Source organism: Pseudomonas sp. zfem005, from assembly GCF_032621735.1.
In the GTDB taxonomy this organism is placed as follows: Bacteria; Pseudomonadota; Gammaproteobacteria; order Pseudomonadales; family Pseudomonadaceae; genus Metapseudomonas; species Metapseudomonas solani.
Window position 1 is genome coordinate 282,262 of sequence record NZ_JAVYJE010000003.1, and the last position, 112,221, is coordinate 394,482.

113 protein-coding genes (2 of these 113 cut by a window edge) are annotated in these 112,221 nt (G+C 65.5%); 25 read left to right on the forward strand and 88 right to left on the reverse strand.

The features are described from left to right. Both RTW82_RS08070 and uraH read right to left on the reverse strand, forming a co-directional pair. A protein-coding gene (locus RTW82_RS08070) for a ShlB/FhaC/HecB family hemolysin secretion/activation protein (protein WP_316924792.1) crosses the window boundary here: on the reverse strand, nt 1–1,689 show its 5' portion. It extends 15 nt beyond the left edge of the window; 1,689 of the gene's 1,704 nt are visible here — the first part of the coding sequence; its start codon is at nt 1,687–1,689; the stop codon falls past the left edge of the window. Nucleotides 1,690–1,968: 279 nt separating this feature from the next. Then, nucleotides 1,969–2,322, reverse strand: coding sequence for a hydroxyisourate hydrolase (gene uraH / locus RTW82_RS08075; protein ID WP_031288154.1), 354 nt, complete (start codon nt 2,320–2,322; stop codon nt 1,969–1,971). Nucleotides 2,323–2,729: 407 nt separating this feature from the next. On the opposite strand from uraH, the gene puuE reads away from it, so the two are divergent. The 8 genes from puuE to RTW82_RS08115 all read left to right on the forward strand — a co-directional run bounded on the left by puuE (nt 2,730) and on the right by RTW82_RS08115 (nt 10,300). Beyond that, nucleotides 2,730–3,659: an allantoinase PuuE gene (gene puuE, locus RTW82_RS08080; RefSeq protein WP_021220528.1), complete on the forward strand. Its 930-nt coding sequence runs from the start codon at nt 2,730–2,732 to the stop codon at nt 3,657–3,659. Continuing rightward, nucleotides 3,656–4,171 (forward strand): 2-oxo-4-hydroxy-4-carboxy-5-ureidoimidazoline decarboxylase, encoded by a 516-nt coding sequence (gene uraD, locus RTW82_RS08085; protein WP_316924793.1) that lies wholly within the window; start codon nt 3,656–3,658, stop codon nt 4,169–4,171. The genes puuE and uraD overlap by 4 nt, the downstream gene beginning before the upstream one ends. Nucleotides 4,172–4,229: 58 nt before the next feature. After that, nucleotides 4,230–5,225 carry an allantoicase gene (alc, locus tag RTW82_RS08090; protein ID WP_184488874.1) on the forward strand — a complete coding sequence of 332 codons (996 nt, stop codon included), beginning with the start codon at nt 4,230–4,232 and terminating at the stop codon, nt 5,223–5,225. Between the two features lie 65 nt (nt 5,226–5,290). Next, nucleotides 5,291–5,794: an ureidoglycolate lyase gene (locus tag RTW82_RS08095; protein WP_021220531.1), complete on the forward strand. Its 504-nt coding sequence runs from the start codon at nt 5,291–5,293 to the stop codon at nt 5,792–5,794. Between the two features lie 53 nt (nt 5,795–5,847). Next, complete coding sequence (locus RTW82_RS08100) at nt 5,848–7,176, forward strand: urate hydroxylase PuuD (RefSeq protein WP_184488876.1); 1,329 nt, start codon at nt 5,848–5,850, stop codon at nt 7,174–7,176. Between the two features lie 256 nt (nt 7,177–7,432). After that, nucleotides 7,433–8,779 (forward strand): nucleobase:cation symporter-2 family protein, encoded by a 1,347-nt coding sequence (locus tag RTW82_RS08105; protein ID WP_316924794.1) that lies wholly within the window; start codon nt 7,433–7,435, stop codon nt 8,777–8,779. 359 nt (nt 8,780–9,138) lie between these two features. Next, nucleotides 9,139–9,357 carry a hypothetical protein gene (locus RTW82_RS08110; RefSeq protein ID WP_184488879.1) on the forward strand — a complete coding sequence of 73 codons (219 nt, stop codon included), beginning with the start codon at nt 9,139–9,141 and terminating at the stop codon, nt 9,355–9,357. A 121-nt stretch (nt 9,358–9,478) separates the two neighbouring features. Beyond that, nucleotides 9,479–10,300, forward strand: a complete 822-nt coding sequence (locus RTW82_RS08115) for an outer membrane protein OmpK (protein ID WP_410478769.1) — start codon at nt 9,479–9,481, stop codon at nt 10,298–10,300. 82 nt (nt 10,301–10,382) lie between these two features. Here RTW82_RS08115 and RTW82_RS08120 read toward each other — a convergent pair whose 3' ends face one another. The 4 genes from RTW82_RS08120 to moaA form a co-directional block, all read right to left on the reverse strand. Next, the gene (locus tag RTW82_RS08120) at nt 10,383–10,832 is read right to left on the reverse strand and encodes a PA2169 family four-helix-bundle protein (protein ID WP_021220535.1); all 450 of its coding nucleotides are present in this window, start codon (nt 10,830–10,832) and stop codon (nt 10,383–10,385) included. Nucleotides 10,833–11,018: 186 nt separating this feature from the next. After that, on the reverse strand, nt 11,019–11,831 hold the full coding sequence (locus RTW82_RS08125; RefSeq protein ID WP_316924944.1) for a substrate-binding periplasmic protein: 813 nt from the start codon (nt 11,829–11,831) through the stop codon (nt 11,019–11,021). 76 nt (nt 11,832–11,907) lie between these two features. Further along, complete coding sequence (locus RTW82_RS08130; protein WP_184488883.1) at nt 11,908–13,266, reverse strand: 8-oxoguanine deaminase; 1,359 nt, start codon at nt 13,264–13,266, stop codon at nt 11,908–11,910. A gap of 162 nt (nt 13,267–13,428) precedes the next feature. Then, nucleotides 13,429–14,424 carry a GTP 3',8-cyclase MoaA gene (moaA, locus tag RTW82_RS08135; protein ID WP_031288156.1) on the reverse strand — a complete coding sequence of 332 codons (996 nt, stop codon included), beginning with the start codon at nt 14,422–14,424 and terminating at the stop codon, nt 13,429–13,431. A gap of 218 nt (nt 14,425–14,642) precedes the next feature. Between moaA and RTW82_RS08140 the strand changes: the two genes are divergently transcribed. After that, nucleotides 14,643–15,272, forward strand: coding sequence for a TetR/AcrR family transcriptional regulator (locus tag RTW82_RS08140; RefSeq protein ID WP_043245761.1), 630 nt, complete (start codon nt 14,643–14,645; stop codon nt 15,270–15,272). Nucleotides 15,273–15,282: 10 nt separating this feature from the next. Here the strand turns inward: RTW82_RS08140 and RTW82_RS08145 are convergent, their stop codons facing one another. Further along, nucleotides 15,283–16,719 carry an RtcB family protein gene (locus tag RTW82_RS08145; protein ID WP_316924795.1) on the reverse strand — a complete coding sequence of 479 codons (1,437 nt, stop codon included), beginning with the start codon at nt 16,717–16,719 and terminating at the stop codon, nt 15,283–15,285. Nucleotides 16,720–16,880: 161 nt separating this feature from the next. Further along, nucleotides 16,881–17,324 (reverse strand): heme-binding protein, encoded by a 444-nt coding sequence (locus RTW82_RS08150; protein ID WP_316924796.1) that lies wholly within the window; start codon nt 17,322–17,324, stop codon nt 16,881–16,883. A gap of 337 nt (nt 17,325–17,661) precedes the next feature. Here RTW82_RS08150 and gcl point away from each other — a divergent pair, with 337 nt between their 5' ends. The 9 genes from gcl to RTW82_RS08195 all read left to right on the forward strand — a co-directional run bounded on the left by gcl (nt 17,662) and on the right by RTW82_RS08195 (nt 27,685). After that, entirely contained in the window at nt 17,662–19,437 is a 1,776-nt protein-coding gene (gene gcl, locus RTW82_RS08155; RefSeq protein ID WP_316924797.1) for a glyoxylate carboligase, read from the forward strand. A 60-nt stretch (nt 19,438–19,497) separates the two neighbouring features. Beyond that, nucleotides 19,498–20,280, forward strand: coding sequence for a hydroxypyruvate isomerase (hyi, locus tag RTW82_RS08160; protein WP_263402078.1), 783 nt, complete (start codon nt 19,498–19,500; stop codon nt 20,278–20,280). Between the two features lie 17 nt (nt 20,281–20,297). Then, a complete protein-coding gene (locus tag RTW82_RS08165; protein ID WP_316924798.1) occupies nt 20,298–21,188 on the forward strand; it encodes a 2-hydroxy-3-oxopropionate reductase in 891 nt (296 codons plus the stop codon). A gap of 181 nt (nt 21,189–21,369) precedes the next feature. After that, the gene (locus RTW82_RS08170; RefSeq protein WP_271660688.1) at nt 21,370–22,644 is read left to right on the forward strand and encodes a glycerate kinase; all 1,275 of its coding nucleotides are present in this window, start codon (nt 21,370–21,372) and stop codon (nt 22,642–22,644) included. Next, on the forward strand, nt 22,641–24,056 hold the full coding sequence (gene pyk / locus RTW82_RS08175) for a pyruvate kinase (RefSeq protein WP_316924799.1): 1,416 nt from the start codon (nt 22,641–22,643) through the stop codon (nt 24,054–24,056). Before RTW82_RS08170 ends, pyk begins: the two co-directional genes overlap by 4 nt. A gap of 122 nt (nt 24,057–24,178) precedes the next feature. Continuing rightward, nucleotides 24,179–25,099, forward strand: coding sequence for an urea transporter (locus tag RTW82_RS08180; RefSeq protein WP_316924800.1), 921 nt, complete (start codon nt 24,179–24,181; stop codon nt 25,097–25,099). 53 nt (nt 25,100–25,152) lie between these two features. Then, a complete protein-coding gene (locus tag RTW82_RS08185; protein WP_184488897.1) occupies nt 25,153–25,995 on the forward strand; it encodes an ion transporter in 843 nt (280 codons plus the stop codon). After that, nucleotides 25,982–26,599, forward strand: coding sequence for a hypothetical protein (locus RTW82_RS08190; protein WP_316924801.1), 618 nt, complete (start codon nt 25,982–25,984; stop codon nt 26,597–26,599). Before RTW82_RS08185 ends, RTW82_RS08190 begins: the two co-directional genes overlap by 14 nt. Nucleotides 26,600–26,686: 87 nt before the next feature. Beyond that, nucleotides 26,687–27,685 carry a sulfate ABC transporter substrate-binding protein gene (locus RTW82_RS08195; RefSeq protein ID WP_316924802.1) on the forward strand — a complete coding sequence of 333 codons (999 nt, stop codon included), beginning with the start codon at nt 26,687–26,689 and terminating at the stop codon, nt 27,683–27,685. 75 nt (nt 27,686–27,760) lie between these two features. Here RTW82_RS08195 and RTW82_RS08200 read toward each other — a convergent pair whose 3' ends face one another. The 11 genes from RTW82_RS08200 to ccmA all read right to left on the reverse strand — a co-directional run bounded on the left by RTW82_RS08200 (nt 27,761) and on the right by ccmA (nt 35,863). After that, nucleotides 27,761–28,321 carry a DUF4124 domain-containing protein gene (locus RTW82_RS08200; protein WP_316924803.1) on the reverse strand — a complete coding sequence of 187 codons (561 nt, stop codon included), beginning with the start codon at nt 28,319–28,321 and terminating at the stop codon, nt 27,761–27,763. 119 nt (nt 28,322–28,440) lie between these two features. Next, complete coding sequence (locus tag RTW82_RS08205) at nt 28,441–28,845, reverse strand: hypothetical protein (RefSeq protein ID WP_316924804.1); 405 nt, start codon at nt 28,843–28,845, stop codon at nt 28,441–28,443. 25 nt (nt 28,846–28,870) lie between these two features. Next, nucleotides 28,871–30,079, reverse strand: a complete 1,209-nt coding sequence (gene ccmI, locus RTW82_RS08210) for a c-type cytochrome biogenesis protein CcmI (RefSeq protein ID WP_316924805.1) — start codon at nt 30,077–30,079, stop codon at nt 28,871–28,873. Next, nucleotides 30,079–30,564 (reverse strand): cytochrome c-type biogenesis protein, encoded by a 486-nt coding sequence (locus RTW82_RS08215; RefSeq protein WP_316924806.1) that lies wholly within the window; start codon nt 30,562–30,564, stop codon nt 30,079–30,081. Before RTW82_RS08215 ends, ccmI begins: the two co-directional genes overlap by 1 nt. Next, entirely contained in the window at nt 30,561–31,097 is a 537-nt protein-coding gene (locus RTW82_RS08220; RefSeq protein WP_184488909.1) for a DsbE family thiol:disulfide interchange protein, read from the reverse strand. The genes RTW82_RS08215 and RTW82_RS08220 overlap by 4 nt, the downstream gene beginning before the upstream one ends. Continuing rightward, complete coding sequence (locus RTW82_RS08225) at nt 31,094–33,067, reverse strand: heme lyase CcmF/NrfE family subunit (RefSeq protein ID WP_021220557.1); 1,974 nt, start codon at nt 33,065–33,067, stop codon at nt 31,094–31,096. The genes RTW82_RS08220 and RTW82_RS08225 overlap by 4 nt, the downstream gene beginning before the upstream one ends. A 3-nt stretch (nt 33,068–33,070) precedes the next feature. Then, nucleotides 33,071–33,523, reverse strand: coding sequence for a cytochrome c maturation protein CcmE (ccmE, locus tag RTW82_RS08230; RefSeq protein WP_021220558.1), 453 nt, complete (start codon nt 33,521–33,523; stop codon nt 33,071–33,073). Further along, on the reverse strand, nt 33,520–33,696 hold the full coding sequence (gene ccmD, locus RTW82_RS08235; protein ID WP_043245772.1) for a heme exporter protein CcmD: 177 nt from the start codon (nt 33,694–33,696) through the stop codon (nt 33,520–33,522). The genes ccmE and ccmD overlap by 4 nt, the downstream gene beginning before the upstream one ends. After that, nucleotides 33,693–34,448 (reverse strand): heme ABC transporter permease, encoded by a 756-nt coding sequence (locus RTW82_RS08240; protein WP_021220560.1) that lies wholly within the window; start codon nt 34,446–34,448, stop codon nt 33,693–33,695. Before RTW82_RS08240 ends, ccmD begins: the two co-directional genes overlap by 4 nt. Nucleotides 34,449–34,613: 165 nt before the next feature. Continuing rightward, the gene (gene ccmB, locus RTW82_RS08245; protein WP_021220561.1) at nt 34,614–35,285 is read right to left on the reverse strand and encodes a heme exporter protein CcmB; all 672 of its coding nucleotides are present in this window, start codon (nt 35,283–35,285) and stop codon (nt 34,614–34,616) included. Further along, nucleotides 35,282–35,863, reverse strand: a complete 582-nt coding sequence (ccmA, locus tag RTW82_RS08250) for a cytochrome c biogenesis heme-transporting ATPase CcmA (protein WP_021220562.1) — start codon at nt 35,861–35,863, stop codon at nt 35,282–35,284. Before ccmA ends, ccmB begins: the two co-directional genes overlap by 4 nt. A 205-nt stretch (nt 35,864–36,068) precedes the next feature. Here ccmA and RTW82_RS08255 point away from each other — a divergent pair, with 205 nt between their 5' ends. Together RTW82_RS08255 and RTW82_RS08260 are read left to right on the forward strand one after the other, a co-directional pair. Further along, on the forward strand, nt 36,069–37,610 hold the full coding sequence (locus RTW82_RS08255; protein ID WP_043245773.1) for a flagellar hook-length control protein FliK: 1,542 nt from the start codon (nt 36,069–36,071) through the stop codon (nt 37,608–37,610). Nucleotides 37,611–37,647: 37 nt separating this feature from the next. Then, the gene (locus RTW82_RS08260) at nt 37,648–37,983 is read left to right on the forward strand and encodes an EscU/YscU/HrcU family type III secretion system export apparatus switch protein (protein ID WP_021220564.1); all 336 of its coding nucleotides are present in this window, start codon (nt 37,648–37,650) and stop codon (nt 37,981–37,983) included. On the opposite strand, the gene RTW82_RS08265 is transcribed toward RTW82_RS08260, so the two are convergent. The 65 genes from RTW82_RS08265 to flgB all read right to left on the reverse strand — a co-directional run bounded on the left by RTW82_RS08265 (nt 37,973) and on the right by flgB (nt 104,248). Beyond that, nucleotides 37,973–38,401: a rhodanese-like domain-containing protein gene (locus RTW82_RS08265; protein ID WP_021220565.1), complete on the reverse strand. Its 429-nt coding sequence runs from the start codon at nt 38,399–38,401 to the stop codon at nt 37,973–37,975. The genes RTW82_RS08260 and RTW82_RS08265 overlap by 11 nt on opposite strands. Before the next feature lie 118 nt (nt 38,402–38,519). Continuing rightward, a complete protein-coding gene (locus RTW82_RS08270; protein WP_169708443.1) occupies nt 38,520–38,927 on the reverse strand; it encodes a DUF2802 domain-containing protein in 408 nt (135 codons plus the stop codon). Nucleotides 38,928–38,931: 4 nt separating this feature from the next. Further along, on the reverse strand, nt 38,932–39,411 hold the full coding sequence (locus RTW82_RS08275) for a chemotaxis protein CheW (RefSeq protein WP_021220567.1): 480 nt from the start codon (nt 39,409–39,411) through the stop codon (nt 38,932–38,934). Between the two features lie 98 nt (nt 39,412–39,509). Further along, on the reverse strand, nt 39,510–40,439 hold the full coding sequence (locus tag RTW82_RS08280; RefSeq protein WP_263402063.1) for a CheW domain-containing protein: 930 nt from the start codon (nt 40,437–40,439) through the stop codon (nt 39,510–39,512). Nucleotides 40,440–40,526: 87 nt separating this feature from the next. After that, the gene (locus RTW82_RS08285) at nt 40,527–41,315 is read right to left on the reverse strand and encodes a ParA family protein (RefSeq protein WP_031288163.1); all 789 of its coding nucleotides are present in this window, start codon (nt 41,313–41,315) and stop codon (nt 40,527–40,529) included. A gap of 40 nt (nt 41,316–41,355) precedes the next feature. After that, nucleotides 41,356–42,246, reverse strand: coding sequence for a flagellar motor protein MotD (gene motD, locus RTW82_RS08290; RefSeq protein WP_316924807.1), 891 nt, complete (start codon nt 42,244–42,246; stop codon nt 41,356–41,358). A gap of 10 nt (nt 42,247–42,256) precedes the next feature. Next, a complete protein-coding gene (locus RTW82_RS08295) occupies nt 42,257–42,997 on the reverse strand; it encodes a flagellar motor protein (protein WP_021220571.1) in 741 nt (246 codons plus the stop codon). A gap of 16 nt (nt 42,998–43,013) precedes the next feature. Next, on the reverse strand, nt 43,014–44,129 hold the full coding sequence (locus RTW82_RS08300; RefSeq protein ID WP_316924808.1) for a chemotaxis response regulator protein-glutamate methylesterase: 1,116 nt from the start codon (nt 44,127–44,129) through the stop codon (nt 43,014–43,016). A 40-nt stretch (nt 44,130–44,169) separates the two neighbouring features. Beyond that, complete coding sequence (locus tag RTW82_RS08305) at nt 44,170–46,446, reverse strand: chemotaxis protein CheA (protein ID WP_316924809.1); 2,277 nt, start codon at nt 46,444–46,446, stop codon at nt 44,170–44,172. 11 nt (nt 46,447–46,457) lie between these two features. Beyond that, complete coding sequence (locus tag RTW82_RS08310) at nt 46,458–47,246, reverse strand: protein phosphatase CheZ (protein WP_021220574.1); 789 nt, start codon at nt 47,244–47,246, stop codon at nt 46,458–46,460. A gap of 19 nt (nt 47,247–47,265) precedes the next feature. Continuing rightward, nucleotides 47,266–47,640, reverse strand: coding sequence for a chemotaxis response regulator CheY (locus RTW82_RS08315; RefSeq protein ID WP_003083073.1), 375 nt, complete (start codon nt 47,638–47,640; stop codon nt 47,266–47,268). Nucleotides 47,641–47,724: 84 nt separating this feature from the next. Further along, nucleotides 47,725–48,471, reverse strand: coding sequence for an RNA polymerase sigma factor FliA (gene fliA, locus RTW82_RS08320; RefSeq protein WP_031288164.1), 747 nt, complete (start codon nt 48,469–48,471; stop codon nt 47,725–47,727). Beyond that, nucleotides 48,468–49,301, reverse strand: coding sequence for a flagellar synthesis regulator FleN (gene fleN, locus RTW82_RS08325; RefSeq protein WP_021220576.1), 834 nt, complete (start codon nt 49,299–49,301; stop codon nt 48,468–48,470). Before fleN ends, fliA begins: the two co-directional genes overlap by 4 nt. 72 nt (nt 49,302–49,373) lie before the next feature. After that, nucleotides 49,374–50,729, reverse strand: coding sequence for a flagellar biosynthesis protein FlhF (flhF, locus tag RTW82_RS08330; protein ID WP_316924810.1), 1,356 nt, complete (start codon nt 50,727–50,729; stop codon nt 49,374–49,376). Nucleotides 50,730–50,744: 15 nt separating this feature from the next. After that, complete coding sequence (flhA, locus tag RTW82_RS08335; RefSeq protein ID WP_021220578.1) at nt 50,745–52,868, reverse strand: flagellar biosynthesis protein FlhA; 2,124 nt, start codon at nt 52,866–52,868, stop codon at nt 50,745–50,747. Nucleotides 52,869–53,032: 164 nt separating this feature from the next. Continuing rightward, nucleotides 53,033–54,169 (reverse strand): flagellar biosynthesis protein FlhB, encoded by a 1,137-nt coding sequence (flhB, locus tag RTW82_RS08340; protein ID WP_271660679.1) that lies wholly within the window; start codon nt 54,167–54,169, stop codon nt 53,033–53,035. Nucleotides 54,170–54,244: 75 nt separating this feature from the next. Then, on the reverse strand, nt 54,245–55,021 hold the full coding sequence (fliR, locus tag RTW82_RS08345) for a flagellar biosynthetic protein FliR (RefSeq protein ID WP_316924811.1): 777 nt from the start codon (nt 55,019–55,021) through the stop codon (nt 54,245–54,247). A gap of 1 nt (nt 55,022) precedes the next feature. Continuing rightward, nucleotides 55,023–55,292, reverse strand: a complete 270-nt coding sequence (fliQ, locus tag RTW82_RS08350; RefSeq protein WP_021220581.1) for a flagellar biosynthesis protein FliQ — start codon at nt 55,290–55,292, stop codon at nt 55,023–55,025. Nucleotides 55,293–55,294: 2 nt separating this feature from the next. Beyond that, nucleotides 55,295–56,050, reverse strand: coding sequence for a flagellar type III secretion system pore protein FliP (fliP, locus tag RTW82_RS08355; RefSeq protein ID WP_316924812.1), 756 nt, complete (start codon nt 56,048–56,050; stop codon nt 55,295–55,297). Next, a complete protein-coding gene (gene fliO, locus RTW82_RS08360) occupies nt 56,050–56,526 on the reverse strand; it encodes a flagellar biosynthetic protein FliO (RefSeq protein ID WP_316924813.1) in 477 nt (158 codons plus the stop codon). The genes fliP and fliO overlap by 1 nt, the downstream gene beginning before the upstream one ends. Before the next feature lie 4 nt (nt 56,527–56,530). After that, nucleotides 56,531–57,001, reverse strand: coding sequence for a flagellar motor switch protein FliN (fliN, locus tag RTW82_RS08365; RefSeq protein ID WP_021220584.1), 471 nt, complete (start codon nt 56,999–57,001; stop codon nt 56,531–56,533). Between the two features lie 41 nt (nt 57,002–57,042). Further along, on the reverse strand, nt 57,043–58,014 hold the full coding sequence (gene fliM / locus RTW82_RS08370) for a flagellar motor switch protein FliM (RefSeq protein ID WP_021220585.1): 972 nt from the start codon (nt 58,012–58,014) through the stop codon (nt 57,043–57,045). Nucleotides 58,015–58,026: 12 nt separating this feature from the next. Next, nucleotides 58,027–58,560 carry a flagellar basal body-associated protein FliL gene (fliL, locus tag RTW82_RS08375; RefSeq protein ID WP_184488929.1) on the reverse strand — a complete coding sequence of 178 codons (534 nt, stop codon included), beginning with the start codon at nt 58,558–58,560 and terminating at the stop codon, nt 58,027–58,029. A gap of 200 nt (nt 58,561–58,760) precedes the next feature. Then, the gene (locus RTW82_RS08380; protein ID WP_316924814.1) at nt 58,761–60,104 is read right to left on the reverse strand and encodes a flagellar hook-length control protein FliK; all 1,344 of its coding nucleotides are present in this window, start codon (nt 60,102–60,104) and stop codon (nt 58,761–58,763) included. A gap of 76 nt (nt 60,105–60,180) precedes the next feature. Beyond that, nucleotides 60,181–60,534, reverse strand: a complete 354-nt coding sequence (locus tag RTW82_RS08385) for an Hpt domain-containing protein (protein ID WP_021220588.1) — start codon at nt 60,532–60,534, stop codon at nt 60,181–60,183. 31 nt (nt 60,535–60,565) lie between these two features. Beyond that, on the reverse strand, nt 60,566–62,263 hold the full coding sequence (locus RTW82_RS08390) for a fused response regulator/phosphatase (protein ID WP_271660675.1): 1,698 nt from the start codon (nt 62,261–62,263) through the stop codon (nt 60,566–60,568). Between the two features lie 7 nt (nt 62,264–62,270). Beyond that, the gene (locus RTW82_RS08395) at nt 62,271–62,576 is read right to left on the reverse strand and encodes an STAS domain-containing protein (RefSeq protein WP_021220590.1); all 306 of its coding nucleotides are present in this window, start codon (nt 62,574–62,576) and stop codon (nt 62,271–62,273) included. Nucleotides 62,577–62,650: 74 nt separating this feature from the next. Then, nucleotides 62,651–63,100 (reverse strand): flagellar export protein FliJ, encoded by a 450-nt coding sequence (gene fliJ, locus RTW82_RS08400; protein WP_021220591.1) that lies wholly within the window; start codon nt 63,098–63,100, stop codon nt 62,651–62,653. Nucleotides 63,101–63,106: 6 nt separating this feature from the next. After that, nucleotides 63,107–64,465, reverse strand: a complete 1,359-nt coding sequence (gene fliI, locus RTW82_RS08405) for a flagellar protein export ATPase FliI (RefSeq protein WP_021220592.1) — start codon at nt 64,463–64,465, stop codon at nt 63,107–63,109. Beyond that, nucleotides 64,455–65,279: a flagellar assembly protein FliH gene (fliH, locus tag RTW82_RS08410; protein ID WP_316924815.1), complete on the reverse strand. Its 825-nt coding sequence runs from the start codon at nt 65,277–65,279 to the stop codon at nt 64,455–64,457. Before fliH ends, fliI begins: the two co-directional genes overlap by 11 nt. A 10-nt stretch (nt 65,280–65,289) precedes the next feature. Next, complete coding sequence (gene fliG, locus RTW82_RS08415) at nt 65,290–66,303, reverse strand: flagellar motor switch protein FliG (protein ID WP_021220594.1); 1,014 nt, start codon at nt 66,301–66,303, stop codon at nt 65,290–65,292. Further along, complete coding sequence (fliF, locus tag RTW82_RS08420; protein ID WP_316924816.1) at nt 66,296–68,089, reverse strand: flagellar basal-body MS-ring/collar protein FliF; 1,794 nt, start codon at nt 68,087–68,089, stop codon at nt 66,296–66,298. The genes fliG and fliF overlap by 8 nt, the downstream gene beginning before the upstream one ends. Nucleotides 68,090–68,104: 15 nt before the next feature. Next, on the reverse strand, nt 68,105–68,437 hold the full coding sequence (gene fliE / locus RTW82_RS08425) for a flagellar hook-basal body complex protein FliE (RefSeq protein WP_021220596.1): 333 nt from the start codon (nt 68,435–68,437) through the stop codon (nt 68,105–68,107). Between the two features lie 458 nt (nt 68,438–68,895). Continuing rightward, nucleotides 68,896–70,320 carry a sigma-54-dependent response regulator transcription factor FleR gene (fleR, locus tag RTW82_RS08430; protein WP_184488935.1) on the reverse strand — a complete coding sequence of 475 codons (1,425 nt, stop codon included), beginning with the start codon at nt 70,318–70,320 and terminating at the stop codon, nt 68,896–68,898. 4 nt (nt 70,321–70,324) lie between these two features. Then, nucleotides 70,325–71,539 (reverse strand): sensor histidine kinase, encoded by a 1,215-nt coding sequence (locus RTW82_RS08435; protein WP_316924817.1) that lies wholly within the window; start codon nt 71,537–71,539, stop codon nt 70,325–70,327. 109 nt (nt 71,540–71,648) lie between these two features. Beyond that, nucleotides 71,649–73,121 carry a sigma-54 dependent transcriptional regulator gene (locus tag RTW82_RS08440; RefSeq protein ID WP_021220599.1) on the reverse strand — a complete coding sequence of 491 codons (1,473 nt, stop codon included), beginning with the start codon at nt 73,119–73,121 and terminating at the stop codon, nt 71,649–71,651. Nucleotides 73,122–73,343: 222 nt separating this feature from the next. Further along, the gene (locus RTW82_RS08445; RefSeq protein ID WP_184488937.1) at nt 73,344–73,643 is read right to left on the reverse strand and encodes a flagellar protein FliT; all 300 of its coding nucleotides are present in this window, start codon (nt 73,641–73,643) and stop codon (nt 73,344–73,346) included. Nucleotides 73,644–73,656: 13 nt separating this feature from the next. Next, complete coding sequence (fliS, locus tag RTW82_RS08450) at nt 73,657–74,037, reverse strand: flagellar export chaperone FliS (RefSeq protein WP_031288165.1); 381 nt, start codon at nt 74,035–74,037, stop codon at nt 73,657–73,659. A gap of 127 nt (nt 74,038–74,164) precedes the next feature. Beyond that, on the reverse strand, nt 74,165–75,619 hold the full coding sequence (gene fliD, locus RTW82_RS08455) for a flagellar filament capping protein FliD (protein ID WP_316924818.1): 1,455 nt from the start codon (nt 75,617–75,619) through the stop codon (nt 74,165–74,167). Between the two features lie 80 nt (nt 75,620–75,699). Further along, complete coding sequence (locus RTW82_RS08460) at nt 75,700–76,086, reverse strand: flagellar protein FlaG (protein WP_316924819.1); 387 nt, start codon at nt 76,084–76,086, stop codon at nt 75,700–75,702. Nucleotides 76,087–76,163: 77 nt separating this feature from the next. Further along, the gene (locus RTW82_RS08465; protein WP_316924820.1) at nt 76,164–77,627 is read right to left on the reverse strand and encodes a flagellin; all 1,464 of its coding nucleotides are present in this window, start codon (nt 77,625–77,627) and stop codon (nt 76,164–76,166) included. 249 nt (nt 77,628–77,876) lie between these two features. Next, complete coding sequence (locus RTW82_RS08470) at nt 77,877–81,809, reverse strand: glycosyltransferase (protein ID WP_316924821.1); 3,933 nt, start codon at nt 81,807–81,809, stop codon at nt 77,877–77,879. A gap of 5 nt (nt 81,810–81,814) precedes the next feature. Then, a complete protein-coding gene (locus RTW82_RS08475; RefSeq protein WP_316924822.1) occupies nt 81,815–82,258 on the reverse strand; it encodes a hypothetical protein in 444 nt (147 codons plus the stop codon). A 198-nt stretch (nt 82,259–82,456) separates the two neighbouring features. Then, nucleotides 82,457–83,227 (reverse strand): phytanoyl-CoA dioxygenase family protein, encoded by a 771-nt coding sequence (locus tag RTW82_RS08480; RefSeq protein ID WP_021220607.1) that lies wholly within the window; start codon nt 83,225–83,227, stop codon nt 82,457–82,459. Further along, nucleotides 83,220–84,230 (reverse strand): class I SAM-dependent methyltransferase, encoded by a 1,011-nt coding sequence (locus RTW82_RS08485; protein ID WP_184488942.1) that lies wholly within the window; start codon nt 84,228–84,230, stop codon nt 83,220–83,222. The genes RTW82_RS08480 and RTW82_RS08485 overlap by 8 nt, the downstream gene beginning before the upstream one ends. Nucleotides 84,231–84,248: 18 nt before the next feature. After that, a complete protein-coding gene (locus RTW82_RS08490) occupies nt 84,249–85,442 on the reverse strand; it encodes an N-acetyl sugar amidotransferase (RefSeq protein ID WP_316924823.1) in 1,194 nt (397 codons plus the stop codon). 9 nt (nt 85,443–85,451) lie between these two features. After that, nucleotides 85,452–86,258, reverse strand: coding sequence for an imidazole glycerol phosphate synthase cyclase subunit (locus RTW82_RS08495; protein ID WP_316924824.1), 807 nt, complete (start codon nt 86,256–86,258; stop codon nt 85,452–85,454). After that, complete coding sequence (gene hisH / locus RTW82_RS08500; RefSeq protein WP_021220611.1) at nt 86,255–86,866, reverse strand: imidazole glycerol phosphate synthase subunit HisH; 612 nt, start codon at nt 86,864–86,866, stop codon at nt 86,255–86,257. The genes RTW82_RS08495 and hisH overlap by 4 nt, the downstream gene beginning before the upstream one ends. Continuing rightward, the gene (gene pseI / locus RTW82_RS08505; protein WP_316924825.1) at nt 86,863–87,927 is read right to left on the reverse strand and encodes a pseudaminic acid synthase; all 1,065 of its coding nucleotides are present in this window, start codon (nt 87,925–87,927) and stop codon (nt 86,863–86,865) included. The genes hisH and pseI overlap by 4 nt, the downstream gene beginning before the upstream one ends. Continuing rightward, on the reverse strand, nt 87,924–89,423 hold the full coding sequence (pseG, locus tag RTW82_RS08510; protein ID WP_316924826.1) for a UDP-2,4-diacetamido-2,4,6-trideoxy-beta-L-altropyranose hydrolase: 1,500 nt from the start codon (nt 89,421–89,423) through the stop codon (nt 87,924–87,926). Before pseG ends, pseI begins: the two co-directional genes overlap by 4 nt. 1 nt (nt 89,424) lies before the next feature. Further along, nucleotides 89,425–90,129, reverse strand: a complete 705-nt coding sequence (gene pseF, locus RTW82_RS08515; RefSeq protein WP_316924827.1) for a pseudaminic acid cytidylyltransferase — start codon at nt 90,127–90,129, stop codon at nt 89,425–89,427. Next, nucleotides 90,126–90,746: a pseudaminic acid biosynthesis-associated methylase gene (locus RTW82_RS08520; protein ID WP_316924828.1), complete on the reverse strand. Its 621-nt coding sequence runs from the start codon at nt 90,744–90,746 to the stop codon at nt 90,126–90,128. Before RTW82_RS08520 ends, pseF begins: the two co-directional genes overlap by 4 nt. A 12-nt stretch (nt 90,747–90,758) precedes the next feature. Continuing rightward, entirely contained in the window at nt 90,759–91,916 is a 1,158-nt protein-coding gene (gene pseC / locus RTW82_RS08525) for a UDP-4-amino-4,6-dideoxy-N-acetyl-beta-L-altrosamine transaminase (RefSeq protein WP_316924829.1), read from the reverse strand. Nucleotides 91,917–91,918: 2 nt separating this feature from the next. After that, nucleotides 91,919–92,914, reverse strand: coding sequence for a UDP-N-acetylglucosamine 4,6-dehydratase (inverting) (gene pseB / locus RTW82_RS08530; protein WP_316924830.1), 996 nt, complete (start codon nt 92,912–92,914; stop codon nt 91,919–91,921). Between the two features lie 195 nt (nt 92,915–93,109). Continuing rightward, a complete protein-coding gene (gene flgL, locus RTW82_RS08535; RefSeq protein ID WP_043245566.1) occupies nt 93,110–94,414 on the reverse strand; it encodes a flagellar hook-associated protein FlgL in 1,305 nt (434 codons plus the stop codon). 13 nt (nt 94,415–94,427) lie between these two features. After that, nucleotides 94,428–96,452 (reverse strand): flagellar hook-associated protein FlgK, encoded by a 2,025-nt coding sequence (gene flgK / locus RTW82_RS08540; RefSeq protein ID WP_316924831.1) that lies wholly within the window; start codon nt 96,450–96,452, stop codon nt 94,428–94,430. 9 nt (nt 96,453–96,461) lie between these two features. Further along, nucleotides 96,462–97,676 carry a flagellar assembly peptidoglycan hydrolase FlgJ gene (gene flgJ, locus RTW82_RS08545; protein WP_316924832.1) on the reverse strand — a complete coding sequence of 405 codons (1,215 nt, stop codon included), beginning with the start codon at nt 97,674–97,676 and terminating at the stop codon, nt 96,462–96,464. Nucleotides 97,677–97,686: 10 nt separating this feature from the next. Beyond that, on the reverse strand, nt 97,687–98,796 hold the full coding sequence (locus RTW82_RS08550; RefSeq protein WP_371877142.1) for a flagellar basal body P-ring protein FlgI: 1,110 nt from the start codon (nt 98,794–98,796) through the stop codon (nt 97,687–97,689). 7 nt (nt 98,797–98,803) lie between these two features. Further along, nucleotides 98,804–99,517, reverse strand: a complete 714-nt coding sequence (gene flgH, locus RTW82_RS08555; RefSeq protein WP_021220622.1) for a flagellar basal body L-ring protein FlgH — start codon at nt 99,515–99,517, stop codon at nt 98,804–98,806. 20 nt (nt 99,518–99,537) lie between these two features. After that, complete coding sequence (flgG, locus tag RTW82_RS08560) at nt 99,538–100,323, reverse strand: flagellar basal-body rod protein FlgG (protein ID WP_021220623.1); 786 nt, start codon at nt 100,321–100,323, stop codon at nt 99,538–99,540. A 46-nt stretch (nt 100,324–100,369) separates the two neighbouring features. Further along, nucleotides 100,370–101,110 carry a flagellar basal body rod protein FlgF gene (locus RTW82_RS08565; protein ID WP_021220624.1) on the reverse strand — a complete coding sequence of 247 codons (741 nt, stop codon included), beginning with the start codon at nt 101,108–101,110 and terminating at the stop codon, nt 100,370–100,372. A gap of 218 nt (nt 101,111–101,328) precedes the next feature. Further along, on the reverse strand, nt 101,329–102,642 hold the full coding sequence (flgE, locus tag RTW82_RS08570; RefSeq protein ID WP_043245564.1) for a flagellar hook protein FlgE: 1,314 nt from the start codon (nt 102,640–102,642) through the stop codon (nt 101,329–101,331). A 33-nt stretch (nt 102,643–102,675) separates the two neighbouring features. Continuing rightward, nucleotides 102,676–103,353: a flagellar hook assembly protein FlgD gene (flgD, locus tag RTW82_RS08575; protein WP_021220626.1), complete on the reverse strand. Its 678-nt coding sequence runs from the start codon at nt 103,351–103,353 to the stop codon at nt 102,676–102,678. A 20-nt stretch (nt 103,354–103,373) separates the two neighbouring features. After that, the gene (gene flgC / locus RTW82_RS08580) at nt 103,374–103,829 is read right to left on the reverse strand and encodes a flagellar basal body rod protein FlgC (RefSeq protein WP_021220627.1); all 456 of its coding nucleotides are present in this window, start codon (nt 103,827–103,829) and stop codon (nt 103,374–103,376) included. Between the two features lie 14 nt (nt 103,830–103,843). Beyond that, nucleotides 103,844–104,248: a flagellar basal body rod protein FlgB gene (gene flgB / locus RTW82_RS08585; RefSeq protein WP_043245562.1), complete on the reverse strand. Its 405-nt coding sequence runs from the start codon at nt 104,246–104,248 to the stop codon at nt 103,844–103,846. 328 nt (nt 104,249–104,576) lie between these two features. On the opposite strand from flgB, the gene RTW82_RS08590 reads away from it, so the two are divergent. Next, on the forward strand, nt 104,577–105,002 hold the full coding sequence (locus RTW82_RS08590) for an organic hydroperoxide resistance protein (RefSeq protein ID WP_263402019.1): 426 nt from the start codon (nt 104,577–104,579) through the stop codon (nt 105,000–105,002). 76 nt (nt 105,003–105,078) lie between these two features. On the opposite strand, the gene cheR is transcribed toward RTW82_RS08590, so the two are convergent. Then, nucleotides 105,079–105,906 (reverse strand): protein-glutamate O-methyltransferase CheR, encoded by an 828-nt coding sequence (gene cheR, locus RTW82_RS08595; protein WP_031288173.1) that lies wholly within the window; start codon nt 105,904–105,906, stop codon nt 105,079–105,081. Nucleotides 105,907–105,949: 43 nt separating this feature from the next. Beyond that, nucleotides 105,950–106,882: a chemotaxis protein CheV gene (locus RTW82_RS08600; protein ID WP_021220631.1), complete on the reverse strand. Its 933-nt coding sequence runs from the start codon at nt 106,880–106,882 to the stop codon at nt 105,950–105,952. 80 nt (nt 106,883–106,962) lie between these two features. Between RTW82_RS08600 and flgA the strand changes: the two genes are divergently transcribed. From flgA to RTW82_RS08620, 4 genes are all read left to right on the forward strand, one after another. Further along, nucleotides 106,963–107,724: a flagellar basal body P-ring formation chaperone FlgA gene (gene flgA, locus RTW82_RS08605; protein ID WP_043245561.1), complete on the forward strand. Its 762-nt coding sequence runs from the start codon at nt 106,963–106,965 to the stop codon at nt 107,722–107,724. A 164-nt stretch (nt 107,725–107,888) separates the two neighbouring features. Beyond that, on the forward strand, nt 107,889–108,233 hold the full coding sequence (gene flgM, locus RTW82_RS08610) for a flagellar biosynthesis anti-sigma factor FlgM (RefSeq protein WP_021220633.1): 345 nt from the start codon (nt 107,889–107,891) through the stop codon (nt 108,231–108,233). 49 nt (nt 108,234–108,282) lie between these two features. Next, the gene (locus tag RTW82_RS08615; RefSeq protein WP_043245560.1) at nt 108,283–108,750 is read left to right on the forward strand and encodes a flagella synthesis protein FlgN; all 468 of its coding nucleotides are present in this window, start codon (nt 108,283–108,285) and stop codon (nt 108,748–108,750) included. An 84-nt stretch (nt 108,751–108,834) separates the two neighbouring features. Beyond that, a complete protein-coding gene (locus RTW82_RS08620) occupies nt 108,835–109,584 on the forward strand; it encodes a flagellar brake protein (RefSeq protein ID WP_043245559.1) in 750 nt (249 codons plus the stop codon). Between the two features lie 214 nt (nt 109,585–109,798). Here the strand turns inward: RTW82_RS08620 and RTW82_RS08625 are convergent, their stop codons facing one another. Beyond that, on the reverse strand, nt 109,799–111,103 hold the full coding sequence (locus RTW82_RS08625; RefSeq protein WP_043245558.1) for an MFS transporter: 1,305 nt from the start codon (nt 111,101–111,103) through the stop codon (nt 109,799–109,801). Between the two features lie 60 nt (nt 111,104–111,163). Beyond that, nucleotides 111,164–112,221, reverse strand: the 3' portion of a protein-coding gene (locus tag RTW82_RS08630) for a glutamine synthetase family protein (protein ID WP_271661290.1). The gene runs 184 nt beyond the window's last position; only the last 1,058 of its 1,242 coding nucleotides appear in the window; its start codon lies beyond the right edge, outside the window; its stop codon occupies nt 111,164–111,166.

Genomic DNA, 112,221 nt, shown 5'->3' on the forward strand with positions numbered 1-112,221 from the left:
GAAGCGGAAGTACACCGGGTGCTCCTGGCGCGTGATGGCGTCAGGGCGTTCCAGGGACCGCGCGAAGGTGACCGAGGCGGCCAGGTGCTGGCCCCGGGCGCTGAACTCGAAGGCGTTGCCGCTGAGGCGGCCGCTCTGGCCGGGGTTGTAGCGATCGCCGTGGATCACCCCCAGGTCGTAGGCGAAGGCAGCACCGTATTCCTGCACGAAGGGCTGCAGCACAGCCCAAGTCACCGGCCGGCGCCAGCGCAGCTGGTTGCGCCAGTAGGCGCCGGTGTCGCCGGAGAGGGATTGCTCCTTGAAGCCACGCACCGAACTGAGGCCGCCGACGCTGATGCGTTGCGGGCTGTAGAGCACGTCTTCGCTGTGTTGGCCGTTGACCAGGCTGTCGAAGCTGAAGGATTCCCCCAGCAACTGGAAGGACTGCAGATAGCTGGCGGTGAGGCTGTACTTGTTGTAGCGGGCCTCGGGCGAACCATGGAACGGCGTGCGATCGTGCTGGGCATCGAAGGCGCCGATACCACGCTGCCAGCCGATATCGACGTTGACGAAGGCGTTGCCGATACGGCGGCCATGGTTGAAGCCCAGTTGGGATTCGGTCAGGCGCGGGCTGGAAGTGCCGAGCAGGCTGTTCTCCACGTAGTTGCGCGTTTCCACATGGGCGATGCCGAGGCTGGCGGCGGTCTTGCTGACGCTGTCGCGGTGCAGCACACGCTCGGCGCGCAACTGGTGGTTCTTGCTCTCGCCGTCGGTGACGAAGGGGAAGCCGCTGTTGTCGTTGCGGGTGCGGTAGTAGCTCTGGCTGTAGGCGTAGCTGAAGTTCCACCAGCCGTACGGCAGGTTGTAGAGAAAGCTCTGGTTGGCCGAGTGCTTCCAGTGGTCGCTGACCAGGTCACCGCCGCCGCGCAGGCTGAGCTGGTCGGCCAGGCCGAAGGGGCTGTCCCAGTCGAGGCTGGCGCCCCATTGCTGCTCGCCGGTGCTGCGCTGGCCGTCGTTGTGACGGTTCAGGCCCACGCGCCAGGGTTTGCTCGGCTCGCCCTTGAGCTGCACGCGGCTGCCACCCACGTCCGCGCCGGGCACCAGTTCCAGTTGCGCGGGGCGCGACGGCAGGCGGTTGATCTGGTCCACCAGCTGTTCCATTTCGCGCAGGTCGAGCACTTTGCCGTTGCGGGCGGGCGACGCCATGGCCAGCTCGCGGTCGCTGGCGATGGCAGAGCTGTCGAGGCCTTCGAGCTTGCCTTCGACCACGATGACGTCCAGCTCGCCGTCGGCCAGGTCCTGCTGCGGCAGGTAGGCGCGCGAAGTGACGTAGCCCTTGTCGATGTAGTGCTGGGTGATGGCCTTGAGCAGCTCGTTGAGGCGCCCGCTGTCCAGGCACTGGTTTTCGAAGGGCTTGAGCAGCTCGCGCTGGCGCGACGCGGAAATCAGGCTGGCACCCTGCAGGCGGATGCTGCGGATGTCGAAGCACGGCCCCTGGCTGGCGGGGGCGCTGGGCTGGACGGGAGCCTCGCGGCCGGGCAGTTGCTGCAGGTCCTGCAGGCGCTTGCGCTGTTCTTCGAGGATGCGGTCCTGGCGCTCGCGGATCAGGTCGCGATCACCCGCGAAGGGCGCGCCGGGGCTGTCAGCGGCAAAAACAGAAAAAGCGGGAAAAAGCAGGCAGAAGCCCGCAGCGAAAGACTGCAGACGCATTGCGACCTTCCTTGGAATAGTGGCATCTCGACATCGGGGCGGCATTTTTATGGCGCCAGCGACTTTGCTCAAGCCCTTTCCCGACCAAATGCGAACCACTCGTCAGAGAGGGGCGAAATGCGATCACCCTGGTACGAAAGTGCCATACCACGCAGTCCAGATAGGACTCTCCTGTCTAGCTCCATGCCGACAGGCGCCAAATCGCAGGCAAAAAAAAGCCCGCAGTGTGGACGGGCTGGGAAAAAGGACTCGCTGATGAGTCAGGGGGTAAGACGGGTACTAGCTACCGCGGTAGGTGGAGTAGCTGTAGGGGGAGATCAGCAGCGGCACGTGGTAGTGGTCCTGCTCGGCACTGATGCCGAAACGCAGCACGACCACGTCGAGGAAGGCCTGCTCGGGCAGTTTCACGCCACGCTTGCGGTAATAGTCGCCCGCATGGAAGTGCAGCTGATAGACGCCGGTGGCGTAGCTCTCGCCCTGCAGCAGGGGAGCATCGCAACGGCCGTCGTCGTTGGTGGTGGTGCGGGTGATCAGCTCCATGCCGCCGTTCTCGACGCGGTAGAGCTCGATGCTGATGTCGCTGCCAGGGCAACCGTGGGCGGCATCCAGTACGTGGGTGGTCAATCGTCCCATTGCTTTCCGGGCTCCCGCTGCAGTCGTCGACCCGCGGTTGCCACGCCTCCTCTTCTCGTTGAATTCGGTGCATCCAGGGTGCCTACCGCCCCATGAAAGGGCATCCAAGGCACCGCGATGCGACAAATATAAGACATTATTCTTCAGAATTGTACACAATTATTCGAGAATTTTTCCCACCTCCATGGGCGCTCGGGCAGCTGGCACCATTTTGATGCATACCTCCACCCGACAAGGGTTTTATTGCAAAGAGCTGACCAATCAGGCAAGTTTTTTGCAAACCTGCAGAACGTCGACTTGGGCAAATATTCGATTTACAAAACGCAACGACATTTGTATACAATCACCCATCGCGTTCGCGCAGCCACGGCTCCGCGAACCCTCAATAGACAAGAAGGAATCCAGTAGTGAGCCTCGACTACCCCCGCGACCTGATCGGCTACGGCAGCAATCCCCCGCATCCGCACTGGCCGGGCGAGGCTCGCGTCGCCCTCTCCTTCGTCCTCAACTATGAGGAAGGCGGCGAACGCAACATCCTTCATGGCGACAAGGAATCCGAAGCCTTCCTCTCCGAGATGGTCGCGGCGCAGCCCCTGCAGGGCGCGCGCAACATGAGCATGGAATCCCTCTACGAATACGGTAGCCGTGTCGGCGTCTGGCGCCTGCTCAACCTGTTCAAGAAGCACGACATCCCGCTGACCATCTTCGCCGTCGCCATGGCCGCCCAGCGTCACCCGGACGCCATCCGCGCCATGGTCGAGGCCGGCCACGAGATCTGCAGCCACGGCTACCGCTGGATCGACTACCAGTACATGAGCGAGGAGCAGGAGCGCGAGCACATGCTCGAGGCCATCCGCATCCTCACCGAACTGACCGGCGAGCGCCCCGTGGGCTGGTACACCGGCCGTACCGGCCCGAACACCCGCCGCCTGGTGATGGAGGAAGGTGGCTTCCTCTACGACTCCGACACCTACGATGACGACCTGCCCTACTGGGACCCGGCCAGCACCGTGGAGAAGCCGCACCTGGTCATCCCCTACACCCTCGACACCAACGACATGCGCTTCACCCAGGTGCAGGGCTTCAACAAGGGCGACGACTTCTACGAATACTTGAAGGACGCCTTCGACGTGCTCTACGCCGAAGGTGCAGCCGGCGCGCCGAAGATGCTGTCCATCGGCATGCACTGCCGCCTGCTGGGCCGCCCCGCGCGCCTCGCCGCCCTGGCCCGCTTCATCGAATACGTGAAGAGCCACGACAAGGTCTGGTTCGCCCGCCGCGTGGACATCGCCCGCCACTGGCACACCACCCACCCTTTCCAAGGCAACGCCCAATGAGCAGCTTCCAGAAGATCACCCCGTCCAGCCTGTCCCGCGATGCCTTCGTCAGCGCCTTCGCCGACATCTACGAGCATTCGCCCTGGGTCGCCGAGAAGGCCTACGACCTCGGCCTGGACGCCAGCGTCGACCAGATCGACGGCCTGCATCAGCGCATGTCCGACATCCTCCTCAGCGCCAGCCACGATGCCCAGCTGGCCCTGATCAACGCTCACCCGGACCTGGCAGGCAAGGCCGCCGTCCGTGGCGAACTGACCGAAGCCAGCACCAGCGAACAGGCCGGTGCCGGCATCCACGAATGCACGGCTGAAGAGTTCACGCGCTTCACCGAGCTGAACGACGCCTACAAGGCCAAGTTCGGGTTCCCTTTCATCATGGCGGTGAAGGGCAGCAATCGGCACCAGATCCTGGCGGCCTTCGAGGAGCGCATCCACAACTCCCCCGAAGCCGAGTTCAGCCGGGCCCTGGCCGAGATCAACAAGATCGCGCTGTTCCGCCTGCAGCAGATGTAACCCCAGCTGCACGCACGCCGCACCACGCAATGCCACTGTTTCAAGGCAGACAGCAACGATGAAGAGCTACGCAGTCCCCTTCGAAAAGTACGTCAACCTAGCCGATGCCCGTCTCGGGACCCGAGCCATCTCGGTCACCGACGACTGGTTCGCTGACGTCAACCGCCTGTTCCAGCCGACCGCGGCCGTCTGGAAGGAAGGCGTGTTCGACGACAACGGCAAGTGGATGGACGGCTGGGAATCCCGCCGCAAGCGCTTCGAAGGTTACGACCATGCCGTGATCCGCCTGGGTGTACCGGGCTCGATCAAGGGCGTGGACATCGACACCAGCTTCTTCACCGGCAACTACCCGCCGTCCGCGTCCCTCGAAGGCTGCTTCGTGGCCAACGGCGACCCGGACGAGAACACCCAGTGGAGCGACGTGCTCGGCGCGGTTGAGCTCAAGGGCGACAGCCACCACTACCACGCGATCGACAACGACCAGGCCTTCACCCACCTGCGTTTCAACATCTACCCCGATGGTGGTGTGGCGCGCCTACGCGTATACGGCGTGCCCCATCGCGACTGGAGCGCGGTCGGCGACAACGAGCAGGTCGACCTCGCCGCCGCCCTCAATGGCGGCCGCGCGCTGGCCTGCTCCGACGAGCACTTCGGCCGCATGGGCAACATCCTCAACCCGGGCCGTGGCATCAACATGGGTGACGGCTGGGAAACCGCCCGCCGCCGCACGCCTGGCAACGACTGGGTGATAGTCGCCCTCGGCCACCCCGGCGAAATCGAGCGCATCGTGGTCGACACCCTGCACTTCAAGGGCAACTACCCCGACAGCTGCTCGATCCAGGCGGCCTTCGTCAAAGGCGGCACCGACAGCCAGATCGAGACCCAGAGCCTGTTCTGGCGCGAACTGCTGCCGAGCCAGAAGCTCTCGATGCACACCGAGCACGAATACACCGAACAGATCCGGGCCCTCGGCCCCGTCACCCACGTACGCCTGAACGTGTTTCCGGACGGAGGCGTCAGCCGCCTGCGCCTGTTCGGCAAGGTGGCCAGTTAACGCCGGACAGCTTCCGGCAACCCCCGTCACCGTGGCGGGGCGACAGTAAGGATAAGAAGAACAGCATGCGCACTCTCAAGATCGAGCCCCTGACCAAAGAAGCCTTTGCCGCGTTCGGTGACGTCATCGAAACCGAAGGCAGCGAATTCTTCATGATCAACAACGGCTCCACCCGCCGCTACCACAAGCTGGCCACCGTCGAAACGGCCCAGCCGGACGACAAGGCGATCATCAGCATCTTCAGCGCCGAATCCCTGGAGATGCCCCGCCCCATCAGCATGCTTGAACGACATCCGCAGGGCAGCCAGGCCTTCATACCGCTGCTCGGCAACCCCTTTCTGGTCGTGGTCGCGCCCGTTGGCGATGCACCTGTACCGGGTCTGGTCCGTGCTTTCCTCACCAATGGCAAGCAGGGCGTTAATTACCATCGCGGCGTTTGGCACCACCCGGTGCTGACGATCGAAAAGCGGGATGACTTCCTGGTGGTTGATCGCAGTGGTTCTGGCAACAACTGCGATGAGCATTACTTCACCGAGGACGAACAGCTCTTCCTCGACCCCCACCACTAATAAGAGAAGCCCAGCGATCGCCGTGCCGATCGTTCGGGAAAGAGGTACGTACTGTGGAAGCACATCTGACCGAATGGCTGAACCTGAGCATTCGCTGGGTTCACATGATCACCGGTATCGCCTGGATCGGCGCATCGTTCTATTTCGTCTGGCTGGAGAACAACCTCAACCGCAAGGCCCCGCGCGACGGGCTGGCCGGTGACCTGTGGGCGATCCACGGGGGTGGCATCTACCACCTGGAGAAATACAAGCTCGCCCCGCCGAAAATGCCGGACAACCTGCACTGGTTCAAATGGGAAGCCTATTTCACCTGGCTGTCGGGCGTCGCCCTGCTGACCGTGGTGTTCTACCTGAACCCGACCCTGTACCTGATCGCCCCCGGCCTGGACCTCGCCCCTGCGGCAGCCATCGCCATCGGCGTGGGTTCGCTGATCGCCGGCTGGTTCATCTACGACCTGCTGTGCGACTCGCCCCTGGGCAAGCAACCCGCCCTGCTCGGCCTGATCCTCTTCGTGCTGGTGATCGGCGCGGCATGGGGCTTCACCCAGGTGTTCAGCGGTCGTGGTGCCTACATCCACGTCGGCGCACTGATCGGCACCATCATGGTCGGCAACGTGTTCCGCATCATCATGCCGGCACAGCGTGCACTGGTTAAGGCGATCGAAGAGAACCGCACCCCGGACCCGGCCCTGCCGGCCAAGGGCCTGCTGCGCTCGCGCCACAACAACTACTTCACCCTGCCGGTGCTGTTCATCATGATCAGCAACCACTTCCCGAGCACCTACGGCAGCAAGTACAACTGGCTGATCCTGGCCGGGATCGCGGTGATCGCCGTTCTCGTGCGCCACTACTTCAACACCCGCCACGAGAGCAACAAGTTCGCCTGGACCCTCCCGGCCGGCGCACTGGGCATGATCTGCCTGGCCTTCGTCACCTCGCCGAACTACAAGGCCGCCACCGCGCCCACCGCCAACGTCGCCCCGGTCACCGCACCGGCCAAGACCGAAGCCGCAGCGCCGGCAGCCACCACCGAAGCCAGCAAGCCCGCTGAGCAGGCCCAGGCTCCGGCCCAGCCCGCCACCGAGCAGGCGCCCGCTACCGCCCAGGCCAATGCCGGCAGTGCGGACTTCGACAAGGTCCACAGCGTGATCCAGGAACGCTGCTCCGTCTGCCATTCCGCCACCCCCACCAGCCCCCTGTTCACGGCGGCTCCGGGTGGCGTGATGTTCGACACTCCGCAGCAGATCCAGGCCCTCGCGCCGAAGATCCAGGCTCAGGCCGTCGCCACCCAGATCATGCCGCTGGGCAACATCACCCAGATGACCCAGGCCGAGCGTGACCTGATCGGCTCCTGGATCGCACAGGGCGCCAAGACCAACTGATCTCGACCACGACGGGCCGCATCCCCAAGCTGCGGCCCGTGTTTCAAGCCTGCCCCAGGCAGGCTTTTTTTATCGTCTTCCGGCACGGCGTTCCGGTGCACCTCCAGCATCAGGCCCTGCCATTTGTTCCGCGTGCCCCCATCCACCGCCCACAGCTGGGCCTGGATGGCAGAAACATGAATACCAGGATCGCAGCCGGCCTTTGCCGGCTGCGGCCTATAAGGCTCAACAAAAACAAAAGCGCCAGAGGTGTTGCATGACCAAGCTGACCGAGCCCGAGCTCGCCATTCCGCCCGCCGATCAACGCCTGCCTCTGCTGCAACTCCTGCTCGTCGGCATCCAGCACGTACTGCTGATGTACGGCGGCGCCGTGGCCGTGCCGCTGATCGTCGGCCAGGCGGCCGGCCTGTCCCGCGAAGAAATCGCCTTCCTGATCAACGCCGACCTGCTGGTCGCCGGCATCGCCACCCTGGTGCAGTCGCTCGGCATCGGCCCGGTAGGCATCCGCATGCCGGTGATGATGGGCGCGAGCTTCGCCGCCGTCGGCAGCATGGTGGTGATGGCCGGCATGCCCGGCGTCGGCCTGCAGGGTATTTTCGGCGCGACCATCGCAGCCGGCTTCTTCGGCCTGCTGCTGGCTCCCTTCATGGCGCGCATCGTGCGTTTCTTCCCGCCGCTGGTGACCGGCACGGTGATCACCTCCATCGGCCTCACCCTCTTCCCCGTCGCAGTGAACTGGGCCGGCGGCGGCAACAAGGCGGTGCAGTTCGGCGCCCTGGAATACCTCGCGGTCGCCGCCCTGGTGCTCGGCATCATCCTGCTGGTGAACCGCTTCATGCGCGGCTTCTGGGTCAACGTCTCGGTGCTGATCGGCATGGCCGTGGGCTACCTGGTCGCCGGCGGCATGGGCATGGTCGACCTCGCCGGCCTGGAGCAGGCGCCCTGGTTCCAGGTGGTCACCCCGCTGCACTTCGGCATGCCCAAGTTCGAACTGGCACCGGTGCTGTCCATGTGCCTGGTGGTGGTGATCATCTTCGTCGAGTCCACCGGCATGTTCCTCGCCCTGGGCAAGATCACCGGCCGCGAGGTCTGCCCGAAAGCCCTGCGCCGTGGCCTGCTGTGCGACGCTGGCGCGTCCTTCTTCGCCGGCTTCTTCAACACCTTCACCCACTCTTCCTTCGCCCAGAACATCGGCCTGGTACAGATGACTGGCGTGCGCAGCCGCTACGTCACCGCCGTTGCCGGCCTGTTCCTGATCACCCTCAGCCTGCTGCCCAAGGCCGCCTTCCTGGTGGCCTCCATTCCGCCTGCGGTCCTGGGCGGTGCGGGCCTGGCGATGTTCGGCATGGTCGCCGCCACCGGCATCAAGATTCTCCACGAAGCGGACATCACCGACCGTCGCAACCAGTTGCTGGTGGCCGTGAGCATGGGGATGGGCATGGCGCCGGTGGTGCGCCCCGAATTCTTCGCCCACCTGCCCCACTGGATGGAACCCATCACCCACAGCGGCATCGCCATGGCCACCGTCAGCGCCCTGGTGCTCAACATCCTGTTCAACATCCTGGGTGAGAAGGAACGCAGCCGACACTGCGCCGCCCACTGAGTTTTGCTCCCACCTGAATGCACCCACCCGGTGAGGACAGGAATTACAGCCCGCCTACAAAGCGGGCTTTTTTATGGCATCCATCTCCGAACGGAACGGCGAGGCACGTAGGGGCTTCGTGCAGGGATGGCGTGCTTCACAGGGCGTTCGGGGGAGGCGCGTGGCGAGTCGATCGGTCGCAGGCAAAACAGCCGATTTTATGTACACAATTTTGATTTATTTTGTTACCCAGCTTGTAAACAGGATGCTATATTCGCAAAACCTGACCCGCAGTTCAGTTTCCGAACGCGAGGCGGCCCGCGGGACGGCTGTAACCCGCAAGCCCACGACCTACAAAAACAACAGGCAGGCTTTGAACGATGAACGCATCCGCCCAGACCGGCACATCCGGCGCCGTCCGCCGCCCGGACCGCGACATGCCCACTGTCCTGCCCTCCCCGTTCACGACATTCCCCACCGCGGCCTTCCCCCACGAGGCCCGGCGCATATCGCACGACGCAGCCGAACAGCCCAGCGCTGAAGATCGCCCGTCGCCGCCCTGGAATCCGAAGACCGACCGCGTCGTCATGCCGAGCTGACGCCAGGACGGCCAACCCGGAATCCCTCCACGCCTCCAGCAAGACCGCCCTGCTCCGTCGGGCGGCTTCCTGCCGGCTGCGTAGAGGCCAACCTGAAGCCCTGAAAAATAAGGAAAACCGCATGAACCTGAAGCATCTGCCTCACTGCATCGCCCTTACCGCAGGCCTCCTGGCGGGAGGGCAGGCCATGGCCGACGGCCCGCTGCTCTGGCAGAACAACAGCGTCACCTACCTCTATGGCAAGGATTTCAAGGTCAACCCGGAAATCCAGCAGACCTTCACCTTCGAGCACGCCAGCGGCTGGACCTGGGGCGACCTGTTCATCTTCGCCGACCAGATCAACTACAACGGCAAGGCCGACGCCAATGCGGGCAACAACACCTACTACGGTGAAATCCAGCCGCGCCTGTCCTTCGGCAAGCTGTTCGATCAGAAGATCGCCTTCGGCCCGGTGACCGACGTACTGCTGGCCGCCACCTACGAGCGTGGCGAGAACCGCAACCAGAACTACCTGCTCGGCCCAGGCTTCGACCTGGCCATCCCCGGCTTCGATTTCTTCCAGCTGAACTTCTACTACCGCAAGCCCGACGGCATCACCAACAACCCCGCCGGCCAGTGGCAGGTCACCCCGGTGTGGTCGTACACCATTCCGGTGGGCAACTCCGACATCCTCATCGACGGCTTCATGGACTGGGTGTGGAACAACAAGGACGGCACCAGCAGCCGCCCGAACGACCTGCACGCCAACCTGCACTTCAACCCGCAGATCAAGTACGACCTGGGCAAGGCCATGAACCTCGGCGCCAAGCAGCTGTATGTCGGTTTCGAATACGACTACTGGACCAACAAGTACGCCATCGACAACGACAGCTTCCTCGGCGACGAGATTCTCGGCGGTACCGACCAGAACACCGCCAGCCTGCTGGTGAAAGTGCACTTCTGATCCTGCAGGCAGCATGAAAAAAGGGATGGCGCAAAACGCCATCCCTTTTTCTTTGGCGGCCGGGAAGCCACCGGGGCCCGCATCAGCTGGCCTTGGCCAGATTGCGCAGGGCCTTGATCTGGTCATGGTTGCGCTGCACGCCGAGCAGTTGCTTCTCGACGATGGAACGCGCGGGCGCCGGCAGCTCCTTGCCCAGTGCTTCCTTGTAGTGCTTCAGCGCCACGTCTTCGCCGCGCTCGCACTCGTTGAGAATCGCCGTGTCGTCCTTGCCGGTGACCAGCGCCTTGAGGTCGATCCAGCGACGGTGCACGGCACCCGCCACGCTGGAGGAGGTTTCCGGGTCACCGCCCATGGAACGGACCACCTGCTGCAGCTCGGCAGCGGCGCGTGCACATTCCTGGGAGCGCTGGGTGAAGGTGGCTTTCAACTGGGGATTCTTGATGTCCTCGGCGCATTCGAGAAACCCCTTTTCGCCATCCTTGCTGGTTTCGATCAGGTCGTTGAGAACGGAGATAGCCTTGTGGTTATCCATCGTGCTTTCCTCTTTTTCCGGTAGGGATTCCAGCCGAGTTTCTTCCTCAGCCACTCAGGAAAATGGACCGGACGGAATTTCCGATGGTTCAAGGTTTCGGCCACGAGGCAAGCCGGGGCGGTTCACCGCAAGCGCAGCGAGTCGGCGGGATACGGGCCGCCCCACGCGGAGCGGCCCGTTCGTCGATCAGGGTTTGGCGGGGGCGTCCTTGCTCTTCTGTCGCTTCAGGTAATCCACCTTCCACTGCTCCAGGCCCATGTACTCGGAATCGAGGTTGGCCTCGACGCGGTACTGCGCCTTGAGCGCGTCCACCTCGCCCTTGTGTTCGGCCAGGAAGCGGTTGAAGCGCTGGATCAGCTCGGGGTGACGGGAGCTGGAGAGCTGGAAGGTGCCACGGGTGTGCGGCAGCGAGGGGTCGAACACAAGGGCACCCGGGCGGGCACGGATGTTGTCCAGGTAATAGGTGGCGACCACCACGTTGAAATAGGCGCCGTCAGCCTGCTTCTTCAACGCCTGGCGGATCATCTGCCGCAGGTCGTTGCCCTGCACCAGCTGCACCTTGCCCTCGTCGATGCGCGACTGGTAGCCACGGGGCGTCCAACCCTGCACCATGGCCAGCCGCTGCAGGGTCTCGACGCCCTGCCCGACCCGCTGGGGCTCCACCAGCACGCCATCCACGTACCCCACCACCGGCTCGCTGTAGGCCATGGGTTTGCCGGCCTTGAGGTCGTCGGCCCATTCGGGGCTGTCCGGGTACTTCAGGTCCACCTCGCCCTTGAGCAGGCGCCCGGTGAGTTCGGTGACCGGCACTGCGCGGTAGCTCAGTTCGATGTGCTCGCTGCGGGCGAAAAGGTCCAGCACCTCGCGGGCGAAGCCGCGGTACTCGCCCTGCTCGTCGACCCAGTAGTGCGGCTGGAAGGACTGGCGCTCGACGCCCACCACATAGCTTTCCCCATGGGCGGCGCCCAGGGGCAACAGGCCGGCCAGCAGCCAACCCAGATACCGTGCTCTCAAGAGACTCTCCTTATGTCGAGGAACAGGGGCCGGCCGCGAGGCAAGCGCGGCCGGCGCACCATCACTCGCCCAGCACCAGCTGGTGGGCGAGGCGGTTGTGGCGCTCGATCACGCGCGGCAGGTCGACCGTCATCAACTGGCCGTCCTTCACCACCTGGCGGCCGTTGATCACGCTGTGGGAGACCTGGGCCGGGGCGCAGAACACCAGGGCCGCCAGCGGGTCGTGCAGGGCGCCGGCAAAGGCGATCTGCTTCAGGTCGAAGGCGACGAAGTCCGCCACCATGCCCGGCGCCAGGGCGCCGATGTCGTTGCGGTTGAGCACCTTGGCGCCGCCCAGGGTGGCGATCTCCAGGGCCTCGCGCGCGGTCATGGCATCAGGGCCGAAGCCGACGCGTTGCAGCAGCAGGGCCTGGCGCACCTCGCCGATCATGGTGGCGCCGTCGTTGGACGCCGAGCCGTCCACGCCCAGGCCGACCGGTACGCCGGCATCGCGCATGCGGCGGATCGGCGCGATGCCGGACGCCAGGCGCATGTTCGAGCAGGGGCAGTGGGCGACACCGGTGCCGGTGCGGGCGAACAGGTCGATGCCGTGCTGGTCGAGCTGCACGCAGTGGGCGTGCCACACGTCATGACCGACCCAACCCAGGTCCTCGGCGTACTCGGCCGGGGTCATGCCGAACTTCTCGCGGCTGTAGGCGATGTCGTTGACGTTCTCCGCCAGGTGGGTGTGCAGCGACACGCCGTACTGGCGCGCCAGCACCGCCGCCTCGCGCATCAGGTCGCGGCTCACCGAGAAGGGCGAGCACGGCGCCACCACCACCCGCAGCATCGAGCCGTGGGACGCGTCGTGGTAATCCTCGATCAGGCGCTGGGACTCCTTGAGGATGTCCGCCTCCTTCTCCACCACCGAATCCGGCGGCAGGCCGCCCTGGCTGCGGCCGACGCTCATGCTGCCGCGCGCGGCGTGGAAGCGCATGCCGATCTCCCCGGCGGCGTGGATGCTGTCATCCAGCTTGCAGCCGTTGGGGTAGATGTACAGGTGGTCGCTGGAGGTGGTGCAGCCGGAGAGGATAAGCTCGGCCATCGCCGTCTGGGTGGAGACCTGGATCATCTCCGGAGTCAGGCGCGCCCAGATCGGGTAGAGGTTGGTCAGCCAGTTGAACAACTCGCCGTCCTGGGCGGCCGGCACCACGCGGGTGAGGCTCTGATACATGTGGTGGTGGGTGTTGACCAGGCCGGGGATGACGATATGGCCCTTGAGGTCCAGCACCTCGTCGGCGGTCTGCGGCAGCTCGGCGCTGGGCCCCACCTGACGGATGATGTTGTCCTCGATGAACAGCCCGCCCTGCTTCAGCTCACGACGCTCGCCGTCCATCGTGACCAGCAGGTCAGCGTTCTTCACCAGCAATGTCTTGCCCATGCGTATTCTCCTCTGCCCTCAGGGGCGCTTTTGTTCTTGAAAAGGAATGCAGCAACGGATCGGGTTGCTGGGAGACGCCATGGCAAGGCGCTTCATCGACGATCAGTACGTTACGTACGGCGAGATGAAGCAACGCAGCCAGGGCTAAGCCCAGCCGCCCGATCAGCCGCCGGTGGTGCTCATGAAGCGGACGACTTGTACCTGGGAATCCGCCTCGAAATGGTGCCGCTCCGGCTTCAACCTCAAGGCATCCACCAGCGCTGCGCGGAGCCGATCGCTGTCACCGGGGTGGCGACGGATCAGGGCCTTGAGGTCCAGCGCACCTTCGTGGCCGAGGCACAGCACCAGCTTGCCTTCAGCGGTGACGCGCACGCGGTTGCAGTCGCCGCAGAAGTTGCGGCTGTGGGGGGAAATGAAACCGACCTGGGTATTGCTGCCGATCACCTGCCAGTAACGCGAGGGGCCACCGGTGCGATGGCTGCTGGGCAGCAGCTGGAAGCGCTGTTCGACCCGCTCGCGCACCTCTTCGGAGGTGCACAGGGTGACCTTGCGCTCGTGGCTGGAGATGCTGCCCAGGGGCATCTCCTCGATGAAGCTGATATCCAGATCGCGTTCGACGGCGAAGGCCACCAGGTCCTCCACCTCATCGTCATTGCGGCCCTTCTGCACCACGGTGTTGAGCTTGATGCGACGGAAGCCGGCCGCACGCGCGGCGTCGATGCCGGCCAGCACCTGGTCGAGGCTATCGCGACGGGTGAAGGCGGCGAAGCGCTCGCGCTGCAGGGAATCGAGGCTGATATTGAGGCGGGTAACGCCGGCGGCGCGCAGGTCCTGGGCCATGTGGGCGAGCTGCGAGCCGTTGCTGGTGATGGCCAGGTCATCCAGTTCGCTACGGGCGCCGAGCCGGGCCAGCAGGCCGGTCACGCCCTTGCGCACCAGCGGCTCGCCACCGGTCACGCGGATGCGCTTGACCCCGAGCCCGATGAAAGCATCGGCCACGGCGTAGAGTTCTTCGAGGCTGAGTATCTGCGCCCGCGGAGCGAAGACCATGTCTTCGCTCATGCAGTAGGTGCAACGGAAGTCGCAACGGTCGGTGACCGAGAGGCGCAGGTAGGTGATCCGGCGACCGAAGGGGTCGCGCAATGTGCTGTCTTGCATGGTGCAGCCTGCCGCAACACGCGCCGGTCAGGACCCCGGCGGCATGGACGGATGCGGAATAAAAACAGAAATCGCAAATCTTGTATACAGAAACCTTTCGCCCGGCCCCTGCAGCGCCCTACCCGCTTGCTTGAGAGGCCCGGGAGCCCGGTGCTACCATGCCCGACCGCCCGCCAGCCGACCCGTGACGGCACCGGCGAGTGCACAGAGGAGCAGATGTGAGCAGCATTCGCGAGCGCAATAAAGAGCTGATCCTGCGGGCAGCCAGTGAAGAGTTTGCCGACAAGGGTTTCGCCGCCACCAAGACCAGCGACATCGCAGCCAAGGCCGGCCTGCCAAAGCCCAACGTCTACTACTACTTCAAGTCCAAGGAGAACCTCTATCGCGAGGTGCTCGAAAGCATCGTCGAGCCGTTGCTGGCCGCCTCCCACCCGTTCAATGCGGGCGGGCACCCGGGTGATGTGCTCAAGGCCTACATCCGCTCGAAGATCCGCATCTCCCGCGAGCTGCCCTACGCCTCCAAGGTGTTCGCCAGCGAGATCATGCACGGCGCGCCGCACCTCTCCGCCGAGCAGACCGCCCACCTGAATGAGCAGGCCCGCCACAACATCGCCTGCATCCAGGGCTGGATCGACCAGGGGCTGATGGCCAGGATCGACCCCAGCCACCTGCTGTTCAGCATCTGGGCCGCGACCCAGACCTATGCCGACTTCGACTGGCAGATCTCCGTCGTCACCGGCAAGGCCAGCCTCAGCGATGCCGATTACGAAGCCGCCGCCGACACCATCATCCGCCTCGTGCTGAAAGGCTGCGAAGTGGAAGAGGTCCCCCAGGCGCAGAGCGCCTGAGGGGCTCCCCTCAGGCCTTGAAGGTGAGCACCGGGCTGAACCGGGCGATCACCGCCACCGTTTCCTCCTCCACCTGCGAACGCACCACGTCGCCGATCTCCTTATAGGCACCAGGCGCCTCCTCGATCAGCCGCTCCTCGCGGGTGGTGATGCACTGCACCCGCTCCAGTCCGAGAATGCCCGGGTCCTTGCGCCCCTTGAACAGGATCTCGCTGCGCGACATCGAGCGCCCCGCGCCGTGGCTGGCCGAACTCAGCCAGCGCTCGTTGCCGAGCCCGGTGAGCAGGTAGGAGTCATGGCCCATGCTGCCGGGGATGAGCAGGTCCTGCCCCGCATAGGCCGGCGTCGCGCCCTTGCGATGCACGTTGCCCACCGCCTCCTGCAGCACGATGTTGTGGGGAACATCCACCAGCAGCGGCGCTTCGGTGTCCGGCCCGAACAGCTCGCGGGTGCGCTGGCGCACCATCTCGGCGATCAGTGCCCGGTTGGCATCGGCGTAATGGGCCGCACTGTGCATGGCCAACAGGTATTGCCCGGCCATCTCGCCCACCAGGGCGAACACCCTGGACTCGGGGTGCTTCATTCCCTTGGGCCATAGTTCCCGGGCCTTGTCCATCCAGCGCCGGCCGACGTGGAAGCCGACGTCCCGCGAGCCGGTGTGAATCATCACCACCACCTGCCCCACTGACAGCCCGCGCTCGAAGCAGGCGCGCCGGTCCACCAGTTCGGTCACCACCTGCACCTCGACGAAGTGGTTGCCACCGCCGATGGTGCCCAACCCGGGGTCGCGCAGTACCGCGCGGCCCATGTTCTGCAGCGCCTCGGGTGCATAGGCCGCCTCGCCACGGGCGAAGGACGACGGGTGCAGCCCCGCCAGTTCACGCGTCACCTGCTCCAGGTCGAGCCGCGCCAGGAGCCCGTCGCGATCGGGGCGGCGCCCCACCGCACTCCAGAAGTCGCCGAGCCCGCCGGCGAACAGCGCGGTCATGTCGCGCGGCGCGGTAGGAATGTTGCGGGTGCCGCCCAGCAGGTCGCCACGCACCCGCTCCACCCATTCCGCCTTGCGTGCGAGGAAGGCGTCGTAGTGGATGCCCAGCCGATGCAGGCGCATGCCGCAGTTGATATCGGTACCGATGCTCTGGGGAATCACCATGTCGGGGCTGGTGACGATCACCGAGCCCACCGGGATGCCGGAGCCGGCGTGAAAGTCTGGCGTCGCGCAGGCGCAACGCACCTCACCGCCTTCGGGGTGAGACACACCGGCGAAATCCAGCAGCTGCAGCACCGCCTTTTCCTCGATGGGAAAGGATTCGGGCAACAGGATGCTGGCACCCAGGCCGGCGCTGTTCAGTGAGGAAACGGACAGGGTGTTGCCATTGACGCGGCTGATGGCCACGCCGGATCGGGCCAGCTTCTGCTGAACCCGCTTGAAGGGAGTCTTCTTCATGGAATGCTGCTTTTTCGACAGACGAAAAAAGACATCGCCGAATTGGCGATGTGGATGTCCGTCAGCAGCAGAAAGGGACGGCGCGGATGGTAGCGGCATCGCCGGGGCGATTCAACACCTGCGCCAGGGTGCCTCCCGCAGCCGGGAGGCACGGGAGGGGATCAGGCCGCCACGATGCCGGCATCGGCCTTCAGGCCCACCGACTCCACGCCGCTGATGGCGCACTGCTCGTCGATGTCGGAGGTGTCGCCGCTGATGCCGATGGCACCGATAACCTCGCCCGCCTGGTTGCGGATCAGCACGCCGCCCGGCGCCGGCACCAGGTTGCCGTCCGCCAGGTTGTTCACCGCACCGATGAAGGCCGGGCGCTGCTGAGCATCGGCGGCGATCAGGCGCGAGCCCTTGCCCAGGGCAACGGCGCCCCAGGCCTTGCCGATGGCGATCTGCGGGCGAAGCATGCTCGCGCCGTCTTCACGCTGCAGGGTGATCAGGTGGCCGCCGGCATCCAGCACGGCGATGGTCAGGGGGGCGGTGCGCAGCTCGCGACCGATGGCCAGTGCGCGGTTGGAGATGCTGACGGCGGTTTCCAGGGACAGGGTGCTCATCGTGAGGCTTCCTCAGGGGAGTGGTTGAAAGCATTGGCACGTCGCCGGGTGGTGCTGGCCTTCACGGAGCCGGGGGTACGAATGGCGGTGCTTTTCTCAACTATCTCACCGAACACAAAAAAATCAATCCAGATATACAATTAAAATGAATTTTGTATACAGTCATTTTGCCACCGTACCTATAAAGCTCTAGAAGCCGCATCAAACGGGCGTTTTAAAGAAACCCCAGCCTGCGACATTTCGCCCGACAAATCTCCTTGACCCTTGAGTCGGCAGCTGAATAGAATCCTGGCCAAGCACCTTGTATACAATTTTCACAAGAAAAGAGGCACAAAACATGGCCAAAATGAGAGCAATCGAGGCCGCCGTCCTGGTGATGCGCCGCGAAGGCATCGACACCGCGTTCGGCATCCCCGGCGCCGCCATCAACCCGCTTTACGCTGCACTGAACAAAATCGGCGGCATTGACCATGTACTGGCTCGTCACGTCGAAGGCGCCTCGCACATGGCCGAGGGCTACACCCGTACCAACCCGGGCAACATCGGCCTGTGCATCGGTACCTCCGGCCCCGCCGGCACCGACATGGTCACCGGCCTGTACTCGGCGTCGGCCGACTCCATCCCGATCCTCTGCATCACCGGCCAGGCTCCCCGTGCACGCCTGCACAAGGAAGACTTCCAGGCCGTCGACATCACCAACATCGTCAAGCCGGTGACCAAGTGGGCGACCACCGTCCTCGAGCCGGGCCAGGTTCCCTACGCCCTCCAGAAGGCCTTCTTCGAAATGCGCAGCGGCCGCCCCGGCCCCGTGCTGATCGACCTGCCCTTCGACGTGCAGATGGCCGAGATCGAGTTCGACATCGAGGCCTACCAACCGCTGGCAGTGAACAAGCCGTCCGCTTCCCGCATCCAGGCCGAGAAGGCCCTGGCCATGCTCAACGACGCCGAGCGCCCGCTGCTGGTCGCTGGTGGCGGCATCATCAACGCCGACGCCTCCGAGAAGCTGGTGGAGTTCGCCGAGCTGACCGGCGTGCCGGTGATCCCGACCCTGATGGGCTGGGGCACCATCCCCGACGACCACGCGCTGATGGCCGGCATGTGCGGCCTGCAGACCTCGCACCGCTACGGCAACGCCACGCTGCTGGAATCCGACCTGGTGTTCGGCATCGGCAACCGTTGGGCCAACCGCCACACCGGCTCCGTCGATGTCTACACCCAAGGCCGCCGCTTCATCCACGTCGATATCGAACCGACCCAGATCGGCCGCGTATTCACCCCGGACCTAGGCATCGTCTCCGACGCCGGTTCCGCGCTGGACGCTTTCCTGGAAGTCGCCCGCGAGTGGAAAGCCGCCGGCAGGCTGAAGGACCGCAACGCCTGGGCCGAATCCTGCCGCGAGCGCAAGCGCACCCTGCAGCGCAAGACCCACTTCGACAACGTGCCGGTCAAGCCCCAGCGCGTTTACGAAGAGATGAACGAGTTCTTCGGCAAGGACACCTGCTACGTCAGCACCATCGGCCTGTCGCAGATCGCCGGTGCCCAGTTCCTGCACGTGTACAAGCCGCGCCACTGGATCAACTGCGGCCAGGCCGGCCCGCTGGGCTGGACCATCCCCGCCGCCCTCGGCGTGGTCAAGGCCGACCCGGCTCGCCAAGTGGTCGCGCTGTCCGGTGACTATGACTTCCAGTTCATGATCGAAGAGCTGGCCGTGGGCGCGCAGTTCAACCTGCCCTACATCCACGTGCTGGTGAACAACTCCTACCTGGGCCTGATCCGCCAGGCGCAGCGTGGCTTCGAGATCGACTACTGCGTGCAGCTGTCCTTCGAGAACATCAACGCACCGGAACTCAACGGCTACGGCGTCGACCACGTCGCCGTGGTCGAGGGCCTGGGTTGCAAGGCGATCCGCGTGTTCGACGCCAACGAGCTGCAAGGTGCCTTCACCCAGGCCCGCAAGCTGATGGAAGAGTTCCGCGTACCGGTCGTGGTCGAGGTCATCCTGGAGCGTGTCACCAACATCTCCATGGGTACCGAGATCAACGCCGTCAACGAGTTCGAGGAACTGGCCCTGCGTGGCGCCGACGCCCCGACCGCCATCTCGATGCTGGACTGACGAGCAATGCCCCCTCTCCCGTTCGTGGCGGGAGGGGGACGTCTACCGAGGAGAATCTTCATGCCCCGTTTTGCCGCCAACCTGTCCATGCTGTTCACCGAAGTCGACTTCCTGGACCGCTTCGCCGCCGCTGCCGAAGCCGGTTTCACCGGTGTCGAATACCTCTTCCCCTATGACTTCCCGGCCGAAGAGATCAAGGCCCGCCTGGACGCCAACAAGCTGGAACAGGTGCTGTTCAACCTGCCCGCTGGCGATTGGGCCAAGGGTGAGCGCGGCATCGCCTGCCACCCCGACCGCGTCGAGGAATTCCGCGCCGGCGTGGACAAGGCCATCGCCTACGCCAAGGTGCTCGGCAACAAGCAGGTCAACTGCCTGGCCGGCATCCGCCCCCAGGGCCCGGACTGCGCCACCGTCGAGAAGACCTTCGTCGACAACCTGAAGTACGCCGCCGACAAGCTGGAAGCCGCCGGCCTGCGCCTGGTCATGGAAATGATCAACACCCGCGACATCCCGGGCTTCTACCTGAACACCACCCAACAAGCCCTGGCCATTCGCGAGAAGGTCGGCAGCGCCAACCTGTTCCTGCAGTACGACATCTACCACATGCAGATCATGGAAGGTGACCTGGCCCGCACCGTGGAAGGCAACCTCGCCGTGATCAACCACGTGCAGCTGGCCGACAACCCCGGCCGCAACGAGCCGGGCACCGGCGAGATCAACTACCGCTTCCTCTTCGAGCACCTGGACCGCATCGGCTACCAGGGCTGGGTCGGCTGTGAATACAAGCCCGCCACCACCACCGCCGCCGGCCTTGGCTGGCTGAAAACCCATAACGCCATCTAAGAAAAGAGGTAATCCACATGGCCAAGATCGGATTCATCGGCACCGGCATCATGGGCAAGCCCATGGCTCAGAACCTGCAGAAAGCCGGCCACACCCTGTTCTTCTCCGAGCACTTCGACAAGGCGCCCGCCGACCTGGTCGGTGACAACGGCGTCGCCCTGGCCAACCCGCGCGAAGTGGCCCAGGAAGCCGAATTCATCATCATCATGGTGCCGGACACCCCCCAGGTCGACGACGTGCTGTTCCGCAAGGACGGCGTGGTCGAAGGCGTTGGCGCCGGCAAAGTCGTGATCGACATGAGCTCCATCTCCCCGACCGCCACCAAGGCCTTCGCCGAGAAGGTCAAGGCCACCGGCGCTTCCTACCTGGATGCCCCGGTATCCGGCGGTGAAGTCGGCGCCAAGGCCGCGACCCTGAGCATCATGGTCGGTGGCTGCCCGAACGCCTTCGAACGTGCCCTGCCGCTGTTCCAGGCCATGGGCAAGAACATCACCCGCGTCGGTGGCAACGGTGATGGCCAGACCGCCAAGGTCGCCAACCAGATCATCGTCGCCCTGAACATCCAGGCCGTTGCCGAGGCCCTGCTGTTCGCCGCCAAGAACGGTGCCGACCCGGCCAAGGTCCGCGAAGCGCTGATGGGTGGTTTCGCCGGCTCGAAGATCCTCGAAGTGCACGGCGAGCGCATGATCAAAGGCACCTTCGACCCGGGCTTCCGCATCAGCCTGCACCAGAAGGACCTCAACCTGGCCCTGGCCGGCGCGCGCGAGCTGGGCCTGAACCTGCCCAACACCGCCAACGCCCAGCAGGTGTTCAGCACCTGCGCCGCCATCGGTGGCAGCAACTGGGACCACTCCGCGCTGGTGAAGGGCCTGGAGCACATGGCCAACTTCTCCATCCGCAAAGAGTAAGCCGCAACTTCGCCGGGCACCCGCCCGGCACCCCTTTCGACCTTCCTGGCTGGCGGAGTCACGGCCCAATGGCCAGGGAGGTCGATTCCAGTCCCGAGCCGCTGCACGCGGCGGCTGGGGACTGCAATCGCCATCGAAAGCACCACCAGAACAAGAATTCAGCGCCCCTCCGGAGTCTGTCATGTCCTTCGATCCGCAAAGCCTGCTGCGCGACCTCTTCGCCACCGCCATCGACGCCGCCCACCCCCGCCAGGTTCTGGCCGACCACCTGCCCGCCGACCGCAGCGGCCGCGTCATCGTCATCGGTGCCGGCAAGGCCGCAGCCGCCATGGCCGAGGTGATCGAGCAGGAATGGCAGGGCGAGATCTCCGGCCTGGTGGTGACCCGCTACGAGCACGGTGCCAACTGCCGCCGCATCGAAGTGGTCGAAGCCGCGCACCCGGTGCCGGATGCCGCCGGGCTGGAAACCGCACAGCGGGTGCTCAAGCTGGTCAGCGGCCTGTCCGAGAGCGACCGGGTGATCTTCCTCCTCTCCGGCGGCGGCTCCTCGTTGCTGGCGCTGCCCGCCGAAGGCATCAGCCTCAAGGACAAGCAGGCGATCAACAAGGCCCTGCTGAAATCCGGCGCCTCCATCTCCGAAATGAACTGCGTGCGCAAGCACCTCTCGGCGATCAAGGGCGGCCGCCTGGCCAAGGCCTGCTGGCCGGCCAGCGTCTACACCTACGCCATCTCCGATGTGCCCGGCGACGAAGCCACGGTGATCGCCTCCGGCCCCACCGTCGCCGACCCGACCACCTCGGCCGAAGCCCTGGCGATTCTCGCCCGCTACCAGATCGAGGTACCGGCCAACGTCCGCGCCTGGCTGCTGGACCCGCGCTCCGAGACCGTGAAGCCCGGTGACCCGGTGCTCTCGCGCAGCCACTTCCAGCTGATCGCCACGCCCCAGCAGTCCCTTGATGCCGCCGCCGAGAAGGTCCGCGCCGCCGGCCTCACGCCGATCATCCTCGGTGACCTGGAGGGCGAATCCCGCGAGGTGGCCAAGGTCCATGCCGGCATCGCCCGGCAGATCGTCCTCCACGGCCAGCCGATCAAGCCGCCCTGCGTGATCCTCTCCGGCGGCGAGACCACCGTCACCGTACGCGGCAACGGCCGCGGCGGGCGCAACGCCGAATTCCTGCTGAGCCTGACCAACACCCTCAAGGGCCTGCCCGGCGTCTACGCCCTGGCCGGCGACACCGACGGCATCGACGGCTCGGAAGACAACGCCGGCGCCATCATGACCCCGGCCAGCCATGCCCGCGCCGCCGAACTCGGCCTGTCCGCCAGCGACGAGCTCGACAACAACAACGGCTACGGCTACTTCGCCGCCCTGGACAGCCTGATCGTCACCGAGCCGACCCGCACCAACGTCAACGACTTCCGCGCCATCCTGATTCTCGAGAGCCCCGCACAATGACCGCCGACAAGAAAGTCAAAATCCTCGCCACCCTCGGCCCTGCCATCAAAGGCGTCGACGACATCCGCCAACTGGTGGAGGCCGGGGTCAACCTGTTCCGCCTCAACTTCAGCCACGGCGAGCACGCCGACCACGCCCAGCGCTACCAGTGGGTGCGCGAGGTCGAACGCCAGCTGTCCCGCCCCATCGGCATCCTCATGGACCTGCAAGGGCCGAAACTCCGCGTCGGCCGTTTCGCCGAAGGCAAGGTCCACCTCGAACGCGGCCAGGCCCTGCGCCTGGACCTGGACGCCACTCCGGGCGACGCCACCCGGGTCAACCTGCCCCACCCGGAAATCATCGAAGCCCTGCAGCCGGGCATGAACCTGCTGATGGACGACGGCCGCCTGCGCCTGCAGGTTACCGCCAAGCACGCCGATGCCATCGACACCCAGGTGATCGCCGGTGGCGAGCTGTCCGACCGCAAGGGCGTCAACGTCCCCGAAGCGGTGCTGCAGCTTTCCCCGCTGACGCCCAAGGACCGCCGCGACCTCGACTTCGGCCTGGAACTGGGCGTCGACTGGGTCGCCCTCTCCTTCGTCCAGCGCCCCGAGGACATCGTCGAAGCCCGCGGCCTGATCCAGGGCCGTGCCGCGCTGATGGCCAAGATCGAGAAACCCTCGGCCGTGCAGCACCTGGAAGAAATCGCCCGCCTGTGCGACGCCATCATGGTTGCCCGTGGCGACCTGGGCGTCGAAGTGCCGGCCGAGAACGTGCCGCGCATCCAGAAGGACATCATCCGCACCTGCCGCCAGCTTGGCCGCCCGGTGGTGGTCGCCACCCAGATGCTGGAATCCATGCGCTTCTCCCCGGCGCCGACCCGCGCCGAGGTGACGGACGTCGCCAACGCCGTGGCCGAAGGCACCGACGCGGTGATGCTCTCCGCCGAGACCGCTTCCGGTGACTACCCGCTGGAAACCGTGCAGATGATGAGCAAGATCATCCGCCAGGTGGAACAGGGCCCGGACTTCCAGTCCCAGCTCGATGTCAGCCGCCCGCAAGCCGAAGCCACCGCCTCGGATGCCATCAGCTGCGCCATCCGCCGCATCAGCAGCATCCTCCCGGTGGCAGCCCTGGTGAACTACACCGAGTCCGGCAGCTCCAGCCTGCGCGCCTCCCGCGAGCGCCCCAAGGCGCCGATCCTCAGCCTCACCCCGAGCCTGGAGACCGCACGCCGCCTGACCGTCGCCTGGGGCATCTACTCGGTGGTCAACCAGCGCCTGGACAAGGTCGAGGACGTCACCGGCACCGCACTGGAGATCGCCCGCGCCCAGGGCATGGCCCGCAGTGGCGACACCCTGGTGATCACCGCCGGCGTGCCCCTGGGCCAGCCGGGCACCACCAACATGCTGCGCATCGAGCACCTGGACTGATCCACGCACGGCCACGGCGCGCATAGACGCACCGGGCCGCCCTGCTTCGGCAGGTCGAATGCCACTCGCAGGCGCCACGTCCCCAGGGACGGGCGCCTTTTCCCTTTCAACCGGCCACTGCCATGCGACACCTTTCTCTGCCTTGTGATGCCCGTTCCTGGGCCAGCGCCCAGCTCAACGGTTTCAGCCAGATCTTCCTGCAGCGCCATCCCGGCTGCGGCATCCTCCTGCTCTGCGCCATCGCCATCGGCGCGCCGGACCTGCTCGGTGGTGCACTGCTCGGCGGCTTCGCCAGCTGGCTCACCGCCCTGCGCCGGAGCTACCCGCGTGACGACGTGGAGGCCGGCCTTTATGGCTACAACGGCGTGCTGCTGGGCATGCTGCTGTGCACGCGCTTCGCCTGGACGCTGCACCTGCCGCTGCTGATCATCTGCTGCGCCGGCCTTTCCACCCTGCTGCTGCACCGCCTGCTGCGCAACGCCCGGGAACGCGAGTGGCTGCCCGCCTTCACCAGCCCCTTCGTCGGCTTCGGCTGGGTGCTGCTGTGGCTGGCCCATGGGCTGCAGCTGACCGCCCTGCCAACCCCGCCGGCAGCCATTCTCGACGCCGATGCCGCCGGCCTGGCTCTCGCACTGCTGCGCGGCTTCGGCCAGGTGATCTTCCTCGCCGACCCGTTGGCCGGGGCCTGCGTGTTCCTCGGGTTGCTGCTGGCCTCCTGGCGGGTGGCGCTCTGGGCCCTGTTCGGCAGCGCGCTGTCATTGGCCCTCGGCCTCTGGCTCAGGCTGCCCACCGACGCCCTGCTGGCCGGGCTGTTCAGCCTCAACGGCGTGCTCATCGGCATCACCCTGGGCAAGCGCCTCGCCAGCCTGCCGGTGGTCGTCATCGGCGTCGCCCTCGGCGCACTGCTGCAACCGGGCTTCGCCGCCTTCCAGCTGCCCGCCATGACCGCACCCTTCATCCTCGCTTGCTGGCTGGTGATCGCCGGTGGTCGCCTGCTGCGCCAGAACGGCACCGGGCCACGCCCTACCCGCCTGCGCCACTGAGGGGCGGCGGGCGGCTTCGGCTCTGCTAAGGTTCGTCTCCTGAGGAGGACTCCATGGCCGAAGCAAACAGCAGGCGCGCGCGCCTGCACAGCATCATCTTCCAGGCCGATACCCCGGCCGGGCGGCGCTTCGACACCTGGCTCATCTGGCTGATCCTGGCCAGCCTGGTGATCGTGCTGCTGGACAGCGTCGAGCACATCCACACCCGTCATGCCGGGCTGCTGTCCGGCCTGGAATGGGTCATCACCGGCCTGTTCGCGGCGGAGTACCTGCTGCGCCTGTACAGCTCGCCGAAGCCGCTGCGCTATGCCTTCAGCTTCTTCGGCCTGGTGGACCTGCTGGCCATCATCCCCGGCGTGGTCGCGCTCTTCTACCCGGACGCCCAGTACCTGCTGATCATCCGTGCCCTGCGCCTGGTGCGGGTGTTCCGCATCTTCAAGCTGCGTCATTACCTGGTGCAGGCGAACTTCCTGGTCAGCGCGCTGCGCAGCAGCCGCCAGAAGATCGTGGTGTTCCTGCTCAGCGTCTCCACCCTGGTGGTGGTCTTCGGCGCGCTGATGTACGTGATCGAAGGGCCGGAGAACGGCTTCACCAGCATCCCCACCAGCATCTACTGGGCCGTGGTCACCCTGACCACGGTCGGTTTCGGCGACATCACCCCGAAAACGGCACTGGGCCAGGCGGTGGCGAGCCTGGTGATGATCACCGGCTACTCGATCATCGCCGTGCCCACGGGTATCTTCAGCGCCGAACTGGCCAATGCCATGCGCCAGGAGGGGCAGCTGGACCAGGAATGCCCCACCTGCCGCAAGCGCAGCCACGAATCCGCCGCGAGCTTCTGCAGCCGCTGCGGCAACCCGCTCTTCCCCCGAGGAGGCGAACATGAAGCAACTTGATCAGGCACGTTGGGACGCCCTCTGGCTACGCCTGGGTGCGCCGGCTCCCGAAGGCAGCTTCGAGCACCTGCAGGCGGCCTATGGCACGCCCCAGCGCCAGTACCACAGCACCACCCACATCGCCGCGTGCCTGGGCCATTTCGACGAGTGGAGCCACCTGGCCGACCACCCCGACCGGGTCGAGCTGGCGCTCTGGACCCATGACCTGGTGTACGACCCGCAGCGCCAGGACAACGAAGCCGCCAGCGCCGAGCAGACGGTCATCTGGCTGCTGGAAGCCGGGCTCGGCGACCATGGCGAAGCGCTGCGAGGGCTGATCCTCGCCACCCGCCACATGGAGCCGCCGCGCGCCGGGGATGCCGAGCTGGTGGTGGACCTGGACCTGTCGATCCTCGCCGCACCGCCCGCCCAGTACGACGCCTATGAAAAGGCCGTGCGCGCCGAGTACGAATGGGTGCCCGAGCCACTGTTCCGCGCAGCCCGCAGCAAGTTGCTGAAGCAGTTGCTGGACATGCCCCGCCTCTACCACAAGACACCGCTGGCGCAGCGCTGGGAGCAGCCGGCGCGCGCGAATCTGCTTGGCGCGCTGCAAGCATTGGCCTGAGAATAAGCAAATTCGTTTTCAGTATTTAAAAGAATATATGGCACACCGCTATATTCCCTTGCTCTCACTCCCTAGAAGGAACGATCCGTGAAACGTCTGTTCTCCGCTTCGCTGCTGGCAGCGGGCCTGGCATTGGCCAGCGCGGCCCAGGCCACCCCCACCCTGCTCAACGTCTCCTACGACGTGATGCGCGACTTCTACAAGGACTACAACACCGCCTTCCAGAAGCACTGGCAGCAGGAGAAAGGCGAGAACATCACCCTGCAGATGTCCCACGGCGGCTCCAGCAAGCAGGCCCGTGCGGTGATCGACGGGCTGCCCGCCGACGTCATCACCATGAACCAGGCCACCGACATCAACGCCCTGGCCGACAACGGCGGCCTGGTGCCGCAGAACTGGGCCGAGCGCCTGCCGAACAACAGTGCACCCTTCACCTCCGCCACCGTGTTCATCGTGCGCAAGGGCAACCCCAAGGGCCTGAAAGACTGGCCGGACCTGCTCAAGGACGGCGTGCAAGTCGTCGTGCCCAACCCCAAGACCTCGGGTAACGGCCGCTACACCTACCTCTCCGCCTGGGGCTACGTGCTGAAGAACGGCGGTGACGAGAACAAGGCCAAGGAATTCGTCGGCAAGCTGTTCAAGCAGGCCCCGGTCCTGGACACCGGTGGTCGCGCCGCCACCACCACCTTCATCCAGAACCAGATCGGCGACGTACTGGTGACCTTCGAGAACGAAGCCGAGATGATCGCCCGCGAGTTCGGCCGTGGCGGCTTCGAAGTGGTCTACCCGAGCGTCTCCGCCGAAGCCGAGCCGCCGGTGGCCGTGGTCGACAAGGTGGTGGACAAGAAAGGCACCCGCGAGGCCGCCGAGGCGTACCTCAAGTACCTGTGGAGCGACGAAGGCCAGACCATCGCCGGCAATAACTACCTGCGCCCGCGCAACCCGGAGATCCTCGCCAAGTTCGCTGATCGCTTCCCCAAGGTGGAGTTCCTCTCCGTGGAGAAGACCTTCGGCAACTGGCGTGACGTGCAGAAGACCCACTTCAACGACGGTGGCGTATTCGACCAGGTCTACACCGGCCAGTAAGGCAGGCGACAGACACGAAAACGGCGACCCTCGGGTCGCCGTTTTTCATTGCGGGTCAGGCTGGGGCGATCGGCATCACTGCCCGAAGGTGCTCGCCCACTCGCCGAACTTCATGCACAGGCCGAAGGTCATCACGTCGTCGGTATCGGCCAGGCAGTTCACCGCCAGGCGCGCGGTGCCACCCTTCGCGTAGTCGCTCGCGCAGGCCTTCTCGTTGCGTTTCATTTCCTTGTAGGCGGTGTCCATCTTGTACATGGCGTCATCCAGCTGCGCCTGGGTGGCGCGCTTCTGGCGCACCGCCTCACGGCCGATCTTCTGCGTCTCGGTGATCAAGGACGGCATGCGGCGGATGGCGGCGGCACACTGCACCATGCCCTTCTGGTGCAGCTGGCCGGGGTTCAGCTCTTCCTCGTCGTCCTCGAACATCTTGCGGGACGAGGTGCGCTGGACCTCAGAGTCATCCAGCCCCTGGATGGTGTTCACCTGCAGCTTCTGCTCGGTGACATTGCGGCTTTCAGGGGGCGGGGTGTCGGTGAAATGCACCTTCCCCTGCTCGTCGCGCCACTGGTAGACCTGGGCGAACGCGATGGAGGTGGTGAGAAGGGTCAGGAAGACCAAGGCAAGACGAGCGAACATCCTTGTGCTCCAAATAGCAGAACGCCAGCACAGTACACAAGGGGTAGAACGCTGTCCATGCGGCAGATGGGCAGTGGTCGGATGGCCATGACCGCGCGTCCGGGTGCGCGGTCATGGGCTCAGGGATGGCGACGCCCCAGGCCGGCGGGCACGCCGCTGGAGTCGGTCGGCTGCCAGGGGCCCGTGGGGCTGTTGGACCAGGTCCAGCCCTGGTTCCAGCGGTAGTAGGTGCGCTCGCGGTAATAGAGGTCCTGCTGGCCTTCGAGCACATAGACGCCCAGGGCCGTATCCCAGTAGCAGGCAGCGCCGGGCGGCGGTGCGTAGCGCGGGTGGGACTTCATCCGCGTGACCTTGGGCGGCAGCGGCTGGGAGGGCGTCACCGGCGGGCGGTTCTGCTGGCCGGGCGGCGGCAACTGCTGGGGCGTACCCGCGCTGCCGCCGTGATCAGGGGCCGGCGGTTGCAGGGAGCAACCGGCAAGGCCGAGGAGCAGGCAGACAAGGGAAAGTCGAAGGGTCGAATTCATGGCTGCGTGCTCGTCGGTCTGTGGATCAGGGCTGGTCCGGGCTGTCGATGGTCAGGCGCTGCTGCTCCTGTACAGCACTAGACAACGGCTCGCTGCGTCCGATCCATTCGCCTGCCTTGGCATTGCCCTCACGGGAGATGCGCGCCACCAGTTGCACCTGCGCGAAGTTGGAGATCTTCAGCTGGGGCATCATCGCGTCGGCATCACTGAGCAGCACCTCGGCCGGCAGTTCCTTCACCGTCAGGCGTTTCACCGCCAGCGGCATGGGCGGGCCTTCGGCGGCGCGGGCGAAGATGAACACCGCGTCGTCCGGCTGCACCTTGTCCTTTAGCGAAGCGGCCAGGTCCACACGGACCTTCAGCTGCGGCATGGATTTGGTGAAGGTCTCCGGCTCGGGCTGGGCTTCACCCTTCTCGGCGAGCTTCTCGCGGGCCCGGTCGATGCCGCCCTGCAGCGCCGCGCGGGACGGGTCGTCCTGCGGCAGCACGGCGATCAGGCGCTCCCAGTAGCCGATGGCGTCGGTGAAGCGGCCATCCTCGAAACCGGCGATGCCCAGCAGGCCAAGGCTGGTGACTTCGTTGGCGTCGGCCTTCAGGGCCTCCTCGGTCAGCGCCTGCACCTCGGGGGTGAAGCGCTTGTCGCTGGCGAAATACAGTGCCTGCGCCCATTGCCCCAGCAGCTCGGGCTGGCGGCCGGCGATCTCCACGGCACGCTCGTAGGCCTTGGCGGCATCGGCGACGCGCTGCTGGGCCATGTAGGTACGGCCGAGGAAGTACCAGCCCTCGGCGGAATCCGGCTGGGCCTTGACGACCTTCTCCAGGCGCGTGGTCATCTCTTCGATGGTCTGCGGCTGCTCGCGCATCTCGCGGGCCAGTTCCACCTTGTCGCTGGCGCCCCAGTGCAGGTACAGGCCGATGCCCAGCAGCGGCACCGCCAGCGCGGCGGCCAGCGGCAAGGCCTTGCCCAGGCGCGAGGTGCGACCCAGGTCGGCGCCTTCGGTGTCGGCCAGCAGCTCACGGGCGGCTTCGGCGCGGCCCGCTTCGAGTTGTGCTTCGGTCAGGGTGCCGGCGGCGCGCTGGCCCTGAAGTTCGGCCAGGCGCTCCTGGTACAGGGCGACGTTGAGTGCGGTGCGGTCCTCTTCGGCCTGGGCCTTGCGGCCACGCAGCACGGGGATCAGCAGGAATGCGAGCGCGACCAGCAGAAGCAGGCCGGCGGCGAGCCAGAAATCGATCATCAGTGGTTCTTGTCCTGAGTCTCTTGATTGAGCAGCGCATCCAGGCGGGCACGCTCATCGCTGGAAAGCAGTGCATCCTCCGGCGCGTTCTCCACGCGACGGCGACGCAGCACGATCACCCCGAGCACCAGCAGGCCACCCACCAGCAGGCCCGCCGGGCCGTACCAGAGCAGCAGGGTGCGGCCGTTGACCGGCGGCTTGTAGCGCACGAAGTCGCCATAGCGGGCCACCAGGAAGTCGACGATCTCGTCGTCACCCTTGCCCTCTTCCAGCATGCGGAAGATCTCGCGACGCAGGTCGGTGGCAATGGGGGCGTTGGAGTCGGCGATGTTCTGGTTCTGGCACTTGGGGCAACGCAGTTCTTCGGTGAGCACACGGAAGCGCTCGCGCTCGGCCTCGTTCTTGAACTCGTAGGTGTCGATGGCCGCGCGGGCCACGCCGGTGAGGGCGAGGCCAAGGGCCAGGGCAGCGATCAGGCGCTTCATTGGCCGGCCTCGTCGACCAGGGCCTGGTACAGCGGGGCCAGTTGCTCGCGCCAGACGACCTCGTCGATCACGCCGACGAACTTGTGGCGGATGATGCCGTTCTTGTCGATCAGGAAGGTCTCGGGGGCGCCATAGACGCCCAGGTCCAGCCCGAGGCTGCCCTTCTCGTCGCGGATGTCCAGCTGGTAGGGGTTATGGAACTCCTTCAGCCATTTCAGCGCAGCGGCGTTGTCGTCCTTGTAGTTGACGCCGTGGATCACCACGCCCATCTGCGACAGCTTGTTCAGCACCGGGTGCTCGACCCGGCAGGAAATGCACCAGGTGCCCCAGACGTTGACCAGCGCCGGCTTGCCCTTGAGGTCGGCCTCGGTGAGGGTGCGCGAGCCGTCCACGGACTGCAGCGAGAACGCGGGGAACGGCTTGTCGATCAGCGCCGAGGGCAGCTCGGCGGGGTCGAGAAACAGCCCGCGGTAGAGGAACACCGCCACACCCAGGAAGATCGCCAGGGGCAGCAACAGGATCAGGCGCTTCATGCTTGTGCTCCAGCCATGCCCAGCGCATCACGCACGCGGGTCTTCACCTTGACCCGGTAACGCGGGTCGAACGCCGCCAGCACCCCGCCGAGGCCCATCAGCAGGCCGCCGAACCAGATCCAGCGGACGAAGGGTTTGACGTGCACGCGCACGGCCCAGGCGCCATCGCCCAGGGGCTCGCCCAGGGCCACGTAGAGGTCGCGGGTGAGGCCGGCATCGATGCCGGCCTCGGTCATCATCGATTGCTGCACGGTGTACAGGCGCTTCTCCGGGTGCAGCACGGCGATCTCGCGGTCACCGTCGAGCACGCGCACGGTGCCCTTGTCGGAGGTGAAATTGGGGCCTTCGTGGTGGGCAGCGCCCTCGAACACGAAGCGGTAGCCGGCCAGCTCCATGGACTCGCCCGGCTCCAGGCGCAGGTCGCGCTCGGCACTGTACTGGCTGGAAAGCACCACACCCAGTGCACACACGGCGATGCCGAGGTGGGCCAGCTGCATGCCCCAATAACTGCGGGTCAGGCTGCGGGAGCCCTTGAGCAGGCCCTTGTGACGGGTCTTGTCGAGCAGGTCACGCACACCGGCCAGTACCACCCAGGCGGACAGGCAGCACACCGCCAGCACCGCCCAGTGGAAGTCGCCGTAGACGTACGCCGCCACCACGCCGAGCACCAGGCTGGCGAGCAGCACCGGGCCGAGCATGCCCAGCAGCCACTTCAGCGGGGTGTCCTTCCAGCGCACCAGCACGCCCACGGCCATCACCAGCATCAGCAGCGCCATCAGCGGCACGAACAGGGCATTGAAGTACGGCGGCCCCACCGACAGCTTGGCGCCGGAGATCGCGTCCAGCACCAGCGGGTAGAGGGTGCCGAGGAGGATCATCGAGGCGGCCACCACCAGCACCAGGTTGTTCACCAGCAGCAGGGTCTCGCGGGACCAGAGGGCGAAGCCCACCTGGCTCTTGACCACCGGCGCGCGGACGGCGAACAGGGTCAGCGAACCGCCCACCACCATCAGCAGGAAGATCAGGATGAACACCCCACGCTCCGGGTCCGACGCGAAGGCGTGCACCGAGGTGAGCACGCCGGAGCGAACCAGGAAGGTACCCAGCAGACTGAGGGAGAAGGCGGCGATGGCCAGCAGCACCGTCCAGCTCTTGAACACGCCGCGCTTCTCGGTCACCGCCAGGGAGTGGATCAGCGCGGTGCCCACCAGCCAGGGCATGAAGGAGGCGTTTTCCACCGGGTCCCAGAACCACCAGCCGCCCCAGCCGAGTTCGTAGTAGGCCCACCAGGAGCCCAGCACGATGCCGACGGTGAGGAAGGCCCAGGCGACGATGGTCCACGGGCGCGACCAGCGCGCCCAGGCGGCGTCGAGGCGACCGCCCAGCAGCGCGGCGATGGCGAAGGCGAAGGCCACCGAGAAGCCCACGTAGCCCATGTAGAGCATCGGCGGGTGGACGATCAGGCCGAAGTCCTGCAGCAGCGGGTTGAGGTCGTTGCCGTCGGCCGGCATGTTCGGCAGCAGGCGATTGAAGGGGTTGGAGGTGATGATCAGGAACGACAGGAAGCCGATGCTGATGATCCCCATCACCGCGAGCACGCGGGCCAGCATCACCTCCGGCAGTTGGCGGGAGAACACCGACACGGCGAAGGTCCAGCCGCCGAGGATCAGCGCCCAGAGCAGCAGCGAGCCCTCGTGGGCGCCCCATACGGCGCTGAACTTGTAGTACCAGGGCAGCGCGCTGTTGGAGTTGCTGGCCACATAGGAGACGGAGAAGTCGTCGACCATGAAGGCGTAGGTGAGGCAGCCGAAGGCGAAGGCGAGGAAGGCGAACTGCCCCCAGGCTGCTGGCTGGGCCAGGCTCATCCATTGGCGGTCGCCGCGCCAGGCGCCGATCAGCGGCAGAGTCGCCTGCACGGCGGCCATGCACAGGGCGAGGATCAGGGCCAGGTGGCCGAGTTCGGGAATCATGGGTCAGCCCTCTTTCTTCGCGGGGGCCATCTGGCCGCTTTCTTTCAGCGCCTTGGTCACTTCCGGCGGCATGTACTTCTCGTCGTGCTTGGCCAGCACTTCATCGGCCACCAGTACGCCGTCGGCGTCCAGCTTGCCCAGGGCGACGATGCCCTGCCCTTCGCGGAACAGGTCCGGGAGGATGCCGTGGTAGCGGATGGTCACGTCCTTGGCGAAGTCGGTGACCACGAACTGCACTTCGAGGGAATCCTGCGAGCGCTGCACCGAGCCGTCGCGGACCATGCCGCCCGCGCGGATGCGGGTGTCCTTGGGCGCTTCGCCGTTGGCGATCTGCGTGGGGGTGTAGAACAGGTTGATGTTCTGTTGCAGCGCCGACAACGCCAGCGCCACGGCGATTCCCACACCGGCCAGGATGGCCAGGATGATGAACAGGCGCTTCTTGCGGATCGGATTCACTTCGACTCCTCCCGGCGCAAACGACGCGCCTCGTCTTGCAGGTAGCGACGGCGCGCCAGCAGCGGCAGCGCGACGTTGAGAATCAGGATGGCCAGGCTGATGCCGTAAGCGCTCCAGACATAGAGGCCGTGATGGCCCATGGCGATGAACTCACCGAACGACGCGAAATTCACGATGCCTTCTCCACCAGTGCCTTGACCTCGGCCTTGACCCAGCTGGCCCGCGCCTCGCGGCGCAGCACGTCGAGGCGCATGCGCATCATCAGAACCGCGGCGAAGAAGCAGTAGAAGCCCAGCACCATGATCAGCAGCGGCACCCACATCTCGGCGGGCATGGCCGGCTTCTCGGTGACGGTGAAGGTCGCCGGCTGGTGCAGGGTGTTCCACCACTCCACCGAGTACTTGATGATCGGGATGTTGATCACGCCGACGATGGCCAGCACCGAACAGGCCTTGGCGGCGCTGTCACGATTGCTGATCGCCTGGCCCAGGGCAATGACACCGAAGTAGAGGAAAAGGAGGATGAGCATCGACGTCAGTCGGGCATCCCAGACCCACCAGGCGCCCCAGGTCGGGCGGCCCCAGATGGCACCGGTAAGCAGCGCGATGGCGGTCATCCAGGCGCCGATGGGGGCGGCGGCCTGCAAGGCGACGTCGGCGAGCTTCATCTTCCACACCAGCCCGACCACGCCGCACACCGCCAGCATCACGTAGCAGGACTGCGCCAGGAAGGCGGCCGGCACGTGGATGTAGATGATGCGGAAGCTGTTGCCCTGCTGGTAGTCCGGCGGCGCGAAGGCGAGGCCCCAGACCAGGCCGGCGGTGATCAGGATGCCCGCCGCCCAGGCGAACCAGGGCAGCCAGCGGCCGCTGATCTCGTAGAACCATTTGGGCGAGCCCAGCTTGTGGAACCAGGTCCAGTTCATGAAAGCTGCCTCAAAACTACTGCGCTTGCCGATACGGCGTTGAAAGCAGGCTCGGGCTGCTCATTTAGGGCGACTAAACTCCGCGCCCTCGCCTGCTTTCGCCTTGTCTCGGCTGCGCTCGCTACGTTTTTCAACAGCTTTCTCATGATCAGGCAACTCTGTTTCTTATTCGCCGACGCTGATGGTCAGGCCGGCGGCTATGGCAAAGGGAGTCAGGGTCACCGCCAGGGCGGTGAGGCAGGCCAGCCACAACAGGTGGCCGACTGCAGGCAGTCCTTGCAGGGCCGCTTGCATCGCCCCGCTGCCAAGAATCAGCACCGGGATGTACAGCGGCAGAATCAATAGCGCCAGCAACAGCCCGCCGCGCTTGAGGCCCACGGTCAGGGCCGCACCGACGGCGCCGAGCAGGCTCAGCACCGGCGTTCCCAGCAGCAGCGAGCCGAGCAGCACCGGCAGGCAGCGCGCTGGCAGGCCCAGCATCAGCGCCAGCAGGGGCGCCAGCAGTACCAATGCCAGCCCGGAAAAAAGCCAGTGTGCCAGCACCTTGGCCAAAACCAGAAGCGGCAGGGGGTGCGGCGAAACGACCCACTGTTCAAGCGAGCCATCTTCGAAATCACTGCGGAAAAGCCCGTCCAGCGAGAGCAGGACGGCCAATAGGGCCGCCACCCAGACCAGCCCCGGAGAAAGGCTTTGCAACAATTGCGTCTCCGGGCCGACGGCCAGGGGGAACAGAGCGATGACGATAGCGAAGAACACCAGGGGGTTGGCCAGCTCCGCCGGTCGGCGGAACAGCAAGCGCGCCTCACGGGCCACGACCAGGCTGAATACACGGATCATGCAGCGCGGCGCCCCAGGTCGAGTTCGCGGTAGCCGGCGGGAACGCGGCTCATGCTGTGGTGGGTGGTGAACACCACCAGGCCGCCGTTATCGCAGTGCTGCGCCAGGTGCTCTTCCAGTTGCGCCACGCCCTGCTTGTCGAGGGCAGTGAAGGGTTCGTCGAGGATCCACAGCGGCGGCGCATCGAGGTAGAGGCGCGCCAGGGCCACGCGGCGCTGCTGGCCGGCGGACAGGGTATGGCAGGGCACATCTTCGAAGCCGCGCAAGCCCACCGCTTCCAGCGCCTGCCAGATGGCATCGCGGCTGGCCGGCTGGTGCAGGGCACAGAGCCAGGCGAGGTTCTCTTCGGGGCTGAGCAGCCCCTTGATGCCGGCGGCATGGCCGATCCAGAGCAGTTCGCGGGCCAGTTCACCGCGTTGCCCGGCCAGGGCCACGCCCTTCAGCCGTACTTCGCCGGCGGTGGGTTGCATCAATCCGCAGAGCAGGCGCAGCAGGCTGGTCTTGCCGCTGCCGTTGGGGCCGGCCACCTGCAGCATCTCGCCATGGCCGAGGCGCAGGTCGAGCCGCTCGAACAGCATGCGCCAGTCGCGCTCGCAGGCGAGATCGTGGGTCTCGAGATAAGGACTGGTCACGGCAACGGATACCCTGGGGGGAACTCAAGTCATGGAGGTGCCGGCCGCTATACTCAGGTACGCGCAAAACAGCGCCCGGCCCGGACGGGGCGGCATTATACATGTCATCCACGGCCCCCGAAGGGGGCTTTCAACAGGTTGTAACCCTTTGATGACCGAGATCAGCACCTCGCGCCCCATCAGCGCCACACCACCAGCCAGCCGCCCCGTGCAAACGGTCGCGGAAGCCGCGGTCAAGCTGCTGCAACCGATCAACGGCCTGCTCTCGGCGGGGGAAAGCGCAGACGCGGAAGTGGTGAGCGTCAAGGAGTCGGCGCAGAACAGCTTCCAGGTGCTGCTCAAGCTCACCCTTAACGGCGGCCAGCAGGCCACGGTGGAAGCCAGCAGCAACCGCCCCCTGGCCCAGGGCAGCCTGATCAACGTTACCGCCGTCTCGGAAACCAAGCTGATGGTGGCCCTGCAACCCGGCGGCACCGCAGCGCTGGACAGCATCGACCTCGACCAGCTGCCGGTGGGCACCCTGGTGCAGGGCAAGGTGGTTTCCAGCGAGCAGCTGGCCGAAGCGCGCACCACTGTCTATCGCTCGCTGATCAACCTGATCAATACCCCCCTGGCCGGCCGCCAGATGGCGGTGGAAGGCCCGCTGCCGCTGCCCCTCGGCAGCCTGCTGAGTGCCCAGGTGCAGAGCAGCCAGTCGCTGCAGTTCCTCCCCCTCTCCGCCCAGCTCGACCAGCTTGCCCTGACCCAGCAACTGGCCAACCAGCAAAGCCGCCAGGGCTCACTGGAAGGCCTGGTACAAGCCTTGAAGGGCATGGGCGACGAGCTGCCGAGCAACCTTCGCGGCACCGTCGACCGGCTGCTGAACAGCTTGCCCGACGCGGCCCAGCTCAGTGACTCCAAGCTGCTGGCCAAGGCCATGGAGAACAGTGGCGCACTGCTGGAGGCCCGGCTGCTGGCCGGCCACGGAGCCGCATTGGGCCAGGACATCAAGGGCAACCTGCTGCGCCTGATCGCCCAGTTGCTGCCCAACCTGCCCAATGGCCCGGCCGCACTGCCCACCGCCGGCGCCAGCAACGCCATGGCCCAGGCCTTGCCGGCCTTCATCCGCAGCGCCCTGGGCTCCCTCGGCCAGGCCAGCGCCCGCCAGCAGGCACTGAGCTTTCCCCTGCCCTCGCGCCTGGCGCAGCAGGCCGAAGGCGAAGGTGACCTGGAGCTGCTACTGAAGATGGCCGCCGCTGCGGTCTCGCGCCTGCAGACCCACCAGCTGTCGAGCCTGGCCCAGTCGCAGATGACCCCCGAGGGCAACCTGCTGACCACCTGGCAGCTGGAACTGCCCATGCGCAACAACCAGGACATCGTGCCCCTGCAGGTCAAGGTGCAGCAGGAGCAAAGCCCGCAGAAACGCAGCAAGGAAGAACAGAAGGACACCCTGTGGCGCATCGAGCTGGCGTTCGACATGGAGCCGCTGGGGCCGCTGCAGGTGCAGGCGCAATTGCTGCGCGGCGCCATCTCCAGCCAGCTCTGGGCCGAGCGGGCCCGCACCGCCAGCCTGATCGACGGCGAGTTGCCCAACCTGCGCGAGCGCCTGGTTTCCGCCGGCCTCGAAGTCAGCGAGCTGGCCTGCCGCCAGGGCATACCGCCGCAAGGCCCGCGTACCAACCTGCAACAGCGCTGGGTGGACGAAACCGCATGAGCCCCCTCTCCTTCCCGCGCCCCCGGAGCAACCCGCAATGACCCAGGCCAAGCAACCGCGCCAGGCCATCGCCCTGTCCTATGACGGTGTCTCCGCCCCAAGCCTCACCGCCAAGGGCGACGACGAGCTGGCGGAAGCGATTCTCGCCATCGCCCGCGAATACGAAGTGCCGATCTACGAGAACGCCGAGCTGGTGCGCCTGCTGGCGCGCATGGAACTGGGCGAGGCGATTCCCGAGGCGCTGTATCGCACCCTCGCCGAAATCATCGCCTTCGCCTGGTACCTCAAGGGCAAGTGCCCGGCCGGTTTCGTCGCCGACGGCGAGCGCGACGTCACCCCACCGGTACCGCTGCTGGGCGGCCCTAGGGGCTGAGGGCCAGCACCTCGCCTTCCACCCCCTTGCCCAGGGGGAAGTCCAGCAGCTGCCAGGCGAAATAGCCTTCACGGAAGTAGAACACCTGCTTGTAGCCCCAGCTCACGGCGAGCTGCGCCGCCAATGCGCCACGGGGGCAGACGTCGCTGTCGCAGTAGATGACCAGGGGCACATGCCGGGGCCAATGGGGCATGGCCAGCCCGGCGAAACGGTCGGCCAGGTCGAGGTGCACCGCCCCGTGCACATGGCCCCAGCTCCACTCCGCCGAAGGCCGCACATCGATGAACAGGGCACCGTAGTCATACAGCCGCTTGGCCTGGAGCACGTTGACCGTGGTCGCGCCCTTGACGCGCAGGGGCGCCTCCTCGGCCTGGGCCAGGGGCAGAACGCAAAGCAGCAGGAAGGACAGAACACGCATGGCGGCGCTCGCGGAGTCGGGACCCGTGTCTTGAGCTTAGGCAGCGAGGGGGCCGGCCTTGGAACTATTGGTTCAGGGCGGGCGCGTTCGTTAGAGCAGGAGGGAGTTAAAGCGGGGTTCAGCCTTGTTTCTGCTTGCGGGCCAATTGCAGCTTGCTGACCAGCTCGGCCTCGGCCTGGGTCAGGCCACAGGAATGGGTCAGGTCATCGACGCTGGCACCCATGCCGGCAAGGCGCGCGGCCTGGGTGAAGGACAGACTGCTGGGGTCGCGCTGCTCGATCTGGCTGACCTTGTCTGGCAGCGGCGCCACCACGCGGCGCAGCTCGTGCAGCTCCTCACCCATACGGATCGAGCCGCTGAGGTAGGCGTCGAGCCGACGCGCCAATTCCTTGATGCGCTGGTCGCGCACCGCATCGCGCTTGGCCTGCTCCTCGGCCGCCAGGCGTTGCCCCTTCTGCAGCCGCACGCAGGTGACTGCGAGGGCTGCACAGGCGACCGCCAGGACCAGCAGCGCGATCTCGATCAGCACGTCAGATGCTCTCCAGCTCCGACCACTCTTCCTCGCTCATCATCTTGTCCAGCTCGACCAGGATCAGCAGCTCGCCGTTCTTGTTGCAGACGCCCTGGATGAACTTGGCCGATTCCTCGTTGCCCACGTTGGGCGCGGTCTCGACCTCGGACTGACGCAGGTAGACCACTTCGGCGACGCTGTCGACGAGGATGCCCACGACCTGCTTGTCCGCTTCGATGATGACGATGCGGGTGTTGTCGGTGACCGACGCCGAATCCAGGCCGAAGCGCTGGCGGGTGTCGATCACGGTGACCACGTTACCGCGCAGGTTGATGATGCCCAGCACATAGCTCGGGGCACCCGGGACCGGCGCGATCTCGGTGTAACGCAGGACTTCCTGGACCTGCATCACGTTGATGCCGTAGGTCTCGTTATCCAGGCGGAAAGTCACCCATTGCAGGATGGGATCTTCGGAACCTTGCCCTGACGATTTCTTCATGTTCCCTAGCCTCTTCTAGAACCGCCCGGGGCGGCGTTCGCGGGTTCTGCCCGCTTGTTTCAAATCCGGAGCGCCGCGCTTTCGCGAGGCGCCGGTGCTCAGTTGAGCGACATTTTCTTGACGGCACCACTGGCGATCAGTTCAGCCAGGGCGGCGACGTCCAGCAGCGCGCACATGTGTTCGATCACGGTGCCGGCGAGCCACGGACGCTGGGTGCGCTGGCTGCGCCATTTGATTTCGCTCGGGTCCAGGCGGATGGAGCGGCTCACCTGGTGCACGGCCAGGCCCCACTCGTACCCCTGGACCGAGATAACGTACTGCAAGCCTTCGCGGAAATCATCGCGGTAGCGGTCCGGCATGACCCAGCGCGCGGTGTCGAGCACCTTCAGGTTACCCCCCTGGCTCGGCAGGATGCCGAGGAACCAGTCGGGCTGGCCGAACAGCGGCGTGAGTTCCTGGCCGGCCAGCGGGTAGATGGAGCCCAGGCACACAAGCGGCACCGCGAGGGTGAGGCCGGCGACATCGAACAGCAGGCACTCGAAGGGTTCTTCAGCCCAGCTGGGGCGGCCGTCGGAGGCCACCGGCTCGCTGTCCAGCAGCGGCGCGTTGGCGGTCTTCAGCTCGGCAACCGGCTCCACCAGGGTCGGGCGGGCGACTGGCGTCACAGGGGCAATGGGGGCGGCAGGCGGTGGGACAGGCGCCGGCGCTACGGGCTTGACCTCGGTACGCAGCTCCGTCGGCGCGGCGACCAGGGTGCGCAGCGGCGTGGCCTCCAGCACCGGCCTGGCCACGGGCGCAGGTGCCGAGACCGCCGCGGCGATCGGGGCAGGCGCAGGGGCCGGCACAGCGGCGATCACCGGTTTGACGGTCAGCCGGGCATCACGAACCTGTTCCTCCAGCACGGCAGCCTCGAACTCGTCCAGGCTGATGCTGTCGGCGAATTCGACGGCCGCTTCCTGCAGCAGGGAATCGAGGTAGGACTGCAAGGCCAGCTGCGGCCTTGTGGCGGTGGCGACGGTACGGCTCATGGATGGGACCTGCAGGAGTGGACTCCACAGTCTATCGGCAGCAAGGCTGCGGGACTTGAGGTATGCAGTTCAGCATAGTCGGTCATTTCAGGCTACCTGGGCGGCCAGTTGCTGACTGAGCAAATGCTTGAGCAGCGCGCGATAGGCGATCACCCCGCGGCTGTTGGAATCGTATTGCGAAGGCGTGACCCCGGCGCGGCTGGCATCACGCAGGCGGGTATCCACCGGGATATAGGCCGGCCACAGGTGCTCGGGATAGGAATTGCGCAGCACCCGCAGGGTATTCAGGGAGGCCTGGGTACGGCGGTCGAACAGGGTCGGCACGATGGTGTAGGGCAACGCCTGCTTGCGCGAGCGGTTGATCATCGCCAGGGTGCTGACCATGCGCTCCAGGCCCTTGACGGCGAGGAACTCGGTCTGCACCGGGATCACCAGCTGCTGGCTGGCGGCCAGGGCGTTGACCATCAGCACGCCCAGCAGCGGCGGGCTGTCGATGATGGCGTGGTCGAACTCCTGCCACAGCTGCGCCAGGCTCTTGGCGATCACCAGGCCCAGGCCGTTCTGCCCGGGCGACTGGCGCTCCAGGGTAGCCAGCGCGGTGCTCGAAGGCAGCAGCGAGATGCGTTCGTGGCTGGTCTGCAGCAGCAGCTGCCGCGGCAGGCCATCGGGCACCGTGCCCTGGTGCAGGAACAGGTCGAAGCAGCTGTGTTCCAGGGTGTCCGGGTCATGCCCGAAGTAGCTGGTCATGGAACCGTGGGGGTCGAGGTCGACCACGACCACGCGCTTGCCGGCATCGGCCAGCAGGCCCGCCAGTGCGATCGACGAGGTGGTCTTGCCCACTCCACCCTTTTGATTGGCTACCGCCCAAACTCTCATGGTCTTCATCCTCCCGGCAGAAACGCCGCCTTGCCGAGAATCATTGTCCGCCCGCAGGGGCCGGCGACGGGGAATTGACGGCCCCCGCTGCTGGGGGCCTCGCTTCTGGCGCTGGTGCAGGTTGCGTGCCAGCACGCTGCAGGGCGCCATCCGGTTTTGCGTTGCCGCTGCCTACGCCACTGACCGCACGACGCACGTCCAGGTTGCGCGACACCACCAATACCACGCGCCGGTTGCGCCCGCGCCCTTCGGCCGTCGCATTGTCCGCCACCGGCTGGAACTCGCCATAGCCGACTGCGGCCAGGCGCGCCGGGTTCACGCCATCCATCGAGAGCATGCGCACGATGCTCGAGGCCCGTGCCGTAGACAGCTCCCAGTTGGAAGGATAGTTCGCCGTATTGATCGGCAGGTTATCGGTGAAACCTTCTACGTGCACCGGGTTTTCGTAGGGCGCCAGGATCTTGGCCACCTTCTCGATCAGGGTGAAGGCTTCGTTGGCCGGTATCGCGTCGCCGCTGGGGAACAGCAGGCTGGAGTTGAGCTCGATCTCCACCCACAGCTCATTGCCGCGAACCGTCATCTGCCCGTCCTTGATCAGCTCGCCAAAGGCCTCGTTGATGTCCTGGCTGATCTCCTGCAGCGGATCAGTGGCAGCGCTCGGCGTATCACTGGAGCCGCTGTCGGTCATGGACTTGTCCGCTTCGGTGGTACGCGGACGCTCATCGCCAACGGGGATCGGCTTGATCGAACGATCCGGCTGGTTGAAGACGCCGGTGAGGGTCTCCGAGAGGATCTTGTACTTGCCTTCGTTGATCGAGGAGATGGAGTACATCACCACGAAAAAGGCGAACAGCAGGGTGATGAAGTCCGCGTAGGAGACCAGCCAACGCTCGTGATTCTCGTGTTCTTCCTGGTGACGTCTGCGGGCCATGTCGCCTCCATCAATCCATGAAGCCTTGCAGCTTCAACTCGATGGAGCGGGGATTCTCGCCCTCGCCGATGGAGAGGATGCCTTCGAGCAGCATCTCCCGGTAGCGCGACTGGCGCATGGCGATGGATTTGAGCTTGTTACCGATGGGCAACAGCAGCAGGTTGGCGAAGCCGACGCCGTAGATGGTGGCGACGAAGGCCACGGCGATGCCGCCGCCCAGCTGGCTGGGGTCCGCCAGGTTGCCCATGACGTGGATCAGGCCCATCACCGCGCCGATGATGCCGATGGTCGGCGCGTAGCCGCCCATGCTTTCGAACACCTTGGCGGCCTGGATATCACGGGCTTCCTGGGTGTAGAGGTCCACCTCGAGGATGCTGCGGATGGCTTCCGGTTCGGCACCGTCCACCAGCAGCTGCAGGCCCTTGCGGGCGTACGGGTCCGGCTCGGAATCGGCGATGGGCTCGAGGCCCAGCAGGCCTTCCTTGCGGGCAGCCATGCTCCAGCCGACCACGCGGTTGATGCCGCCGGCCAGGTCGATCTGCGGGGGGAAGATGATCCAGCGAATGGTCACCAGGGACCGCTTGAACACACTCATCGGGGTCTGCAGGAACGCAGCCCCGAGGGTACCGCCCACCACGATCAGCGCAGCGGGGCCGTTGAGCAACGCCCCCGCGTGGCCACCTTCGAGGTAGTTGCCGCCGATGATGGCGACGAGTGCAAGTATGACGCCGACAACGCTCAGTACATCCATTGACGCGCGTTCTCCATTACAGGCACGCCTCGGCTATGTGCCTGCCGATATCGTCGAGCCCGTAGACGGCGTCGGCCAGGTTGGCCTTCACGATGGCCATGGGCATGCCGTAGATCACGCAACTGGCTTCATCCTGCGCCCAGACCTGGCTGCCACCCTGCTTGAGCAGGCGTGCGCCTTCCCGGCCATCGGCGCCCATGCCGGTGAGCACCACCGCCAGGACCTTGTCGTTATAGGCCTTGGCCGCCGAGCCGAAGGTGATGTCGACGCAGGGCTTGTAGTTCAGCCGCTCGTCACCTGGGAGGATGCGCACGGTGCCACGGCCGTCGACCATCATCTGCTTGCCACCGGGCGCCAACAGGGCCAGGCCGGGACGCAGCACGTCACCGTCCTCGGCTTCCTTGACGGAAATCCGGCAGAGCTTGTCGAGACGCTCGGCGAAGGCCTTGGTAAAGGCGGCCGGCATGTGCTGGATCAGGACGATGGGCGCCGGAAAGTTACCGGGCAGCTGGGTCAGCACCCGCTGCAGGGCCACCGGGCCGCCGGTGGACGTGCCGATGGCCACCAGCTTGTAGGACTTGCGCTTGGGAGCCGGGCTGGACAAGCCCCCCGAGCTGGAAGCCGGCGCAGGTGCGGCACCGGCGCTGGGGCGCGACGGGGCCGGCGCGGGCGCAGCAGGGCTGGGCGCCGACGACGGGGCTGCCGGGGCCGGGCTGTAGCTGCTGTAGCGACGGTTGCTGCGGGCGATGCTGTGCACCTTCTCGCAGAGCAGTTGCTTGACCTTGTCGGGGTTGCGCGAGATGTCCTCGAAGTTCTTCGGCAGGAAATCCACCGCGCCCGCATCGAGGGCGTCGAGGGTCACCCGGGCGCCTTCGTGGGTCAGGGAGGAGAACATCAGCACGGGGGTCGGGCAGCGCTGCATGATGTGCCGCACCGCGGTGATGCCGTCCATCATCGGCATCTCGTAGTCCATGGTGATCACGTCCGGCTTGAGCGCCAGCGCCTGATCGATGGCCTCGCGGCCATTGGTGGCGGTACCGACCACCTGGATATTGGAGTCGGCGGACAGAATCTCCGAGACACGACGGCGGAAGAAACCGGAGTCATCAACCACCAGAACCTTGACTGCCATAAACACTCCTAACAGGCGGCCACCAAGGCCGCCTAAACGATCAACCGCGGCGCGCGTAGCGCTTGAGCATGCTCGGCACGTCGAGGATCAGGGCGATGCGTCCATCGCCGGTGATGGTGGCGCCGGACATGCCGGGAGTGCCCTGGAGCATCTTGCCCAGGGGCTTGATCACCACCTCTTCCTGGCCGACCAGCTGGTCCACCACGAAGCCGATGCGCTGGGTGCCCACGGAGAGGATCACCACATGGCCTTCGCCCTGTTCCTCGTGGGCAGCGTTACGCACCAGCCAGCGCTTGAGGTAGAACAGCGGCAGTGCCTTGTCGCGCACGATCACCACTTCCTGGCCGTCCACCACGTTGGTGCGCGACAGGTCGAGGTGGAAGATCTCGTTGACGTTGACCAGCGGGAAGGCGAAGGCCTGGTTGCCCAGCATCACCATCAGGGTCGGCATGATCGCCAGGGTCAGCGGCACCTTGATGACGATCTTCGAGCCCTGCCCCTTCTGCGAGAACACGTTGACCGTGCCGTTGAGCTGGGAAATCTTGGTCTTCACCACGTCCATGCCGACACCGCGGCCGGAGACGTCGGAAATCTCGGTCTTGGTCGAGAAGCCCGGGGCGAAGATCAGGTTGTAGCACTCGAGATCGGTCAGGCGGTCGGCGGCGTCCTTGTCCAGCAGCCCCTTCTCCACCGCCTTGGCGCGGAGGATATTGGCGTCCATCCCCTTGCCGTCGTCGGTGATCATCAGAAGGATGTGGTCGCCTTCCTGTTCGGCGGAGAGCACCACGCGGCCGGTGCGCGGCTTGCCGGCGGCCTCGCGCTCCTCGGGCGTCTCGACGCCGTGGTCGACGGCGTTGCGCACAAGGTGGACCAGCGGGTCGGCCAGGGCCTCGACCAGGTTCTTGTCGAGGTCGGTCTCTTCACCCACCAGCTCGAGGTTGATCTCTTTCTTCAGGTTGCGCGCCAGGTCGCGGACCAGGCGCGGGAAGCGGCCGAAGACCTTCTTGATCGGCTGCATGCGGGTCTTCATGACCGCGGTCTGCAGGTCGGCGGTGACCACGTCGAGGTTGGACACGGCCTTGGCCATGGACTCGTCGCCGCTGTTGAGGCCCAGGCGCACAAGGCGGTTACGCACCAATACCAGCTCGCCGACCATGTTCATGATCTCGTCCAGGCGCGCGGTGTCGACGCGTACCGTGGTCTCGGCCTCGCTGGCGGCGGACGCGGCCTTATCGCCACCCGCGGCAGGCGCGGGAGCGGCCGCAGGCTTGGCAGCGGGCTTGGGCGGCTCAGCCGCCTTGGGAGCAGCAGCCGGTTTTGCGGCGGCAGGCTTGGCGGCCGGAGCGGCAGCGGGCTTGGCCGGCGCAGCCGGTTTGGCAGGGGCTGCCTCCGCGGCGTCGGCAACGAACTTGCCCTTGCCGTGGAGCTGGTCGAGCAGCGCTTCGAATTCGTCGTCAGTGATGTTTTCGCCGGCGCCGGCAGTAGCTGCCGCAGGAGCCTTGTCGGCCGGAGCGGCAACCGCAGGGGCCTCGACCTCAGCGGCGGCCACGAACTTGCCTTTGCCATGCAACTGGTCGAGCAGCGCTTCGAACTCGTCGTCGCTGATCTCGTCACCGCCACCGGCAGGTGCCGCAGGCGCGGGCGCCGGGGCGGCGGCCTTGGCAGGCGCAGCAGGGGCCTGCTCGGCCACGAACTTGCCCTTGCCGTGCAGTTGGTCGAGCAGCGCTTCGAACTCGTCGTCGCTGATTTCGTCAGCCCCGGCAGCGGCCGATGAGGCCGCGCTGACGCTCGACTCGGCGGCGGGCTCATCGAGCACGTTGAGCAGCTGTTCGAACTCGCTGTCGGTGATATCACCGGACGCGGCTTCGGCTTCAGCAACGGGCTCAGGCTCGGGCTCGTACTCCGGTTCGGCAGCCGCCTCGTCGCCACCCGGCTCGGCCAGGCGTGCCAGGGCAGCCAGCAGCTCCGGCGTGGCCGGCGTCGGCTCGGCGCGCTCGCGTACCTGGCTGAACATCTCGTTGACCGTGTCCAGCGCTTGCAGGACCACGTCCATGAGCTCCGCCGTCACACGGCGTTCGCCCTTGCGCAGGATGTCGAAGACGTTCTCGGCGATGTGGCAGCACTCCACCAGCGCATTCAGCTGGAGGAAGCCGGCACCACCCTTGACCGTGTGGAAACCGCGGAAAATGGCATTGAGCAGATCCATATCGTCCGGACGGCTCTCGAGCTCGACCAGCTGTTCGGACAATTGCTCCAATATTTCGCCGGCCTCAACCAGGAAGTCCTGGAGGATTTCTTCATCGGCGTCGAAGCTCATTCGGTTGCTCCCTAGAATCCAAGGCTGGATAACAGATCATCGACATCGACCTGACCGGACACGACATCATCACGCTTATCGGCATTGATCTGCGGACCTTCACCCCTGGAAGGCTCTTTTTGTTTTTCTTTTTCAGCCACGATCTCCGCACGGTCGTGGTGGATACCAGCGAAGCGATCGACATCGCTGGCCATCAGTACCAATTTCACCAGGTTGCTCTCGACCTCGGTGACCAGTTGGGTGACGCGCTTGATCACCTGGCCGGTGAGATCCTGATAGTCCTGGGCAAGGAGGATGTCGTTCATCCTCGACGAAAGCTGTTCGGTATCGCGTTGACTGCGAGCAAGGAAAGTCTCGATGCGCTTGGCCAGGTCGCGGAAGGCATCCGCGCCAATTTCCCGACGCATGAAGCGCCCCCACTCCTCTCCCAGGCTCTGGGCTTCATCGCCTAGGCCATTGAGCAGCGGTGCGCTCTCCTCCACCAGGTCCATGGTCCGGTTCGCGGCCTTCTCGGTCATCTTCACCACGTAGGAAAGACGATCCGTGGCGTCGGCGATCTGCGAAACCTCGGTGGCATGGGGCAGGTGCGGGTCGATCTGGAAGTTGACGATCGCGGTGTGCAGCTCGCGCGTCAGCTTGCCGACTTCCTGGTACAGCCCGCGATCACGGACTTTGTTGAGTTCATGGATGAGTTGCACGGCATCGCCGAAATTGCCCTTTTCAAGGGTATCGACCAGCTCGCGCGCATGGTTTTTCAGGGTCGACTCAAGGTCTCCCGGTTGGGAATCTTTTTGGTCCATGGCGTCCTCGCGACTGGCATCAGCCGTTGACCCGTTCGAAGATCTTCTCGATCTTCTCTTTGAGCACCTGGGCGGTGAAAGGCTTGACCACATAGCCGTTCACACCGGCCTGGGCCGCTTCGATGATCTGGTCACGCTTGGCCTCGGCCGTCACCATCAGCACCGGCAGGTGCTTGAGGCGCTCGTCGGCACGCACGGCGCGCAACAGATCGATCCCGGTCATGCCCGGCATGTTCCAGTCGGTAACCAGGAAATCGAAGTTGCCACTGTGCAGCATGGGTAGAGCGGTGGTGCCATCATCGGCCTCTGCGGTATTGGTGAAACCCAAGTCACGCAGGAGGTTCTTGATGATGCGTCTCATCGTCGAGAAATCGTCCACGATGAGGATTTTCATGTTCTTGTCCAAATCGACCTCCGTACAGTCCTAAACGCCCCCGTAGAACGGGGGCGTCGATCAATCGAAAAACCGGCGTGCCAATCAGTGCGCGCGCCATTCACCCAGCCGTGACCGCAAGCGTGCGGCACATTGGCTGTGCAACTGGCTGACCCGCGATTCACTGACCCCCAGCACTTCGCCGATTTCCTTCAAATTCAGCTCTTCGTCGTAATACAGCGCCAGTACCAAGCGCTCTCGTTCCGGCAGATTGGCGATGGCGTCAGCCAACGCCGCCTGGAAGCGCTCGTCTTCCAGATCATTCGAAGGTTCGAGATGGGTGACTCCGGTGTCTTCGTGCGTCGCGCCATGCTCACCGTCCTGCAACAGGTCGTCGAAGCTGAACAGGCGGCTGCCCAAAGTGTCGCTCAGGATGCCGTAGTAATCTTCGAGACTCAATCCAAGTTCGGCCGCAACTTCCTGATCTTTAGCGTCTCGCCCGGTTCTTGCCTCAATTTTCCGGATGGCATCGCTCACCATCCGGGTGTTGCGATGGACCGAGCGTGGTGCCCAATCCCCTTTTCTCACTTCATCGAGCATGGCACCGCGGATGCGTATGCCTGCATAGGTCTCGAAACTTGCGCCCTTGCTGGAATCGTATTTCTTCGAGGCTTCGAGCAGGCCGATCATGCCGGCCTGCATCAGGTCCTCCACCTGCACGTTGGCCGGCAAGCGGCCCAGCAGGTGGTAGGCGATGCGTTTGACCAGCGGCGCGTAGCGCTCGATCAGCTGGTGCTGGGAATCCCTAGCCTGTGCCTTGTTGTACATACGAAGTCCACTAGCGGGTGTCATATGGCCGAATCCGCGATCGGTTGCTGCACCAGGCGCTCCACGAAGAACTCCAGATGACCGCGTGGGTTGGCCGGCAGGGGCCAGCTGTCCACTTTCTGGGCTATCGCCTTGAACGCCAGGGCGCACTTCGAGCGCGGGAAGGCTTCGTAAACCGCGCGCTGCTTCTGCACGGCCTTGCGTACGGATTCGTCATAGGGCACCGCGCCGACATATTGCAAGGCCACATCCAGGAAGCGATCAGTCACTTTGGTCAGCTTAGCAAAGAGGTTGCGACCCTCCTGTGGACTGTGTGCCATGTTGGCCAATACGCGGAAACGGCTCATGCCGTAGTCGCGATTGAGGAGCTTGATCAAAGCATAGGCGTCGGTGATGGAAGTGGGTTCGTCACAGACGACTACGATCACTTCCTGCGCCGCGCGCACGAAGCTGACCACCGCGTCGCCGATGCCGGCGGCGGTGTCGATCACCAGGACGTCGAGGTTGTCGCTGATCTCGCTGAAAGCCTGGATCAGGCCGGCGTGCTGCATGGGCGAGAGCTGCACCATGCTTTGGGTGCCCGAGGCGGCCGGCACGATACGAACGCCACCCGGGCCCTGCAGCAGCACGTCACGCAGGTCGCACTCGCCGGCGATCACGTCGGCCAGGGTGCGCTTGGCGGTGAGGCCGAGCAGTACGTCGACGTTGGCCAGGCCAAGGTCGGCGTCCAGCAGCATGACCCGGCGACCGAGATCGGCGAGGGCCAGCGAGAGGTTCACCGACACGTTGGTCTTGCCGACGCCACCTTTGCCGCCGGTTACGGCAATCACCTGTACGGGATGCAAACTACCCATTTATTACACCTTGTCTCACGTCGACTGGGCCACTTGGCGGGCTCGTGCCACTCATCCGGAGTGGCTGGGGTTCTATCCGACTCGGCGGGCCGGGTTCTGGTACAGCCCGGCGAACAGGTCGGCCATGGCTTCTTCGCTGGGGTCCTCCGGCGTCTGCAGGCTCACTGCACGGCTCACCAGCTGGTGGCTGCGGGGAATCTGCAGGTCATCCGGAATCCGAGGCCCGTCAGCAAGATAGGCTACCGGGAGATGCTGGCCGATAGCCAGTCCTAAAACCTCTCCCAGGCTCGCCGCTTCGTCGAGCTTGGTCAGGATGCAGCCAGAAAGACCGCAACGCTTATAACTATGGTAGGCCGCCTTTAGCACTTGGCTCTGACTCGTTGCAGCCAGCACCAGATAGTTCCTGGCTTTGACACCACGGCTGGCCAAGGTCTCCAACTGCATTTTAAGCGCAGGATCGGTCGCCGGCAGGCCTGCGGTGTCAATCAGCACCACACGTTTGCGCGCCAGCGGGGCCAGCGCCTGGGTCAGGGATTGGCCGGGATCGACATGGGTCACCGACACGTTGAGGATGCGGCCGAGGGTCTTCAGCTGCTCCTGGGCGCCGATGCGGTAGCTGTCCATGCTCACCAGGGCGATCTGCTGGGCGCCGTATTTCAGTACGTAGCGCGCAGCCAGCTTGGCCAGGGTGGTGGTCTTGCCCATGCCGGCCGGGCCGACCAGGGCGATCACACCGCCCTCTTCCAGCGGCTCCTGCTGCGGCGTGCGGATGGCGTGGGCCAGATGGGCCAGGACCATGCGCCAGGCCTGGCGCGGGTCCTTGACGGAGGCGACACGCTCCATCAGGGCACGGGACAGTTCGGCGGACAGGCCCATGCGCTGCAGGCGACGCCAGAGGCCGGCCTGCTGCGGACGGCGGCTCTGCATCTGGCCCCAGGCGATGGAGCCCAGCTGGACTTCGATCAGTTCACGCAGGCCGTTGAGCTCGAAACGCATGGCATCCAGGCTGCGCTGGTCGGCGGCGGCCGGTGCGGGGGCCTTCGGCTGGGCAGCAGCTGCCGCCACCGGCGAGGCGCTGGCACGCTCGGTGCGTTGCGGGCGCATGGCGGCGGCGAGGCTTTCCGCAGACACGTCCGAACGGTCGGCAACCAGTTGGCGGTTCTTGCCGGCGTCGGCCTGGCCACCGCGGTTGCTCAGCTCGGCATGGGCCTCGGCGATGCGGGCCTGGGTACGACGCAGCTCGGCTTCGAGGGCCGGGTTGGGCTTGCTCGGCGCGGGAGCCGGCATGGGATAGTCGAGCGCGGCGGTGATCTCCACCCCACCGGCGACCCGACGGGTGCCGATGATGGAGGCATCCGCGCCCAGTTCGTCCCGCACCAGTTTCATGGCCTGGCGCATATCCGCAGCGAAGAAGCGTTTGACCTGCATGGCCTGTGACCTCGGTTAGTTCTGCCCCACAGTCGAGACTATGGTGACCTGCTTGTTGTCCGGTATTTCCTGGTAGGCCAGTACGTGCATGGTTGGCACGGCGAGCCTTGCGAAGCGCGACAGCATCGCCCGGATCGGCCCGGCTACCAGCAGGATGGCCTGCTTGCCGAGCATTTCCTGGCGCTGCGCCGCTTCCACCAGGGAACGTTGCAGCTTCTCGGCCATGCCAGGCTCCAGGAGGATGCCATCCTCGGAGCCTTGTCCGGCCTTCTGCATGCTACTGAGCAATATCTGTTCCAACCTGGGCTCCAGGGTGATCACAGGCAGCTCCGGCTCTAGTCCCACAATGCTTTGCACGATTGCGCGGCTCAGCGCCACGCGAACAGCTGCCACCATAGCGGCGGGATCTTGACTCTTGGGTGCGACGTTGGCGATGGCCTCGGCGATGGTGCGGATGTCGCGCACCGGCACCTGTTCCTGCAGCAGCGCCTGCAGCACCTTGAGCAGGGTCGACAGCGAAACCAGGCCCGGAACCAGCTCTTCCGCCAGCTTGGGCGAGCTCTTGGCCAGCAATTGCATGAGCTGCTGCACTTCTTCGTGCCCCAGCAGCTCGTGGGCGTGCTTGTGCAGGATCTGATTGAGGTGGGTGGCGACCACGGTACTGGCGTCCACCACCGTGTAGCCGAGGGACTGCGCCTGGTCACGCTGGCTGCCGTCTATCCACACGGCCTCCAGGCCGAACGCCGGATCCTTGGCGGCGATGCCGTTGAGGGTGCCGAACACCTGGCCGGGGTTGATCGCCAGCTCGCGGTCCGGGTAGACCTCCGCCTCGGCCACGCTGACGCCCATCAGGGTCAGGCGATAGGCGTTGGGTAGCAGGTCGAGGTTGTCGCGGATGTGCACCGACGGCATGAGGAAGCCCATCTCCTGGGACAGCTTCTTGCGTACGCCCTTGATGCGGGTGAGCAGCTGGCCACCCTGGTTGCGGTCCACCAGGGGAATCAGGCGGTAGCCGACTTCCAGGCCGACCATATCCACCGGGGTGACGTCGTCCCAGCCCAGCTCCTTGGTTTCCGGGGCGCGCTGGGCCGGCAGCAGTTCCTGCTGGCGCTGCGCTTCCTGCACAGCCACTTCCTTCTCCTTCTGGCCCTTGCGCCAGATCCACCAGGCGCCGCCAGCGGCGATCAGGCCGAGGCCGAGGAAGGACACGTGGGGCATGCCCGGGACCAGGCCCATGGCGATGAGGATGGCGGCGGAGACGGCCAGCGCCTTGGGCGAGGCGAACATCTGGCGGTTGACCTGCTGGCCCATGTCCTCGGAGCTGGAAACACGGGTCACCATGATCGCAGCGGCGGTGGACAGCAGCAGCGAGGGGATCTGCGCCACCAGGCCGTCACCGATGGTCAGCAGGGAGTAGATGCGCCCGGCGTCGCCGAAGGTCAGGCCGTGCTGGATGATGCCGATGGCCATGCCACCGATCAGGTTGATGAAGAGGATCAGCAGGCCGGCGATGGCGTCACCGCGGACGAACTTGCTGGCACCGTCCATGGAACCGTAGAAGTCGGCTTCCTGTGAGACTTCCGCGCGGCGCTTTTTGGCTTCGACCTGGTCGATGATGCCGGCGTTGAGGTCGGCGTCGATCGCCATCTGCTTGCCGGGCATGGCGTCCAGGGTGAAACGTGCACTCACCTCGGAGATACGGCCGGCACCCTTGGTGACCACCACGAAGTTGATGATCATCAAGATGGCGAAGATCACCGCACCGACCACGTAGTTGCCGCCGATGACCACTTCACCGAAGGCCTGGATCACCTTGCCTGCGGCGTCGTGGCCGTCCTGGCCGTGGAGCAGTACCACGCGGCTGGAGGCCACGTTCAGCGCCAGGCGCAGCAGGGTCGAGACCAGCAGGATGGTGGGGAAGACCGCGAAGTCCAGCGGGCGCAGGGCGTAGACGCTGACCAGCAGAACCACGATGGAGAGCGCGATGTTGAAGGTGAAGAACACGTCCAGAAGGAACGGCGGCACCGGCAACGTCATCATGCCCAGCATGATCAGCACCAGCAGCGGCACCCCCAGGTTGCCCCGGGACAGGCTGGCGACATTGCCGCGCACGTTGCCGATCAGTTGCGAACGATCCAAATCTCTACCCTCAAGCAGTGGCGAAACACAGCCCTCGCCCATTCAATCTTTTGACGCGCGGATGCGCGCAGCAGAGCTTGTGCAAGAAGCTCACCAACTTCCCGGAGGTGGCGGTGCAGAGGGGGGCGCGGCGACCTTTGCCTACAGGCAGGGGCAGCGCAGGGTCAGTCGTCGCGACGCAGGTCAGCGGGGATCGGCGGCTCCGTCAAGGGCGCAGGGCGCTTGCCCTTGCCCGCGCGGAATTGCTTGAGCTGGTAGACGTAGGCCAGTACCTGGGCCACCGCCAGGTACAGGCCGGCGGGGATTTCCTGGTCCAGCTCGGTGGAGTAGAACACCGCCCGCGCCAGGGCCGGGGATTCCAGCACGGTGATCTTGTTCTCCTGGGCGATCTCGCGGATCTTCAGCGCGGTGAAGTCGTTGCCCTTTGCCAGCAGCAGCGGCGCGGTGCCCTTGGCCGGGTCGTACTTCAGGGCCACGGCGAAGTGGGTCGGGTTGGTGATCACCACGTCGGCCTCGGGCACGGCGGACATCATGCGGCGCTCGGCCATCTCCCGCTGCATGCGACGGATACGCGACTTGACCTCGGGCTTGCCCTCGCTGTCCTTGTACTCGTCGCGCACTTCCTGCTTGGTCATCATCAGCTTCTGCTTGTTGTCCCAGAGCTGATACGGCACGTCGATGGCGGCGATGAGGATCAGCCCGCAAGCCAGCCAGAGCGCGCTCCAGCCCACCACCTGGACGCTGTGCAGAATGGCCTGCTCCAGGGGCTCGTGGGCGATGGACAGGAGGTCGTCGGCATCCGAAGACAGCACCATCAGCGCCACCATCAGGATCAGCCCGAACTTGCCCAGCGCCTTGAGCAGCTCAACCACCGCGTGCATGGAGAACATGCGCTTGATGCCGGACAGCGGGTTCATGCGGCTGAATTTCGGCGCCAGGGCCTCGAAGGAGAAAAGCCAGCCCCCCAGGGAGATGGGCGCCACAAGCGAGACGATGAGCAGCGTCACCAGCAACGGGGTAACGGCCGAGAGTGCCATCTGCCCCGACTGCAACAGCCACAGCGCCATGCTGCGCTCGTCCATCAGCGCTTCGCGGGACAGGGTGAAGTTGGCCTGCATCATGCGCATCATCATGTCCGCCAGGCCGCCGCCGGATGCCAGCACGCCCCCTGCCCCACCCAGGGTGATGGCCAGGGTATTGAGTTCCTTGGAACGGGCGATCTGCCCCTTCTCGCGCGCCTCCTGCTGGCGTTTCGCGGTGGGTTCTTCGCTTTTGTCCGCCCCGCTCTCACTTTCTGCCATCGCGCACCTCGACAGAAGGCCCGGCTAACCGACCGGGACGGGTAATGGGCGGCATGCAGCCGCAGCGAGAGGCCATCAACGCGCCCTCGCCAGCTCGCGCAGGAGCTGCAAGGCATCGGTGGCGAGGATCTGGTACTGGGAGAGGATGTCGGCCATGCCGATCCAGATGATCACCAGGCCCAGGGCCACCGTCAGCGGGAAGCCGATGGAGAAGATGTTCAGTTGCGGCGCGGCGCGGGTCATCACGCCGAAGGCGATGTTGACCACCAGCAACGCGGTGATCGCCGGCAGCGCCAGCAGCAGGCCGGCGCCGAGCACCCAGCCCAGCTTGGTGGCCAGGGTCCAGTAGTGCTCGACCATCAGGCCCCCGCCCACCGGCAAGGTCACGAAGCTCTCGGCGAGCACCTCGAACACCACCAGGTGGCCGTTCATGGCCAGGAACAGCAAGGTCACCAGCATGGTGAAGAACTGCCCGATCACCGGCACCGAAACGCCGTTGGTGGGGTCGACCATGGAGGCGAAGCCCAGGCCCATCTGCACCGCGAGTATCTGCCCGGCGACGACGAAGGCATGGAAGAACAGCTGCAGGGCAAAGCCCATCACCGCCCCCACCAGTATCTGCTCGGCGATCAGCAGGAAGGCCTGCAGGGTGACCGCGTCCACCGGAGGCATGGGCGGCAGCGAGGGGGCGATCACCGCGGTGATGCCGAGGGCCAGGTACAGGCGCACCCGGGTCGGCACCAGCTGGGTGCCGATCAGCGGCATGGTCATCAGCAGGGAGGCGATGCGGAACAGCGGCAACAGGTAGCTGCCGACCATGCCGCCGATCTGCGCTGTGGTCAGCTCCAGCATGTCAGCCGATCAACATGGGGATGTTGTGGTAGAGGTTGGTCATGTACTCCATCAGCTCCCGGGTCAGCCAGGGCCCGGCCCACATCAGCGAGATGAGCATCACCAACAGGCGCGGCAGGAAGCTCAGGGTCTGTTCGTTGATCTGCGTGGCGGCCTGGAACATGGCGACGATCAGGCCCACCACCAGGCTAGGCACCACGAGGATGCCGACGATGACGCAGGTCAGCCAAAGCGCTTCACGGAACAGGTCGACGGCGACTTCGGGTGTCATGGCTAAACCCCTCCAAAGCTTCCGGCCAGGGTGCCGATGATCAGCGCCCAGCCATCCACCAGCACGAACAGCATGATCTTGAACGGCAACGAGATGATCAGCGGCGACAGCATCATCATGCCCATCGCCATCAGCACGCTCGCCACCACCAGGTCGATGATCAGGAACGGGATGAAGATCATGAAGCCGATCTGGAACGCGGTCTTCAGCTCCGAGGTGATGAAGGCCGGGATCAGTATGGTCAGCGGCGCGGCGTCGGGCGACTGGATGTCGGTGCGCTTGGACAGGCGCACGAACAGCTCCAGGTCACTGGAGCGGGTCTGCGCCAGCATGAAATTCTTCACCGGCACCTCGGCGCGCTTGATCGCCTCCTGGGCCGGCAACTGCTCGTTGAGGTAGGGCTGCAGGGCGTCGCGGTTCACCTGGTCGAACACCGGCCCCATGATGAACATCGTCAGGAACAGCGCCATGCCGGTGAGGATCTGGTTCGACGGCGTCTGCTGCAGGCCCAGCGCCTGGCGCAGGATGGAGAAGACGATGATGATCCGCGTGAAGCTGGTCATCAGCATGACGAACGCCGGGATGAAACTCAGCGCCGTCATGATCAGCAGGATCTGCAGGCTGACCGAGTACTCCTGCTGGCCTTCGGCGTTGGTCGACAGGGTGATGGCGGAGATCGACAACGGGTCGTCGGCGCCCAGCGCCAGGGGTGCCGCCACTGCCAGCAGCAGGGCGATCAGGATGCGCCAGTAACCCATCAGCTCTTGTCCTTGTCCTTGCCCAGCAGTTCCATCAGGCGCTGGGCGAATTCGGGGGTGGCAGGCTCGGCGTCGGGCATGTGCACCGGCTCCTTGAGCACATGCAACGGGGTGATGCGCCCGGGCGTGAGGCCCAGGAGGATCTGCTCGCCGCCCACCTGCACCAGTACCAGCCGATCACGCGGGCCCAGCGCCTGGCTGGAGACCAGCTTGATCACCTGGCCGCCACGGGGGCCCATCTGCTGAACCCGACGCAGCAGCCAGGCGAGCACGAAGATGACGCCGACCACCAGCAACAGGCCGATGGTCAGCTGCCCGAGCTGCGCGGCGACGCCGCCCCCGGCATTGACCACCGGAGCGGCAGCCACGGCAGGCGCGGCGACGGCGGCCGGGGTGGCGGATGCGACGGTTGCCGCCGGCTCTGCGGCGAACGCCGTCAGGGGCAGGCAGAACAGCGCGAGCAGGAGTCGTCCCATGGCGTCAGCGCAGTTTCTTGATGCGTTCGCTGGGGCTGATCACGTCGGTCAGGCGGATGCCGAACTTCTCGTTGACCACCACCACCTCGCCATGGGCGATGAGCGTGCCGTTGACCAGCACGTCCAGCGGCTCGCCGGCCAGGCGGTCCAGCTCGATCACCGAGCCCTGGTTGAGCTGCAGCAGGTTGCGGATGGTGATGTCGGTGTTGCCCACTTCCATGGAGATGGACACCGGGATGTCGAGGATGACATCGAGGTTGGGGCCATCCAGGCTCACCGGTGCGTTGGAGCGCGGCATGCTGCCGAACTCTTCCATCGGTGCCCGGGGGTTGGCCGGTGCCGCCGCTCCGCCGCCCTGGTTCATCAGTGCGTCGATGTCGTCCTGGCTGGCCTCGTCGCCCGCCTCGGCCAGAGCCGCCGCCCATTCATCGGCGAGCGCCTGTTCCTCGGGGGTGGTGCTTTCTTCGTCTGCCATCGGTTGACCTCGGCTGGCTCAAATAGGGTGTGGGTCGACCGTCAGCGCTGACGGTCGATCGGATCGAGAATCTGCAGGGCCAGGTTGCCCTTGTGGGCGCCCAGCTTGGCCTTGAAGGCCGGCACGCCGTTGGCGCGCATGATCATGTGCTCGGGCATCTCCACCGGAATCACGTCGCCCGGCTGCATGTGCAGGATGTCGCGCAGGCGCAGCTGGCGGCGCACCACGGTGGCGCCGACCGGCACGCTGACGTCGAGGATGTCCTCGCGCAGGGCCTTGATCCAGCGCTCGTCCTGGTCGTCGACATCGGACTGGAAGCCGGCGTCAAGCATCTCGCGGATGGGCTCGATCATCGAATAGGGCATGGTGATGTGCAGGTCGCCGCCACCGCCATCGAGTTCGATGTGGAAGGTGGAGACGACGATCACTTCGCTAGGGCTGACGATGTTGGCCAGCGCCGGGTTCACCTCGGAGTTGATGTACTCGAAGTTCACGTCCATCACCGCGTGCCAGGCTTCCTTCAGGTCGACGAAGGCCTGGTCCAGCACCATGCGCACCACGCGCAGTTCGGTGGGGGTGAATTCGCGGCCCTCGATCTTGGCGTGACGGCCGTCACCGCCGAAGAAGTTGTCCACCAGTTTGAACACCAGCTTGGCGTCGAGGATGAACAGGCCGGTGCCGCGCAGCGGCTTCATCTTCACCAGGTTGAGGCTGGTGGGGACGTACAGCGAGTGCACGTACTCGCCGAACTTCATCACCTGCACACCCCCTACCGCCACATCGGCGGAACGGCGCAGCAGGTTGAACATGCTGATGCGGGTATAGCGGGCGAAACGCTCGTTGATCATCTCCAGGGTCGGCATGCGTCCACGGACGATGCGATCCTGGCTGGTCAGGTCGTAGCTTTTGACGCTCCCGGGTTCCGCCTCGTTCTCGGTCTCGACCAGGCCATCGTCCACGCCATGGAGCAGCGCGTCGATCTCGTCCTGGGAAAGCAGGTCTTGGACTGCCATGGGTCTCCCCTGCTACTGCAATACGAAATTGGTGAACAGCACTTGCTCGACCGCCACCTTGCCGGTCTGCGCCTTGGCCACTTCCTGGATGGTCGCGGTGGCCTGCTGGCGCAGCATCTCCTTGCCCACCGGGGTGACCAGGGTGTCGAAGGTCTGGCTGGAGAAGAGCATCACCAGCTTGTTGCGCACCACCGGCATGTGCTCCTTGAGCGCATCCATCTCGGCCTTGTCGCGGCCCATCAGGGCCACGGTGACCTGCATGTAGCGCTGGTGGCCGTTCTGGTTGAAGTTGACCACGAAGGCCGGAGCCAGGGGCTCGTACAAGGCGATCTGCTTGACCGGAGCAGCGTGCTCGGCGGCGGCCTCGTCCTTCTTGTCATCCTTCTTGGCGTCGCCACCGCGGCCCAGCAGGAACCAGGTCGCGCCGACCGAGGCGCCCACGACCACCAGCAGCACCACGGTCAGCAGGATGATCAGTTTGAGCTTGCTCTTGCCGGCGGGCTTTTCGTCGCCGCCCGCATCCGCCTTCGCTTCTTTCTTCGCCATGCCAAAATTCCGTCGCTGATCGGGTTAATGCCCGCATTCAATGGGTTGAGAGCAAGTGTTATGCCAGCTTCTCACCAAACGCCGCAGCGGATATACCAGTGTCCTTGGCGCCTGTCACCCACGAAAAAAGGCGCCCGGTGGCTTTTTATCGAGCCACCGGGCGCCTTCAGTCTAGAACATGACGATTGCGGGGATGCGGATCAGGCGTAGTAGTCCACCAGGCCGCGCCCGCCAGTTGCCGTGGGGCTGCGTATCTCGCTGATGCCGACGGCGATCTCCTCGTCGCCGCCACCTCCCAGGTGCGAGCTTCCGCCATTGCCTCGGCCGCTGCCGCCCTCATTGCTCTGCTGGCCCTGCCAGCCACGGTTCAGGGACTGGTCGGAGACGTTCACATCCAGCTGGTTCATGCCCTGCTGGGAGAACATGTCGCGCAGGCGGTGCATCTGCCCTTCCAGCGCCTCGCGCACCCCGGCGTTGGGGCTGGCGAAGGTCACCTGGGTCTGGTCCTGGCCCATGTTGATGCGCACTTCCAGGCGCCCCAGGTCTTGCGGGTCGAGCTGGATCTCGGCCGACTTGAGGTTCTGGCTGGACAGCCACATGACCCGATCAACCACCGCTTCGCTCCAGCCGCCCTGGTTCATCGCCACCGGCTGGCCGGGAACCAGGGCCGGCGTGCGCTGGGCCAGGGCCGACTGCTGGCTGATGGTCTGGCCGATGGCATTGAGGCGGCTATCGAGGACTTCGCTGCGGATTTCCGACTTGCTCTCGCCCAGGCCCTGAGTGAGCTGCTCGGAGAGTTCCGCCACTGGAAGTTCGACATCCACCGGGACTTCTTCCGGTTCCGCCGCCTTGTCACCGAAGGCGGCCAGGGCGCTGGCGAAGTTCTGCCCGGCATTGGCCGAATTCTGCGTGGTGACGGTGGTGGTGGTCGCCACCTGCACCTGGTCGCCCTCACCCTCGGTTTGCAGGCCGACCTGCATGCCGGCGAAGCCTTGCAGTGGATCTGCCTGGGCATCGACCTCCAACGTGGCGGTGCCCTGGGTAGCGGGCGCGACGCTGGGCAAGCCGGTCGGCAAGGTGACTTCCGGCGCGGGCGGCTCGACCACCGGCGGCGCGATCTGGCCGCTCATGGCCATCAGCAGCAACGGATCGATGACCGGGTCTTCGGGCTGGGTGCCGTCGCTGGTGGCCACACTGTCGTCAGGGGTATCGCCACCACTGCCGCTGCCCTTCCCGCTGTCGCGGTCGGCCGGCAAGCCGTTGCCGCTATCGGCAACCGTCGACGGCTTGCCGGTGTTGTCATTGGCCGGCCTGTCCGCCGAATCGTCCGCCTTGCGGGTGTCATCGGGCTTGTCACGGGCAGGCTTGGCCGCCGGCTCGTTTCGTTCTACAGGCTTGGCCTGCTGCTCCTTCGCATACACCTGGGCAAAGCTGGGAGCCGCGTTCTTGACGGGTTCCGGTGTCTTGACCTGGGTTTTTGCCGCCTGCACTTTCGTCTTCACGCCAGGGTTCGCCTGCAGAAGAATATCGGGGGCAACGGGCATGGGCACTCTCCGCTGAGGGGTTGGTTCGTGCCAGGGGGTTTGCAAGGGGCGGGCCAAGTTTCGGCCGCGAAGGAAATCAGAAGCTGTGACGCTGGCGCTCGGAGCGGAACAGGATGCGCACGATGGCGAACTCCCGCTCGATGCGTTCAACCAGGTCCGGCGCGTCTTCCAGGCGCTCGCGTCGGGCGCTTTCCTCCAACTGCTTGCACAGGGTCGCCAGCAAGGGCGCGCCCATGTTGCTGCAGCTGCCCTTGAAACTGTGCGCGGCGAGGCGCAATGCCTGGGCGTCCTGCTGGTCGCAGGCCTGGTGGAGCAGGCGTACACGCTCCTCCGAGTCGACCAGGAAGGTGTCCAGCAACACCGGGTACTCGTCTTCCATGACTTCCTGCAAAGCGGCCAGTACGCCATTGTCGATATGCAGATCGGACAACCGGATCACTCCTTGAACGACACGATGGGAATCAGGATGGGCGTGGCCAGACGAACTCCACGCGGATGCCCCTGCCATCCTCCGGCAAGTCGCAGCGCGCGGCAAGTTGTCTGACCAGCGTCAGGCCACGTCCGCTCAGGCTCGACGTATCGATATCCCGCTCCAGCACCGCCCGGGCATCGAAGCCCTTGCCGCTGTCCTCGACCCGCACCAGCAGGCGCCCGCCCTCCTCGCCCACCGGCAACAGCTCGAGGTGGATGCGCACATGGCCGTGCTCGAGCCCGGCCAGGCGCGTGGCGCGCTCGCGGTAGTACTCGGCAAAGCCACGGGCATCGCGCTTGAGCGCGGAGTCCAGGCCCAGCACGCCGTGCTCCAGGGCGTTGGAGTAAAGCTCGGCGAGTACGGTGTAGAGCGCCCCGCCCTGGTCGCGCAGGCCCTGCACCTCCAGCAGCAACTGCAGGAGGAAGGGCAAGGGGTTGAAGCGCTTGAGGGTCTGGGCGCGGAATTCGAAGCTGGCCGACCAGTCCAGCGGGCTCAGCTGGCCGCTGTCGGTGAACGCCAGCTGCGGGCGCTGTTCGAGGTCTTCGACCAGGGTCACCTCGATCATGCTGACGTCGTCCTGGGCTTCGCCCCGGAAGGCGGCCAGGGTGCGCTGGATCTCGTCGAACAGCTGCTCCGGGGCGGTATTGCTGGCGAAAACACGCCGCAGGCGCTCGTCACCGAACAGCTCGCCGGCCTCGTTGCAGGTTTCCAGCACGCCATCGGACCAGAGGAACACGCGGTCGCCGACATCAATCGGGTAGACCTCGTACTTGTCATCGAACTGGGCCGGCTCCAGCACCCCGAGCGGCAGGTGCCGCGATACCAGCGGCACCACCGGGCCGCCATCGGCGCGGCGCAGGTAGCCGTCGGGCAAGCCGCCGTTCCACACCTCCAGCACACGCCGCTGGAAGCTGAGGTTGAGCAGGGTCGCGCAACAGAACACGCCCACCGGCAGGATGCGCTTCAGCTTGGCATTCATCTCGCGGAGGATATCGGCCATGGCGTAGCCCTTGGCGGTCATCCCGTAGAAGACTTCGGCCAGGGGCATGGCCCCGATGGCCGCCGGCAGGCCGTGGCCGGTGAAGTCGCCCAGCAGCACATGCATGCCACCGGAAGGCTTGTAGGCGGCCAGCAACAGGTCGCCGTTGAACAGCGCATAGGGCGATTGCAGGTAGCGGATATTGGAGGCATTGAGGCAGCCGGAGTGGGCCACCTTGTCGAACACCGCCTTGGCCACGCGCTGCTCGGTGAGCAGGTGCTCGTTGTGCTTGGCGATCAGGTCGCGCTGGTGCAGGACGGTCTCCTGCAGGCGGCGCAGGCGGTCCATGGCCTTGATCTTGGCTTCGAGGATGACGCGGTTATAGGGCTTGGCGAGGAAGTCGTCGCCGCCGGCCTCCAGGCACCGCACCAGCGCTTCGTTCTCGGTGAGCGAGGTGAGGAAGATGATCGGCACCAGCTCCTCGCCCGCCAGTTGCTTGATCCGCCGTGCCGCCTCGAAGCCATCCATGACCGGCATCAACGCGTCCATCAGCACCATGTCGGGCTGCTCCTGCTGGAACAGCGCGACGGCTTCCAGGCCATTGGCCGCCGTCAGGGCACGGTGGCCCTGGCGGTTGACGATGGTGGAAAGCAGCATGCGGTCGGCCGCGTTGTCCTCGGCGATGAGGATGGACAGGCGGGCCGACATGGCGGTGTCAGGCAATCTGGAACAGCTGTTCGAAGTTGGAGATGGCGAGGATCTTGCGCACGTCGGGGTTGCAGTTGACCAGGCGGATCTGCGCGCTGTCGCCACCGGCGTGGTCACGCAGCAACAGCAGCATGCCCAGGGCGGAGCTGTCGAGGTAGGTGGTGCCCTTGAGGTCGACCACGTAGCGCTTGGGGTTGATGCTCACGCGCTCGTAGGCGTCGCGAAATTCCTGGTGAGCCCCGAAATCGAAACGTCCCTGGATGACGATGGTCAGCTCTTGCCCGTCGCTCGAAGGCAGCGAGGTGATGGCCATGCAAGACTCCTTGATCAGAAATGTAAACGCGTGCAGAAGATTTAGCACCCGCCTGGAGCCTCGGCAACCGCGATTTAGCGTTCCTCGCGCCCGATGAGGCGTTGCGAGAGCTCATCGAGGAGTTTCTGCTCGCGCTTGTCCTGAATCGCACGCGCCTCGTCGATGTAGCGCTGCACCAGCTTCTTCAGGCCCTCCAGCCGCGCGTAGCGCTGCTGCCAGGCCTCCCGCGCCTTGGCCAGGTTGTCGCGATGCCAGGCCACGCTCTGGGTCTGCTGGGCGACGGCCGTTTCCAATTGCGAAAGAAAGCGCTGGTAGTTGGTCAGCCACTGGCCGGACACACCCTGGCTGCCCTGGGTGATCCACTGCTGCTGGTAATCGGAGCGGAAGCGTTCGAGGTCACCGAGCTTGCCCTCGGCCTGGCCCAGCAACCCCTGGCAATGCCCAACCAGGCGGGCGGCATCGCGTTCGGCTTTCTGCGCCATGTCCACGACGGGAGCAAGGCGCGCGGCGCGGTCACGGGCCATGGTTCATCAACCCGCGCTGCCGGTGTTCAGCACCGCGGCGAGGCGCTCGACGCTCTGTGCCAGCGGCTCGCTTTCGTTGAGCCCCTGGTGAAGGTATTTGGCCATGGCCGGTTGCCGGGCGATGGCCAGGTCGGTGTCGGCATCGCCGCCGGCGACATAGGCGCCGACGCTGATCAGGTCGCGGGTCTGCTGGTAACGCGACCACAGCTGCTTGAAGCGCTGGGCCATCTTCATGTGCTCGGGGCTGACCACCTGGGGCATGACCCGGCTGATGGACGCCTCGATATCGATCGCCGGGTAGTGGCCCTCTTCCGCCAGGCGCCGTGACAGCACGAAGTGGCCATCGAGCACACCCCGCGCGGCGTCGGCGATGGGGTCCTGTTGGTCGTCACCCTCGGAAAGCACGGTGTAGAAGGCGGTGATCGAGCCGCCGCCCTTCTCGCCGTTACCGGCCCGCTCCACCAGCTTGGGAAGCTTGGCGAACACCGAGGGCGGGTAGCCCTTGGTGGCCGGCGGTTCGCCGATGGCCAGGGCGATCTCGCGCTGGGCCTGGGCGAAACGGGTCAGCGAATCCATCAGCAGCAGGACGTTCTTGCCCTTGTCGCGGAAGTATTCGGCGATGCGCGTGCAGTACATGGCGGCACGCAGGCGCATCAGCGGCGCGTCGTCCGCGGGCGAGGCGACCACCACGGAGCGCTTGATGCCCTCCTCGCCAAGGATGTGTTCGATGAATTCCTTGACCTCGCGGCCCCGCTCGCCGATCAGCCCGACGACGATGATTTCCGCTTCGGTGAAGCGGGTCATCATGCCCAGCAGCACGCTCTTGCCCACACCGGTGCCGGCGAACAGGCCGAGGCGCTGGCCACGGCCGACGGTAAGCAGGCCGTTGATGGAGCGGATGCCGACGTCCAGCGGCACGGAAATGGGGTCGCGATTGAGCGGGTTGATCACCGGGCCGTCCATCGCCACCCAGTCTTCGGCCTTCATCCCGCCCTTGCCGTCCAGGGCGCGGCCGGCGCCGTCGAGTACCCGCCCGAGCATGGACATGCCCATGGGCAGGCGGCCGGTATCGGGCAGCGGCACCACGCGGGCGCCGGGGGCGATGCCGGCGAGGCTGCCCACCGGCATCAGGTAGATCTTGTTGCCGGAGAACCCCATGACTTCGCCTTCCACCTGCACCGGGTGGTAGCTGTCGTCGTTGATCACCAGGCAACGGCTGCCAATGGCGGCGCGCAGGCCTTCGGCTTCCAGGGTAAGGCCGACCATGCGCAGCAGGCGCCCTTCCACCACGGGCTGGGTGGGCAGTTGCACGGCATCGGCGTAGCCACCAAGGCGCTTGGCGAAACTGGTCCGCTCAAGGCGCATGGGGCGGTTCCGGCGGGCTCAGGTCGAGGGCGATATCGGCCGGTGGCGTGTGCACCTTCTGTTCGCGCTGCTGGTCGAAAAGCTGCTTCAGCGCCTGGGTCATGCGCGTCTCGATGCTGGCGTCGATGCGGCTATGTTCGGTTTCGATGCGGCAACCGCCGGGCAGCAGGGTCTCGTCTTCGAGGATGCGCCAGGTTTCTTCGTGGCGTTCGCGCAAGGCCTTCACCAACTCGAAGTCCTGCGGGTTGATGTGGATGCGCAGGTTGCTGGCGCCCATGGGCAGCAGCTTGAGCGCTTCGCGGAGGATCTGGCGGATCTGGGTGGAGTCCATCGCCAGCTCGCGCTGGATGACCTGCCGGGTGATCTGCCCGACCAGGTGCACCATGGCTTCTTCCAGTTGCTGGTCCTGCTCGGCGATGGGCGCCATGAGCTGGCCCATGAGGCTTTCCAGGGACTCCAGGCGCGCATTGGTGGCCACCTCGGCCTCCTGGCGCGCCTTGATCTGGCCGGCATGGAAGCCGTCCTTCTCGCCAGTAGCGAAGCCTTCGTTGTAGGCGTCCTGGCGGATCGCTTCCAGCTCATCGAGCGTCAGTGGCTTGACGGCCTCCAGCTCGACGTCCTCGACGGCCTGCGGGGCTTCCGTGGCCGGCGCTGCCTCGGCCATCGCGGGCGCGTCCGGCTGCTGGGCGGGCTCGGCCGGCTCCTCGGCGACCACGGCAGGGCCTTCGGGATCGAAGCTGGGCAGGGACCAGCGATCGAAGGCGTTCACATCCTTGGCGCGAATCAGCTCGCTCTGTGCTTCCTTGGTAGCCATCGGGCGCGCCTCAGATCATTTCTTCGCCGCCCTTGCCACCGAGCACGATTTCTCCGGCTTCGGCCATGCGGCGGGCGATGGTGAGGATTTCCTTCTGCGCGGTCTCCACGTCGCTGACGCGGACCGGGCCTTTGGCTTCGAGGTCGTCGCGCAGCAGTTCGGCGGCGCGCTTGGACATGTTCTTGAAGACCTTCTCCTTGATCGCTTCGTCCGAGCCCTTGAGGGCCAGCACCAGCACATCGGAAGACACCTCGCGCATCAGCGCCTGGATGCCGCGGTCGTCGACGTCCGCCAGGTTGTCGAAAACGAACATCAGGTCTTCGATCTGGCCGGACAGGTCCTCGTCCACCTCGCGGATGGAGTCCATGAGCTGGCCCTCCACCGAGCTGTCGAGGAAGTTCATGATGTCCGCCGCGCGCTTCACGCCGCCCATGGTGGTGCGGGTGGAGCTGGAGTTGCCGGCGAACTGCTTCTCGAGGATCAGGTTGAGTTCCTTGAGCGCGGAAGGCTGCACGGTGTTCAGCGAGGACACGCGCAGGATGATGTCCAGGCGCACCTTGTGGTCGAAGTGGCTGAGCACCTCGCCGGCCTGGTCGGGGTCGAGGTAGGCGACCACGATGGCCTGGATCTGCGGGTGCTCGTAGCGGATGACGTCGGCCACGGCGCGCGGCTCCATCCACTTCAGGCTGTCCAGACCGCTGGTGCTGCCGCCTAGCAGAATACGGTCGATCAGGTTGTTGGCCTTGTCCTCGCCCAGGGCCTGGGTGAGCATCTTGCGGATGTAGCCGTCGGCACCGACGCCCAGGCTGGTCTGGTCGCCGACGATCTCGACGAACTCGCCCATCACCTGCTCGACCTGCTCGCGGTGCACGTTGCGCATCTGCGCCATCGCCACGCCTACCTTCTGCACTTCCTTCGGGCCCATGTGGCGCAGCACTTGCGCGGCATCGGTCTCGCCGAGGGAAAGCAGGAGGATGGCGGCCTTGTCCACCTTGGTCAGCTTGGGAGCGCGGTTATCACTCATCGGCGTTGATCCACTCTTTGACTACCAGGGCAACGCGACCCGGGTCTTCGGCTACCAGGCTTTTGATCGCGTTCAGTTGTGCATCATACCCCTCGCTCGGGCTCGGCAGCAGGATGCTTTGCGGCCCGCCGAGGCTCACCCGATCATCGGACAGCTCGCCGGACAACCCACCCATTTCGCCCAGTTCGACATCGCCGTCGCGACCGCCGCCGACCAGGTCCTTGCCCTTGCCGCCGCCGGAGATGTTGTTGAGCACCGGACGCAGCACGAACAGTATCAGGACCAGGATCAGCAACACCGGAACCAGCTGCTTCAGGGCCGACGCCACCATCTGGAACCAGACCTGCTCGTACCACGGCAGTTCGATCACCTCGTCGCCACCGCCGACGAACGGCGTGTTGATCACGCTGACGCTGTCGCCACGGCTGGCATCGAAGCCCACGGCGTCCTGTACCAGGCGGGTGAAGCGGGCGATCTCGTCAGCGGTCCAGGGCACATGGGTGGTCTCGCCCTGGGCGTTGACCTTGACCTGGTCGTCCAGCACCACGGCGACGGAAAGCCGGCGCAGGCGACCCTGCTGTTGCTTGGTGTAGCTGATGGAGCGGTCCAGCTCGAAGTTGCGCGTGGTCTGGTCACGCTTGTCGGTCGGGTACGGCGCCAGCATCGGCTTGCCGGTGGCCTGGTCGATGATCTGCTGGCCGTTGTCGTCGAGGATCGGCTGGCCAGGTGCCACGGCAGGTGCGGCGGCTGCCGGAGCAGCCTGCTGCGGCGCGTTGGCCGGGCCCGGGGGCTGGTTGGAGAGCGCGCCGGGCACACCCTGCGGGCCGGAGCCGGCCTGGCGCTCTTCGTTGAGTTTCTGCTCGCTGCGCAGCGCCGGCTGGTCCGGGTTGAACATCTCGGCAGTGGATTCCACCGCACTGAAGTCGACGTCCGCCGAGACTTCGGCCTTGTAGCGGCCATTGCCCAGGACCGGCTGCAGGATGCTGTGCACGCGCTGGGTGAACAGGCCTTCCATGCGGCGGGTGTAGTCGTACTGCTTGCCCGCCATGGACAGCTCGGAAAGCTCCTGCTGGTCAGACAGCAAGGTGCCCTTCTGGTCCACGACCGTGACCTGGCCCTTCTCCAGTTCCGGCACGCTGGTGGCGACCAGGTTGACGATGGCCATCACCTGGCTCGGCTCCAGGGAGCGGCCCGGGTACAGCTCGACCAGCACCGAGGCGCTGGGCTTGCGCTCGTCACGGACGAACACCGAGCTTTTCGGGATGGCCAGGTGCACGCGGGCACCCTTGACGTTGTTCAGGCTGGAAACGGTGCGCGCCAGCTCGCCTTCCAGGCCGCGGCGGTAGCGGGTGGCTTCCATGAACTGGCTGGTGCCCAGGCCTTGCTCCTGGTCGAGGATCTCGTAGCCGACGTTGCCGTCATTGGGCGCGATGCCGGCGCCGGCCAGCTTGATGCGGGCACGGGCCACGTCGTCGGCCTTGACCAGCAAGGCACCGGAATTGGGTTCGATCTTGTAGGGGATGTCGGCGCCGTTGAGGGCCTCCATCACCTGGTTGGCATCCATGCCGCTCAGGCTGCCGTAGAGCGGACGGTAGTCCGGCTGCTGCGACCAGAGCACCACGGCGAAACCGATCGCCACGCTGGCGGCAAGACCGACCAGCAGGCCGATCTGGCGCAGCATGCTCATCTGCGAAAGGTTTTCCAGGAATGCCAGGCCGAAGAGGGGTTTCTTCTCGCCCTGCTCGCCCGCCGGAGCCGGAACGTTAGCGGTTGCCGCGTCTGCCATTTCTCAACCCTGCCCTTAAACCGGCATCTGCATGATGTCTTGATACGCCTGGACCAGCTTGTTGCGAACCTGGGTCATGGCCTGGAACGACACGCTGGCCTTCTGCGAGGCGATCATTACATCGGTGATGTCGACGCCGCTCTGCCCCGTCTCGAAGGCGGTGGCGAGTTGGCTGGACGCCTGCTGGGTTTCGTTCACCTTATTGACGGCCTGGCCGAGCATGTCGGAAAAGCTCGGCGCGTTGACCTCGGGCGTAGCGCTGACCACGGGCTTGGTACGGGCCATGGCCTCCATCTGCATGGAGCGCATTTCCAACATCAGGCGATTGAATTCGACACCCTGGCTCATCACATTCCTCCGCGACCGCAGTTTTTTGACGCTAGAGCGGTCTTTGTGGGAGAGGTTGCAACAAGGGTGCCAATTAGGCGGGCAAGCTGGAAGCTGGAAGCTGGAAGCTGGAAGCTGGAAGCTGGAAGCTGGAAGCTGGAAGCTGGAAGCTGGAAGCTGGAAGCTGGAAGCTGGAAGCTGGAAGCTGGAAGCTGGAAGCTGGAAGCTGGAAGCTGGAAGCTGGAAGCTGGAAGCTGGAAGCTGGAAGCTGGAAGCTGGAAGCTGGAAGCTGGAAGCTGGAAGCTGGAAGAGCCTGGGGGATCGGCGGACACCGTCAACCCCTGGGCTTATTTATTTCCGCATTCCGTGCGTAGCCCGGGCTTCAGCCCGGGGAAACTTCGCCGCCATGCCAAGCCCCACCGGTGGATGCAAAGAGCGACACCCAACCGGCTTCAGGCTTCAGGCTTAAAACCTCAGCGTCAGCTGGCATACAAATACGCCTCCACATCCATCCCCGCGTCGCGCATCTGCGCGAGCTTGTAGCGCAGGGTGCGCGGGCTGATGCCGAGGCGTTCGGCGGCTTCCTTGCGGCGGCCGCGCTCGGAGCGCAGGGTGTCGATGATCATCTGGAACTCGTGGCGACGCAGGTCTTCGCCCAGCGCGCCTGCGGCGTCCGCAATGGGCGCGGCAGGATTGACGGGCAGGCCGACCGGCGCCGGAACGACGGCAGCAATCGGGCTCAAAGGTACCGATACCGGTGCGACGGCCATGCCGATGGGCGCGGTGAGGCACAGGTCGTGAGGCTGGATCAGGCCGCCCTGCTGGAGGATCAGCGCCCGCTGGATGGCGTTGTCCAGTTCGCGCACGTTACCCGGCCAGGGGTGGCTGACCAGCGCATGCCGCGCTTCGGCGGAGAAACGCACCGGGGCGTGATTCATTTTCTTGACGTGCTTGCCCAGCAGGCGCTCGGCCAGGGGAAGAATATCGGCCGGGCGCTCACGCAGCGCGCGCCAGGCGAGGGGGAAGACCGAGAGGCGGTAGTAGAGGTCTTCACGGAAGCGCCCCGCCGCCACTTCGCCGGCCAGGTCACGGTTGGTGGTGGCCAGCACGCGGATATCCAGCTCTATGGGTTTGCGTGCGCCGACCCGCTCCACCTCGCGCTCCTGCAGCACGCGCAGGAGCTTGGCCTGCAGGCCCAGGGGCATCTCGGAAATCTCGTCGAGGAGGATGGTGCCGCCGTCGGCCAGTTCGAACTTGCCGGGCTGGGCGGCGATGGCGCCAGTGAAGGCGCCCTTCTCGTGACCGAACAGGGTGGCCTCGAGCATGTTGTCGGGGATCGCCGCACAGTTGATGGCGATGAAGGGCTTGGCCGCGCGCGGCGATTGCTGGTGGATATAGCGCGCGAGCACTTCCTTGCCGGTACCGGACTCGCCGGAGATCAATACGGTGGAGTCGCTGCGGGCGACACGGGCGGCCAATTCCAGCAATTGCAGGCTGGCCGGCTCCTGGGCCACGGGCCCCTCCCCTTCACCGGCCGTGGCGCGCCCCAGGGCATGGCGCTCGACCAGCTCCAGCAGCGCACGAGGCTCGAAGGGCTTAACCAGGTAGTCGGCAGCACCCTGGCGGATGGCATCCACCGCGCGCTCGACGGCGCCATAGGCGGTCATCAGCAACACGGGCAGTTGCGGATAGCGGGTGCGCACCAGCGCGAGCAGTTGGTGGCCGTCCATGCCGGGCATGTTGACGTCGCTGATCATCATGCCGAAGGGCTCTTCGCCAAGGGCCACCAGGGCCGCTTCGGCGCAGTCCGCTTCGCGGAAGTCGTAGCCGCCGAGCATCAGGGTGTCGGCAAGCGCTTCGCGCAGGGCACGGTCGTCTTCGACCAACAGAACTTTGACGGTCATGGGGTTACTCCTGAATTACCGGCTGTGCCGTGCCAAGCAACGGCAGGACCAGGGTGGCGCAGGTGCCACGACCCGGGCGGGAGCTGAGCAGCAACTCGCCCTGGTGTGCGCGCGCCACCGCCTTGACCACCGCGAGGCCGAGGCCCGTTCCGGTGGTCTTGGTGGTGAAGAAGGGTTCGCCCAGGCGAGCCAGGGTAGCGGCATCCATGCCCGGGCCGTTGTCACTGATGCACAGGCGCAACGTGCCGCCGCGGCTGTACAGGTGGATCTTGAGGCGCACATCGCGGCCGGAGGCCTGGATGGCATTCTCGATGAGGTTGAGCAGCGACCCCACCAGGGTGTCGCGGTTGCACAGCAGCTCGCCGCCGCTGGCGTCGCATTGCCAGCGCACCGAAAGGCCGGTGACATGGGATTCGGCGGCCGAGCGCAGCGCGGCGAAGAGCATCACCGGTTTCAGCCGATCCGGCAGCGGCAGGTCGCCACGGGCGAAGATCAGCATGTCACGCACCTGGTGTTCGAGCTCGTGCAGCCGCTCCTTGAGGCGGCCGGCGAAACGCTGTTGCTGCTCCACCGGCAGCACCTGCTCGGTGAGGTGGCTGGCATAGAGCAGCGCGGCGGAGAGCGGCGTACGGATCTGATGGGCCAGGGACGCGACCATGCGCCCCAGGGCAGAAAGCCGCTCGTGGCGGGCCAGCTGATCCTGCAGGAGACGGGTTTCGGTGAGGTCGGCGAGCAGCACCAGTTGCCCGGGCTCGCCGTTCAGGGAACGGGTGGCGATGGACAGGCGACGCCCATCCTTCATGGAGATCTCGTGACCGTCGTCCTTGCGCGGAGCGAAGCTGCGCGCGATGACCTCGCGCCAGAGCATCCCCACCAGCGGCTTGCCGAGCAGGCTGCGCGCCACGGGATTGGCTTCACGGACCACGCCCTGGCCATCGATGACGATGACGCCACCGGGCAGCAGGTCGAGCAGGCTTTGCAGGCGCAGGGCCAGGCGCTCTTTCTCCGCCAGTTCCTGCATGCGCTGGGCGCTGACCAGGGCCAGCTGCCCCTTGAGCTCGGTCACCCGTGCCTCCAGCAGGCTGTACGACTCGCTCAGCTGGTTGGACATCTGGTTGAACATGGCGAACGCCTGTTCGAGGCTGGCTCTGCCGGCCTCTTCTACGGGCGCCGCACTGGCGGACTCAGGTTTTTGCGATGGGCTGGCACTGGCGGTCATGGTTCTCTCTCGCTCGGCAAACCGTCAGGAGACGGTCAGTCGAGAGAGACATAGCAATACCCGTGCCTAAAAAAATACCCTTTAAAAACAGGTATTTACGAAATCAGCGTCAATCTTCTGCCATTTCGTCGTCGCGACGGCTCATGCCGTACTTGCGCATTTTCTCCACCAGGGTGGTGCGGCGGATGCGCAAACGCTCGGCAGCACGGGCCACGACACCGGCGGCATCGTCCAGCGCCTGCTGGATCAGCCCCTGCTCCAGGTTGCCCAGGTAGTCCTTGAGGTCCAGCCCCTCGGGCGGAAGCATCGCCGGGCTACTGACGCCGGGCAGGCCGGCACCAATGGCGGAGCGCTCTTCGAGCTCTTCGCGCAGGCTGGCGGCCAGTTGCTCGTCCTCGTCGTCCACGTGGCGGAATTTCTTCGGCAGCTCGGTCACGCCGATGACGCCATAGGGATGCATGATCGCCATGCGCTCCACCAGGTTGGCCAGCTCGCGGACGTTGCCCGGCCAATCGTGGTTGCACAGCGACATGATGGCGGCGGAGTTGAAGCGGATGGAGCCGCGCTTCTCGTGCTCCATGCGCGAGATCAGCTCGTTCATCAGCAGCGGGATGTCCTCCACGCGCTCGCGCAGCGGGGCCATCTCGATGGGGAAGACGTTGAGGCGGTAGTAGAGGTCCTCGCGGAAGCCACCGGTCTCGATCATCTGCTCGAGGTTCTTGTGGGTGGCAGCGATGATGCGCACGTCGACGTTCTGCGTCTTGTTGCTGCCCACGCGCTCGAAGGTGCGCTCCTGCAGCACGCGCAGCAGCTTGACCTGCATCGGCAGCGGCATGTCGCCGATCTCGTCGAGGAACAGGGTGCCGCCGTTGGCCAGCTCGAAGCGCCCGGCACGGCTGGTGATGGCACCGGTGAAGGCACCCTTCTCATGGCCGAACAGCTCGCTTTCCAGCAGCTCGGCGGGGATGGCGCCGCAGTTGACCGGCACGAAGGGCGCATCGCGGCGCTTGGAGTGGTAGTGCAGGTTGCGCGCGACCACTTCCTTGCCGGTGCCCGACTCGCCGAGGATCAGAACGCTGGCGTCGGTATCGGCCACCTGCTGCATCATCTGCCGCACCTGCTGGATGGCACGGCTGGTGCCCACCAGGCTGCGGAACAGGTTCGGCTCGCGCTGGCGGCCGCGCTCGCGGGCCTGGTCGTACATCTCGCGATAGACCTGGGCGCGGTGCAGGGAGTCCAGCAGCTTGTTGTAGCTGGGCGGCATCTCGAGACTGGCCAGCACGCGGCGGCGGACCTCGTCGGACCAGTCGGCCGGCACCGCCTGGTCGATCAGTAGCACGGGAAGGAACTCGTCCCAAGTGGCGACCTGCTTGAGCAGCTCGGTGGTGCCGCCCTTGGACTCGACATCGCCCAGGAGGATGCAAAGCACATCACGGGTGGCGCTCAGCGCGCCGACGGCGTCACGCCAGTCGCGGCTGGCGCAGGCCAGATGCTCTTCGCCGAGAAAGTTCAGAATGACCGCCAGATCACGGCGGCGATCGCTGTTGTCGTCAATCAGCAGAATCTTGGTTTCACGCCACATGCTTGTTCTGGTCTTTGCTCGAGGACTGATGCCGCGTTAGAGCGGCACAAGGGCAGCCGGTGCCATCAAAATCGCGATGGGCAACGGCAATTGGCCACTAGTAAAGTCAAAAAAGCGAACAGAGTCAAATTTATGGCGTGCTTTTTTTGAGGAGATCGACAGAAAGCCTAAGAGACTGAGGATGCAGCACCGATATGCCATCAGTGCCGCATCGGGGTGCCATCAACCGAACAACTGATAGACCTTGGCACCCTGGTTGGAGCGGACGAGATTGCTGAGCTCGCTGGCCACCTGGTCGCGCTGCTGGGCGCAGGATTCGGTCAGGCGACGGTAGACGTCGATCAGGGCCTCCAGTTGCGTGCGCAGGCCCTCCTCGATGTCGGCGCAATCGAGCATGGCGACGTTCACCTGATCGCGGCACTGGCGGTCGAGCTGGCTCACGCTCTCCCAGTCCTGGCTCTCGAAGGCGGAGACCAGGGCCAGGCGGGTTTCTTCGATCTGCTTGAGCATGATGTGGCTCATGTTGCTCTCCTACTCAGGGCGCAATGGCATCCCAGCCGGACTTCACTTCACGCAACAGGCCGGCCACCTCGGTGAGCACCGCCGGGTCGTTGGCTTTATTGGCGTGGATAAGGCGCGCGATCATGTATTCGTAGAGGCGGTCGAGGTTGGCCGCGACTTCGCCACCGCGAGACGGGTCCAGCGCCTCGCGAAGGCCGCCGATGATACCGATGGATTTGCTGATCAGCTCGCCTTTCAGCGGTCCCTGCTCGCGCATCATCGCACCCTGGGCCTGCGCCATGCGTTCGAGGCCGCCTTCCATCAGCATCTGGATCAAACGATGCGGGCTGGCGTCAGACACCTGAGCCTGCACGTTCACCTGCTGATACTGCTTCATGGCCAACATCGCTCTCATTTCGCAACTCCTCGTGAACCGGTGTTTCTTCGATATCCATAATATCGGCTGGTTTCACGGGAGCTTTAAGCCTTCTGCTGAGCATTTTTCGTCATTAAGACGCGAGCGGACCAAACCTCGGGCTCGGTCAGTTCTTCTTGACCAGGCCAGGCAAGGCGTCGAGCTGCGAAGCGAGGTTGTCGCTGGTGCCCTGCATCTGCGCCAGTAACGAGTCCAGGGTGGTGAACTGCTTGTACAGACGGGTCTGCAGCGCGGTCATGCGCAGGTCCAGCGCTTTCTGCTGGTTGTCGACGCCCTTGATGGTGTCGCGCAGCACCGAACTGCGCTGCTCGATGACGCCACCAGAGTCGGTGTACGGCTTGGCCTTCGCGGTCATGCGCGCAGCCAGGCCGTTGTCACCGGTGAAGAAGTCGGCGATGCCCTGGTAGTCGGAGGCGATGGCCGCATCCAGCTTGGCGGAGTTGAGGTCCAGGGTGCCGTCCTGCTTGGTGGTGATGCCCAAGGATGCCAGCGCCTTGACCGAGCCATCGCTGCTGCTCGGGGTGACCAGTTCGCTGCGCATGGAGTTCAACAGTGCGCGTGCGGTGGAGTCGCCGGCCAGCGCGGCAACCACCGGGTCGCTGCCTTCCACGGGGGTGACCTTGGTCAGCGAGCTGATGGCGGAGGCCATCTTGTTGTACGCGGTGACGAAGTTCTGCACGTTGGTCTTGACCGCGCTGCTGTTCTGCCCGACGGTCAGCGTCAAGGGTTTGAGCGCCTCGGTCTCACCGGTGAGATTGAGCGTGATGCCATCGATCGCGGTGGTGACGGTATTGGAGTCACTGACCACGCTCAGGCCGTCCACCGTCAACTTGGCGCTCTGGGCGGTGGACAGGGTCTTGCCGGCCTTGGCCACGGCCGCGTCGTACTCGGCGGTCGAGCCGAAGTCGGAAGGATTCAGGGTCGGGCCAGGGAAGTTCAGCTTGCTCAGGTCGGTTTTGCTGCCCGAGGTGCTGGTGCCGGTCATGGTGATGTCTTTGCCGTCACCCATCTTGCTGCTGCTCAGCACCAGGCGCGAACCCTGGCTGTCAGTCACGATGGTGGCGCTGATGCCCTTGTCCGCACCCTGCTTGTTGATGGCGTCACGGATACCGGAAAGGGTGTTGTTGGTGCTGTCGACAGCGATGGTCAAGGCATCGTCACCACCGATCTTGATGTCCAGCGAGCCTTCGTTGAAGGCCGTGGTAGCCCCGGTGCTGAAGGCCGCCGAAGCGATCTTGCTGCCTGCGGCCAACTGGGTGACGTTGATCTTGTAGCTGCCGGAAACCGCACTCGGGGTCGCGGTGGCGTTCAACGCCGCGGTGTTGGACGAAGTCGCAGTCCGCGCCAGAAAACTGGTGGGGCTGTTGAGCAACGCCATGGCGCTCTGGAATTCACTGACGGCGCTCTTGAGGGAGCCGAGGGCGGTGAGCTTGGTCGTGGATTTCGACTCCAGGGTATCGAGCTGGTTCTGCTTGGGCGCACGGGCGTTGGCCACCAGCGCTTTCACAGTGGTATCGATATCGATGAGTCCAGATCCAACCGTACCGATGGTGGTAGCCATCTCACACCTCCGTCAAAAAAACGTCCCGAGTTCCCTTCCAGGGAACGATCAAGAGTTTGGTACTCAAGAAACGTACCAACTCAAGCCTTGGCCTCGAACATCAGACTGCGGATGTCTTCCAGCCGTTCAGCGAGCTTCAGCAATTCCTCGGAAGGAATCTGCCGGATCAGCTTGCCCGAATCGGTATCGATGACCTTCACCACGACTTCGCCACTGGAGTCATCGACGTTGAAATCCAGCCCGCGTTTGACGGTCTGGACGAAGGACTGGATATCAGCGACAGCGGATTCCAGGTTGCCCCCCTGCGCCTGGGACTGCTGGGACTGGGCGTCCGCTTCAGCGCTGCTGACCGCAGTGCTTGCCGGAGCAACCTTCCTGGCAGCGTCCTGGCCGGGCGTTACGCTGGCGACGGGGTCCTTGGCCAACCTGGGCAGGGCACCGACCGACGTAATGTTCGAGATATCCATTTTTCATACCTCACAATGGCCAAATGGGAGGAAGGGTCATCCCCTTCCCCCCATTGTTGCTGGGCGCTCTTCCTGCGTTATTGCAGCAGGCTGAGAACCGACTGCGGCAGCTGGTTCGCCTGGGCCAGGATCGCAGTACCGGCCTGTTGCAGAACCTGGTTCTTGGACAGGGTCGCAGTTTCAGCTGCGAAGTCGGTGTCCTTGATCCGGCTACGAGCAGAAGCGGCGTTCTCGGAGATGTTCTGCAGGTTCGATACGGTGTTATCGAAGCGGTTCTGCACAGCACCGAGATCGGCACGCTGGGAGTCGATCGCTGCCAGGGCGCTATCGACCACTGCCAGGGCGCGCTGGGCACCGTCGGCGGTGGAGATATCGACGTTGGCAACGGTGTTCAGGGTCGACGAGCTGGTGCTGAACACTTCGGTGGTATCGCCGGTCACCGCGAAGGATACCGGGGAATCCAGCTGTACGTAACCGAAGGCCTTGCCGCCAGTCGCCGCCACATCCGTCGCACCGCCGTAGGTACCGTCGTTGCCCTGAGCGGCCACGTCGATGGTGCCTGCGGAGCTACCGGTAGCAGCACCGAACTCGATCGTCTCACCAGTCGCGGAGGTGATGGTGATCTTGTCGTTCTGCTGGTCGTAGTTGGCGGTGAGGCCAAGCTTACCGGCGTTGGAATTGATCTGGTTGGCCAGGTCTTCGTTGGAGGTCACACCTACCATCTGCACGGTGTTGGAACCAACGGTCAGGTTGAACGAGGCTGCACCGGAGGTGAAGTTGACGTCGGCCTGAATCACGGTACGGGCGCTGGCGGAGAGGCCGGCGATCGAGCCGTCGAACTTCTGGGCGATGCTCTTCGCGCTGTCGGTCGCGGCGAGGGTCACGTCCTTGGTCTGGCCGTTGCCGACCACGGTGACGGTGCCGGAGGCGAACGCACCACCGCTACCCGCAACCACGCTACCGGCAACGGTGGTACCGGATGCCGAGGCACCGGCCGCGGAAGTGGAAGCACCACCACCGACCTGGTAGGAACCCAGCTTGGCGGAGGACGCATCCTTCAGGGTCACGTCGATGGTCTGGTAGGCATCGGAACCGACCTGGAAGCTGGTGGTACCGAAAGTGCCGTCCAGCAGCTTGCGACCACCGAAGGTGGTGGTTTCAGCGATACGGGACAGTTCGGCCTGCTGCGCGGTCACTTCTTTCTGCAGGGCGGCGCGGTCGGCGTCGCTGTTCGAGCCGCTGGCTGCCTGGATGGACAGGTCGCGGATACGCTGCAGAATGTTGGTGGACTGCTGCAGTGCACCTTCAGCGGTCTGCGCCAGGGAGATACCGTCGTTGGCGTTGCGGGTCGCCTGGTTCAGGCCGCTGATCTGGTTGGTCAGACGGTTGGAGATCTGCAGGCCGGCGGCATCGTCCTTGGCGCTGTTGATACGGCTACCGGTGGAGAGACGCTGCAGCGAGGTATTCAGCGAATTGGACGATGCGTTCAGGTTGCGCTGAGTGTTGAGCGAAGCAATGTTGGTATTGACTGTAAGTGCCATTTGGCGTCTCCCGAAGTACCTAGTATTTACCTGAGCTTTGCGACCTTCAGGACCTGCTGCTCAGGTGCCCCTAGAATTCGCATTCGAACTGTTTATCGGCGCTTGCCGGTGGAGCTTTAGGAGAAATTTGAAATTTTTTCTCTTTGGGCTTGCCGCGCAGCCGCGAACAGTGTTCGTACTCCTGTTATCGGCAGGCGTAGCGGAGGTTTAGCCTTTTGCCACGCCGTTCGTCGGTGAGCGCCAGGACGGTCAATCCGGCAACCAGGCGGCGCGCCAGCGCACCAGGTTCTCCCCGTCCAGCATCCAGTTCCCCAGCACCTGGGCACGCAAGGTGTCGCCGGCGGCGGCGGTGGCCTTGAGGTCGCTCAAATGCATGCGGATGGCGTCCACCCAATCCTTGAAGCGGTTCTTCACCCGGGTCGCCGTGAGGTCGCCGCGGTAGCAGAGCACGTCGCTGCAGATCACCGGGAAGCCACAGACGCCGTATTCCAGCAGGCGCAGGTTGCTCTTGCAGTCGTTGAACAGGTTCTGCTCCAGCGGCGCCAGGGCAAGATCCAGGTCCAGGCTGGCCAGCTTGGCCGGATACAACTCGATCGGCACGCCGATATGGAATTCGTGCACGTAGGGCCGGAGCTTCTCCGGGCACATGCCGAAGAACACCCACTCCACCTCCCCCGCCAGTTCACGGACCACATCGGCGATCAGCTCCAGGTCACCCTGGTGGCTGCTGCCACCCGCCCAGCCCACCCGGGGCTTGCTGCCACGGCGGCGCCGGCTGCGCAGATTGCCCCACCAGGGCAGCGGCAGGCAGTTCGGCACCACGCGGATATCGCTGTGCAGGTCGGCGAAGGCCTCGGCCAGCGGCGCGGTGGAAACGACGAAGCGATCAGTGAGCGCCACCGCCTGGCGCAATGACTTGAGCACATCGCGCGGCATGGTTTCCCGGTGCGCGCTCTTGAGCGGCAGGTTGGGCAGGTAGTCATCCAGTTCGTAGACGCGGAATGCCCCGGACAGCGCCTTCACTTCGCGCATGCCCTCGATCTGCGGGTCCATGATCTGCCGCTGGAACACCACCGTCTGTGCACCGAAGCGCTCCAGCTCCACGGGCGTCAGGTGGGTGCCGCTGAACGTACCCTCCACCAGGCCCGCCTCACGCAGCGCCTCCAGTGGCTGGCGAATCCGGTAGTGGCCGCAGCCGGTGGCGTCCGCCGGGTAGCAGAGCACCTGGGGCAGCAGCGGATGACGCACGCGCCGCGTGCCGTATTCAAAACCGAAGCCGTGGCCGGACAGAGACAGGTTGGCGTTGTAGGCCGGGTCGCGAGCCAGCACCGGCAGCCAGCGCTGCAGCATCTGCTCGCGCTCGGCCTTGAGCGCGGCCTGGCGTGCCAGGGCGCCGTCGATGGCCAGCACCGGCAGGTCGATGCCGTCGCGCATCACCACGCAATCGGGGGTCCACACGTTGAGCAGCCCGGACGCGCGGATGCGCAGGCACAGGTCGACATCGCCATAGAAGGCACCGAGGCGTTCCGCGTCCATGCCGTCCACCGCGATGAACGCCTCGCGCCGCACCATCATGCAGGCCGAGCCCACCGCGCTGTAGTTCTGGGGAACCTGCAAACGGTTCATATAGCCGGCGGCATCGCCCGGTTCGCCGACGAAGGTGCGTCCCGCCACCTCGTGCAGGCCGAGGATGATCCCCGCCTGCTCGATGCAGCCCATGGCATCCAGCACCTTGGCGCCAACCACCCCCACCTCGGGCCGCAGCGCGTGGTTGAGCAGCTGCTCCAGCCAGTCCTCGTGCACGATGCGCACATCGTGGCTGAGCAGCAGCAGGTAGTCGGACTCCACCGACATCGCCACCGCGTTGACCATCGCCGAATAATTCAGCTCGCCAGCGAAGCGCCAGACCTTCACCTGCTCGCTGTCCAGCGCCTCGACGCCATCCAGCCACTGGCGGGTCGCCGGCTCCTGGCTATCGCAATCCACCAGCAGCAGCTCGTAATGACCGTAGCGGGTCTTCTCCAGCAAGCTATCCACGCAGCGCTGCAGCAGCGGCAGGTGGTCACGCACCGCCACTACTATGGAGACCTTCGGCCCGACCTCGTGGCCGTAGTCGATGCGGTAGCGCCCCGGCAGGAAGCTCTCCACCCGCGCCTGGTAACCGCGCTGTTCGAGGTGGCGCTCGATGGCCACCTGCTCCACCGGGTTGGCGCGCAGTTGCGGCACCCGGCTGGTGAGCAGCACCTCGTCGACATGTTCCAGGCCCACCAGGCCGTCCCGCTCCACCAGGCGCAGGATGAACTCCAGCTCCATGGCGTCGGCGAAGATCGGATCGAAGCCGCCCTCGGCCCGGAATACGTCGGCGCGGATGAACCAGTAGCGGCACAGGCTGAGGGGGAAGCTGAGCAGCAGGTCGAGGTTGAAGTCCGGCTTGAAGCAAGCCCCGCGTGCGCCCAGCTCGGTCAGCTGGAATTCGTCGGCATAGAGCGCGCGGCACTGCGGGTCGGAGGCGACCTTCTGGGCGATGGCGAGCAGGCCGGTGGAGGTGAACTCCACCCCGGCATCCACCACCAGTATCCAGTCCAGGTCCGCGCCGGCCACCAGTTCGTTGATCGCCTCGACATGGCTGCCGTCCTGCACCAGCCGGGCGGGGATGTTCGCCTCACCAACGACTTCGGCGTTGGCACTCACCAGCATCGGCACGAGTTCCGGGTAACGGCTTTCGGAGAGGCTGCCCACGGTGGTGATCACATCACCCAGGCTGCCCTGGCGGTCCAGTATCAGGACGCCCAGCTGTGGCGCCCGGGGGCTGTGGGCGGCGAGGTGATCGAGGATGATCCTCAGTGCATTGCCGGTCGGCGCGGCGGATTCCAGCCAGTCCATCAACTGGTCGCTGGCCTGCAGGCGGCGCGGTGCGGGCAACGCCAGCTGCGACATGAATGCCGCGATGGCCGCGGTGGAGCCCCGGGGCAACTGCTCGATGCAGGCATTGGCCCGCTCGAGCATGCGCTGCCGGTGCTCCGGGTCGTCCAGCAGTCGGCGGATGGCGGGCGCCAGCTCATCGCCGCCCACCGTGTCCACGCCCTGCCCCGGCACCAGGCCGGGGCCATAGAAGAAGCCGGTCTCGGTCATCAGGTTGAGTGCCGGCGTGCCCACCAGCATCGCCTCCACCTGCAGGCCGGAATCCACCGCCACCAGCACGTCTGCCGACAGCAGGAACGGCAGCGGCGCGCCATCGGCGTAACGGTAGTCAGCAGCCGTGAGGCCGTACTCGGCGGCCAGCACGGCCACCTGCTCGGCGCCGAAACGGCCCTGGGGCCTGCGCCCCTTGATCACCACCTGCACGCCCTTGCCCAGGGTGCCGATCGCGCCGAGATAGGCACGCAGCACCTGCTCGTCGATGTTCAGCTCCGGTGGCAGCGCATGCTCGGCCAGCAGGGTGGTACCCAGCACCACGATGGGCAGGGACGGGTCCAGGCCCAGCTCCGCGCACAGCGCTTCACGGCTGGCCTGGCGCTCGCCACGCACGGCGAAGAGGTCGTCGAACTGCGGCAGGCCCATCACCTGCAGGCGCTCGGTGTCGTAGCCGGCGTCGCCGTAAAGGCGGCGGCTGTCCTCGCTCCACACCACCATGCGATCGGCGTTCTGCTGGTCATGCACGGTGTAGGGGTAGCACAGGGTCGGGTTGTGCTCGACGTGCAGGCTGGGGATGCCCCGCGCCTTGCCCCAGGCCACCAGGGTCTTGGAGCCGAACATCCAGTCTTCGTTGACGGCGATCAGCTCGATCTCATACAGGGTCGCCAGGCGGTCCAGCGCGTCCACCAGGGCGAAGGACACCGGCAGCGTGCGGGTGGCGACGTCCTGCAGGGTGCGCACCCAGTCTTCCCAGGTCAGGCCGGCAGCCTCGAGCTGCGGCTGGATGCCCTGGCGCACGGTATCGCTGAAGGGCAAGGCGGCCCGCTCATCGAAGGTTTCGGTGGTGGCGGTGACCATGCTTTCCAGCAATGAGTCGATGAGCACCACGTCGCTACCGTGGCGTTCCAGCATGCTTTCGAATTCGGGGGTGACGCAGCCCTGGAAGGTCAGGACGGTACGGGGGCCGTAATCGGCCAGGTATTGCTCCAGCAACGGAACGTTCTTGGTCCAGAGCTGGGTAATGATCGCGCGCAAGGGCTGGGACATGGGTATCACTCGTCCGTGAAGGCGTGGAACAGCGAATCGAGCATGCGCGGGAAGGCCGGGTAATCCAGCACGCCTTGCAGTTCGACGCCGCGATACAGGTAGGCAGCGCGGACCTCCGGCTGCTGCTGCCAGGCGAGCAGGCATTCCAGCGCGACGAAGTCGGTGTGGTACTTGCGGTGCCAGCGCGTGAAGTGCGCCCACTGCTCCGCCCCGAGCAACGTCTCGAGGTCGGGCAGCTCGGCCAGCGGCGTGGGCCGGGCCCCCTCGCGGAAGAACCAGAGGATGAACAGGAAGAAGCGGTTGCGCGGCCGCGCCAGGTGCGGCTGCAGTTGCTGCGCCAGGGCCTCGCTGTCGAGGGCCGGGCCACTGGGCAGGGATTCGAGGAACGCCAGGAAATCGCCGAAGGCGGCATCGCTTTCGCGGTAGCCCAGCCAGCGCTGCCAGAGCACGGGCCAGTAACCACACGGCTGCTCGGGGTCGAACCCGCTGAAGCCTGTGGGCAGCAACTTGCGCCACGCGGGCTTGCCTTGCATCGAGGGGGGGAGAACGAGTCCGACCATAACCTACCTGTCTGGAAGCGGTTCAGGCGGCCCGGCGGGCGTCCCGACCTGAACGGAAAATTGACGTATCCCGTGCTGCAGCAAGATTCACACCAGCAAGTTGACACCTGCCTGGCGTGCGAGGCTCTGCAAAGCGGCCGGATAGCTGAAGCCATCCATGAAAAGGTAGCCTGGCCGGCCACGGATGAAGTCGATGTAGCGGCGTGCATGATCGTTGTTGCGCGACGCCATGAAGAACACCGCGTACTTTTCCTGGCCTTCCGGCACCGGCTGCACCGGCCAGCAGGCCTTGTGATCGAGGCGGGTGTTGAAGATGACCATGTCCCCCGCCTCGCTCAGCACGCGCAGGCCCTTCTGGCTTTCCTCGTACCAGCGCATGTCCACCCGGTGGGAACCCGGGATCACCTCCAGGCCGCCCCCGTGCTCGGGCGTGTTGGCCTGGAGATAGAAGGCGATCTGCACGATGTCGCAGTCCGGCTCCCATTGGAACCGATGCCCGGCCTTCTGCTGGGAGTCGGTGTCCTTGTGCCAGGTTCCATAGCCCTTGCGGTGCAGCGCCGACTCCGGCAGGAGCGCGAAGTCCTCGCCCAGGAGGATCTTCAGCACGGCGAGGATCTCGCTGTCGAAGATCGCCTTCCACACCGAGGGATAGCGGCTGAACACGTCGATGCGGATGTCGCCCAGCCCGGGGTTGTCGTAGATGTCGCCGGCATAGCGCGGCTCACGCTCGAACAGCACCGCCATGTCCTTGCGCAGCCGTTGCGCCACCTCCGGCGACAGCAACTGCTTGATCAGGGCGAAGCCGTTGTCCTGGTAGGTCTGGCGCAGGGCGCGGGCGAACTCCTCGTAGTCAGACATCGGCAGCGCCCGGCTTGCGGGCCATCACCCACATGTGGGAGGACATGCCGGCATCGGCGATGAAGCGCTGGAAGGCAGCGCCCAGCTCGTCCCAGCGCTCGAACAGCACCTCGTGGAGGAAGGGCTCGAGCTGCTCTTCGCGCCCCTGGGCGGCGATGCCCTTGCGCACCAGCTCGGCGTCCAGCTTGCCGGGGGTGATGCACTTCAGCGTGGCCAGGCCGTGGCGCTCCAGCAACAGCGGCAGCGAACGGGTATTGAAGTAGTTGAGGTGCTCGTGATCGACGCAGGGGCTGTCGGGGCCGAGTTGCTGCACGTCGAAGCCGGCGCCGTTGGGGCAGGTGAGGATCAGCACCCCGCCCGGGCGCAGCAGGCATTCCAGGCTGGCCACCACCTGGCCGGGGTCGAACAGGTGCTCGATGACCTCGAAGGCGACGATCAGGTCGAAGCGGCGGTCGGTCGTAGCGGCGAAATCCTCGACCCGCGACTCCACCACCTCGAAGCCCTGCTCGCGGCAGATGCCCGCCAGGTCGGGCGTGGGCTCGATGCCGACGATGTGCCGCCACAACCCGCGCTGCTGCATCTCGCTGCAGAAGGAGCCGTAGCCGGCGCCGATCTCCAGCATCTCGCCGAACGGCAGGCCGATTTCATGGCACAGCTCCAGCACCCGCTCCACGCGCGGCACGATCACCGACTGGTGGCGTGCGGCGGCGGACGCCGGGTAGATGTGCCGCGCCCAATAGGCGTAGTTCTCGCTGCTGCGGTAGAAGTCGCCGAGCAGCGCCTCCCCCGGTCGAGGGTTGACGTAGAAGGTGGTGCAGGCCTGGCAGTCCTGGTAGCGGAAGCCGTTCTTCTCGAACTTGAAGCGCGCATCAACGGAGCCGCACGCCGGGCAGGCCGCCTCGACGAACTCGTCGTTGCGTGCCAGCAGCATGGCGATGTCGCGCAGCAGGGCCACGCGCTGCCCCGCCTGCAAGCGGGAAGGCCGGATGTCGTCTTCTTTCATGTCCCCTCCTCCCGGTGCTCAGTTGGCCCGACGGTATTTCTGCTGCTGGTCTTCCGGCAGGTGCACCGGCCCGTAGGCGCTGGCTTCGCCCCAGATATTGTCCTTCCACCACTGGCCGTCCTCGATCCACCAGACGCGCGGCGAGCGGAAGGTGTCGGCCACTTCCCAGAACTCGCGCTCGCTCAGGCCCACGTAGTCCAGCCAGTGCTGCAGGTCGCTGGACACCACGTGGTCCATCTTGCGCACGATCTCCACGCCCTCCTCGCGGGTCATGTAGCCGGCGCGGATATCCTTGGAGGCGTGGTCGGAGGCCCGGCCGTAGCCGAACTTGATGAACTTGAGCAGGTCGTGCACGCCGTTCTCGTAGCGGTCGTCCAGGTTCGACATCTGCCGGTAGGTGCGCTCGAAGGGCTTGTCCGCCATCTTCCAGCCGTAGTTCTCCTGCACCAGGCGCGTGTGCTGGTTGGCGTCCCAGGGGAAGAAGTTGCCGATGTAGATGCCACGCACGTTCGACTTGAGGATCTCCGCATCGCTGGGGTAGCGCGCCCAGAGCAGATCCTTCTCGCGCAGCGGCTCGGCCGGGTCGTCCAGCATGTCGTGCCACTCGAAGCCGCGCAGGGCGTGCTCATGGCGGACCCGCGCGCTGAATTCGACGTAGTCGTCCGGGTCGAACATCCCGGAGATGTCCCAGGCGGTCTCGCCCCAGATGATCAGCGGAATGTCGAACTTCACCGCCACCTGGATGGGGTAGGTCATGATCCCGCAGTGGGCGTGCCAGTTCATGTCGCCCATCTTGCGGAAGCACAGGCGGTTGAGGCGCTTGAGCACCTCCACGCTGGGGCCGAAGACCATGTGGTCGGCATCGAACACATGGCGCATGCGGTCGCGGTTGTAGTCGCCTTCGGGCAGGTAGTTGTTGCCGTGGTAGGTCACCAGCAGCGGCTTGAGGCCGTACTGGGCGGCGATCACATGGGCCTGGTAGTAACTGTCCTTGCCACCGCTGACGGGGATGATGCAGTCGTAATTGTCGTTGCGCTTGCCGGCACCGGTCTCCTCCAGCACCCGCTCGAAGCGCTTGCGACGCTCATCCCAGAATGACTCGGGGAGCTGGGCGAACTGCTCCGCCACCTGGCAGGCCGAACAGACCCCCTGCTCGTCCAGCATCAGGTTGACGCTGGCCCTCGGGTACACGCAGCGGCTGCAATATTCCACGGAACTCTCCTAGAGACTCAGCAATTGCGGGCTGCGTACATTGAGCCCGCGATCGAATAGATATTTGCGCGCCAGATAGACGCTCTGGTCGGTGTAATGAAAGACGTTGGCGGCGGCCACAGCGTCCACCCCGGTCTGCTCCAGGGCCTGGGCCAGATGCTCCCACTCGCCCACGCCGCCCAGGGCGATCACCGGAATGTTCACCTGCCGGCAGACGATGTCCAGCAACTGCAGATCGTACCCCTGGCGGGCGCCGTCGCGTTCGATGGAGTTGATCATCACCTCGCCGGCACCGCGCGCCTGCAGCTCGCTCGCCCAATCGGCGACGAAGCGCTCGGTGGGGCGCTTGCCGCCTTCGGCGAACACCCGGTAGCCACCCTCCTCCCTGGCCACGTCCACGGAAACGACTATGCACTGGGAGCCGTACTCGCGGCTGGCCGCCTCGATCAGGCCGGGGTCGTCCAGGGCGGCGGTGTTGAGCGTCACCTTGTCGGCACCGGTGGCCAGGCGCCGGGCGATATCGTCGAGGCTGCGGATGCGGCCACCCAGGGTGATGGGCATGAAGGAGGCCCGCGCCACCTCGGCGACGATGGCGTCGATGTCGCGCAGGTTGCCGCCACCCAGGTCATCGCGGCCCATGTCGTAATGGTCGTCGCGACTGATGTCGAGGTAGATCAGCTCGTCCGCCGCCCAGTCGCTCAGGCGCTTGACCGCCGCCGAGGGGTTGCCCAGCACCTGGTGACGGGTGAAGCGCTTGCTCTGCACCAGCTGGCCATTCTTCAGCAGCAGGACGGGGATCAGGCGTTTCTTCTTCATGCCAGCTCCAGGAAGTTCTTCAGCAGCTGGGCGCCGGCACGCTGGCTCTTCTCCGGATGGAACTGCACGCCCAGCACGTTATCCCGGCCGATGACCGCGGCGAAACGGCTGCCGTATTCCACCGTGGCGATGACGTCGCCCGGCTCCACCGCCTGGAAGGCGTAGCTGTGCACGAAATAGAAGTCCGGCGTGCTTTCCAGCCCGGCCAGCAAGGGGTGCGGCCGCGCCTCGCGGATGTCGTTCCAGCCCACGTGGGGCAACGGCAGCCCGGGGGCCTCCAGGCGCTCCACCCGGCCGGGAATCCAGCCCAGCCCGGCGGTGGCGCCGAATTCCATGCCCTCGTCGCTGAGCACCTGCATGCCCACGCAGATGCCGAGGAAGGGCTTGCCCTGGGTGAAGACCGCCTCGCGCACGGCCTCCATCGGCAGGCTGCGCTGGATGCGCGCCATGGCCGCCCCATAGGCCCCCACGCCGGGCAGCACCAGGTGGGTGGCAGCGGCGATGGCCGCCGGGTCGTTGGACACCTGGGTCTCCGCCAGGGTGGCGAACAGGTTGGCGACCGAGCGCACGTTGCCCGAGCCGTAGTCGAGGATGCACACCCGCGTCATCGGGGAGCGTCCCTCAGGTGGCGCAGGGCCAGTGGCTGGCCGCGCTTGAGCGGCTCGCTGGCGACGCTGCCCAGCACCTGCTCCAGGTACTTGGGCGGCAAGCCCAGCCCGGGGCGGATGGCGCGCACGTTGGCTTCGCTGAAGGCCTCGCCGGCAACCATGTCGCACACCACATAGAGCGAACGGCGGAACACCAGCGACTTGCGCTCGGCGGCCGTGGGCCCGTAGCTCACGCAGCCCAGTGCCTGCCAGGCGCGCTCGGTTTCGGCGACCAGAGCGGCCAGCTCGTCCGGCTCCAGGGAGAAGGTCGAATCCACGCCACCGTCGGCGCGGCTCAGGGTGAAGTGCTTTTCGATCACGCTGGCGCCCAGGGCCACCGCCGCCACCGAAGCGCCGACGCCCAGGGTGTGGTCGCTCAGGCCGATCTCGCAGCCGAACAGCTCGCGCATGTGCGGAATGCTGCGCAGGTTGGTGTTGCTCGGGCTGGCCGGGTAGGTGCTGGTGCACTTGAGCAGGATCAGCTGTTCGCACCCCGCGCCCCGCGCCGCCTCCACGCACTCCTGGATTTCCGCCAGGGAGGCCATGCCGGTGGAGACGATGAGCGGCTTGCCGGTCGCCGCCACGCGGCGGATCAGCGGCAGGTCGACGTTCTCGAAGCTGGCGATCTTGTAGGCCGGCACATCGAGGGATTCGAGGAAATCCACTGCCGTCGCATCGAAGGGCGTGGAGAACGCCAGCATGCCCAGCTCGGCGGCACGACGGAAGATCGGCTCGTGCCATTCCCAGGGCGTGTGCGCCTCGCCATAGAGGCGGTACAGAGAGGTACCGGTCCAGGGGCTGTCGGGGTCACCGATATAGAACTCGCCCTCGTCCAGGTCCAGCGTCATGGTATCGGGGGTGTAGGTCTGCAGCTTCAGGGCATGGGCCCCGGCCTTGGCAGCGGCCTCCACCAGCGCCAGCGCGCGGTCGAGCGACTGGTTGTGGTTGCCGCTCATCTCGGCGATCACGAACGGCGGCGCGTCGCGCCCTATCGCCCGCGTGCCGATATGCAGGGTGCTCATGGGTTTTCTCCCGGCAAGGGTCGACGGAAAAGACAGTGTTCCTGCTGGTACCCGGCGCGAGCGAACAGCGCCAGGGAGGCGGCATTGTCGGGACGCACCTGCGCCTCGACAACCCCGAGGTCGGGCCAGTGGGCGCGCAGAGCCTTCTCGCCAGCGGCCAGCAGGTGGTGGCCCCAGCCGACGCCAGCGCGGCCGGGGAGCAGGTAGATGGACACCTCCGCGGTGTCGGGGCGCGACTCCAGGCGGTCATAGCGCAGCACGCCGACCGGGCCGTCCGCCAGCTCGGCCACCAGCAGCCAACGCCGTTCGGAGGCCAGCACGCCTTCCAGCCAGTGCAGATGCCCCTCCCAGGACACCGGCTCGCGGCTGAGCGAGGCCTGGCGCACCGGCTCGGCATTGCGCCCCTCGAACAGCAGCCGTGCATCGGCGAGGGATGCCGGGCGCAGCGTCAGCGCCGGAGCCAACAGGGCGCAGAGCACTCGCCCCACGCCCATGCCGTCCACCAGGGCGCGTGAGCGCGCGGCGAGGCTGCGGCGCAAGCCGAGGTTGCCGGCCAGCACCTGCACGGCGGCGCGCAGGTCAGCGGCCGTTACAGCGGAGGACTCGCCCAGGTAGAGATGGGCACCCGCCTCGGCCAGGGCCTCGGCATTGGGCCGCTGGTTCTCGGCCAGGGCGATGCACAGGGTCGGGATGCCGAGTACGGCACGCTCCCAACTGGTCGCCCCGCCCGCGCCGATGCACAGGTCGGCGCGCCGCAGCAGCTCGGCGAAATCATTCAGGTGACGGTGCAGCCGCCAGTTCGGCTGGCCCTCGCAACGCGAGACGAGCTCGTCCCAGGCCGGGTTGGCAGCCCCGGCGACGAAATCCACCTCCAGCGCCGGCAATCCCTGCAATGCCTCCATGGCCTTGAGCGTCTCCCCGGTGGGATCGACGCCACCGAAACTCACCACGACCCGGCGTGCCTCGCCGGCCAGTTCGATGGGCCCACCGAAGAACTCAGGGCGCAACAGGGCGAAGCGCGTCCCCAACAGCGATTGGCACGGCGCGGGCAGGCGCCCGGCATAGGCCCGGTTCGAGGCAGTGAGGTTCTGGTCCAGCAGCAGGTCGGCATCGTGGTCGCGGTTGGCGAGGTCATCGATGACCATCACCAGGCGCGCCCGTGCGCGGACCGCACGCTGCCAGTCGGCCCCCAGCCCGTAATGATCGACGATGCACCAGTCGAAGGTTCCGGCGCCGTCCAGCGCGACCCATAGCGCGGCGATATCCGCCGCCCAGGGCAAGGGCGCCTCCGCGCTCTGCCGCAGGTCGCCCCCCGGCAGCGCGCAGGTGGAGAACCCTCTGTCGGCGATCAGCTGCAGGGCATTGCCCGGCTCGGCGGCACAGGCGAACACGACCTCGCAGCCGTTATCGCGCAGGGCGTCCGCCAGGGTCAGGCAGCGCATGACATGCCCGAAACCGATACGCAGCGACGCATCCGCGCGGATCAGCACGCGCATCTCAGATGTCCCCCTCCAGCAGGAGGCTGGCGTACATCAGTTCGGCGCGGTGCCAATCCTCGGGGCTGTCGATGTCCTGCACCAGGTAGCGCGGCAGCACCAGTGGCAGGGAATGCGAACCGTGCAGCACCTTGCCTTCGGCCCAGGCGGCAGCCCGACCCCAGTAGAACTGCCCGGCGTCGTGGTAGGCGCGCTCCAGGTCCTGGGAACGGGTCTGCTGGTATTCGGGGTAGAGCGATTCGACGCCGCCATCGGCATTCACCCGCAGGGCGCGCTGCACCGGTGCGGCGTAGTCACTGACCGTGAAGGCGAAGTCCTTGTCCGGGCGCGATGCCAGCAGTTCGAAGCCTTCGCAGAGCTTCTCCGGCAGGACGAAGGGCGCGGTGGCGTAGAGGCAGCAGGCGTAGTCGGGGTGGTAGCCGGCGGCGGCCAGCTCGCGCAAGGCGTGCTGGATGACTTCGACCGTGCCGGCATGGTCATCGGCCAGGGAGGCCGGGCGCAGGAAGGGCACTTCGGCCCCAAGGGCCAGGGCCACCTCGGCGATCTCGCCATCATCGGTGCTCACCACCACCCGCTCGAACAAGCCACAGGTGAGGGCCGCGCGGATGGAGTAGGCGATCATCGGCTGGCCCTGGAAGGGCCGGATGTTCTTGCGCGGAATCCGCTTGCTGCCGCCGCGCGCGGGGATGATGGCGACCTTGCTCATGGGCGTTTTTCCAGAAGGAACCAGTTGATGTCGTCGGTCGGAAAATTGACGTCGCGCCGATAGACGAAGCCGTAGTCGACCAATTGCAGGTCGGGGTACAGGTCGAGCATCTCGCCGGCGAAATCGCGCTTGAACAGCTTGCCCTCATGGCCGCGGTAGCTGATCTCCACCGGCGAGGGGCTGTAGTACTCGGCGATCAGCACATGGCGGCGGCTGGCCTCATGGAGTTTGGCATAGGCCTGGGGCAGCAGTTCCGGCGACAGGTGGATGAGCACGCCACGGGTGAAGGCCAGGTCCACCTGCTGCTGCACCGGGTAGTCGAACAGCGAGCCGTGCCACACCTCGGCGATGCCCAGGCCCTGGGCGATCTCCCGGGCCTTGGCGTTGAGCTCGACGCCCAGCAGCGTCGCCTGGGGCAACAGCCGGTTGAGCGCGCGCAGGTTGAGGCCCCGGTTGGTGCCCAGCTCCAGCAGGCTGTCGATACGCCCCGCCCGGCGCAGGGCCTGGGCGAAGAAGGACGTCGCGCTGGCTACGGGCACCTCGCCGTCGTTGCGCTCGACGTACTGGTCGCCGAACTCGCCCTGCCAGAATCGTTCTTGCTCGGTCAGCTCACGCACGGGTTTCTCCAGTCACTGCAGGACGCTGGCGAGGGTGCTCGCCACCTGGTCCTGCTGGTCGTCGGTCAGGTCGGGGAACAGCGGCAGGCTCAGGGCTTCGGCGTAGTAGCGCTCGGCCTCGTGGAAGTCGCCCGGGGCGAAGCCCAGCTGCTGGTAATAGGGCTGCAGGTGCACCGGGATGTAGTGCAGGTTGACGCCGATACCGGCGCCGCGCAGGGCTTCGAATATCTCACGGTGGCTACGTTGCAGGCGTTCCAGGCGCAGGCGCACCGGGTACAGGTGCCAGGCCGGCTCGGCGCCCGCCTGCAGCTGCGGCAGGCCCAGGGGCAAACCGGCCAGCCGCTCGCCATAACGGGCCACCAGTTGCCGGCGGCGGGCGACGAAGGCATCCAGGCGCTGCAACTGGGACAGGCCGAGGGCGGCCTGCAGGTCGGTCATGCGGTAATTGAAGCCCAGTTCCAGCTGCTGGTAGTACCAGGGGCCTTCGCTGGGGCCGGTCATCGCGGCCGGGTCGCGGGTGATGCCGTGGCTGCGCAGGCGACGCAGGCGCTCGGCCAGTTGCGGGTCGTTGGTGGTGAGCAGGCCGCCCTCCGCCGTGGTGATGATTTTCACCGGGTGGAAGCTGAACACGGTGATATCGGCATGCTCGCAGCAGCCCACCGGCCGACCGCCATAGCTGGCGCCGATGGCGTGGGAGGCATCCTCGATCACGCGGAAGCCGTAGCGCCGCGCCAGCTCGCCGATGCGCGCCATGTCGCAGCTCTGCCCGGCGAAGGCCACGGGAATGACCACCTTGGGCAGGGTGCCGTCGCGCTCGGCGCGCTCCAGCCGGGCTTCCAGCTGCCCGACGTCGAGGTTGAGCGTGGCCGGGTCGATGTCGACGAAGTCCACCTGCGCGCCGCAGTACAGGCCGCAGTTGGCGCTGGCGACGAAGGTGTTGGGGCTGGTCCAGAGCCGGTCGCCCGGCCCCAGGTCGAGGGCCAGGCAGGCAATGTGCAGCGCGGCGGTGGCATTGCTCACGGCCACGCCCTGGGCGGCCTGGCAGCGCTGGGCGACGGCCTGCTCGAAGCGCTCGATCGCCGGCCCCTGGGTGAGCCAGTCGGAGCGCAGGGTGTCCACCACCGCGTCGATATCCGCCTGGGAGATGTTCTGTCGACCGTAGGGGATCATGGTCAGGCCCAGGTGTCCGCCAACTGGCGCAGCTCGGGCACGCTCAGGTAGTGGGGGTTGCTGTCGGAGACGTATTCGAAGCCCTCTTCCACCACCACGCCCTGGCCACCCAGGCCATCACGGGTGTAGTCGTATTCGGTGTTGAAGGTGATCGACGGGGCGATGACGAAGTGCCGGTCGAATTCGAAGGTGTGGGTGCTGTCATCGCGGGAGATCATCATTTCGTGCAGCTTCTCGCCGGGACGGATGCCCACCAGCTTGTGCGGCATGCCGGGCGCCAGGGCCTCGGCCATGTCGGTGATGCGCGCGGAGGGGATCTTCGGCACGAACAGCTCGCCACCGTGCATGCGCTCGAAGCTGCGCAGGACGAAGTCGACGCCCTCGTCGAGGGTGATCCAGAAGCGGGTCATGCGCGGGTCGGTGATGGGCAGCTCGCGGGCGCCATCGGCGAGCAGGCGGCGGAAGAACGGCAGCACCGAGCCACGCGAGCCGACCACGTTGCCATAGCGCACCACGGCGAATCGGGTCTGGTGGTCACCGGTGATGTTGTTGGCGGCGACGAACAGCTTGTCGCTCAGCAGCTTGGTGGCGCCGTAGAGATTGACCGGACTGGAGGCCTTGTCGGTGGACAGCGCCACCACCTTCTGCACGCCGTTGGCCAGGGCGGCGTTGATGATGTTCTCGGCACCGCTGACGTTGGTGCGGATGCATTCGGTGGGGTTGTATTCGGCGGCCGGCACCTGCTTCAGGGCGGCGGCGTGGACCACCAGGTCGATGCCGCGCATGGCCTGCTGCAAGCGCTCGGCGTCGCGGACGTCACCCAGGAAATAGCGCATGCAGGGGGCGTTGAACTCCTGCTGCATCTCGTACTGCTTGAGCTCATCGCGGGAGAACACCACCACCCGCTTGGGCTGGTAGTTCGCCAGCAGGGTGCGGATGAACGCGCGACCGAACGAGCCGGTGCCCCCGGAAACGAAAACGGACTTGCCATCGAACATGCTGCTCTCCCCTGCCCATGTCAGCCGGCCCTGCGCCGGATGAGCGCGCTGCCTTTATTGCCGACAGTTTTATGGCACTCGCTTTTGATGTCGAGACCCAAAGCAAGCATGGTGCCAACCCGTTGAAATGCAAGGCGGGTCGGCAAGGGGTCAAGCGACGGCGGGCCACCACGCGCCTGGCGCCCGGTGGCGGGGTCAGTTGAGGAAGTTGAACAGGCTCAGGCCGCTGATCTTCACGTAACTCTGCTGTGCCGCCTGGAGGATGGTGGACTGCATGGTCAGGCGCGACAGGGCCTCGGCGTAGTCGAGGTCCTCGAGGGAGGATTGCACCGACTTGTTCACCAGGCTCACGTCATCGACGAAGCCCTCGGTGGTGTCCAGGGTGTTGAGGCGCGCACCCACCGAACCCTGCACGCCCAGCACCTTGGTGTTGACCGCGTCGAGGTTGGAAGTGGCCACTGCCACGGCGTCGCGGATCTGGCGGTTGCCCTCGGGGGTGTCCGCGGAGGACTGCAGCGCCTTGCGCAGGTCCGAAACCACATTGAGCAGGCTGCGCTTCTCGGCGTCCGGCTTGCGGTTGACGGAGAAGTCGTCACCGGCGACGGGAGTGCCGTCGATCTGCACCTTCACCCCCCCATAGGTGATGAAGTCGGAGGTCTGCGAGTTGGTGTCCAAGGCCCCGGTGGCCAGCTGCCCGGCGGGCGGCGTGGCGGGGTTGTAGGTGTTCCAGTCATAGCCCACCGGCAGGGTGGCCGGGTCGTAGACCACGTAGCGCTGGGAATCGAGGAAGTGGATGCCGATCGCATCGGTCGCCGCCGGCGGGTTGCTGGCGGGGAACACGGTGTCGTAGTCGGTCTTGTCGATCACCAGGCCCTGGGAAATGCTCGCGGTGCTGCCGGTGCCGGTCGCCCCCTTCGAGGTGGTCACGCGGTTGGCGTTGAACACGTTCTCGAACAGGTCCTTGCCGTTGTCGCCCAGGGCCAGGAAGGTGCTACTCGCTACCTGAACTTCGCGGCGGCCTTCGTCGCCCTGGTAGCTGTAGGTGCCATCGGCGTTACGCACGAAAGGCTGGGTGTCGGCCTGGGAGCCGGAGAACAGGTACTTGCCGCTGGCGTCCTTGCTGTTGAGCAGGCTCATCAGCTCGTCTTCACGCTGTTGCAACTCGGTGCCCAGGGAGGCCTTGTCGGTGGCGTCCAGGGCGCCGTCGCCCGCCTCCACGGCAATCTCGCGGATGCGCTGCATCACGTTGCCGACGGAAGTGAGGATGCTCTCTTCGGAGTTCAAGCTGTTCTTCGCGGCGGTGATGTTGGACTTGTACTGGCCGTTGAGCGCCTCTTCCTGGCTCAATTGCAGCAGGCGCACCGAGGCCACCGGATCGTCGGCAGGCGTAAGGATGCGCTTGCCGGTACTGATCTGTTCCTGGGTCCGGGTCACGTTCCCGTAGTTCTTCTGCAAGCCCGCGACCTGGTTGTTGAAAGCCTGGATAGTCGAGATTCTCATTTCACATCAGCCTTTAGTTGAAGGCGCCGATCAATGTATCGAACAACGCGCGCGCAACTTGAATGACCTGAGCGTTGGCATTGTAGTACTGCTGGAACTGGATCAGGCTCGCCGCCTCTTCGTCCAGGTTCACGCCCGAGAGCGAGTCGCGGTTCTCCTGCGCCTGCTTCAGCACCGCTTCGCCGGCATCGGCATTGACCCGCACCTGGGCGGTCAGCGAACCGACCCGCTCGACGAGCCCGCTGTAGGCGTCGGTGTAGGTGGCGCCGGTGCTGCCGTTGCCGACCACCGGCTTGGTCTGTAGGCCGACCAGGGCCAGGGCGTTGCGGTTATCACCGGTGCCCTTGTTGTTGAACGCCAGGTTGAAGCTGTCGCCGCTCTGCGGCGTGCCACCCATGGTGAATTCGTAGGTGTAGCTGTTATTGGTCGACGGGTCGGTGTAGTTCAGCCGCAGGGTGTTGGTCTGCCCCGGGGTCAGCGCGGTGGTCGAAGGCGAGACGTAGCTCAGGGTCGCGCCGGCCGGCAGGGTACCGTTGAGGGTGTTGGTGGCGGCATCGAAGGTCAGCGAAATGCCGTTGGCGCCGAACAGGTCCTGCAGGTCGGTGATGTCGATGGGCGACGGCCCGCTGACCAGCCCGGGCTGGCCGATGGTGCCCGTGCCCCGGTTGTTGGTGGTCGCCTCGGCCCGCGCCGAGCCGGAGAAGGCCAGCTGGTCGGACGACTTCAGCGTGCTCTCGAAATCCGTGGCGCCGCGCCGGGTCGGCTGCAGGGTGAAACGATCGTTGGCCGCCGGCAGGGTGCTCATCTGCACCTGGAAGCCCTGACTGTTGCCCGCCGCATCGGCGAAGCTCAGTGTGTACGGCCCGGTACCGGTCACCGAGACAGTCATCGGCGCGTTGTCGGACAGGCGCGTGGCGGTGAAGTTGGTGCCGTCGTAATCCAGTCGGTAGTCGCTGGTGCCCAGCTTGCTGGTATCGGTGATGTTCAGCGCCGCGCTGGCGGTGCCGGTGTTGTTGACGTTCGACAGCACCCGCAGCGAGGCGTCCTGGGGGTCGTTGATGTTGCCAAATAGTGGGCTGCCGGCGCGACCGGCGGAGTCCAGGCCCTGCCCCAGCTGCTTGTTGATGGTGTCGGAGATGGTGATCGCCAACTGGCCAAGGCTGTTGTACGACTGGTCCAGCGTGGTATCGCGGTAGGCCAATAGGCCGCCCATCTCGCCGCCGGAAATCTGCGTGGTAATGGTTTGCGACACACCGCCGGTGACCAGGTCGATCTGGTAGCGCGACGGGTCGTCGACACCGGGCTTGGCGCGCAGCGTGGAGGCGGTGTTGCCCACCACCAGGGGCTGGCCGGTGCCGACGAAGAGGCTGACGCTGCCGTCGTTCTGCTCCAGGGTCTTGACCCCGATCATTTCGGAAATCTGGCGGATGGTTTCTTCGCGGGCGTCCAGCAGGTCGTTGGGCTCGGCGCCACTGGCGCGGGCCTTGGCGATGGCATCGTTGTAGTTGGCCACGTTGGCCGCCAGGGAATTGACCTGAGTGGTCAGCGCGCCGAGCTGGTCGTTGATCTGGCTGTTCTGCTTGTCCAGCTGGTCGTAGAGCGTGTTGAAAGCGTCTTCCAGCCCCTTGGCCTGGGACAGCACCGCCTCGCGTGCGGCCACCGAGGATGGGTCCTGGGACGCGGTCTGCAGCGAGGTGAAGAAACTCTTCAACGCCGGACTGATGCCGGTGGTGGTGTTGGACAACAGGCCGTCGAGCTGTTCGATCTGGCTCTTGAAGGTCTGCAGCTCACTGTTCTGGCTGGTGGCAGTGCGCAATTGCGAGGTAAGGAATTCACTGGCCAGCCGGCGCACGTCGACCACCTGGCTGCCGGAGCCGATGTAGCCGCCGCCGGTGAACTGCGGGACGTTGGTCTGCTGCACCGCCTGCTGCCGCGAGTAGCCGGGGGTGTTCACGTTGCTGATGTTGTGTCCGGTCACCGTCAGGGCGGTCTGCGAGGTACGCAGGCCCGACAGTCCGATGGATAACAGGTCAGCCATGTCTCATCCTCATGAACGCGGCACCACCGCATCGCCCGCCGCTACAGCCTGATAGGTCTGCATCTGCCGGGCGATCTGGGCGACCTTGCGCGCGTACTGCGGGTCGGTCGCGTAGCCGGCCTGCTGCAGTTCGCGGACGAATCGCTCAGGCTTGTCGGTTACTTCCAGTGCCTCTGAATATCGATCGTTCCCCTGCAGAAAGTTCACATAATCGTGAAAGCTCTGCTGATAGGAGTCGTATGCGCGGAACGATGCCGCTTCCTTGACGGCCTGGCCGTCCTTGAATTCGGTGGTCAGGGCGCGGGCCGACTGGCCGTCCCAGCCGTGGGACTTGATGCCGAACAGGTTGTGGCTGCTGCTGCCGTCCTGCTGACGGATGATCGACTTGCCCCAGCCGGTCTCCAGGGCTGCCTGGGCCACCAGGTAGCGCGGATCGACGCCGATGCTCTTCGCCGCTTCCTGGGCCATGGGCAGCATGGTGTCGATGAATTCCTGGGGCGAACGGAAGGCCGACTTGCCGGGTGCCAGCGGCGGCTGGGCGATACGCCGGCCAAGTACCGCGTCGGTGCCATCCACCCGCGTGGCGCCGCTCTCGGGCGCGCCATAGGACTTGGCCGGCACCCAGTCGGCACCCGCCAGGGCCTGGTTCTGCGCAGTGGCTGCCTGGGCCGCCGCACCCTCCCCGGCGCTGGCGGACGGCACGATGCCGGCCAGCAGGCGGTCGGTGAGCTTGCCCGGCAGGCTGATGCGGCGCATGGCCAACATCTTGGAGTCATCACGCCCCTCGGCCGGCGCTTCGAGCTTGCTGCCCTTCTGCGGCCAGCTGATGCCGTTGGTCTCGGCCACCTGGGCGAAGGGGTTGGGCCCGGTGGACTTGGATGCGCCCTTGTTCTTCGACAGCTGGCGGGTAAGCACGTCGGACAGGCCGATGCCTTGCCCCTTGGAGATGGTCACGGCCAGTTGCTGGTCGTACATGTCCTGGTAGGTCTTGCTCTCGTTGCTGTTGAGGAAGTTGCCCTCGGCGAACACCTCGTTGGCCGAGCGCATGGCCTTCATCATTTCGTTGAGGAACAGCGACTCGAACTCCTGGGCGACCTTCTTGATGTTCTCGTCACTGTCCCGGCCCTTGCCCACCTTGAATTGGGCCATGCGGTTGAGGTCGGTGTAGGCGCCCGAGTCGACGGGGCTGGAGCCCCCGAGGCCGGCAGAAAACTTGGAGTCCATGGTCGCCTCCTCAGATCACGATCAGGTCGGCCTGGAGGGCGCCAGCTTGCTTCAGCGCCTCGAGGATGGCCATCAGGTCGGAAGGGGCCGCGCCCACCTGGTTCACCGCGCGGACGATCTCGTCCAGGGTGGTACCGGGGCCGAACTTGAACATCGGCTTGGCCTCCTGGTCGGCTTTGACCTTGGAGCGCGGCACCACGGCGGTCTGCCCGCCGGACAGGGCACCGGGCTGGCTGACGATCGGGTCTTCGGTGATGGTCACGGTCAGGCTGCCGTGGGTGACGGCGGCTGGCTGCACCCTGACGTTCTGGCCGATGACGATGGTGCCGGTACGCGAATTGATGATGACCTTGGCCACCGCCTGGCCGGCCTCCACTTCGAGGTTTTCCAGCACCGACATGTAGTCGACGCGCTGGCTCGGGTCCATGGGCGCGGTGACGCGGACCGAGCCGCCGTCCAGGGCCTGGGCGACGCCCGGGCCAAGCAGCTCGTTGAGCTTGTCGACGATGTTCTTGGCGGTGGTGAAGTCCGGGCGGTTGAGGTTCAGGGTCAGGTAGTTGCCCTGGTCGAAGCCGCTGGGCACCGGGCGCTCGACCGTGGCGCCGGCAGGAATGCGGCCGGATGACGGAACGTTGACGGTGATCTTCGAGCCGTCGCTGCCCTCGGCATCGAAGCCGCCCACCACCAGGTTGCCCTGGGCGATGGCGTAGACGTTGCCGTCGATGCCTTTCATCGGCGCCATCAGCAGGCTGCCGCCGCGCAGGCTCTTGGCGTTGCCGATGGAGGAGATGGTGACGTCGATGGCCTGGCCCGGCTTGGCGAAGGGCGGCAGGTCGGCGTGGATGGACACCGCCGCGACGTTCTTCAGCTGCACGTTGCCGGAGCCGGCCGGCACCTTGATGCCGAACTGCGCCAGCATGTTGTTGAAGGTCTGCAGGGTGAAGGGCGTCTGGGTGGTCTGGTCGCCGGTACCGTTGAGGCCCACCACCAGGCCGTAGCCGATCAACTGGTTGTTACGCACGCCCTGAATGCTCGCCAGGTCCTTCAGGCGTTCGGCATGAACGGCCGTGGCGGCGAGCAACAGGCAAAGGGCAGCGGTCAGTCGTTTCATCTTCGCAATCACCTGCTCAGAACGGCCACAGGGGGCTCATGAAGAAGCGGTCGAACCATCCTGGCTGGCTGGCATCGGCGAAGGCGCCGGTGCCGGAATAGGTGATGCGCGCATCGGCGATGCGGTTGGAGGAGACGCTGTTGTCGGTGCCGATGTCATCGGCGCGGACCAGGCCGGCGATGCGCACCAGCTCGTCGCCGGTATTGAGGGTCATCCATTTCTCGCCACGTACGGCGAGGATGCCGTTGGGCAGCACTTCGGAGACGGTGACGGTGATCGAGCCGCTGAGGCTGTTGCTCTGCCCCGCCTGGGAGTTGCCGCTGGTGTCGCGCGTGCCGCTGTAGCCGACGTCCATGGACAGGTTCTCCGCCTTGAGCGGGTTGAGGCCGGTGCTGGGGTTGTCGACCCGCACGCCGCCGCCGAACAACGAGGTCAGCCCGAGGTTGGCGGTGCTGTCCTTCTTGATCTGCGAGGTGGCGTTCTTGCTGGCCTGGGTGCGCTCGTTGAGGGTGATGGTGATGATGTCACCCACACGATACGCCTTGCGGTCGTCGTAGAGGTTGGTTTCGAAGCCGGCCTGATAAATGGAGCCGTTGTTCTGCGCGGCGGGCATGGGCGTGCGCGGCAGGACAGGGGCGTAGTAGGGATCGTTCGGTTTGGCGGCCGGCGCGACGCACCCGGTGAGCAGGTGGGCGGCGAGCAGCGAGACAGGAAGGATCAGCCGGTTCATGACAACTTACCTCGGGGGTATTACAGGTTCTGCGAGAGGAAACCAAGCATGGAGTCGGCCGTGGAGATGACCTTGGAGTTCATCTCGTAGGCGCGCTGGGTGGTGATCATATTCACCAGCTCCTCGACCACGCTGACGTTGGAGTTTTCCAGGGTGTTCTGCAGCACATTGCCCAGGCCGGTCAGGCCCGGGGTACCGACTTGCGGAGCGCCGCTGGAAGCGGTCTCCAGGAACAGGTTGTTGCCGATGGCCTGCAGGCCGCCGTAGTTGACGAAGTCGGCGGTCTGGATGTTGCCGATCACCTGGGGCGTGGGGTTGCCGAAGGTGGTCACCGACGCGGTGCCGTCCTCGCCCACGGTGAAGGTCTGCACTTCGGCCGGCAGCACGATGGCCGGCTCCAGGGCATAGCCCTGGGAGGTGACGACCTGGCCGTCGGAGTTCAGGTGGAAGCTGCCGTCACGGGTATAGGCGACGGTGCCATCCGGCATCAGGATCTGGAAGAAGCCGCGGCCGTTCACCGCCAGGTCCAGCGGCTGCTCGGTGGTCTGCAGGCTGCCCTGGGTGAAGATCTTCTGGGTGCCGGCGATGCGCACACCGGTACCCAGCTGCAGGCCGGTGGGCAGTTCGCTGTCCTGGCTGCTCTGGGCGCCGGGTTGACGGCGGATCTGGTACAGCAGGTCCTCGAACTCGGCGCGATCACGCTTGAAGCCCGTGGTCGACACGTTCGCCAGGTTGTTGGAAATGGTGGTCAGGTTCATGTCCTGAGCCGCGAGGCCCGTCTTGCTGACCCAGAGTGCCGGAAGCATCTTCGTTCTCCTCGGGCGCCGGTTTCATGGCGCCGCGTACTGGTAATTAGCTGAGTTGCATGACCCGTGCCATCGCCGAAGCATCGTCTTCGGCGGTGCGCATCATCTTCACGTGCAGTTCGAACTGGCGGGACAGCGAGAGGATCGCGGTCATCTCTTCCACGGCATTGACGTTGCTGCCCTCGAGGAAGCCGGAGGTGACCTGGACGTTGCCGTCCACGCCGGCCGGCTGGCCGCTCTTCAGGCGGATCAGGCCGTCGGTGCCCTTCTCCAACTGCTTGGGATCGGGGTTGACCAGCTTGATGCGGTCGACCTCGGCCATCACGTTGGGGGCCTCGCCCAGGGCACGGATGCTGATGGTGCCGTCGGCGCCGATCTCCACCTTCTGCTCCGGGGGAATGGCGATGGGGCCGGCATTGCCGATCACCGGCAAGCCGTTGCCGGTGCGCAGCTGGCCGAGGGCATCCACCTGCAGGCTGGCGGTGCGCACATAGGCTTCGCTGCCATTGGCGGATTGCACGGCGATCCAGCCCTGGCCGCCGATGGCGATGTCCATGTCACGACCGGTCTCCTGCATGGGGCCGGGGGTGAAGTCGGTGCCGGGGCGCTCGCTCATGGCGTAGACCCGCGCCGGGAAGGTTTCGCCGAACACGGGCATCGAGCGCGCCTGTTCGTAGTCGCGACGAAAGCCGGTGGTGGAAATGTTCGCCAGGTTGTTGGCGTGGGCACGCTGGGCCAGGGTGTTCTGGCTGGCGCCTGTCATGGAGACGTACAGCATCTTGTCCATGGGGTTCTCCGAGTGGGCTTTTGACGCCCGCTGACTCTTTGCAGGCTATTCAGCAATTGCTGTGCCATAACTCGAAAAACAACCACAAGACACTGATTACAAAGGAAAAACAGAAAAGAAAAAGGCCCGAGCAAAGGGCCTTCGAATGCCGTGGCGGCGAGGGGCTGCCGCCAGCGGCAAGGTCTTTGCCGCCCGATGAGCCGGGCGGCAAACACCACTCAACGCAGGTTGATGATGGTCTGGGTGACCGCGTTCTCGGTCTCGATGGTCTTGGCGTTGGCCTGGTAGTTGCGCTGCGCCACGATCAGGTCGACCAGCTCGGTGGAGATGTCCACGTTGGACGCCTCCAGGGCACCGGACTGCAGCGCGCCCAGGGTGCCGGAACGCGGGGTGCCGATCACCGGCTCGCCGGACTCCGACGATTGCACCCAGGAGGTCTTGCCCACCGGGGTGAGGCCCTGGACGTTAGCGAAGTTGGCCAGCACCACCTGGCCCTGGATCTTCGACTGGCCGTTGGTGTAGCGGGCGAAGATGTTGCCCTCGTCGTCGATCTCCAGGCCCGACAGCTGGCCGGTGGTGTAGCCGTCCTGGGCGACCTTGGTCACCGCGAAGGCGTTGGAGAACTGGGTCGAGCCGCGGATATCGAAGCTGATGGTCGGCGCGGCAGCAGCACCGTTGGCGCTCCATACCGGCGGCGTGGCGCCATTGGACTGCGCCGGCACCCAGCCGGTGATGCCCAGGGTGCCGTCGGCATTGACCGCAAAGCCACCGGTGTTGGTGAAGGTGCTGGTGTCGAGCTGGCCGGAGGTGGTGAAGCCCACGGTGGTGCTCATCGGCGCGGCGCTGGCCGGGTTGGTCGGGCTACGGCCGTCGATCAGCACGTTCATGGTCCAGGTGTTGACCGGGGTGGCCGCCTTGACGAAGTACTGGGTCATGACGTGGGCGTTGCCCTGGGCGTCATAGATGTTCACCGAGGTCGACGAGTTGTAGGTGGTCGGGTCGGCCGGGTCGAACGGCGTCTTGGTGGGCACCGTGTTGGTGGAGTTCAGGTTGAACGGCTGGGTAATGGTGGTGGTGGCCTTGGGCTGCTGGTTGTTGGTCTGGATCACCAGATCGCCCACTACGCCGCTTTGCAGCGCACCGTTGGCATCCACCGAGTAGCCCTGCAGGCGATAGCCGTTGTTGTCGACGATATTGCCGTTCTTGTCGGTGCCGAAGTAGCCGGCACGGGTGTAGCTGATGGCGCCGTTGTTGCTGGTGATGAAGAAGCCGTTGCCGTTCACCGCCAGGTCCAGGGCGTTCTCGGTGTAGTCGATGGTGCCCTGGTTGTAGAGCTGGGCGACGTTGCCCAGCAGCACGCCGCTGCCGATGGTCTTGCTACCGGAGCCGAGCACGGACGCCGAGTACAGGTCCTGGAATTCGCCACGGGACTGCTTGAAGCCCACGGTGCCGGCGTTGGCGATGTTGTTGCCAGTGATATTGAGGTCACTGGAGGCGGCGCGGATGCCGCTGAGTCCGATATTGAAAGACATGGGATGCTCCTGTAACGCCGGCGCCGCCGACGATTATTGACCGATGACCTTGACCTTGGAGAGTGCGACGCTGCCCAGCCCGGCGAGGTTGAGCGTCATCTCGCCGCCATTCAGGCCGAGGGTGACGCTGTCCACGTTCGCCGGCAGGTTGGTGGACATCGCCACCGTCTTGCCGTCGATGGCCGCCTCGGCCTGGAAGGTGTAGGTGCCGTTGGGTGCAACGGCTCCGCTCGAATCCTTGCCGTCCCACATGAAGCTGACCTGGCCGGCGCTCTGGGCGCCCAGGTTGATGCGGTTGACGGCGTTGCCCTTGCTGTCCAGCACGTTGACGTAGACGTTGGTGCTGGCGCCGGTGAGGTTGACGCTGCCCTTCATGGTCTCGCTGGTGTCCACCACCGCCTTGTTGGTGGTGACGATGACCTTGCGACCGACCAGGGACGAAGCCTGCAGCGCCTGGGATGACTGGGTGCTGGAAAGAATGGTGTTCACACTCTTGTTCAGGTTATCCAACCCCTCGACCGTACTGAACTGGGCCAACTGCGCCACGAACTCGCTGTTGGTCTGCGGGTCCAGCGGGTTCTGGTTATTCATCTGTGCCACCAGCAACTGAAGGAACTGGTCCTTGCCCAGTTCCTTGGACTTGGCGGTGTCCTTGAGTTTGTACTGGTCCAGTACCGAGGTACTGGTAGTGGCGCCTACGTCAACGCTCATCTGGTCGCTCCCTCACGCAATCACTGACCCAGGGTCAGCACGCGCTGCATCATCTGTTTGGCGGTGTTCATCATTTCGACGTTGGTCTGGAAGGCACGGCTGGCAGAAATCATGTCGGCCATCTCCTCCACCACGTTGACGTTGGGGTAGTACACGTAGCCGTCGGCGTTGGCGGCCGGATGGTTCGGCTCGTAGCGCGGGGTGAGCGCGCTCTGGTCTTCGATCACGCCCAGCACCTGCACGCCACGGCCGGATTCGTCTTCGCCGGCGAACAGCGAGCTGCTGCCACTGCCGCTCTCGCTGTTGAGCTGGCTCTGGAACATGGTGGCGAACACCGGGTGGCGAGCGCGGTAGGTCTGGTTGAGGCTGGAGGACACCGTCTCGGCGTTGGCGATGTTGCTGGAGATGGTGTTCAGGCGAGTGCTCTGAGCGCTCATCCCGGTGCCGGCAATGTTGAAGACGCTGGACAGTGACATGGTGGTGTTCTCCCTTATTCGCCGCGCAGGGCAGCGACCAGCCCTTTGAATTTGCTATTGAGCATCGTGAAGCTGGCCTGGAACTGCATGGAGTTCTCGGTGTAGGTCGATTGTTCCTGCTGCAGGTCGACGGTGTTCTGGTCGATCGAGGGCTGGAACGGAATCCGGTACTTCAGGCTTTCGTCGAACAGGCTGGCGCCTTCGGCAGCGATGTGACGCTGGTTGGTCAGGTTGGCATGGAAGGTGCCCTTGCTGTTCTCCACCTGCTGCTGGAGCACAGCCTTGAAGTCCAGGTCACGCGCCTTGTAGTTGGGCGTGTCGGCGTTGGCGATGTTGTTGGCCAGCACTTCGGCACGCTGGGTGCGGAAGCTGAGGGCCTTTTCATGGATGCCGAGGGCGCTTTCGAAGCTGATGCTCATGTCTCTAACCTTTGCCGGCTGGCAATGTCGGTTTACCTGCATGACATTCAGCAAAGGCTGTGCCAACTTTTAAATCCCTTTATTTTCAATGGCTTGAGATAAATCCTCGCAGCAATCGAGGCGGCAACGGCAAGGCATTACCGCTTTTGCCGGTGCCGGCGGCAACGCGGACGAGCGGTCTTGCCGCTGAGCGGCAATGGCCGGCAGCGGTGATTGCCGCCCCGCCCTCTCCTTTCATCTGCGTGGTCTAGGCTTTGGTTTCCGTCTGGCGGCAGCCGCTGTGCAACGCCGCCATCGCCCCTTGATCGACGAACCCGAGGAGATCGAAATGCCCATCGAAAAAGCCCTGTATCGCGCCTACGCCGAAGCCTACGGTGGCCGTGAAGGCCGTGCCGTATCGTCCGATGGAGTACTGGATGTGAAACTCACCACGCCCAAGGAGCTGGGTGGCGCGGGCGGCGAAGGAACCAACCCGGAGCAGCTGTTCGCCGCCGGCTACTCGGCGTGCTTCCTCGGCGCCATCAAGTTCGTCGCCGGCAAGCAGAAGGTCAGCCTGCCGGACGACGCCTCCATCGAAGGCATAGTCGGCATCGGCACCCTGCCCACCGGCTTCGGCATCGAAGTGGAACTGCGCATCTCCCTGCCCGGCATCGACAAGGCCGTGGCCCAGGACCTGGTCGACAAGGCCCATGTGGTCTGCCCCTACTCCAACGCCACCCAGGGCAATATCAAGGTCACCCGCACACTGGTTTGAGCCCGCCCGCAGGCAAATGAAGCAGGCCAATAAAAAGGGAGGCTTTCGCCTCCCTTTCCCATGTCGCGCTACCCGGTCATTTGACCTTGTAGATGATCCCCGGGCTGCACTGCACCATCTGGTACAGCTCCGGCAGGCCATTGAGCGCCTCGGACGCACCGAGGAACAGATAGCCACCGGGCTTCAGCGTCGCGTGGATGCGCGTGAGGATGTCCTTCTTCACCTCGGCGGAGAAGTAGATCAGCACGTTGCGGCAGAACACGATGTCGAACTTGCCCAGCGCCGCGTAGCTGTCCAGCAGGTTCAGCGCACGGAACTCGACACGGTTGCGGATCGCCGGCTTGACCACCCAGCGCCCCGGCCCCTTGGGGTCGAAGTAGCGGGTCAGGCGCTCCTGGGAAAGCCCGCGCCCCATCGCCAGGCTGTCGTACTCGCCGGCCTTGCAGGCGGCGAGCATCGAGCTGGACAGGTCGGTGGCGACGATGCGCACGCCGGCCTTGAGCTGGCCGAGGTTGACCTTCTCGAACTCGTCGATCGCCATGGACAGGGAGAACGGCTCCTGCCCGGAGGAACTGGCGGCCGACCAGATGCGCAGCGGCTGGTTCGGCGAGGCCTTGATCATTTCCGGCAGCACCCGGCTCTTCAACACCTCGAAGGGATAGGTGTCGCGAAACCACAAGGTCTCGTTGGTGGTCATGGCATCGACGACCTGCTCGCGCAGGCCGCCACGCGGGGAACCCTGGATCTTCTGTATCAGCTCACCCAGCGACTTGATGCCGTTCTGTTCCATCAGCTTGTTAAGGCGGCTGGATACCAGGTACTGCTTGTTGCTTCCCAGCAGGATGCCGCAGGTTTTTTCCAGGAAGATCCGGAACTGCTCGAAATCCAAGTTACCTGAAGACACTAGGCCCGCCTCATTCATATCTATTTCCTGGGGGAATCATCCCTCAGCCGCCATCCGCGATTCTGATCCGCTCGATCACACGTGCAGCCAGGTCATCGGGTCGGAACTTGGCGAGGAAATCATCCGCGCCGACCTTCTTCACCATCGCCTGGTTGAACACGCCGGAAAGCGAAGTATGCAGGAGGATGTGCAGTTTCTGCATTCTCGCATCGCCTCGGATCTCCGCCGTCAACGTATAACCGTCCATTTCCGGCATCTCGATGTCGGAGATGATCATCAACAGCTCCTTCTCCGGCGCCTTGCCCTGCTCCACCAGGTCATGCAGGTAGTTGTATGCCTGCCGGCCATCGTTGAGCGCGGTGACCTCGACGCCGACGGTCTCCAGGCAACGGATCAGCTGCTTGCGGGCCACCGACGAGTCGTCGACGATCAGCACCCGCTTGGTCACGGCACTGGCTTGGGTGTTCTGGTCGATCACACCCTCGGAAATCACTTCGGAAGTCGGTGCGACCTCGGCGAGGATCTTCTCCACGTCGATGATCTCCACCAGGTTCTTGTCGACCCGGGTAACCGCGGTCAGGTAATGCTCACGACCGGTGCCCTTGGGTGGCGGATGGATCTCCTCCCAGTTCATGTTGACGATGCGCTCCACCGAGCGCACCAGGAACCCCTGCACCTTGGTGTTGTATTCCGTGATGATGACGAAGCTGTTCTTCAGGTCATCGAGGCCACGTCGACCGGTGGCCATGGCCAGGTCGAGAATCGGGATGGTGCCCCCACGGATATTGGCCACGCCGCGAACCACAGGGCTCGACTTGGGCATGATGGTGAGCTTGGGGCACTGCAGCACCTCCTTCACCTTGAACACGTTGATCCCGTATAGCTGGGTCCCATCCAGCCGGAACAGCAGCAACTCCAGCCGGTTCTGACCGACCAGTTGCGTACGCTGGTTAACCGAATCCAATACACCGGCCATGCCAGGACTCTCCCGTTATTAGCTTCAGCACGCTTCGCCTTAGAGTAGCAGGCGGCACGGGCCTTGCTTTTGATCTTGATATGAACGCTATGACGACGATTTTCCGACACACGATGGCACAACGCCGCCACCTTTTTAAGGTCGTTTTACCTGTTTTGTTCTGCCTCGGCCACAACAGCGCCTCGGCGGAGGAACTCACATCGCCCGAAGTCCTTATCGGCTCCACCCAAGGCTTTCTTGAGTTCACGGTGGAGGATTATCTGCAGACCAACAATATCCCCGGTCGTTACGACATCCAGATCAACCGGCTCGACCCCAGGTTGCGCCTGGCGGCCTGCGACAGGGAATTGACGGTCACACTCGAAAGCCCGGCACAACCCATCGGCCGGGTCACCGTCGGCGTGCGCTGCGAAGGCAGCACGCCATGGAGCGTCTACGTCCCCGCGCAGGTCCGGCTGTTCCGCGAAGTAATAGTAGTAGCCCGTCCGCTGCGCCGTGGGGCAGTCGTCAGTGCGGACGACTACAACCTGGTGGAACGCGAGGTGGGCCTGCTCAACCAGGGCTACCTGACCGACCCGGCACAGGTAGAGGGCTACAAGCTCACCCGTGCCGTGGTCGCCGACCAGGTGCTGGCACCGGTGCACCTGGAAATGGCCGAGGTGATCCGCAAGGGCGACCAGGTGGTGATCATCGCCAAGAGCACCAGCATCAGCGTGCGCATGCCCGGCGAGGCGCTCTCCGACGGCTCCCCCGGGCAGCAGATCAGGGTGCGCAACCTGCAGTCCAAGCGAGTGGTCAAGGCGCGGGTCACCGGGCCCGGCCAGGTCGAGGTGGCGATGTAACCTTGGTTAGGCACGAGTCTTGTATGCAAATACGCCATCTCGTGTAGAGTGCCGTTTCTACGTCGCTTCCGGGGGCCGGAAAAAAATCGGAAATTTGCCCTAAAGTTTATTTCCGCATGGCCGATAGCGTCGGTAAGCGTCCAAACACCCAGAGGTTTTGCATCATGGTCATCGACTTCAACCGGCTGAATAACGCCGCTACGCCGCCCGGTACGGGCCGTACGAGCAATGCCCAGTCCGGCGGCAAGAACGAAGCCGTCGCAGGCTCGACCACGACTCCGTCGCAAACGGCCAGTGCCGATGCGGCCAAGACCGCCAAGACCGGTGAAAACGTGCAGCTGAGCAGCGATGCGCAGAACCTGCAGAAAGCCACCGACAAACTGCGTGACCTGCCCACCGTGGACAAGGAACGCGTCGAAAAACTGAAACAGGCCATTGCCGACGGCTCCTATCAGGTAGACAGTCAGCGCGTGGCCAGCAAATTGCTCGACTTCGAATCCCAGCGCTAGTCTCAGGGCAGCGCTGGGGATATTGGACGCCCAATCCCCAGAGCCCGCGATGCAAGACACTATCCTGCTCGACCTGTTCACCCACGATATCGGCCACGCCCAGCAGTTGCTTGAGCTGATCGATACCGAATTCAAGGCCCTCACCGAGCGTGACCTGGGCCACCTCGAAAAAATCCTCGCCGACAAGCAGCCCCTGCTCGCCCTGCTCGATGCCCATGGCAAGCAGCGCACCGAAGCACTTGTGGCCCTTGGCCTCAGCGCCGACCGCACCGGCCTGCACACCCTCGCCGAAACCTCGCCACTGGGGGCCGATCTCATTGCCCGCAGCGAAGAACTGAGCGCCGTGCTCGAGCAGTGCCAGAACGCCAACCAGCGCAATGGCCGGCTGATTCGTGCGAACCAGGCCTCGGTTGGCAGCACCTTGGCGATTCTCCGCGGTCAGGATGCGCCCAGCCTCTATGACAGCCGTGGCGGTGCCGCTAAAATCCAGCGACAGCGCCCGCTTAGCCAGGCCTGATAACAACAACGGCACGACGACATTACCGGCAAATTGCCAGTATGCTAGTGCCGGAAGTCTTTCGTGCTTGGAGAGTCCTGGACCGTGTCCAATGCGTTTATCGAAGAAGATGGGCCGCAACCGCCCAAGGTGCTGAAGGCACCGGTGGAGATTCACGCCAATCTTCGTCTGCTGCAGCAAAACCACGACCCGCTGATCATCACCTTCCACGAGCGCAGCCAGCGCTTCCAGAGCTACCTGGTCGAGATCGACAAGGACAAGAAGCTGCTGGCCCTCGACGAGATGATTCCCAACGATGGCGAGCGCTTCCTGCGCAACGGTGAAAGTTTCCGTGTGGAAGGTTTCCGCGATGGCGTGCGCATCGCCTGGGAATGCCCGCAGCCGGTCCGTGTCGGTGAGTTCGAAGGCGACGCCTGCTACTGGTGCCCGCTGCCCGAAGAGGTGATCTACCACCAGCGCCGCAACGCCTTCCGCGCGCCGCTGATGCTCAGCCAGCTGGTGGTCATCGAACTGGCCGGCGACAAACTGCCCAAGGGCTTGCCTGGGCACATGCTGGATATCTCCGCCACCGGCTGCAAACTGCGCTTCTCCGGTGACCTCACCAGCCGCCTGCAAGCCGGCCAGGTTTACGAACGCCTCAGCGCCCAGCTGCCGGTGGGCACCCTGGTCGCCGCCGTCGAGCTGCGCCATGCCAGCTATGACGAGAAGCTCGACATGACCTTCGCCGGCATGCGCTTCTACCGCTCCAGCGGCCAGGAGCAACGCCTGATCGAGCGCTTCGTCTACCAGCTGCAGCGCGAAGCCCGCCGCTTCGACAAGGACGACCTGTTCTAGTCCTCCCGCGCCGCTCGCCTCCGCGACCGGCGCCTCCCCTCTCGACACACCCCCTACAAGCCCCCAGCCGACCCAGCGCCCACAGCACTGGCAGCCGTTTTCATGGGGCGCAGGCCGCCACGCCCCGGGATCTGCCCGTGGGTCATGGCGTCTGCCTGTAACGATTGGAATGGCCGGCCCCGGGTACGAACGGGGCAGGGAGTACCTGTCACCCTCAGCTGGGACGGGGCTCCTCAGGCGCCGGAGGCGGCGGGGTGAAGCTGTCGCCGCCCATCTGCTCGTGCACCACCTGCTCGTCAACGCGCGGGTCGAGGGCGGCCACCAGGGGCGAGCTGACTTCCGGGGTCGCCACGTGGTGCAACGGCGCCTCGTCGACGCGGTGCAGGCCGGTGACCTTGTCGGGCCGTACCCGCAGCACCAGCACCAGGGCGCAGACGCTGGCAAAGGCATAGAACATGTTCGGCCCCACCTGCTTCATCAACGCGCCAGTCACCAGCGGGCCGATGCTCGCGCCCACGCCGAAGGTGATCAGCAGCATGGCGGTCAGCGAAACCCGCCGCTCCGCCTCGATATGGTCGTTGGAGAAGGCCACCGCCAGCGGGTAGAGGGTGAACTGCAGCATGCACACCAGGAAGCCCATGGGGAACAGCATCTCCATCGGCACCTGCGGCATCAGCGCCAGGGGAAGCGCCGCCAGCACCAGCAGCGCGGCGATGGTGCGGATCAGCATGGCGCGGTCGTGGCGGTCAGACAGCCAGCCCAGCGGCCATTGCACCAGCAGCCCGGCGAGGATGCAGAAGCCCATGAACAGGCCGATCTGCTCGGTGCTCAGCCCCTGGCGCGTGGCATAGAGCGGCGCCAGGCCGTAAAAGGAACCCAGCATCAGGCCGGAGATCAGCACCGTGGTCATCGACTGCGGCACCCGCTTGATGAAGAAGCGCGGCTCCAGGGGCGCCGGGTGCAAGGGCGCGGGGTGGATCTTGCGGGTCACCGCCACCGGCACCAGGCACAGCGCGAAGCACATCGCCACCAGCATCAGCAGCTCGGGGCCCAGCCCCGGGTGCAGCACCAGCACCAACTGGCCCAGCACCAGGCCGAGGTAGGAGGCCACCATGTAGCCGGCGAACACCTGGCCACGCTGGCCGGCCTCCGCCTGCTCGGTCAGCCAGCTCTCGATGACCATGTACTGGCACATCATCCCCAGGCCCACCAGCATGCGCATGAACAGCCAGGCCGGCAGCCAGTTGATCAGGCCATGCCCCAGCACCGCCGCCGTCACCAGCCCGGCGCATGCGACATAGGCGCGGATATGCCCCACCCGCGCGATCAGCCGATGCCCCAGCTTGCCGCCGAGGATCAGGCCCAGGTAGTTGGCCGCCATCAGTGCGCCCACCCAGAGCCCATCCACCTTGTCGGCGGCCAGGCGCAGGCCCAGGTAGGTACTCAGCAGGCCGGAGCCGATCAGCATCAGCAGCGTGGCGAAGTAAAGGGCACGAAACGACTTCAAGACACGACCCATTGGCTTTCCATGCGCTCCTTGAACAGGGCGGGCCGCAACGCGCGGCCCGCAAGGGGGATGCTACGCCTGGGCAGCCAACACGCGGCGCTCCCAGGGGGTGATCTGGTCGAAGAAGCTGCTCAGCTCCATCGTCTTGGTGGCGATGTAGCCTTCGATGAACTCATCCCCGAACAGTTCCCGGGCCAGATCACTGCGTTTCAGACGCTCCAGAGCGGCATGCAGGGTACAGGGCAGGACCAGGGATTCGGGAATATCGAATTCGCCCTGCATGGGCGCGCTCGGCGCGATCCGCTGTTCCATGCCGTGCAATCCCGCCGCCAGGCTGGCCGCAATGGCCAGGTACGGGTTGGCGTCGGCGCCGGGCAGGCGGTTCTCCACCCGCCGCGCCACCGGCGCGCTGGCCGGAATGCGCAACCCCGCCGCACGGTTGTCGTGGGACCAGCAGGCATTGTTCGGCGATGCGTAAGGATGACAGAGACGCTGGTAGGAATTCACGTTCGGCGCGAACAGCCCGGTGAAATCCGCCATCGCCGCCTGCTGCCCGCCAATGAAATGGTAGAAGGCATCGGTCGCCTCGCCCGCCCCATCGCTGAAAATGTTCCGCCCGCCGTCGATCTCCACCACGCTCTGATGAATGTGCATCGAACTGCCCGGCGTATGCGCCAGCGGCTTGGCCATGCACACCACCGTCACCCCGTGCTTGAGCGCCACTTCCTTGAGCATGTGCTTGAACAGGAAGGTCTGGTCCGCCAGCAGCAGCGCATCACCGTGCAGCAGGTTGATCTCGAACTGGCTCACGCCCATCTCGTGCATGAAGGTATCGCGGGGCATGCCCAGCAGCTCCATGCAGGCATACACCTCCTCGAAGAACGGGCGCAGGCCGTTGTTGGAGGTCACGCTGAAGGCCGAGCAACCGTCCTCGCGGCGCCCGTCCAGGCCCAGCGGCGGCAGGAACGGCTGGTGCGGATCGGGGTTGGGCGCGAAGACGAAGAACTCCAGTTCGGTGGCCACCACCGGCGCCCAGCCATGGGCGGCGTAGCGTTCCAGCACGCGGCGCAGCAGGCCGCGGGTCGACAGGCCGGAGGGGCGGCCATCCAGCTCCTGGGCATCGCAGATGG

Bases quoted from the DNA above. Each gene is read 5' to 3' on its own strand.
- uraH (WP_031288154.1), bottom strand. From the start codon at position 2,322: ATGGGACGATTGACCACCCACGTACTGGATGCCGCCCACGGTTGCCCT.
- uraD (WP_316924793.1), top strand. From the start codon at position 3,656: ATGAGCAGCTTCCAGAAGATCACCCCGTCCAGCCTGTCCCGCGATGCC.
- alc (WP_184488874.1), top strand. From the start codon at position 4,230: ATGAAGAGCTACGCAGTCCCCTTCGAAAAGTACGTCAACCTAGCCGAT.
- RTW82_RS08095 (WP_021220531.1), top strand. From the start codon at position 5,291: ATGCGCACTCTCAAGATCGAGCCCCTGACCAAAGAAGCCTTTGCCGCG.
- RTW82_RS08105 (WP_316924794.1), top strand. From the start codon at position 7,433: ATGACCAAGCTGACCGAGCCCGAGCTCGCCATTCCGCCCGCCGATCAA.
- RTW82_RS08110 (WP_184488879.1), top strand. From the start codon at position 9,139: ATGAACGCATCCGCCCAGACCGGCACATCCGGCGCCGTCCGCCGCCCG.
- RTW82_RS08115 (WP_410478769.1), top strand. From the start codon at position 9,479: ATGAACCTGAAGCATCTGCCTCACTGCATCGCCCTTACCGCAGGCCTC.
- RTW82_RS08120 (WP_021220535.1), bottom strand. From the start codon at position 10,832: ATGGATAACCACAAGGCTATCTCCGTTCTCAACGACCTGATCGAAACC.
- RTW82_RS08130 (WP_184488883.1), bottom strand. From the start codon at position 13,266: ATGGGCAAGACATTGCTGGTGAAGAACGCTGACCTGCTGGTCACGATG.
- moaA (WP_031288156.1), bottom strand. From the start codon at position 14,424: ATGCAAGACAGCACATTGCGCGACCCCTTCGGTCGCCGGATCACCTAC.
- RTW82_RS08145 (WP_316924795.1), bottom strand. From the start codon at position 16,719: ATGAAGAAGACTCCCTTCAAGCGGGTTCAGCAGAAGCTGGCCCGATCC.
- RTW82_RS08150 (WP_316924796.1), bottom strand. From the start codon at position 17,324: ATGAGCACCCTGTCCCTGGAAACCGCCGTCAGCATCTCCAACCGCGCA.
- gcl (WP_316924797.1), top strand. From the start codon at position 17,662: ATGGCCAAAATGAGAGCAATCGAGGCCGCCGTCCTGGTGATGCGCCGC.
- hyi (WP_263402078.1), top strand. From the start codon at position 19,498: ATGCCCCGTTTTGCCGCCAACCTGTCCATGCTGTTCACCGAAGTCGAC.
- RTW82_RS08165 (WP_316924798.1), top strand. From the start codon at position 20,298: ATGGCCAAGATCGGATTCATCGGCACCGGCATCATGGGCAAGCCCATG.
- RTW82_RS08170 (WP_271660688.1), top strand. From the start codon at position 21,370: ATGTCCTTCGATCCGCAAAGCCTGCTGCGCGACCTCTTCGCCACCGCC.
- pyk (WP_316924799.1), top strand. From the start codon at position 22,641: ATGACCGCCGACAAGAAAGTCAAAATCCTCGCCACCCTCGGCCCTGCC.
- RTW82_RS08180 (WP_316924800.1), top strand. From the start codon at position 24,179: ATGCGACACCTTTCTCTGCCTTGTGATGCCCGTTCCTGGGCCAGCGCC.
- RTW82_RS08185 (WP_184488897.1), top strand. From the start codon at position 25,153: ATGGCCGAAGCAAACAGCAGGCGCGCGCGCCTGCACAGCATCATCTTC.
- RTW82_RS08190 (WP_316924801.1), top strand. From the start codon at position 25,982: ATGAAGCAACTTGATCAGGCACGTTGGGACGCCCTCTGGCTACGCCTG.
- RTW82_RS08200 (WP_316924803.1), bottom strand. From the start codon at position 28,321: ATGTTCGCTCGTCTTGCCTTGGTCTTCCTGACCCTTCTCACCACCTCC.
- RTW82_RS08205 (WP_316924804.1), bottom strand. From the start codon at position 28,845: ATGAATTCGACCCTTCGACTTTCCCTTGTCTGCCTGCTCCTCGGCCTT.
- ccmI (WP_316924805.1), bottom strand. From the start codon at position 30,079: ATGATCGATTTCTGGCTCGCCGCCGGCCTGCTTCTGCTGGTCGCGCTC.
- RTW82_RS08215 (WP_316924806.1), bottom strand. From the start codon at position 30,564: ATGAAGCGCCTGATCGCTGCCCTGGCCCTTGGCCTCGCCCTCACCGGC.
- RTW82_RS08220 (WP_184488909.1), bottom strand. From the start codon at position 31,097: ATGAAGCGCCTGATCCTGTTGCTGCCCCTGGCGATCTTCCTGGGTGTG.
- RTW82_RS08225 (WP_021220557.1), bottom strand. From the start codon at position 33,067: ATGATTCCCGAACTCGGCCACCTGGCCCTGATCCTCGCCCTGTGCATG.
- RTW82_RS08240 (WP_021220560.1), bottom strand. From the start codon at position 34,448: ATGAACTGGACCTGGTTCCACAAGCTGGGCTCGCCCAAATGGTTCTAC.
- ccmB (WP_021220561.1), bottom strand. From the start codon at position 35,285: ATGATCCGTGTATTCAGCCTGGTCGTGGCCCGTGAGGCGCGCTTGCTG.
- ccmA (WP_021220562.1), bottom strand. From the start codon at position 35,863: ATGCTGTTCGAGCGGCTCGACCTGCGCCTCGGCCATGGCGAGATGCTG.
- RTW82_RS08255 (WP_043245773.1), top strand. From the start codon at position 36,069: ATGACCGAGATCAGCACCTCGCGCCCCATCAGCGCCACACCACCAGCC.
- RTW82_RS08260 (WP_021220564.1), top strand. From the start codon at position 37,648: ATGACCCAGGCCAAGCAACCGCGCCAGGCCATCGCCCTGTCCTATGAC.
- RTW82_RS08265 (WP_021220565.1), bottom strand. From the start codon at position 38,401: ATGCGTGTTCTGTCCTTCCTGCTGCTTTGCGTTCTGCCCCTGGCCCAG.
- RTW82_RS08275 (WP_021220567.1), bottom strand. From the start codon at position 39,411: ATGAAGAAATCGTCAGGGCAAGGTTCCGAAGATCCCATCCTGCAATGG.
- RTW82_RS08280 (WP_263402063.1), bottom strand. From the start codon at position 40,439: ATGAGCCGTACCGTCGCCACCGCCACAAGGCCGCAGCTGGCCTTGCAG.
- RTW82_RS08285 (WP_031288163.1), bottom strand. From the start codon at position 41,315: ATGAGAGTTTGGGCGGTAGCCAATCAAAAGGGTGGAGTGGGCAAGACC.
- motD (WP_316924807.1), bottom strand. From the start codon at position 42,246: ATGGCCCGCAGACGTCACCAGGAAGAACACGAGAATCACGAGCGTTGG.
- RTW82_RS08295 (WP_021220571.1), bottom strand. From the start codon at position 42,997: ATGGATGTACTGAGCGTTGTCGGCGTCATACTTGCACTCGTCGCCATC.
- RTW82_RS08300 (WP_316924808.1), bottom strand. From the start codon at position 44,129: ATGGCAGTCAAGGTTCTGGTGGTTGATGACTCCGGTTTCTTCCGCCGT.
- RTW82_RS08305 (WP_316924809.1), bottom strand. From the start codon at position 46,446: ATGAGCTTCGACGCCGATGAAGAAATCCTCCAGGACTTCCTGGTTGAG.
- RTW82_RS08310 (WP_021220574.1), bottom strand. From the start codon at position 47,246: ATGGACCAAAAAGATTCCCAACCGGGAGACCTTGAGTCGACCCTGAAA.
- RTW82_RS08315 (WP_003083073.1), bottom strand. From the start codon at position 47,640: ATGAAAATCCTCATCGTGGACGATTTCTCGACGATGAGACGCATCATC.
- fliA (WP_031288164.1), bottom strand. From the start codon at position 48,471: ATGACACCCGCTAGTGGACTTCGTATGTACAACAAGGCACAGGCTAGG.
- fleN (WP_021220576.1), bottom strand. From the start codon at position 49,301: ATGGGTAGTTTGCATCCCGTACAGGTGATTGCCGTAACCGGCGGCAAA.
- flhF (WP_316924810.1), bottom strand. From the start codon at position 50,729: ATGCAGGTCAAACGCTTCTTCGCTGCGGATATGCGCCAGGCCATGAAA.
- flhB (WP_271660679.1), bottom strand. From the start codon at position 54,169: ATGGCAGAAAGTGAGAGCGGGGCGGACAAAAGCGAAGAACCCACCGCG.
- fliR (WP_316924811.1), bottom strand. From the start codon at position 55,021: ATGCTGGAGCTGACCACAGCGCAGATCGGCGGCATGGTCGGCAGCTAC.
- fliQ (WP_021220581.1), bottom strand. From the start codon at position 55,292: ATGACACCCGAAGTCGCCGTCGACCTGTTCCGTGAAGCGCTTTGGCTG.
- fliP (WP_316924812.1), bottom strand. From the start codon at position 56,050: ATGGGTTACTGGCGCATCCTGATCGCCCTGCTGCTGGCAGTGGCGGCA.
- fliO (WP_316924813.1), bottom strand. From the start codon at position 56,526: ATGGGACGACTCCTGCTCGCGCTGTTCTGCCTGCCCCTGACGGCGTTC.
- fliN (WP_021220584.1), bottom strand. From the start codon at position 57,001: ATGGCAGACGAAGAAAGCACCACCCCCGAGGAACAGGCGCTCGCCGAT.
- fliM (WP_021220585.1), bottom strand. From the start codon at position 58,014: ATGGCAGTCCAAGACCTGCTTTCCCAGGACGAGATCGACGCGCTGCTC.
- fliL (WP_184488929.1), bottom strand. From the start codon at position 58,560: ATGGCGAAGAAAGAAGCGAAGGCGGATGCGGGCGGCGACGAAAAGCCC.
- RTW82_RS08380 (WP_316924814.1), bottom strand. From the start codon at position 60,104: ATGCCCGTTGCCCCCGATATTCTTCTGCAGGCGAACCCTGGCGTGAAG.
- RTW82_RS08390 (WP_271660675.1), bottom strand. From the start codon at position 62,263: ATGTCGGCCCGCCTGTCCATCCTCATCGCCGAGGACAACGCGGCCGAC.
- RTW82_RS08395 (WP_021220590.1), bottom strand. From the start codon at position 62,576: ATGGCCATCACCTCGCTGCCTTCGAGCGACGGGCAAGAGCTGACCATC.
- fliJ (WP_021220591.1), bottom strand. From the start codon at position 63,100: ATGGCCCGTGACCGCGCCGCGCGCCTTGCTCCCGTCGTGGACATGGCG.
- fliI (WP_021220592.1), bottom strand. From the start codon at position 64,465: ATGCGCCTTGAGCGGACCAGTTTCGCCAAGCGCCTTGGTGGCTACGCC.
- fliH (WP_316924815.1), bottom strand. From the start codon at position 65,279: ATGGCTACCAAGGAAGCACAGAGCGAGCTGATTCGCGCCAAGGATGTG.
- fliG (WP_021220594.1), bottom strand. From the start codon at position 66,303: ATGAGTGATAACCGCGCTCCCAAGCTGACCAAGGTGGACAAGGCCGCC.
- fliF (WP_316924816.1), bottom strand. From the start codon at position 68,089: ATGGCAGACGCGGCAACCGCTAACGTTCCGGCTCCGGCGGGCGAGCAG.
- fliE (WP_021220596.1), bottom strand. From the start codon at position 68,437: ATGAGCCAGGGTGTCGAATTCAATCGCCTGATGTTGGAAATGCGCTCC.
- fleR (WP_184488935.1), bottom strand. From the start codon at position 70,320: ATGACCGTCAAAGTTCTGTTGGTCGAAGACGACCGTGCCCTGCGCGAA.
- RTW82_RS08435 (WP_316924817.1), bottom strand. From the start codon at position 71,539: ATGACCGCCAGTGCCAGCCCATCGCAAAAACCTGAGTCCGCCAGTGCG.
- RTW82_RS08440 (WP_021220599.1), bottom strand. From the start codon at position 73,121: ATGTGGCGTGAAACCAAGATTCTGCTGATTGACGACAACAGCGATCGC.
- RTW82_RS08445 (WP_184488937.1), bottom strand. From the start codon at position 73,643: ATGAGCCACATCATGCTCAAGCAGATCGAAGAAACCCGCCTGGCCCTG.
- fliS (WP_031288165.1), bottom strand. From the start codon at position 74,037: ATGAGAGCGATGTTGGCCATGAAGCAGTATCAGCAGGTGAACGTGCAG.
- fliD (WP_316924818.1), bottom strand. From the start codon at position 75,619: ATGGCTACCACCATCGGTACGGTTGGATCTGGACTCATCGATATCGAT.
- RTW82_RS08460 (WP_316924819.1), bottom strand. From the start codon at position 76,086: ATGGATATCTCGAACATTACGTCGGTCGGTGCCCTGCCCAGGTTGGCC.
- RTW82_RS08465 (WP_316924820.1), bottom strand. From the start codon at position 77,627: ATGGCACTTACAGTCAATACCAACATTGCTTCGCTCAACACTCAGCGC.
- RTW82_RS08470 (WP_316924821.1), bottom strand. From the start codon at position 81,809: ATGTCCCAGCCCTTGCGCGCGATCATTACCCAGCTCTGGACCAAGAAC.
- RTW82_RS08480 (WP_021220607.1), bottom strand. From the start codon at position 83,227: ATGTCTGACTACGAGGAGTTCGCCCGCGCCCTGCGCCAGACCTACCAG.
- RTW82_RS08485 (WP_184488942.1), bottom strand. From the start codon at position 84,230: ATGAAAGAAGACGACATCCGGCCTTCCCGCTTGCAGGCGGGGCAGCGC.
- RTW82_RS08495 (WP_316924824.1), bottom strand. From the start codon at position 86,258: ATGAAGAAGAAACGCCTGATCCCCGTCCTGCTGCTGAAGAATGGCCAG.
- hisH (WP_021220611.1), bottom strand. From the start codon at position 86,866: ATGACGCGGGTGTGCATCCTCGACTACGGCTCGGGCAACGTGCGCTCG.
- pseI (WP_316924825.1), bottom strand. From the start codon at position 87,927: ATGAGCACCCTGCATATCGGCACGCGGGCGATAGGGCGCGACGCGCCG.
- pseG (WP_316924826.1), bottom strand. From the start codon at position 89,423: ATGCGCGTGCTGATCCGCGCGGATGCGTCGCTGCGTATCGGTTTCGGG.
- pseF (WP_316924827.1), bottom strand. From the start codon at position 90,129: ATGAGCAAGGTCGCCATCATCCCCGCGCGCGGCGGCAGCAAGCGGATT.
- pseC (WP_316924829.1), bottom strand. From the start codon at position 91,916: ATGATCCCCTACGGTCGACAGAACATCTCCCAGGCGGATATCGACGCG.
- pseB (WP_316924830.1), bottom strand. From the start codon at position 92,914: ATGTTCGATGGCAAGTCCGTTTTCGTTTCCGGGGGCACCGGCTCGTTC.
- flgL (WP_043245566.1), bottom strand. From the start codon at position 94,414: ATGAGAATCTCGACTATCCAGGCTTTCAACAACCAGGTCGCGGGCTTG.
- flgK (WP_316924831.1), bottom strand. From the start codon at position 96,452: ATGGCTGACCTGTTATCCATCGGACTGTCGGGCCTGCGTACCTCGCAG.
- flgJ (WP_316924832.1), bottom strand. From the start codon at position 97,676: ATGGACTCCAAGTTTTCTGCCGGCCTCGGGGGCTCCAGCCCCGTCGAC.
- flgH (WP_021220622.1), bottom strand. From the start codon at position 99,517: ATGAACCGGCTGATCCTTCCTGTCTCGCTGCTCGCCGCCCACCTGCTC.
- flgG (WP_021220623.1), bottom strand. From the start codon at position 100,323: ATGCTTCCGGCACTCTGGGTCAGCAAGACGGGCCTCGCGGCTCAGGAC.
- RTW82_RS08565 (WP_021220624.1), bottom strand. From the start codon at position 101,110: ATGGACAAGATGCTGTACGTCTCCATGACAGGCGCCAGCCAGAACACC.
- flgE (WP_043245564.1), bottom strand. From the start codon at position 102,642: ATGTCTTTCAATATCGGACTCAGCGGCATCCGCGCCGCCTCCAGTGAC.
- flgD (WP_021220626.1), bottom strand. From the start codon at position 103,353: ATGAGCGTTGACGTAGGCGCCACTACCAGTACCTCGGTACTGGACCAG.
- flgC (WP_021220627.1), bottom strand. From the start codon at position 103,829: ATGTCACTGTCCAGCGTCTTCAACATTGCCGGCACCGGGATGAGCGCT.
- flgB (WP_043245562.1), bottom strand. From the start codon at position 104,248: ATGAGCATCAGCTTCGAAAGCGCCCTCGGCATCCATGAAAAGGCCCTC.
- RTW82_RS08590 (WP_263402019.1), top strand. From the start codon at position 104,577: ATGCCCATCGAAAAAGCCCTGTATCGCGCCTACGCCGAAGCCTACGGT.
- RTW82_RS08600 (WP_021220631.1), bottom strand. From the start codon at position 106,882: ATGGCCGGTGTATTGGATTCGGTTAACCAGCGTACGCAACTGGTCGGT.
- flgA (WP_043245561.1), top strand. From the start codon at position 106,963: ATGAACGCTATGACGACGATTTTCCGACACACGATGGCACAACGCCGC.
- flgM (WP_021220633.1), top strand. From the start codon at position 107,889: ATGGTCATCGACTTCAACCGGCTGAATAACGCCGCTACGCCGCCCGGT.
- RTW82_RS08615 (WP_043245560.1), top strand. From the start codon at position 108,283: ATGCAAGACACTATCCTGCTCGACCTGTTCACCCACGATATCGGCCAC.
- RTW82_RS08625 (WP_043245558.1), bottom strand. From the start codon at position 111,103: ATGGGTCGTGTCTTGAAGTCGTTTCGTGCCCTTTACTTCGCCACGCTG.